Origin of the sequence: Tahibacter sp. (assembly GCF_032229445.1) — a bacterium.
Classification (GTDB): Bacteria; Pseudomonadota; Gammaproteobacteria; order Xanthomonadales; family Rhodanobacteraceae; genus Tahibacter.
Genome location: NZ_JAVTWC010000038.1, coordinates 1 through 88,683, shown reverse-complemented (window position 1 = coordinate 88,683; position 88,683 = coordinate 1). Strand labels below are relative to the sequence as shown.

Here is an 88,683-nt window from a genome sequence, read left to right as displayed (position 1 = left end):
GCAGCCGGCGCAGCGAGGCGATGGTAGCGGCGCCGAAAACGAGGGCTGCCAGGTTGTAGATCAGGGGCGCATGGACATTCGAAAACAGCGTGGCGAACCAGGCGACCAGCCGTTGCGCTACCACCAGATAGCCAGCGCAGGGCTGGAACAACGGCGGCAACGAGCGATCGTACTGCTGCGCGAAGAAGATGACGCCGTCCTCGGCCCAGAACTGCGGCAGCGTCAGCGCGTCGGGCGCGCGCAGCGCGAGCACGACGGCGGCGAGGCTGAAGGCCAGCAGGAAGCCGGGAATCTCTGCGTCTTCGTTGGCTCGCGCGAATGTCGTGGCGGGTAGTGGGCGAGCCGTCATGTACGCTCCAGCACGATGTGCGCATAGCGCGGATCGCAATAGCTTTCACGCACGGCATCGGCGAACGGTGTCTGGGTCACGCCGAACACGGCCTGCGTATCGACGCCGGTGAACTCATCGCCGGCGGTCAGCGCATCGAGCTGTGCTGCGGTGAACGGCGGTCGGCTGCTGAACAGCGCATAGGTCTTGAGCAGCGTCTTGAAAACCCCGTACGGGATATGCACGACCGGCGTGCGCAGTCCCTTTGCGCGCCTGATCGTGTGGATGATGTCGACATAGTCGATGCGCGTGTCGCCGCAGATATCGTAGATCGCGCCGGGTGGCTGGGTCTCGATGCATTTGACGATGCAGCGGCAGAAATCGCGCTCGTACAGCGGCTGGCGCATGTAGCGGCCATGGCCCGGAATCGGAAACACCGGCACCTTCGCCATGAAGCGCGACAGCCAGCCCAGGTGCTTGGGATCGAACCAGCCGAACATCAGCGTCGGCCGCAGCACGCAGTGGGGAAGGCCGCTGTCGACGACGAGCTTTTCCTGCGCCTTCTTGGTGTTGGTGTAGTCGTCGACGGCGACCGAATTGACGACCGAGGAACTGATGTGCACGAGGTACGGCACGGCGTGCTGGCGGCAGGCATCCAGCACCTGCCGCGTCGCCTGCTCGTTGTTGCGCACGAATTCGTCGGGGAACTTGCCGGTGATCTGCGCGTGCAGCTGCACCACACAGGCCGCGCCGGAGAAACTGCCGCTCCAGGTGCCGGGCTCGGCGAGGTCGGCCTCGATGGTCTGCACATCCGGATGCAGCTCGCGCAGGATCGCAAGATTGTGCGCGTGCTTGTCGATGGCGACGAGATTGGAATAGCCCTGCGCCTTCAGCTCGACGAAGAGGTTCTGGCCGACGAGTCCGGCGGCGCCGGTCAGCACGAGCTTGTCGGTTTTCGCCGGCGTCACAGCTTCACCCGCTTGAACACGAACTCCGGCACGTTGCGGATGATCAGCATGATCAGGCTCCAGAACCATGGCAGGTAGACCACGCTGCGGCCCTTTTCGATGGCCTTGACGATGCCTTGCGCGATGGCGTCGGGCTTGGCCCAGAGCGCGCCCTTCGGAAAATCTTTCGTCATCGGCGTATCGACGAAACCGGGCTTGATCGTCAGCACGTTGACGCCGGATTTCTGCAGGCGTTGGCGCAGCCCGGAAAGAAACGCGCTGACGGCGGCCTTGGCCGAGCCGTAGACGTAGTTCGACATGCGGCCGCGGTCGCCGGCGACGGAGGAGATCACGGCGATGCTGCCAAAACCCTGCTCGGCGAAGCGGTTCGCGATCGGTGTCAGCAAGGCCATGACGCTGAGCGCGTTGATGTCGTATTCGCGCCGCAGCGCATCGACCGACGCTTCGCATTCGGCCTGGTCCGACAGCGTGCCGTGCGCGATCAGAACGGTGTCGAGTCCGCCGAGTTCGCGCTCGGCCAGCGCGATCACGTCGGCGTGGGCGGCGTAGTCGGTGACCTCGAGCGTCGCCGTTGCCGTGCGCACGGCGCCGCGTACGCCCAGGTCCGCCGCGATCGTCGCGAGCCGCGCCGCGTCGCGCCCGACCAGACACAACGCGTCGCCGCGCGCGGCGAACAGTCGGGCGGTGGCTTCGGCGATGGCCGAGGTCGCGCCGACGATGAGGATTCTGCGCATGGTCTACTCCGTTACGCGGCGCCAGAAGCCCGAGGAAAACCGCGGGTCCAGGTAGGGCTGCAGCGTGGTCCAGGCCGGGAAATAGTCACGGAAGCGCGCTCCGGCGAGGCGCGCGTCCTTTGCGGCGTAGACCGCGCCGCCCGCGGCCGCGACCACGTCGTCCAGCGCATCGAGCAGCGCGAACGTGGCCGGACCGTCGTTGGGGAAGTCCAGCGCCAGGGTGGCGCCGGGCCGCGGGAACGAGAGGATACCAGCGGACCGGCGTTCACCGAATACCTTGAGCACGGCGAGAAACGAGCCGCTGCCGCTGGCGGCGATGCGCGCGAGCAGTTCGGTCAGCGCGGCTTCCGCCTGTGTAGGTGGCAGTACGCATTGGTACTGCAGAAAACCACGCGGACCGTAGAGGCGGTTCCAGCCGCCGATCGCGTCGAGCGGGTAGAAGTACGGCTCGTAGTGGGTCAGCGCATGCTGCACGCGGCCGCGCAGGCGGTGGTAGTACAACGCGTTGAAGGCGCGCAGGCTCAGGCTGTTGATCAGCGACAACGGCGGCGTCAGAGGAACCGCGAGGCGGCGCTTCGACGGCCGCGGCCCGTCGCCGGCCGGCGCATGGTTGGCGCGTATGAAATGGCCGCGACCGGCGGCGCTGCCGCGCGCGGCGCAGTCGATCCAGGCCACGGTGTATGCGTAGTCGCGTTCGGAGGCTGCGGACAGCGCGAAGAATTCCGCCAGGCTCCCGAAGCGGTGGGTCTCACTGTTGAGCCACGGGCCGCGCACGCGCTGCAGGCGCAGTTCGGCCCACGTGATCAGGCCGGTAAGGCCGAGGCCGGCGACGGTCGCGGCGAACCAGTCGGCGTTTTCCGTCGCGCTGCACCAGCGCCGGCTGCCGTCGCTGCGCAGCAGCTCGAAGCCGTTGACGTGCTCGCTGAAGCAGCCGGCGACGTGATGATTCTTTCCGTGCACGTCATTGGCGATCGCGCCGCCGACGGTGACATATTTGGTTCCCGGCGTGACCGGCAGGAACCAGCCCTGGCTCACGACGAGGTCGAGGATCTCGCCGAGCAGCACGCCGGCCTCGCAGCGCAGGACGCCCCGCTCCGCGTCGAACGCGATGAAGCGGTCCAGTCCGCGCGTGCACAGCAGCGTACCGCCGTCGTTGAGGCAGGAATCGCCGTAGCTGCGGCCGTTGCCGTGGGGCAACGCAGTGCCGTCGAATGGCGGCAACGCCGCGTCACGATCGCGCACCGTGAGGAGGCGCTGCACGCGTGGCTGCGGATAACGGCCCCACGAAGTGCCTGTCATGCTCAGATCGCCCCGGCGACGACGATCGCGCAGAGCGCCAGGATCACTCGGCTGACGCGGTCGACCAGGGCGAACACGACCGGATCGTCGTGCATCTGGCCGCGATGTGCGATCAGCCAGACCCGGCTGATCCAGTACAGCAGCAGGGGGCACAGCAGCCACAGCACCTGCTGGTTGCGATACAGCGCCTCGCTCGCGGTGCTGTTGATGTACAGCGCGAGCACCAGCACGCTCATGTAGCCGCTGGCACCGCCGAGCGACTGGATCAGCGGGATGTCCTCGACCGAATAGCCGCGGCCGCTCGCCTCGGCCTTGCCGCTGCCGAGCAGGCTGCGCAGCTCCGTATAGCGCTTGAGCATCGCCAGGCTCAGGAACAGGAACATCGAGAACGCGAGCAGCCAGAACGACAGGCCGCCGCCGATCACCACGGCGCCGCCGATGATGCGCACGGTATACAGGGCGGCCAGGATCACCACGTCGAGCATGACGATGCGTTTGAGGCGCAGCGAGTAGGCCAGGGTCAGCCCGTAATAGCACGCGAGCACGCCGGCGAACGGCAGCGAGATCCACAGCGCCAGCGCGAGTCCGGCCAGCGCGAGCAGCGGCGCGGCCAGCAGTCCCTGCCACAGCGGCAGCGTGCCGGCGGCGAATGGTCGCAGGCGCTTGCGCGGGTGGCGCCGGTCGGCGTCGAGGTCGAGCAAGTCGTTGAGCAGGTAGACGCCGGAAGCACACAGACCGAAGGCGAGGAACGCGAGCACGCAGTGCAGCGTCGTCGTGGTTTCCAGCACCCGGTGCGAGGTGAACAAGGGCAGAAAGACCAGCAGGTTCTTGAGCCACTGGTGCAGGCGCAGCGCCTTGAGCCAGGTGCGCAGGCCGCCACGCGACGGCTCGAACACGCGTTCCACTTCGCAGCATTCGCTGGCGGCGCGGGCCAGGCCGCTGTCGGCGTTGACCACGACCGCCCGGCGCGCATGTTTCCAGATGTGCAGATCGCGGTATTCGTTGCCGGCGTAGTCGAAGCCGCGTTCGCCGTAGCGTTCGCGCAGGGCTTCGCCCTTGTGGCGACCGGCGAGGTTGCGTTCGCCGTCGCTGGCCATCACCGCGTCGAACAGGCCCAGATGGTCGGCCACGCCGCGCGCGAGCGCGGCATCGGAGGCGGTGCAGAGCACCTGCGGCCGCTGGCCCTGTTGTTCCCGCAGCCACTCCACGACGCGTTCGTCATAGGGCAGCGTGGCCGGATCGACCTCGGCGCGCCGCGCTATCTCGCGCTTGAGATGTGCCCGACCGCGCGCGAGCCAGAGCGCGAACGCGAACAGATAAAACGGGTTGCGCCGCAACAGGCTCAGGGCCGACTCGAACAGCAGGTCCGAGCGGATCAGGGTGCCGTCGAGATCGACGCAAAGCGGAATCGGTTGGGCAGACATCCACGAACTCTGGGTATCGATGATCGGCGCCGGCAGGCGCCGGTGGCAAAGCAGCGCAGTTTACACCGCCCGCCCACGGCAGGCCGGCATTGGGGGATTGTCGCGTCCGCCTCGTCTCCCATCGCGTGGACGCGGCGTGTACGGCGAAGCCACCGTCCATCAGCAAAACCGTCACAGCACCGCACGGAAATTGCCCAACGCCCCGAACTGCGAACCCGTGGACAGTTTACCCACCGCCACCCCATTAGCCTCGGCGCCGCATTTCGAACGTCCAGAAAGCCAAAACTGAGTATCCGGTGGCTCTTGCTTCTGGAGCCCCCTTTAGTAAAGGGGGCGGCCAAACGCGTAGCGTTTGGCCAGGGTTGTGGAGATCTGGTGGTCGGCCCAAGTGCCAAGGCGCTGCAGTGTTCGAAGGAGTTTCCGGAAGGGCAGGGTGCTCTGGTCAGGACGACCGCGCGGGCCCGATGCGTCCCCCCTGTCGCATCGGGCTCGATCTTTCCGTGCAGGTCCGCTAGCGCATTGCCCGCACACGCGCTTCTCCGGTAGGGTCGGCGTTTTATCCACCCTCGCCGCGGGATCCGCATGAGCCACGTCTCCGATACCGCCGCCGGATCCGCTCCGCGCGGACTCGCCCTGCATACGCGCATCCTGATCGGCTTTCTGGTCGGCATCGTCGCCGGCGTGCTGTGCTATGCCTTTGCCGGCAGCGACAGCGTCTGGCTCGCCAACACGGTCACCTACGTCACCCAGCCCATCGGCCAGATCTTCCTGCGCCTGCTGCTGATGCTGGTGATCCCGCTGCTGTTCTCGGCGTTGGTACTCGGCGTGGCCGAGATGGGCGATCTGCGTTCGCTCGGCCGCGTGGGCTGGAAAACGCTGGTCTATACGGTCTTCGTGTCCGGCATTGCCGTAATCATCGGCCTCGTTCTGGTCAACCTGCTGCAGCCCGGCATCGGCCTCGATGAGACGACGCGCGCGACCTTGCTCGCCGACAGCGCCGACAAGGCCAAGAGCATCACCGCGCAGGCGGCCCCGCCGTCGGGCATCGACATGGTCGTGCAGATCGTGCCCGACAACATCATTCGCGCCGCCTCGGGCGGCGACATGATCGGCATCATGTTCTTCGCTCTGATGTTCGGCATCGCCATGGTGCTGACGCCCACACCCGGCGTCGCGCGCGTCAAGGAATTCATCCAGGGCATCTACGACATCTCGATGACGCTGATCGACCGCGTCATCCGGCTCGCGCCGTATGCGGTGGCCTGCCTGCTGTTCACCCTGACCGCGAAGCTCGGCTGGCAGGTGCTGTTCCTGCTCGGCAAGTACGTCGGCGTGGTCCTGCTCGCGCTGGCGATCCACCAGTTCGTGGTCTATTCCGCGATCGTGAAGGTTTTCGGCGGCATGAGTCCGTTGCGCTTCTTCCGCAGCGTCGAGGAAGCCATGCTGACCGCGTTCTCGACCGCGTCGTCGTCGGCGACCTTGCCGACCTCGCTCAAGGTCGCCGAGGAAAACCTGCGCCTGCCGCCGCGCATCGCGCGTTTCGTGCTGACTGTGGGGGCGACCGCGAACCAGAACGGCACGGCGCTGTTCGAAGGCGTAACCGTGCTGTTCCTCGCGCAGTTCTTCGGCGTCGAGCTCACGATCGCCCAGCAGTTCGTCGTGCTCGGTGTCTGCATCCTCGGCGGCGTCGGCACCGCCGGCGTGCCGGCCGGTTCCATCCCGGTGATCATGATGATCCTCGCCATGGTCAACGTGCCGCCCGAAGGCATCGGCCTGATTCTCGGCGTCAACCACTTGCTCGACATGTCGCGCACGACGCTCAACGTGACCGGCGATCTCGTCGCCACCGTCGTGGTCTCGCGCGGCGAGCCGGAGTCGCCGCCGCCCGGCTGATGCGCACGGTGGAAGTAACCGCCGGCAGCGCGCCAGAGCGCTTGCTCTCCATCGCGTGGATGGGAAAACCAGGGTATAGGGAAGGGAATGGTGCTCGGCATATCGGTGCTGATACTCGCTGCTGCCACGGCTTCGAATCCTCGTGAGGTCGTTTCGATCCGTTGCGCCATGGCTGTCGCAAGAGTGGTCGCTTATCGGCGTTCGATGAATCAAGCGGTCGGCGAGCAGGAGGCTGCTTCGGGCGATACGGCGGACCCTGACGACGCGCGGTGCGTCCAATCGAGAAAAGATCCGGGAAGAACGTTCGTCTCGATGCCGAGCGCCAGGCCCCTGGTCTACGAGCACGGTCCTGCCTATGCCGTCGACGCTTCAGGTGATATCCGGGTGTTGCGTGACATACCCTGTGACGAGGCCGAGCCGCACGTTTGCGAGTGATGGGTCGGCTGCGGCTGCGGTGGCAACGGTGTGGCCGGTCCCGCGCCCATCGCGAGGTCAGTGACAGCGGATCGCCCCGAGCGGCGCGAGGTACACCGGTCTGACCCTGGCGCGGACCTGAGCCACGCGCGGTACTTCCGTTGGCGACGGACTCGGCCATACCCCGCGACACAGCCTGTAACGTTCGGGCACAATCCGGGCGTCCAGTCCCCGGTTCTCTCATGTCCGACGTCGGCGATGTAACCCAATTGCTGCAGGCCTGGCGCGGCGGCGACCGCCTCGCGCTGGAGCGGCTGATGCCGCGGCTGTACGACACCCTGCGCGAGATGGCGTCGGTGCGGCTGCGGCGCGAAGGTGCGCAGCAGACCCTGGAGCCGACCGCGCTCGTGCACGAGGCGCTGGTGCGGCTGCTCGGCGCCGATACCGACTGGCAGAACCGCGCGCATTTCCTTGCGCTCGCGGCCATGCACATGCGGTCGGTGCTCGTCGATCAGGCACGTTCGCGTCTGTCGGCCAAGCGCGGCGGCGACATCGTCGTCGTCACGCTCAGCCATGCGGAAGCCTCCGAAGGCCAGCGCATCGAACTGGACCTGATCGCGTTGGATCAGGCCTTGAACCAGCTCCACGACGAGGACCAGCGCGTCGCGCGCATCGTCGAGATGAGTTACTTCGCCGGCATGGAACGCGAGGAGATCGCGGCCGTGGTCGGCATCTCCGTGCCGACCGTGGATCGCGACCTGCGCTTTGCGCGGGCCTGGCTCAATCGCGTCCTGAGCTGACGCGGCCATGGCCACCGGTTCGCGCTTCGCGCAGCTGCGACGGCTATTCGAGGAGGTCTGCGACCTTGCGCCCGAAGCGCGCCTCGCGCATCTGCGGCAGAGCGGGGAAAGCACGGATGTCGTCGCCGAAGTCGAGGCGCTGATCCTCGCGGAGACGCGCGGGCTGCACCGCGTCGTGACGCCGGTCGCGGCGATCCTCGCGCAGTTGCCCGAAACCGAGCTGGGTCTCGACGATCGCGTCGGCGCCTACCGGCTCGTGGAAAAGCTCGCGAGCGGCGGGATGGGCACGGTATACCGCGCCGAACGCGCCGATGGCCACTTCGAGCAGCAGGCAGCGATCAAGCTGCTGCGCGGCATACCGACCGAGGATGCGCTGTCGCTGCTGGCGGCGGAACGCCAGATCCTCGCCGGCCTGCAGCATCCGCACATCGCGCGCCTGCTCGACGGCGGTGCGACGCCGGGCGGCCAGCCCTACCTTGTGATGGAATACGTCGAGGGCATCGCGATTGATCGCTGGTGCGCCGAGCACGGCCTGCGCCTGAAGGCGCGGCTGCGGCTGTTCCGCAACGTCTGTCGCGCCGTTGCGTTCGCGCACCAGCGCCTGATCGTGCATTGCGATCTGAAGCCCTCGAACGTGCTGGTGCGCGCCGACGGTGCGCCGGTGCTGCTCGATTTCGGCATCGCGCGAGCGCTGGACCGCACGAGCACGCGGCCCGGCGATGCGTACTACACGCCGGGCTATGCCAGTCCCGAGCAGATGGCGGGTGCGCCGGTCAGCGTGGTCAGCGACGTGTACTCGCTGGGCCTGATCCTGTTCGAGCTGGTCAGCGGCCGCAAGGCGCGGCTGGACGCGAACGACCGCACGGTCACGCTGCTGTCGCGCGGACAGCGTCGCGCGAGCGAACTGGCCGGCGAGCAGTGCACCTGGCGTCGCGAGCTGCACGGTGACATCGACGCCATCATCCAGCGGGCGACCTCGCAGCATCCCGGCCTGCGCTATGCGTCGGCCGATGCGCTCGCGACCGATATCGAACGGCATCTCGACAAGAAGCCGGTGCATGCGCGCGCGCCGACCTTGCGCTACCGCCTGGGCCGCCTGGCGCGGCGGCGCTGGCCCCTGTTCACGGCCGGAGCGGCGATCGTAATCATGGCGGCGGGCTTCAGCTGGAGCCTGATCAACGAGCGCGACCGGGCACTCGCCGCGGAACGGGAGGCGCGCGGTCAGCGCGACCGTGCGCTCGTGGCGGAACGTCAGGCGCTGAGTCAGGCCGAAACCGCGAAGCAGGTCAGCGCGTTCCTGATTTCGATCTTCGAGTTCGCAAATCCGGAGAAAAACACCAAGCAGCGCGACGTGCGCGCCCGCGACATGCTCGAGGAAGGCACGCGCAAACTTGCAGCCAGCCTGAACGACCGGCCCGACGTCAAGGGCCGTCTGCTCGGCGTGCTGGCGCGGGCGTGGGACCAGGCCGGCGAGCCCAAGCGATCGATGGAGCTGTATCGCGACAGCATCGCGCAATGGCAGCGGGCCGGTGCGTCGTTCGATGCCGAGCGCGCGCGCATGCTGGCCGATCTCGCGGTGATGGAGACGAACAACGGACGCAAGTTCGACGCGGAAAAGACCGCCCAGGAAGCGCTGGCCCTGCGCGAAGCCGCGACGCCGCCCGACGAATCGGAGCTGGCGGACTCGTGGAACACGCTGGGCCTCGTGGTGCGCGGGATCGGCGGCCGCGATGCCGAAGCCGAGAGCTATCTCAAGCGCGCGCTGGAAGTGCGCCAGCAAACGGGCGGCAACACGCTGGCGGTGATGCACAACCTGGCCGGCGTCTACGCCAACCAGGGCAAGCTCGACGAAGCGATCGCGATGCACGAGCAGGTCCTGGCCGCCAAACGCACGCTCTACGGCACCGATGAACATCCGTCCGTGCTGCACAGCCTGGACGGCTATGCGCGCGCGCTCGCGGGCAAGAAGCGCTACGACGAGGCAATCGCGATGCAGCAGCAGGCGCTGGCGCTGCGGTTGCGCATCGCTGGCAGCGAGGGTGACGGCGTTGCGGTGAGCTACACCGACCTGGGCTGGGTGTTGCAGGATGCCGGCCGCTACGCCGAAGCGATCCAGGCACTGCGCGAATCGCTGCGCCTGCGCCGGACCGATCCGAACACCGTGCCCTCCAATCTGGTGCTGGCGTTGAACAATCTCGGCGTGGCGCTGGAGGAAACCGGCGACCTGGCCGCAGCCGAGCCGCTGCTGCGTGAGTCGCTGCGCGTACGGCGGCAGATATTTCCCGACGACGACGTGGCTGTGCTGCGCGGCGAGCACAACCTCGCGCGTTTGCTGCTACGTCGTGGATTTGTGGAAGAAGCGCGGCCGCTGGTGGAGCATTCGCTGGCCGGCCGCCGCGCGCGGCTCAGCGCGACACATATCGATCTCGGCCGCTCGCTGCTGCTGCGGGTCGAATTGCTGCGTCGCGAAGGCAAGCTGGGCGACGCCGAAGCCGCGTTGGCGGAACTCGACGCGGCGCAGGTGCAGGCGGACAACAGCCTGCGTGGACAGCGCGAGCGCGAGCGCGCGCGGCTGGCCGTGGCGCGGGGCCGGTCCGACGCGGCGCTGGCCGCCTTTCGTGCCGAGTACGCGCTGTTCGTCGAGCACTACGGCGAACGCCATCCGCTGACTGCGGCGGCGGCGCTGGACCTCGCCGAGGCGCTTCGGACTGGCGGCGACGCAGCGGCGGCGAAAGCGTTGGTCGATGCCAACGCGGCGCCGATCGAACAGACGTTCACGGCAGGCTCGACCGAGCGGCGCCGGCTGAAGGCGTTGCGCGTCCGCTCGTAACGGGCGAACAGGCGCCGACACGCCAGCGAGCCGCGCTGCGGCGTGACGATCCGGCGCCGGCCCGGCCGGTCTCGCGCGGCACCGTAGCAGGTCATGACATTGTCCGGGCGCGGCTGGAGCGAAGGTGTGTGTCCACGCCGCACGTCACAGTTGTCGACTTGCACCTGCGCAGTGCCGGCGAGATAGTGGCTCCCCGCAGTTCGCTTGCAATGACATCTCACAGGGGAGATGCGTCATGGCAGCTCATCCGGCGTACCCTCCCGGCACCGTCGCGTCCTGGCCCGGCGACGGCATACTGGCGGGCGTCCGCACCTGGCGCATACGCTGCTTCTGGCGCTGGCAGGCCTGGCGCCTGCGCAAGGCGCACAACCACGAAGGCGGTCACGGCGTGGTGTTGTACGACAGCGTGCAGGCGCTCGACCAGCTCGGCTACGCCGACGATTTCTGCCTCCTGCACCGGCAACTGCTGCGCGAATCCCTGCTGCTGGGGCTCGATGCGCCGGTCGCGTTCTCGCGCCGCCTCGCGCGCGAACTGCACGGTCACTGCGTCATGGCCTTGCTCGGAGGGCCGGACGGCAGCCCGGTGGGCTACGCCTGGGCGCGCTGCGGCAGTCTGGCCGAGGCGCTGCAGCACTACCAGCAGGTGCAGGCGCTGGGGCATCTGCGCAGCGACGACTGGATCGAGTTCGAGCGCCGCGCCGCCGCGCTGACCGGCGACACGGTCGTGCTCGCGATCAACGGCATCGGTCTGGCCTCGCGCTACCGCAAGGGCTTCGCGCCACTCAAGCAGCTGCTCAGGCCATTGCTGGAGCTGGCTGCGCGAAATGGAGCGACGCGCGCGGTCTGGTGGGCGCCTCGGGGCAGTGCGCTGCACGCGATGTCGTTGGGGTTCGGTGCGCGCACGATGCTGGAGACGTCACGCATCGTGGGCTTCGTGCTGGCCGACACGCGTCCCCTGACCCGTGTTTTCGCGGCCCTGCCAGCCAGCAGCATCGCCGACCTGCTGGGCCGCGTGGCGCCGGCGCGGCCGCCCATGCGTCCGCCCGCGCGCAAGCCGCCGCAGTTGCGCACGGTGCCCAAAGCCCGCCGCGGCGGCGAAGCCGCAGCCTGAGCGTGCCCCGGTCCGGCGTGGTCGCCGGGTAGTCTGCCGGGCGACTTTCCGCGGCGCTTCGGCGACAATGGCGGCCCTTTGCGGCAGCCCGGCCCGCCCGGGCCCGGTTTTTCTGCACCGGCCGCCGCCACCGCTTTTCATTTCCGCCGGGTCTACCCATGTCTAGCCGTCAAGAACTCGCCAACGCCATCCGTGCGCTGTCCATGGATGCGGTCGAAGCTGCCAAATCCGGCCATCCGGGCATGCCCATGGGCATGGCCGACATCGCCGAAGTGCTGTGGAACGATTTCCTGAGCCACAACCCGAAGAACCCGGACTGGTTCAACCGCGACCGCTTCGTGCTGTCCAACGGCCACGGCTCGATGCTGCTGTATTCGTTGCTGCACCTGACCGGCTACGACTTGCCGATCGAGGAGCTGAAGAATTTCCGCCAGCTGCACTCGCGCACCGCCGGCCATCCGGAGCGGCATGAAACCCCTGGCGTGGAAACCACGACGGGGCCGCTGGGACAGGGACTCGCCAACGCGGTCGGGATGGCACTCGCGGAAAAAGTCCTGGCGGCGCGCTTCAACCGTCCCGACCACGCGATCGTCGACCACACCACGTATGTTTTCCTCGGCGACGGCTGCCTCATGGAAGGCATCTCGCACGAGGTCTGCTCGATCGCCGGCACCTTCAAGCTCGGCAAACTGATCGCGCTCTACGACGACAACAACATCTCCATCGACGGCAAGGTCGGCGGCTGGTTCACCGACGACACGACCCGGCGCTTCGAAGCGTATGGCTGGAACGTGATCCGCGTCGACGGCCATGATGCGACCGCGATCAGGTCTGCCATCGTCTCGGCCCGCAGCGATACCGACAAGCCGACGCTGATCTGCTGCAAGACCCTCATCGGCTACGGCGCGCCGAACAAGCAAAACACCGAAGGTGCGCACGGCGCGCCGCTGGGCAAGGACGAGATCGCGCTGACGCGCGAGAAGCTGGGCTGGAGCCACGCCCCGTTCGTCGTGCCCGAGGATATCTACGCTGCCTGGAACGCCCACGCCAAGGGCGCCGAGCGCGAGGCGAACTGGAACGCGCGGTTCGACCGCTACCGCACCGCGTATCCGGAACCGGCGGCCGAGTTCGAGCGCCGCGTCAAGGGCGAGCTTCCGGCCGACTGGGCCGCGCACGCGGACGCCTACGTGGCGAAGCTGCAGGCCGAAGGTCCGGTCGTCGCGTCGCGCAAGGCCTCGCAGATGGCGCTGGATGCGTTCGGTCCCCTGTTGCCGGAACTGATCGGGGGATCGGCCGACCTGGCTCATTCCAACCTAACTTTGTGGAAAGGTTCCAAAGACGTCAATTCCGGCGACGCCAACGCGAACTACGTCTACTTCGGCGTGCGCGAGTTCGGCATGACTGCGATCGCCAATGGCATGGCGCTGCACGGTGGCTTCATTCCGTACGACGCGACCTTCCTGGTCTTTTCGGACTACGCGCGCAATGCCGTGCGCATGTCGGCGCTGATCCCGGCGCATGCGATACACGTCTATACGCACGACTCCATCGGCCTGGGCGAAGACGGCCCGACGCACCAGCCGATCGAACATCTCGCCAGCCTGCGCTACATCCCGAACAATCGCGTCTGGCGGCCCTGCGACGCGGTCGAATCGGCGATCAGCTGGCGGTCCGCGATCGAGCGCAAGTCCGGTCCATCCTGCCTCGTGTTCTCGCGCCAGAACCTGCAGCACCAGCTGCGCACCGAGGGGCAGCTCGCCGACGTCGCGCGCGGCGGTTACGTGCTCAGTGAGCCGAGCGACGCGAAATTCCAGGCCATCCTGATCGCGACCGGCTCGGAAGTCGGGCTCGCCATGGATGCCATGCGCACGCTGGAACTGCAGGGCGTGAGTGTGCGCGTGGTGTCGATGCCGTGTACCGAGGAATTCGACGCACAGCCGGCCGAATACCGCGAAGCCGTGCTGCCGTCCTGGTGTCGCGCGCGTGTCGCGATCGAAGCGGCGCATCCGGATTTCTGGCGCAAGTACGTCGGCCTCGACGGCGAAGTCATCGGCATCGCGAGCTTCGGCGCGTCGGCGCCGGCAGACAAACTGTTCGCGCATTTCGGCTTCAGCGTCGAGCGCATCGTCGACGCGGTAAAGGCGCGCCTCTGATATGGCGGCGTTCGAAACGGAACGTGTGCTGGCCGTGCGGCACTGGAACGAACATCTCTTCAGCTTCACGTGCACGCGCGACGCGGGACTGCGCTTCGAGAACGGCCAGTTCCTCATGATCGGCTTGCTGGTCGAGGGGCGGCCGCTGGTGCGCGCGTACAGCGTCGCCAGCGCCAACTACGAGGAGCATCTCGAGTTCTTCAGCATCAAGGTGCCGAACGGCCCGCTCACCTCGCGCCTGCAGCACCTGAAGGAAGGGGACGAGATCCTGATCAGCCGCAAGCCCACCGGCACGCTGCTGCTGCAGGATCTGAAGCCGGGACGCCATCTGTACCTGTTGTCGACGGGAACCGGCCTGGCCCCGTTCCTTTCGGTGATCCGCGATCCGGAAACCTACGAGCGCTTCGGCAAGGTCGTGCTGACCCACGGTGTACGTAACGTCGACGATCTGGCCTATCGCGACTACATCGAGCAGGAATTGCCGCAGCACGAATACCTCGGCGAGATGGTGCGCGAGAAGCTGCTGTACTACCCGACCGTCACGCGCGAGCCGTTCCACCATCAGGGTCGCCTCGACGAACTGCTGGCCAGCGGCAAGCTCAGCGCCGACATCAGTCTGCCGCCGCTCGATGTGGCCAACGACCGAGCGATGATCTGCGGCAGCCCGGCCATGCTGTCGTCGCTGTCGCAGCTGCTGGACAGTCGCGGCTTCCAGGTCTCTCCGCGTATCGGTACGCCGGGTGACTATGTGATCGAGCGGGCGTTTGTGGAGAAGTAGCGACCGTCGTCGTGCCATGCATCGTTGGTATGGCAGCAAAATGACCCATCGACGGTGCGAGGCAGTCGGCGTGGCGGGCCGGGAAACCGATCTCGTCGAGCGCCAGCAATCCGTTCTGTTGCTATTGCCGCGGCTCCCGATGCGGCAATCTAGGGCATCCCTCTTCCTGCGCTGCGACGGTCTTGCCCATGGGCTCGCCTGACCTGTCTGCCCCATCCGCGTGGTCGTCGCCACTACGCTGGTACCTGGCCGCGCTGGTGCCGATCTGGACCGGTTACTTCATGTACAAGACGGAAGCGAGCGAACAGGAGAGGCTGCGCCTGCACGATCCGGTCCCAGCGGTCGGTGAATTCGTGAGCGCCGAATGCGTCCGGCCCCGCAAGCGCAGCTATCAGGAGTACTGGCTGACGACGACGTATGCGTTCGTCGCCGCCGGCTACGTGAGCTACGAGGAGCAGGCATCCCCGGGATCCAGGCCGGCGCCGACATTCACGGCAGTGGACTGGGTTTGGTATCCGTCCCTGGCCGAGTGCGAAGCAGCCCGGTCCGCCGTGCGCTCGGCGAAAGCCCCGCATCCGGTCTGGTTCGAGAAAGGCCAGCCACATTCGTCGAAGACGACGCTGGAGGAACCGGACAGCACGCGCTTTCTCTGGTTGGGACTGGGTGCAGTACCGCTGGTCCTGATCGGCGGCATCCTGGCCCTGCGCCGCCGCCGCCGGTCCGCCTGAGGCACCAACGCCTGCGGCATCTGGCACTGCTTCGGTGGCGAAAACCCCTGTACTCGTCACCGCGCAAGATACCCGGGTGTTGCGCCCGCCTTGCATCCCGATCGATTACGCGTGTAAATTCCAGTATCGTTTACGAGCGTAATCAGAATGACGATCAGCGAAGCCGAAAGCGCGGTCATGCAGGTGCTGTGGATACGGCACCCGCTGGCCGCCGAGGAAATCGCTGCCGCACTCGGCGACGCGCGGCAATGGCAGGAAGCAACCGTGAAGACCTTGCTGAACCGCCTGCTCAACAAGGGCGCGATCGCTGCGGTCAAGGACGGCCGGCGCTATCTCTACAGCCCGGTGCTGCAGCGAGATGCGTATGTGCATGCGCAGAGCAAGGATCTGCTCGATCGCCTGTTCGGCGGCCGCATCGCGCCACTGGTCGCGCATTTCTCGGCGCGGCGCAAGCTCAGCAAGAAAGACATTGCCGAGCTCAAGCGGCTGATTGCGGAGCTGCCCGATGAGCAGTGAGGGTCTGCGCGGGTTGCTCGCAATGAACGCTGCGCTCAGCGTTGCGCTGATCGCGGTATTACTGCTGCGCGGCCCCCTGCGTCGCCACTTCGGCGCGGAAGTCGCGTATACGAGCTGGCTGCTGGTTCCGCTGACCGCGGCAGCGGCGCTGCTGCCGACAGGAAGCGGTGGCGCATACCGCGTGCTGTTCGACGTGTCGCGCGGTGCCACCGCGGTACGGGTGCTGCAGGCCTCGAGCGACGCGATCGCCGGCTGGCCGGGATTGCCGCTGCTGGCGCTGTGGAGTTGCGGCGCCGTAGTCACCGCGCTGTTGTTCACCGCGCAGCAGCGCCGCTTTGCACGCGCGCCAGGACGTCCGCTGCGCGGCCGGCTGCGCGAAGGCCGGGCCGGCCCCTGCGTGGTCGGGCTGCTGCGTCCCTGCATCGTGCTGCCGATCGCGTTCCGGTGGCGCTACAGCCGACGCGAACGGCGCCTGATCCTGGCTCACGAGATCGCCCATCTGCGCGGCGGCGATCTCCATGCCAACGCGGTTGGCGCGCTGCTGCGCTGCCTGTTCTGGTTCAACCCCTTGCTGCATCTGGCCTGTGCTCGATTCCGGCTCGACCAGGAACTGGCCTGCGATGCGCGTGTACTCGCGCGATTTCCGGAAGCGCGCCGGTCCTATGCCGGTGCGATGTTGAAGACCCAGCTTGACGACTCCAGTGCGACGGACGGCACTGGACCGCTCGGCTGTGGCTGGCGCAACCCCCATCCACTGAAGGAGAGAATCGCCATGTTGCATTCCCCGCTTCCGACCCGGCCGCTGCGCCTGGGCGGCCGGCTCGTCGTCGCCGTATTCGGTGTCGCGACCGCGGCCGCGGTCTGGGCCGCCCAGTCCGGCGTCATCGCTCGCGAGGGCTTCGTCGATGCCAAGGTCACCTTGCGCAGCGGCGATTTCGCGCATACGGCACGCATGATCAACCCGTTTGGTGAATCGTTGCTGGTCACGGCCAGCAGCGATGGTCAGGTCTGGCAGGCCGAATTCACGGCACGGCCCGAATCCGCTGGCGCGATACGCCTGAGCGCCGGCGTTCAGCGCGACAACGACGTCGTCGCCACACCCGAGATCGTGCTGCGCGACGGCGAGGCTGGCGGCATCAGCGTCGATGGCGTCGGCGGCAAGAGCGGGCTTGCCGTCGAGCTGTTGCTACGGCGCAGTGACGGTGTGGTGCCAAAGGATTGGCCGGCGTCGACGCACCGTTGAGCACGCGAGCGCGGGGGAGGCGACGCTCTTGCGCACTTGTCTCGCGCTGGCGTCTGGCTGCCGTCGTTCGCGGTTCCGAGATGCCGGCTGACCGAGTTTCGCTTAGGCTCTGCCGACCCTTTGCGAGATTACCTGCCATGCGATCTGCCGCTGTGCTGTTGGCCCTGTTCGCCAGTCCCGTGCTGGCCACCGAAGTGTCGCTGGACCTGCTGCATTTCGACGGCTTCGAGGCGCCCGCGCCGAGTGCGTTCCGGCTGGGCGCGCTGATGTTGCGCGACCCGCACGTCTTCGTGCCGGTTCCGCTGGGGCCGGTCACGCTGTGCGCTGACGCCACCGACCTCGCCGACGTCGGACTCAACCCGCAGATCGCCGCGAGTCTGGCGGCTGACGCGAATGTCGACGGCCGTTATGACGCGAGTCCGCTGCTGGTGTTCGATCCGTTGCGCGGCGACGGCGCGCCGGGACATGTCGTGAGCCGCAGCGGCGATTGCAGCGTCGCCACGCCGCTGCAATGCACGCCGGACACCCTGGCCGCGGCAACGCGGTCGTATCGCGCGTTCACGTTGACCGGCAGCGACCGTTGCCTCGAACCGCTGGCCGGCACGACCAGCAACTGGAGCGGCGCCGCCGCCGTGCCGCAGCCTGGCGGTCATTGCTACGCGACCACGGCCGCCGATCTGGTGTTGAGCGCAGGCGCGGTGACGATTCCGCTGTTCGATACGGCGTTCGGCGCGCCCGTGCCAGCATCGACCGGCTCTACCGGCGGAGGCCTGCTGCGCGGCTTCCTGCGCGCGACGGATGCGGCGGTGATCACGGTGCCCGTCAACGGCAGCACGATGACGCTGGCGTCGCTGCTGCCGGGCGGCGTAGGCAGCTGCCGCCCGAACGGCGCCGGCGGCGTGGACACCTGGAACGGCGAAAGCGGCTGGTGGTTCTATTTCGAGTTCCGCCAGGACGCGGCCACGCCGTAGTCGTCAGTTCAGTGCCTCGACCGGTCGCAGCAGCGCGCCCAGTTCAGCCGGCGTAGCCGCGATCGCGTCGGCACCGGCCTGTTCGAGTTCTTCGCGGCTGCCGAATCCCCAGGCCACGCCGAGGCCGCGCACGCCGTTGCTGCGCGCGCCTTCGATGTCGAAATGGCGGTCGCCGATCATGACCGCCCGTGCCGGTGCGACATCGAAGTCGGCCAGTGCGCGCGCGATCATCTGCGTCTTCTCGGAATGCTGGCCGTCGCCAGTGGGCCCATAGACCTCGCGGAAATGGTGTCCGAACGGCAGGTGGTCGACGATGCGGCGCGCCTGCGTACGCATCTTGGTCGTGACGATCGCAAGCGTGCGATCCGCGGCCGCGAGCGCTTCGACGAGGCTGGCTATGCCGGGGTAGACCTCGTGCTCGGTCCAGCCGACGCTGTCGAAACGCTCGCGGTAATACGCGACGGCCTGCTCGACGCGCGCCGGATCGTCACCGATGACGCGCGGGAAACTTTGCCGCAACGGCGGACCTATCCAGCGGCGCAGTTCCTCCAGCGGCGGCGCGAGGTGGCCGAGGCGATCGAACGCATGGCGCAGGGAGCCGACGATGCCGGCTTCGGAATGGATCAGGGTGCCATCGAGATCGAACAGGACGAGCTGCATGCGAAGTACCTTCAGCGGAAGCGCCCTGAGATGGGGCGCCGACGCGCCATCGCAATGCGCCACGCACGGGTTAGACCAAGGTCGGCTGGTGCAGGCGTCTTAATGCACTCCCAGTGCCCGCGCTCGATCGACGCCCTCGATTCCCCATTCCCGATTCCGCATTCCCGTCTAAGGCTGGAAGCCGGCCTTGAAGATCGTGTCGTTGCCGCCGGCCCCGCGCGTCACGCTGATGCGGAACCCTTCGGCCGTTGCCGCATCGACGCTCACGGTAAAGCCGCTTGCCGGCGCGGTCCACGATTCGCCGACCTTGAACATCGAGCCTTCGTTGTTCGACGTGGTTGCCGGCGGGTTCGTGGCGTCCACGCTCCAGGCGGGCTCGCTGCGCGTGGTGTCGACGGAGTGGATGATGACGGCGTCGCCGGCGAGGTTGGCTTCGTACTTGCCGCCGCGCTTGCGCGCCTCGATCGTGTAGAAGCGCGTCGTGGGAGCGCCGGCGACGCGCACGACGATCATCTGCAGGTTGGTCGAGCCGATCAGGCTGGCGCGGTCGAGCAGCAGGTTCGAATAAACGCCATCGACGTCGATGATGCGTTTGCGCGCCGCATCGATGAAGACGAGCTTGTCGCGCGACCAGGTGCTGATGTGCTTGGCGATCGTGCCGTAGGTGGCGTCGGTCGCGGCGTTGCTCCAGCCATCGCTCATCACGTCCCAGGGATTGTCGTAGGGATTCGTGTCGCCATCGGAATTGTTCGCGTGCGGCAGGCCGTAGGCATGGCCCATCTCGTGGCTCAGCGGTGCGGAGTTGTTGAACGACCAGGGCGGGTTCCAGGTGGAGCTCCAGCACTTGTTGATGCCGTCGAGCGTGGCGCAGCGGCCGCCGCCCCAGGCGAAGCCGTCGAGATCGCCGTTGAACATCATGTTGACGCCCTGCAGGCCGCCATTCGCGGCGAAATTCACCGATGCGTTGGCCGCCGCGGTGCAGTCGTCGAACAGCTTGTTGAGGTTCGCGCTGCCGCCGCTGGGGACATAGAAGGAGCGCGGTTGCGGCAGCGTGAACCAGCCGTAGGCGGCGCTGCCGACGAGGTTGATCTTGTTGTAGGACACCTCGCGCCAGTAGTGGTCGAGCTGGCCGGGGTTGTTGCCGTATTGGCCGTTGAAGAAGCTCAGCGGCTTCTGCTCGGTCGCGATGTCACTGAACTTGCACAGCAGGGTCGCCCAGACTGTCGTGCCGGCGACGTTGGGCTGGTTGCCGTCGCGCTGCACGTCGGCCGGCACGATGGCCTGCACGGCCAGACCCTGCGTCGTGGCCGGCGCGGCCAGTTCGACCGCGACGCGCTTGCCGGCCAGTGCGTAGATATCACCGGCGCCACTGCGCGCCTGCTGCGGATCCAGTGCGTAGCGCAGGCCGGCATCGTCGACCAGGGTCACGCGAAACTGGCTTTCCTGGCCGGCGACGGGATCCGGATCGCCCCAGGTGAGCTCGAGGCGACCCTCGATCGGAGCGGCGAACGCACTGGCGGAAAGCAGCAGCGGGCACAGGGACAACAGGCGCAGCATGGTCATGGCGAATCGATTCGGTGGCGTTCTGGTGAGACGCAACCTAATGCCCTGGGGGTTTTCCAACTGTTAATTCGCCCGCGGATTGTGGCCGCGTAACGGTTCGCAGCCCTGAGAACCGACCAACGGCTGACGAATGGCGCCGGTCGGAGGCCGCGCGGCGCCGGGAACAGGGCGTCGCGCGAGCCGCGGGTCAGGCAAGCGCTGGCGGAATCGTCCGACGGCGCAATGAGTCGACGCTTCGTCCGACTCCCTCAGGCCCGCGCGTTCAGTGCGGCAACGGCCGGCAGTTCCTTGCCCTCGAGAAACTCGAGGAAGGCGCCGCCGCCGGTCGAGATGTAGCCGATGTCGGCCTGCACGCCGTACTTCTCGACAGCCGCGAGGGTGTCGCCGCCGCCGGCGATGGAAAACGCGGGCGACGCCGCGATCGCCCTGGCCAGCGTCTCGGTGCCCTTGCCGAAGGCGTCGAACTCGAACACGCCGACCGGACCGTTCCACACCACGCAGCCTGCCTTGGCGATCAGCGCGGCATAGCTGGCCGCGGTGCGCGGGCCGATGTCGAGAATCATGTCTTCGGCGCCGACCGCGTCGACCGCCTTGACCGTCGCGGTGGCGTCGGCGGCGAAGGCGGTGGCGACCACGACGTCGGTCGGGATCGGCACGTCGGCGCCGCGCGACTTGGCCCCGGCAATGATGCGTCGCGCGGTGTCGAGCAGGTCGTTTTCCACCAGCGACTTGCCGACGCTGCGGCCGCTTGCGGCGATGAAGGTGTTGGCGATGCCGCCGCCGACGATGAGCTGGTCGACCTTGCCGGTCAGGGTCTGCAGCAGTTCCAGCTTGGTCGATACCTTGGAGCCGGCGACGATCGCCAGCAGCGGGCGCTTCGGGTTTTCCAGCGCCTTGGCCAGGGCATCGAGTTCGGCCATCAGCAGCGGTCCGCCGCAGGCGATCTTCGCCGCGCGGATCGCCCCATGCGTCGATGCCTGTGCGCGGTGCGCGGTGCCGAAAGCGTCCATCACGTAGACGTCGCAGAGCGCGGCGTACTTCGCGCTGAGTTCGGCCGAATCCTTGGCCTCGCCGACATTCATGCGGCAGTTTTCCAGCAGCACCACTTCGCCGGGGGCCACGTCGACGCCGTCGAGGTAGTCGCGCACGAGGCGGACTTCGCTGCCCAGCGCCTCGCTGAGCCATGCCGCGACCGGCGCGAGCGAATCGGCTTCGGAAAACGCGCCTTCGCTTGGCCGGCCCAGGTGCGACATGACCAGCACTGCGGCGCCGGCATCGCGCGCCAGCGCGATCGTCGGCAGTGCCGCGTCGAGGCGCTGCGTCGCGGTGATGCGGCCATCCTTGAGCGGGACGTTCAGGTCTTCGCGGATCAGCACGCGCTTGCCGTGCAGGTCGAGGTCGGTCATGCGGAGAATGGACATGGAAGATCCCTGGTTGTCGGGCGAGTTGACGGGCAAGAGCGTGGCCGCGGCCCGCGGCCAGCGCAGTGGAGCGGTGAAAGCCCCGGATTACAGCGGCGCCGCGCGGGCTTTGCAAATCGTGCGCGGCAGCCCGCCGGCCGCGCCCGGCTTGGATTAGGCTGGACATCCCTGTCCAATGCCTTCCCTCCATGTTCGTGCTGATCACCAAGGCCGTGCTGGCCTACGCGCTGGGGTCCGTTTCCGGCAGCCTGCTGCTCGGGCGCCGCGGCGGATTCGACATCCGCGAGGCCGGCAGCGGCAATGCCGGCGGCACGAATGCGCTGCGCACGCGCGGCTGGCGCTTCGCGCTCGGCGTCGTCGCGATCGATGTCGGCAAGGGTGCGCTCGCGATCTGGCTGGCGCTGCTCATACCCACCACGTCGTCCTCTCCAGGCCTGTACACGGAAGCGCTGGCCTGTGGCTTCGCCGCCGTGCTCGGTCATGTGTTCCCGGTGTACTACGGGTTTCGCGGCGGCAAGGGCGCGGCGACCGTGGTCGGGACGATCGCGATGCTTTGTCCGCTCGCGACGCCGCCGCTGTTGCTCATCTGGCTCGTCGTGCTCGGGTGTACCGGCTATGTCGGCCTGGCGACCGTCGTCGCCGGGGTCGCGCTGGTGCCCCTGGTCTGGTGGATCGCCCCAGGCACCGCGTCCCTGCACGGCTATGCGCTGGCCTGCGCCGGGCTGCTGCTGCTCACGCACAGGGGCAACCTGTGGCGCCTGTACCACGGCACCGAGAATCGCTTCGAACGCGCCCGCGTCCTCGCGCGCCTGTTTGTCGAGCGGCGCTGATGCAGACGCGCGATCTGGTTGCTGCACTGGTCGATGGCCAGTGTTGTTCCGGCAGCGAACTGGCGCGCCGCTTCGGCGTGACGCGCGCGGCGGTCTGGAAGCGACTGGCCGAACTGCGCGAGGCCGGCCTGCCCCTCGCCGCTGTCGCCGGACGCGGCTACCGCCTGGAGCTGCCGCTGGAGCTGCTGGACGCCGCCGCGATCCGCAATTGCCTGCCTGACGCGGCGCGCGCCCGTTTCGATGACATCGCCGTGCACTGGGACATCGACTCGACCAGCAGCGAGTTGCTGCGCGGCGCCGGCCTACGCGCGGATCTCGCCGTGTGCCTGGCCGAACAGCAGAGCGCCGGACGCGGCCGGCGCGGCCGCCAGTGGCAGTCGCCGCTGCTGTGCAATGTATACCTTTCCGTGCTCAAGCGATTCGCGCGCGGCATGGGCAACCTCGCGGGGCTGAGCCTTGCGGTCGGCGTTGCCGTCGCGCGCGCGCTGGAGCGCTGCGGCGCGCCCGCGCTGGAGCTGAAATGGCCGAATGACGTCCTTGCCGGCGAAGGCAAGCTGGCCGGCATCCTGGTCGAGCTCGGCGGCGAATTCCTCGGCCCCTGCCATGCCGTCATCGGCATCGGCGTGAACCTGTACCTGCCGGCGACGGTGCGTGCGGTGATCGAACAGCCGGTGGCCGACCTCGCGACGTTCTGCGCGCCGCTGCCGCCGCGCAACCGGGTCGTCGCTACCTTGCTCGATGAACTGGCCCAGGTGCTGGATGTTTTCGCGGCTGAGGGTTTCGCGGCGTTGCGTGGCGAATTCGAACGTCGCGACCGGCTGCGCGGGCGAGCGATCACACTCAGTGACGCGAACGGCGCACAGCACGGGCAGGGTGCCGGCGTGGATGCGCGCGGCGCGCTGCTGCTGCTCCAGGGCGATACCATCGCCGCTTTCGATAGCGCGGAAGTGACGGTGCGACCCGCATGAATCTGCTCGTGGATCTGGGCAATACCCGGCTCAAATGGGCGTTGCACGAGGACACCGGCCTGCGCGCCGGCGCCCCGGTCGATCATTCCCGACCGCTTGCGCGGGAACTGGCATCGGCCTGGGGCGATGTGCCGCCGGTCGCGCGAGTGCTGATCGCTTCGGTCGGTCGTCCGCGCCTGGAAGCCGAACTGGTTCAAGCCGTGCGGACTCGCTTCGGTGTGGAGCCCGAATTCGTCGCGACCGCGGCCGCCGCCTGCGGTGTGCGCATCGCCTACGCCCGGCCGGAAAAGCTCGGCGTGGACCGCTTCGTCGCGCTGATCGCCTTGCGTGCGCTGCAGGCGGGGCCGATCGTGCTGGCGAGCGTCGGCACGGCACTGGTGCTCGATGCGCTCGACGCGTCGGGCCAGCACCTCGGTGGGCTGATCGCGCCGAGTCCGCTACTGATGCAGCAGGCACTGCTGGGCGCCACCGCACGGGTGAGCGCATCGGATACGGCGCGTGTCGTCGAGATCGCCGACGACACCGAGGACGCGGTGCGCTCGGGCTGCTGGCTCGCTGCCGCGTCACTTGTGGAGAGGTTCCATTTTCGCGTGCGCGAGCGGCTCTGTGCCGATGCGGCCCTGGTGCTGGCCGGCGGCGCGGCGCACGAACTCGCGCCACTGCTGCGCTTGCCGGCGCGCGTCGAGGCGGATCTGGTCCTGCGCGGATTGGCCCTGCTCGCGGTTGTCCCCGCGGCGGGCGGTGAGCCGGTAGAATCCGGCGACTCCTGATCGCGACGCCTCCGCATGTTCCTGCGCGTGCTGTTCCTGCTGCTGCTTGCGATGAATGTCGGCGTCGCCAGCTGGCTGTATTTCGCGCCCGAAACCACCGAGCGCGAGGTCGCTGCCACTGACGTGGGCATTTCGCGGCTGGAACTGCTGGCCGAGCGCGAGCGCCTCGGCGATGCGGCGAGTGCCGAGCTCGTCGAGGCGCCGGCCGTGAGCGACACGCCCGACCAGTGCCGTAGCATCGGTCCGTTCGCGACCCAGGCTGACATGCGTGCGGCGATGAACAAGCTGACCTCGCGCGTGCGCCGCATTCAATACCGTGAGGCACGCACGACCCAGCCGCGCGGCTTCTGGGTATTCGTGCCGGCGATGGCCTCGCGCGAACAGGCGCTGGGTGTGGCGCGGCAGCTGTCCGCCAAGGGCGTGCGCGACTACTACGTCGTCACCGCCGGCGACCAGCAGAACACGATCTCGCTCGGCCTGTTCCGCGAACAGGCCAATGCCGAACGCCGGCGCGCCGAGATCGCCGCGCTGGGGTTCTCCCCGCAGTTGCTGCAGCGTACTGAAGATCTGCCGGTCTACTGGGTCGATTTCGCCGAGGATCCGCAGCGCCCGGTCGCGTGGCGCGCGGAGATGCCTGACCTGATCGATCTGAAAGAGCAGCCCGTGCAGTGTTTCTGAGCCGGCGGCCCGCGAGGTCCGAGTCGAGGTAGCGCTGCATGGCGGTTCGCACGAACCCTATGTGTCGGGCAGTCGCCATTTGCGGCCGCGGGTTGAGAAACCGGTCGCGTTGTACACCCTTGCAGCGGCCGCGGGTGCTTGGCACTCTTGCGCGTCCTGCCGCCAACCTGTCCATGCGCTGAACTTTGCATGCGCGTCGCGGTCAGGGCTTGGTCAATGCCCCAACCCCGAGGATTCGCGATGTTCAAGAAGCTCACCCTGTCCCTCGCCCTCGCGGCGGCGGCTTTTACCGCCACGGCAGCCGACGATGCCAAGGAAACCAAGATCGTCAGTGATGCGATCCTCGCCCTGGTGCCTCAGGCCAAGATCGACTCCGTCGCCAAGTCCAGTCTGCCGGGCTTCTACGAAGTGGTTACCGGCGGCCAGGTCGTCTACGTCAGCGCCGACGGCAAGTACCTGCTCCAGGGCAGCCTGTTCGACATGAGCAACAAGAAGGATCTGACCGAGGCGCGTCTCGGCGGCATCCGCAAGGAGCTTGTCGACAAGGTGCCCAAGTCCAAGCGCATCGTGTTCGCGCCAAAGGATCCGAAGTACACGGTGACGGTATTCACCGACATCGATTGCGGCTACTGCCGCAAGCTGCACCACGATATCGCCAAGTACAACGAGCAGGGCATCGCGATCGAGTATCTGTGGTTCCCGCGCTCCGGTCCGGGCACCCCGTCGTTCGACAAGGCCGTTTCGGTGTGGTGTGCGACCGACCGCAACAAGGCATTCACCGACGCAAAGTCGGGCACCGACCCCAAGACCGCCCAGTGCGACAACCCGATCGCCGAGGAATTCGAGCTGGGCCGCCGCGTCGGCATCAACGGCACGCCGACCGTGATCGCGCCGGACGGCACGCAGATCGGCGGCTATCTGGCGCCGGAAGCGATGCGCCAGCGCCTCGATAGTCTCGTTGCCAAGTAAGTGTTGATTCAGAAGTGATTTTTGACGGCGGCTGCGGTGACGCAGCCGCCGTTCTCGTGTCTGGATGCGTTCGGCTGGCGATAGCGATTGGCGGACGCCAGCGGTTATCATGCGCGCCCTTCTGAGAACCCGCTCCGGAACGGCCTTACATGATCGTCCTCGACGGGCAAAGCGCCCTGTCTGCTTTCCGTCTCGATCGCCTGAATCGCCAGCTGGCCGACTCGGCATCCGGCGCTCGCGTGTCCTCGGCGCGCTTTGTCTATCTGCTCGCCGCGTCGCGGTTGCCCGACGACGCGGAGCGGCAGCGTCTCGCGCACGTACTCGAAGCACGGCCCGACGCGGCGCGTCCAGCCAGCCTCTGGGTGGTGCCGCGGCTCGGCACGATCTCGCCGTGGTCGAGCAAGGCGACCGATATCCTGCAGGGCTGCGGCTTCGGGATCGACCGCGTCGAGCGCGGCGTGGCCTTCGACGTCGGCAGCCCGCCGGCGGTCGGCAGTCCGTCCTGGAACGCGCTCGTCGCGGTGCTGCATGACCCGATGACCCAGTCGGTGGTGACTTCGCTGAACGACGCCGAAGGGTTGTTCCTCGCCGGCGCGCGGGGCGACCTGGGACGCATCGCGCTCGGCGACGAGCCGGCGGTCGCGCTGGCAGAAGCCAACCAGCGTCTCGGTCTGGCCCTGGCTACCGACGAGATCGACTACCTGGTCGAACGCTATGCCGAGCTTGGCCGCGATCCCAGCGACGCCGAACTCATGATGTTCGCCCAGGCCAATTCTGAGCACTGCCGGCACAAGGTGTTCAACGCGAGCTGGAACGTCGACGGCGAGGCGCAGCCGCGTTCGCTGTTCGCGATGATCAAGAACACCCACCAGCACTCGCCGGCGCACACCTTGTCGGCCTATGCCGACAATGCGGCGGTGATCACCGGCAGCGAAGGTCGGCGTTTCTTCGCCGACGCCGACGGCGTCTATCGCGCGCATGCGGAGCGCATCGATTACGCGATCAAGGTGGAAACCCACAACCACCCGACCGCGATCGCGCCGTTTCCGGGGGCGTCGACCGGCTCGGGCGGCGAGATCCGCGATGAGGGTGCGACCGGCCGCGGCGGCAAACCCAAGGCCGGCCTGACGGGCTTTTCCGTGTCGCACCTGCGCATACCAGGGCTGGCGCGACCATGGGAAACCGAGCGGCCGCTGCCGCCACGCATGGCCAGCGCGTTCGAGATCATGCGCGACGGCCCGCTCGGCGCGGCCTCGTTCAACAACGAATTCGGACGGCCGGCGCTGGGCGGCTATTTCCGCAGCTACGAGCAGGAAACCGGTCTGCCGGGCCTGCGCCGCGGGTACGACAAGCCGATCATGATCGCCGGCGGCCTGGCCAATTTGCGTTCGGGACATGTGGAAAAGCGCAATCTGCAGGCCGGCGACGCGGTCGTCGTGCTCGGCGGTCCGGCGATGCTGATCGGCCTGGGCGGCGGTGCCGCCTCGTCGGTCGCCTCGGGCACCAGTTCGGCGGAACTGGATTTCGCCTCGGTGCAGCGCGACAACCCCGAAATGGAACGGCGCTGCCAGGAAGTCATCGATCACTGCTGGCAGCTCGGCGATACCAATCCCATCGTCAGCGTGCACGATGTCGGCGCCGGCGGCCTGTCCAATGCGATCCCCGAACTGCTGCACGACTCACGCGTCGGCGGACGCATCGATCTGGACAAGGTGCCCTGCGCCGATCCGTCGTTGTCGCCGATGCAACTGTGGTGCAACGAATCGCAGGAACGCTACGTTATCGGCGTGCGCCCCGAGGACCTGGCCCGCTTCGAGGCGATCTGCGTGCGCGAACGCTGTCCTTATGCGGTCGTCGGTACGGCGACAGCGGAGCAGCACCTGATGGTCGGCTACGGCGTCGAAGCGGCCACGCCGACGGGTTCCGGCGTCGCCATCGACCTGCCCATGGACGTGCTGTTCGGCAAGGCGCCGAAGATGCACCGCGACGCGAAGCGCAAGGCGCCGCGCGTGGATCTCGTCTCCGACTGCCTCGGGATCAACCTCAGGGAAGCGATGCAGCGTGTGCTGCAGTTTCCGGCGGTGGGCTCCAAGTCCTTCCTTATAACGATTGGCGACCGCAGCGTCGGCGGGCTTTGCTCGCGCGACCAGATGGTCGGTCCGTGGCAGGTGCCGGTTGCGGACTGCGCCGTGACCCTGGCCGATTTCGATGGCTATGCCGGTGAAGCCATGGCCATGGGCGAGCGCACGCCGCTGGCGGCGCTGTCGAGCGCCGACGCGGCGCGCATGGCGGTCGGCGAGGCGCTGACCAATCTCGCCGCCGCGCCGGTGGCTGAGCTCGGCGAAGTGCGCCTCTCGGCGAACTGGATGGCGGCGGCGAACTTCCCGCACCAGGATGCGGCGCTGTTCGATGCGGTGCGCGCGATCGGCATGGAGCTGTGCCCGGCGCTCGGCATCTCAATTCCGGTCGGCAAGGATTCGCTGTCCATGCAGACCGTCTGGCACGACGGCGAACGCGAGCAGAAGACCATCGCTCCCGTCTCGCTGATCGTCACGGCCTTCACCCGCATTGGTGACGTGCGCAAGGCGCTGACGCCGCAGCTGCGCATGGACAAGGGCGAGACCGAGCTCTGGTTGCTCGACCTCGGTGGCGGCCGCAACCGTCTCGGCGGGTCGGCGCTGATGCAGGTCTTCAACCGCTCCGGCGGCGTGCCGCCGGATCTCGACGATGCGGCACGATTCAAGTGTTTCTTCGACTGCATCCAGCGGGCCAATGCCGCGGGCCTGCTGCTTGCCTACCACGATCGGGCCGACGGCGGCGTGCTGGTCACCTTGCTGGAAATGGCTTTTGCCGGTCATTGCGGCCTGTCCATCGGCCTGGATGGGTGGGCCGAGAACACCTTGCGTGCGCTGTTCTGCGAGGAGCTTGGCGCGGTGGTGCAGGTGCGCCGTGACGACGTGCCTGCGTTCAAGGCGCTGCTGGCGGAGTTCGGCCTCGGCGATATCGCACACATGGTCGGCCGGCCCAAGGAAAAGCTGCAGATCGGCATTCGTCTGGGCGACGACACGCTCGGCCGCTGGGACTGGAGCGACCTCATGCGCATCTGGTCGCAGACCAGCCACGCCATGCAGCGACTGCGCGACAACCCGGTGCTGGCCGACAGCGAACAGGACTGGCGCTGTGACAGCGACGATCCGGGCATCACGCCGAAGCTGACCTTCGATCCTGCCGACGACATCGCCGCGCCGTTCATTGCACGTGGCACGCTGCCGCGCGTTGCGGTGCTGCGCGATCAGGGCGTCAACGGCCAGATCGAAATGGCCGCGGCGTTCACGCGTGCCGGCTTCGAGGCGGTCGACGTGCACATGTCGGATCTGCAGAGCGGACGGCGCAGCCTCGGCGAGTTCCAGGGACTGGCCGCCTGCGGCGGGTTTTCCTACGGCGATGTGCTCGGTGCGGGCCGCGGCTGGGCCACATCGATCCTGTTCAATCAGTCACTGCGCGACCAGTTCGCCGCGTTCTTCGCCGACCCGGCGCGGTTCGCGCTTGGCGTCTGCAACGGTTGCCAGATGCTGGCCAGCCTCAAGGACATCATTCCGGGTGCGGAATACTGGCCGCGCTTCCGGCGCAATGCGTCCGAGCAGTACGAGGCGCGCTTCGTCACGCTGGAAGTCATGGATTCGCCGTCGATTCTGCTGCGCGGCATGGCCGGCTCGCGCATCCCGGTCGTGGTCGCACACGGCGAAGGCCGTGCGGAATTCGCGCAGGGCAGCGACTACAGTCGCGTGCAGCCGTGCCTGCGTTTCGTCGACAACCGCGGCAGGGCGACAGAGAGTTTTCCACTGAATTCCAATGGATCGGTCGGCGGCCTGACCGGGCTGACGGCGGCCGAAGGCCGCGTCACGATCATGATGCCGCACCCGGAGCGCGTGCACCGCAGCGTGCAGATGAGCTGGCGTCCGGAAGGCTGGGGCGAGGATTCTCCCTGGATGCGCATGTTCCGCAACGCGCGTGCCTGGGTGGGATGAAGCTCAGTCCGCTCAAGCGCTTCCTGCTCGCCGCCCTGGCCTGGCTGCCGGCGTGCTTTGTGCTGTGGTGGTGGGTGTCGGGGCTGACCGTCAAGCTGCCGGTCTGGCTGGCCGGACAGGCGCTGAGCACGTTCTGGCCGGATCTCATCGCCAGCGTCAGTCAGGGCTTCGACAACGGCGGCATGCCGACCATGGAGGTGCTGACGCGCATCGTCGTCAGCGAGCCCGGTCCGGGCGGCCAGATGATGACCGGCTATCTGGAACCTACCGTCCATCCCTTGCTATATGGCTATTCGCTGCCATTGTTCTTCGGCTTGTGCCTGGCCACGCCGCAGGAAGAGGAGAGGCGCTGGGGCCAGCTCATGCTGGGTTGCCTGGCGATCTGGGTGGCGCAGGCCTTTGGCATCGCTGCCGATGCGCTCAAAGTGCTGGCGCTGAGTACGGGTCCCGAGGCCGCCGCAGCCGTGCTGGAAGCCGGGCTCAACGTCAATGCGATTGCCCTTTGCTACCAGTTCGGCTATCTGATTCTGCCGACCGTGGTGCCGGCCGCGCTCTGGTTGGCGCTCAACCGTCCCTTCATCGAGGCTTTGACCGGACGCAAGTTCGGGGAACCCGGCGGCGGTAGTGCCGGTCGAAACCGCGCCTCCTAGGAAAGAAGTCATGTCTGCCGTGCAATTGCCCCCTGTCGAGCCCGGCATCGAAGCCGTCGCTGCGAACCTGGACGAGAACATCAGTACGTTCCTGGTCAAGAAGGGTCGTCTCAAGGAGGCGGACCTGGTGCGTGCGCGGCGCGTGCATGAGGAATCCGACAGCGATTCGCTCGTCGACCTGCTCACCCGGCTCGGCCTGGTTTCCGAGCGTGACATGGCCGAATCGATGGCCGAACTGCTCCGGCTACCGATGCTCGGAGCCAAGGATTTCCCGGAAGCGCCGCCAGCCAACGTGACCTTGTCGGTGCGCTTCCTCAAGCAGTACCACGTCGTCCCGGTCAGCGAGAGCGAGACCGAGGTCGGCCTGCTCGTGGCCGATCCCGCCGAGCCGTATCCGGCCCGCGCGGTGGAACTGGCGACCGCCAAGAAAGTATCGCTGCTGGTCGGCCTGCGCTCGGAGATCGATGATCTGATCGAGCGCTACTACGGCCAGGGCCGCTCGGCCATGGGCACCATCGTCGAGACCCTGTCCGACGAGGCCACCCGCGGCGAAGACGACATCGAGCACCTGCGCGATCTCGCGTCCGAGGCGCCGGTGATCCGACTCGTCAACCTGATCGTGCAGCGCGCGGTCGAGCAACGCGCTTCGGATATCCATATCGAACCGTTCGAAAGCCGCCTCAAGGTTCGCTACCGTATCGACGGCGTGCTGCATGAAGTCGAGTCGCCGCCGGCGGCGTCGACCGCTGCGGTGATCTCGCGCGTCAAGATCATGGCCAAGCTCAACATCGCCGAGCGCCGCCTGCCGCAGGACGGCCGCATCATGTTGCGCGTGCAGGGCAAGGAACTCGATCTGCGCGTCTCCACCGTGCCCACATCATGGGGCGAGTCGGTCGTCATGCGTATCCTCGACCGCGAAAGCGTGGTGTTCGATTTCCACACGCTAGGCTTCACCGACGAATTCCTGCCGCGCTTCATGAAGGTGCTGGAACTGCCTCACGGCATAATGCTCGTGACCGGTCCGACCGGCTCGGGCAAGACCACGACGCTGTACACGGCGCTGTCCAAGCTCAACCAGCCCGACGTCAAGATCATCACGGTCGAAGACCCGGTCGAATACCAGATCGAAGGCATCAACCAGATCCAGGCCAAGCCGCAGATCGGCCTGGACTTCAGCCATGCGCTGCGCTCCATCGTGCGCCAGGATCCCGACATCATCATGATCGGGGAAATGCGCGACCTGGAAACCTGCCGCATCGCGATCCAGTCGGCGCTCACCGGCCATCTCGTGCTTTCGACGCTACATACGAACAACGCCGCAGGCGGTATCACCCGCCTGCTCGACATGGGCGTGGAAGACTATCTGCTGACCTCGACCGTCAACGGCATCCTCGCGCAGCGCCTCGTGCGGCGCCTGGACAAGGACCATGCCGAACCCTATACGCCGCTGCCCGAGGTCGTGCGCGAGTTCAACCTCGACAAGCTCGGTGGCCCGGGTCCGCTGCAGCTGTACAAGCCCATGCCCAGCCCGAACTATCCCAGTGGCTACTACGGCCGCACCACGATCATGGAATTCATGGTCATGTCCGATCCGTTGCGGCGGCTGGTCATGCAGCACGCCGGCATGGGTGACCTCGAACAGCAGGCGCGCAGCGAAGGCATGCGCACCATGTACGAGGACGGCCTGGTCAAGTCGCTGGCCGGCGTCACCACGCTCGAAGAAGTGCTGCGCGTCTCGCAGGAAGGCTAGGGGCGGTTCCGCACCTGGCCGTCTTTTGATTCTCCACCCCAAGAACTCACGTTAGCTCTCGCCGATGCCCTTGTTCCGCTACAAAGCCGTAACGCCCGCCGGCGAGACGCTCGAAGGCCAGATGGAGGCCGCGTCCACCGACGAGGTCATCGCGAAGCTGCAGGACGCCGGCAACATTCCGCTGGATGCGCGTGCGGCCGATACGGCCGACGGCAGCAGCCTGCTGAGCCTGCTGGCCCGACGCAATACCTTCGGCGCGTCTCAGGTCGTGCAGTTCACGCAGCAGCTGGCGACCATGCTCGGCGCGGGCCAGCCGCTGGACCGCGCACTGCAGATCGTGCTCGACCTGCCCAGCGACGAGAAAGCCCGCCGCATGCTCGAGCGTGTGCGCGATACGGTGCGTGGCGGTGCGCCGCTGTCGGATGCGCTCGAGGCTGAGCACGGCGTGTTCTCGCGCCTGTACGTGAACATGGTGCGCGCCGGCGAAGCCGGCGGCTCGCTCGACGAGACCCTGCGCCGCCTGGCCGAGTACCTCGAGCGTACGCGCGAGCTGCGCGGCAACGTCATCAACGCAATGATCTATCCGGCCTTCCTGATCGGAATGGTGTTCGCGTCGCTGATGATCCTGCTGATCTACGTGGTGCCGCAGTTCGTGCCGATGTTCAACGACATGGGCGTGGATATGCCGCTGATCACACGCATCGTCTTTGGCATCGGCACCATACTGCAGAAATTCTGGTGGCTGATGATCGTCGTGGGCGTGTTCGGCTTCGTCTGGCTGCGCAAGCAGTATTCGCAGCCGGACACGCGTCTGGCGATGGATTCGCGGCTGCTTTCGGTGAAGGTGCTGGGCGACGTCATCCTGAAGCTGGAGACCGCGCGCCTGACGCGCACGTTGGGAACTTTGGTCAAGAACGGCGTTCCGTTGTTGGGCGCGATGACGATCGCGCGCAATGTCATGAGTAACGCGGCGCTGTCCGAAGCGGTGGCTGCGGCCACGGAAGAGGTCAAGCGTGGCAATGGCCTGGGTTTCGCCCTGAGCCAGAGCAAGCGCTTCCCCAAGCTGGCTCTGCAGATGGTCGCGGTCGGCGAAGAATCCGGCGAACTGGACGGCATGCTGCTCAAGACGGCAGACACCTTCGACCTCGAAGTCAAGAATACGCTGGACCGGCTGCTGGCCGCGCTGGTCCCGGTGGTGACGATCGTGATGACGGTACTGGTGGCGATGATCATGATGGCGATCATCCTGCCGATCATGAACCTGGCCGGTTCGGTTCAATAATTCGGGAGAATGTAATGAAGTATAACTTTGCAGGCCGCAACGGCGTGCGCCGCTCCTCTGGCTTCAGCCTGCTGGAAATGCTGGCCGTGATCGTGCTGATCGGCATCGTCGCCGGCATCGTGGTCAATCAGGTCGGCAAGAACGTCGACAAGGGCAAGTGGAACGCAGGCAAGGCGCAAGTGCAGAAGCTGGCGATGAGCATCGAATCCTACGGGCTCGACAATGGTGGCCCGCCGGAGCGCCTCGAGGATCTGGTCTCCAAGCCGTCCAACGCGCCGAACTGGAAGTCCGGGTACGCCAAGGAATCGGACCTCAAGAGCCCGTTCGGCAGCGCCTTCGGCTACAAGAAGCCCGGCGAGCACGGCGACTTCGACATCGTGTTCTATGGCAAGGACGGCAAGCCGGGCGGCGAGGAATACAACGCTGACCACGGTAACTGGCAGTAATGGGTCATGAGAATGGCGGACGGCGAATCGCGCATCGGCTTTGCCGAACCGGGCATCTGCCCGGGCGCTGACGCCCGTCGTGACGGCGTCTGCCGTCGCGGCGTCGCCATTCCGCACATGCACCAGCGCGGTTTCAGCCTGCTGGAACTCATGGCGGTACTGATCCTGATCGCCATCGCCGTGACCATTGCGTCGGTCTCGGTCGCCAACAGTCTGGGCAGCGCCAGGATCCAGGCGGTCAGCCGCGAACTCGTCGCGGCGCTGCGCTACACGCGCGGCCAAGCCATCGTCAAAGGCCAGCAGAAGACGCTGGACGTTGACCTGGAAGACATGAGCTATACCGCGCCGGGCAAGTCCGCGGTGAAGTTTCCGGACAAGGTCGAGATCAAGCTGCTGACCGCGCAGAACGAACTGATCCACGACAAGGCCGGACGTATCCGCTTCTATCCCGACGGCAGCTCGACCGGCGGTCATATTTCGGTCATTGCCGGCGCACGCGAGTGGCGTGTCAATGTCGGCTGGCTGACCGGCGAAGTCGACCTCGAAGAGTTGAAACTGCGATGAGCATCTCTCCGCGCGTGCGCCGCGCCCTGCCGCCCAAGGCGGCGCGCCAGCGCGGTTTCAGCCTGATCGAAATGGTTGCGGCCTTCGTCGTGTTCGCGCTGGGCTTCGGCGTGCTCATGGGCATCCTGTCGGCATCGATCCGCAATACCCGTCTTGCCGCCGATTACACCCAGGCGGCGCTCTGGGCCCAGTCGCTGCTGGACGTGGTCGGTATCGGCGAAAAGCTCGAGCCCGGCCGCAAGAGCGGGCGCTTCGACGACGCATTCCGCTGGGAGCTGGACATCAGCAAATACGAACCGCCGCCCTCCGAGAATGCGGGGCCGACGGCGGAAAGCTTCCAGAGCATCGAACTGTTCCGCGTCGACCTGGAGGTGCTCTGGGGCGAGAGACGCAGTCCGCGCAGTGCCCATTTCGTCTCGTTACGTTCGGCCAACGCCGAGGCCAGCGGGATCGGCGGTGCGTCCGGCGAGCGCAGCGACGGCGTCAACGGCAACGAAGGCACGAAACGATGAGGGCGCCCTGTCGGAACTCCGCCGGCTTCAGTCTGCTCGAGGTGCTGCTGGCGATCACCCTGCTCGCGCTGCTGCTGACGGGTGCCATGAGCGGCATCCGCACGGCTACCCGGGCGATGCATGCGGGCGAGCAGGTTATCGAGCGCACCAACCGCCTGCGTGTCGCACAGGAATTCATCCGCCGCGAGCTTGGCCGCAGCCTGCCGCTCGCGTTCGGCCAGGAACACGGCAGCGGCGCCAATTTCGTGTTCCAGGGGGAGAAGGACTTCCTGCGCTTCGTCGCACCCATGCCCGGCCACCTGAGTCGCGGCGGGCCCTATGTGCAGACACTGGAGCTCGCGCGCGGCCGCGACGGCCTGCAACTGGTGTTCACACACAACATGCTCAACGGTTTTGATCTCGACAAGCTCAAGCCCGACGACGGCCAGGCTGTGATGTTGCTCGACGGCATCCGTCGCGGCCGTTTCGAATACCGCAAGTTCGATGACCAGAATGAACTCGAAGACTGGAAGGACGACTGGGAAAACCCGTCGCTGCTGCCGGTCATGTTACGCATCGATCTGGAGATGACGCCCGAGTCGGGCCTGACCTGGCCCACCATGGAAATACCGCTGATCCTCGACACCAGCGGCGGCGTGCGCATGTTCCAGCAGCGCGTGCCGCAGCCGGGTCAGACACCCAACCCGTCGCTAGGCGGCGCCGAGACGTCGAAAGAATGAATTCGGCCCGGTACCAGCGCGGCGTCGCGTTCATCCTCGTGCTCTGGGTCATCGCGCTCATGAGCATCCTGCTCGGCAGTTTTGCCGTGATCGCGCGTACCGAGAATCTGCAGGCGCGACATCTGTTCGACACGACCGCGGCGCGCTACGCGGCCGAAGCCGGAATCCATCGCGCCGTCTATGAGCTGCGTAATCCGGATCCGTTGACGCGCTGGGTCGCCGACGGCCGACCTTACGAGTTCGACTTCGACGGCGCGGCGATCGAGCTGCGCATGACCGATGACAGCGGCAAGCTTGATCTCAACGTCGTCGACGCGATTGTACTCAGAGCGTTGTTCAATGGCGCGGGTATCGAGGCCCAGCGTGCCGAGGAACTGGCCGAGGCCATCGTGGACTGGCGTGATCCCGACGATCTGGCCAGTCCGCACGGCGCTGAGGAGGCCGACTACAAGTCCGCCGGCCTGAAATATGCGCCGCGGAACGCGCCGTTCGAAACGGTGTCCGAAGTGCAGCAGGTGCTGGGGATGGACTACGACACCTACCACCTGATCGAGAAGGGCCTCACGCTCTATTCGGGCCGCAATCAGCCCAGCCCCGCATACGCGCCGCTCGAGGTGCTGCGGGCTCTTCCGGGCATGACCGAGGAACAAGCACAAATGCTGCTGACCCAGCGCCAAGCGGTACCGCCGGGCATGCCGTCCAACCTGATGCTGCCCGACGGAACCCCCATCGTGGCAGAGGGTGGGGGGCTGACGTATAGTATCGAGTCCCGCGCCACGCTCCCGAACGGCTCCAGCACTCGACTGGACGCCACCATACGGCTGGGCGGACAGGGCGTAGGCGGCAGGCCGTTCGTGGTCCTGCGCTGGCGCGACGGCGAAGATCAGTAATGGCCATTCTAGACGTGCTCGAACCTCAGCTCGTCCGCTTGCGGGCGCGCTATGCCAAAACACCGCTGCCGCGCTTCTTTGCGTGGTGGGGCGGTGAGCTGCTGTCTTTCCTGCCGTCGTCCTGGCGTGCGGCACTGGCCGAAGGCCGTGAATCACTGCTGCTGCATATCGCCGACAACACCCTGGTGCTGCAGCGCGAGGCCGCGCGCGGCGCCACCGAATTCGGCAAGGTTGACCTGACCCAGGATACGGACGTGCAGCGCAGTGATTTCCAGCGTCTGCGCGCACGTATCGATGAGCCGCAGCTACGCCAGTTCTTCTGCGTACCGACCGCGCGCGTGCTGCACCGCTCGCTGAACCTGCCGGCGGCAGCCGAGGGCAATCTGCGTCAGGTGCTCGGGTTTGAGATGGACCGGCAGACACCGTTCAAGGCCGATCAGGTCTATTACGACTATGCCGTGCGCGGGCGCGACGCTGCCGGACGCCAGCTTCTGGTGGACCTCGTCGTGATGCCGCGTGGGGCGTTCGACGAGGAACTGGCCCCGATCAGTCAGCTCGGCATCCCGCTCGACGGCGTGGATTGCTGGCTCGACGAGGCCAACGGGCAGCGCCTCGGCGTAAACCTGCTGCCACCGGAGCGTCGTGCGCGCCGCAGCAACCAGCGGTTGTGGATCAACCTGGGCTTGGCTGCACTGACCGTCATCCTCGCGCTCGGCGTGATGGCACGCACCGTGGCCAATCGCCAGGTCGCGCTGGAGAACATGACGGCCGAAGTGCAGGCTGCGCAGGAAGAAGCCAAGCTGGTCGCCGCGCTGCGCAAGACGCTGGAAGAAACCATCGAGTCTGCCAACTTCCTGACCCAGAAAAAGCGCACGATCGTGCCGGCCATCGCGCTGCTCAGGGATCTGACCGAACGCCTGCCCGACAGCACCTACCTCGAGCGCCTCAACGTGACCGAGGACGGCCGCGTGGAACTGCAAGGCCTCAGTGACCGTTCCGAAAATCTCATTGCCGAACTGCAGAAGTCCAGGGTGCTGACCGACCCCGCGTTTCAGGGCGTAGTGCAGCCCGACCCACGCGTAAAGAAGGACCGCTTCAACCTCGTGGCCCAGCTCAAGGCGCGCGAACCGTCGCAGTCGGCGCCGCCGGGCGCGCCTGCCGCACCGGCGGTCGAAACCAAGGAAGGGAGCGCGAATGCGCCTGCTGCCGGAAAAGAATAACAGCCGCGTCCTGGCGGTCGTGCTGACGCTGATCGTGTTGCTGCTGGGCTATCTGCTCGGCGTGCACTGGTGGTTCGTCGCACCACACCTGGACATCGCATCGCAGATGAGCGATCTGCGCGAGCAGCAGCAGCGTTTCCAGGAAACGAGCAAGCAGCGCGCCGAGATCGAGAAGCGTCTTGCCGACGTGCGCAGCTTCGAACAGAGCAACCAGGCCTTCCTGGGTCAGACCGACGCGGCCGGTGCCGCCGCCGATCTGATCCAGCGCATGAAGCAGGCCGTGACCGAGCACGGCGGCGACCAGAACCGCTGCCAGGTCCTGACCCATCAGCAGCTGACTGGCGGCAAGCCCGAACTCTACGAAAAGGTCACCATCCAGGTACGCATGCGCTGCGACCTCGAGCCCCTGTCCTCCATCATCTACCAGCTCGAAAGCGGCAAGCCTTACCTCTTCGTCGACCAGCTCATGGTTTACAAGCAGAACTACGGCTACGTCGCTCCCGGGCAGAAGCAGCCCCAGCAGAGCGCGCTGGACATCCGCTTCAACCTGTCGGGCTATATGCGCAAGCGCGGAGCGGAGAAGGCATGAACGCCCGCACCGCACGCGTGATCACCCTGGGTCTGGCCGGCGCCTGCGGCTTCATGGCGCTGGTCGGCGTATTGGCCTGGATGGGGGCCGGCCGCGGTTACGGCTGGCTGCCGGAGACCGAAGCGCCGCCGGTCACGGGCGTCGGTCGCATCGACACGGAAGCCGTTGTGATGCCGCCGGACTCCGAATTCGCCGAAGTCCGCCAGCGGCCGATCTTCAATGACGACCGCAAGCCGACGCCGATCGTCGAAGACGTGAAGACCGACACACCGCCGCCGGTGCCGCTCAACATCACGCTGACCGGCATCGTGCTGACGCCCGACGTCAGGCTGGCCATGGTTCGCGACAACGCCAAGAACGAAGCCGTCTCGCTGCGCGTGGGCATGCCCCTGCCGGGCGAGCAGCAGGGCTGGACCCTGACCGAGATCCGCGCACGCAGCGTCGTGTTCAAGAATCCGCAGGACGAAACCTCGGAAGTGGAACTTGAGGTTGCCCCAGGACTCACAGTACCCCCCAGCCCGCGGCCCACGCCCCCGGCCGGCGCCGCCTCGCCACCACCGGCTCCACCGGGCGGCAATGCCCCGACCACGGTTCCAGGACAGCCGCCGCCGGATCGGGCCGCCGAACTGCAACGCCGAATCGAAGAGCGCCGCCGCGAGATGCGCGAGCAGGCGGAGAAGCTGCGCGAGCAGCAGGAACAGGTCAAATGAACGGAGTGCCACCAGTGCGTCTACGTCTGTATCCCCTTTGCCTGGTCGCGCTGCTGGTCGCGCTGGGCGGCTGCTCCTCGTCGGGGCCGGTCCGGCCCGAACGTGCCGACGAGCTGCCGACACAATCGGCGCAGTCGGAAACGATGGCCGAGAAAGTCCTTACCGGCAAGATCGATGACGGTCCGATCGCCTTGAGCCGCAGCAAGGATCCGTTGGCACAGCCCCCGCAGCCCGAAATCGAGAAGGGAACGGCCAAATTCCTCAACGAAGCCGCCGCGCGTGCGCCGGTGCCGTCCGTGCCCGATGGCGACGGCCAGCTGACCTTCAATTTCGAGAATCAGCCGATCCAGGCCGTGGCTAAGGCCATCCTGGGCGACCTGCTGCAGCTCAACTACGTCATTGCGCCCGGCGTGCAGGGCAACGTGAGCTTTTCCACGTCCAAGCCGATCAAGTCCGACCAGGCCATGTCCATCCTGGAGATGTTGCTGTCCTGGACCAACAACTCGATGGTCTACAGCGAGGGCCGTTACACGGTGCTGCCGACCAAGGATGCGTTGCCCGGGAAGCTGGTCCCGCGGATCGCCGCGCCCAGCTTGGCCCGGGGTTACGAAGTGCGCGTATTTCCGCTGCGCTTCGTCTCGCCCAAGGAAATGGAGAAACTGCTCAAGCCGTACGCCAAGCCCGACGCCTTCGTCTCGGTCGATACGGCGCGCAGCATGCTCGTGCTCGCGGGCACCGGCACTGAGCTGTCCAACTACCAGCGCACGATCGACACCTTCGACGTCGACTGGCTCAAGGGCATGTCGATAGGTGTGTATGCGGTCGTCAATGTCGAAGTCGCGAAGATCATGCCTGAGCTCGACAAGCTGTTCGGCGCCACCGGCGAGTCGCCGATGGCGGGCATGTTCCGCTTCGTTCCGATCGAGCGTACCAACTCGGTCATCGTGATCACGCCGAATCCGGACTACCTGGCTCAGGCCGAGGAATGGCTGCGCCGGCTCGATCAGGGCGGCAGCGAGAACGGCACCCAGCTCTATGTGTACGATGTGAGGAATGTAAAATCGATCGACCTTGCCGACCGTCTCAACGAGGTGTTCACCGGCCAGCGCAGCAGCAGTTCCTCGCGCAGCACCAGTTCGCGCGGCGGCGTCGCGCCTGGACTGCAATCCGTCGAAGTGCGCGGCACCAACGATTCCAGTCGTCGCGCTGAACAGACGCGCGAAAGGCAGGCCGCTGCGGCCGCGGGCGGTGCGGGCGGTGCGGGCGGCGGAGCCGCAGCGTTCACCATCGGCGACGAGGAATCGGAAGTGCGCATCACCGCCGTCGAAGAGAACAACCAGATCCTGGTCATGGCGACGCAGAGCCAGTGGGGCATCATCCAGAGCGCGATCAAGCGACTCGATGTAGAGCCTCTGCAGGTGCAGATCGAGACCAAGATCCTTGAAGTCTCACTGGTCGGCGATCTCGAATACGGCGTGCGCTGGTTCCTGGAAGGCCTTATCGGTACCAGTAATCAGGGCGACAACCGTTTCACGCAGTCGCAGCCTGGAAATCAGCAGCGCGGGCTGTTCGGTGCGAGCAATACGCCGTCGTCGAGTAACCAGAACATCTTTTTCTCTTTTATCAACAGCGAGATCGAAGTCGCGATCAATGCGCTGCAGACGAACTCCAACACCAAGACTCTGTCTGCACCGTCCTTGGTCGTGCTCAATAACAAGGAGGCGCGCATCAACGTCGGCGACCAGATTCCGGTCGTGCAGAATTACCTGAGCGGCGGCTTCACAGGCGGCACCAACGGCAACGTCAATACCGGCACGAGTTACGGGTCGGTGCAGTTTCGCGACGTCGGCGTGATCCTGACGGTGACGCCGCGCGTCAATCCGGGCGGCCTCGTCTACATGGAAGTCTCGCAGGAAGTCAGCAAGCCCGGCGTGCAGGACGTTACCGGCAACTACAGCGTGGCCAAGCGTGAAATCGAAACCGAAATCGCCGTGCAGAGCGGTCAGACCGTGCTGCTGGGCGGCCTGATCGGCGAATCCGAAGTGGCTGGCAAGGACGGCGTACCCGGCCTGAGCCGCATACCCATCATCGGCAACCTGTTCGGCCACACCAAGAAGAACCGCACCCGTACCGAGCTCATCGTGCTGATCACGCCGCGCGTGGTGGGTAACGCGATCGATGCACGCAGCATCACCGAGGAATATCAGCGCCGCTTCGAATCGCTGCCACCGATCAAGGGAGCCGGCGGCGACACGCTGGAGGCGGCCTTCGGCGACAAGGGCGGCGACAAGAAGAAGCAGAAGTGACGAATATCGGAGTAAGCGAATGAAAAATCTGAAAACCCTGTTATTGCTGCCCGCATTGCTTGGCCTTCTGGCCGGCTGCGCCGCGGGCACCACAGGCGGTGCCAAGAAGGGCGGCACAGTTGAAGAGCGCGCGGTCAAGCGCTGGGAGCTGCTGATCGCCCACAATGCCGCCGAGGCGTATGAGTACCTGACTCCCGGATACCGGTCGACCCATCCCAAGGATCAATATGCCGCATCGATGTCCAGCCGGCCGATCAAATGGAAGAAGGTCGAGCTCATGGACAAGAGTTGCCCGGATGAGGACACCTGCAATGTTCGCCTCGTTGTCGATTTCGAGCTGCGGATCGCGGCCGGCATTCCCGGCCCTGTTGCAAGTACTGATGTCCAGAAGGAAAAATGGCTCCGCCTCAAAGGCCAGTGGTATCACCTTCCGGCACAGTGAGCCGGCTCCTGGAGCCGGATTTCGTGGGATTGCGTTGCCATGACCTTTGTTCTAGCATTGGCGCGCTGTTGCCCTACCATGCCCAAAAAAGGCGGGCCAAAACCGCTGTTGCGGAGCATGGTCGGTTGTGAGCAAAAGCCCTGTGGTTCATTAGGAGTGTTGTGATGAAAAGAAATAATTTGACGACTTCGGTTGTCGCAGGCCTCGCCGCAGTCGCCGGCCTTGCCAGCACCGCGAACGCCGTTGAGCTGAATCCGGATGGTACCGGCCAGGTTCTCGTCTACCCGTACTACACGGTTAACAAGAACCAGCAGACCATCGTCTCGGTGGTCAACACCACCAACATCGCCAAGGCGGTCAAGGTTCGCTTCCTCGAGGGTCACAACTCTCGCGAAGTCCTCGACTTCAACCTGTTCCTGTCGGAATACGACGTCTGGACCGCCAGCGTGTTCGCGCTGTCCGACGCCGGCCTGTCGGGTGATGGCGCTGCCATGACCACGACCGACAAGAGCTGTACCGCCCCGAACAAGGATGTCTGGACCGGCTCGCTCGGCACCGGCCGTCCGTACCAGGCGTTCCTGCCGTTCGCTTACACCGGCGATAACGTCGATACCGGCCCGACCGATATCGCGCGTACCCGTGAAGGCCACATCGAGCTGATCTCGATGGCCGACCTGAACGGCGCGCTGCGCACTGCCGTTACCCACACGTCGGCTGGCACCCCGGCCAACTGTAACGTCGTGCAGGCGATCGACCCGTCCAACACGCTGCTGGTCCCGCCGACCGGCGGTCTGTTCGGCGCCGGCGGCGTTGTCAACGTTGCTCAGGGTACGTTCTATACCTACAACGCTGACGCGATCGACGGATTCACGATCACGACCCTGTTCTCCGATCAGGCCTCGCTGACGCCGTCCCTGGCTCAGGCCAACACCGGCCCGGGCATCGCTACCGCGTATGTGTTCGGTTCGGCTGGTCAGCTGATCCGTTCGGACTACTCGACGGTCGGCGCTCCGAGCAATGCGATCGACGCCGTGTCGGCCGTGTTCATGTCGTCCAACCTGTTCAACGAATATAACGTTGACGCGTCGGTCGGCTCGAATACCGATTGGGTTGTCACCTTCCCGACCAAGCGATTCTATGTCGACAACCAGATCCTCGGCGTGCCGCTCGAAGATCCAGGTGCGATCCAGCCGTTCCGTTACACCTTCGGTGAAGACGCCGTTGGCAACGGTCTCGGCCTGTCCTGCACCCAGGTTGAACTGGGTCAGTACGATCGCGAAGAAGGTCGTCCGCAGGGCGTCGCTCCGCCGTTCTCGCCGCCGCCTCCGGGCCAGCCGGCTTCCTCGCTGTGTAAGGAAGTCAACGTCATCAGCTTCCTCAACGTTGCTACGGCTCCGACCGAGTCGGGCGTGCTGGGCTCGACGCTGGTCACGAACGTCCGTCCGTTCGCTGCTGCTGGTTGGATGCGTCTCGGCTTCACGCCGGCTGCGCAGCCGCACTTCAGCCGCGCCTCGATCGACGGCGACGTCTACGCTGGTCTGCCGGCTACCGGCTTCGAAGCGGTCAACTACGTCAACGCCAACGTGGCTCCGGGCGTGCTGTCGAACTACAGCGGTCTGTTCCGTCACCGCGCCAGCCGCGCTTGCACCAACGCGACGGCTGCTTGCTCCTGATATCCATCAGGTAGTAGGTGCTTGCTAGTAGGAAGAAGGGCCCCTCTGGGGCCCTTCTTTTTGGGATCGGTTTCTGAGCTTTATTGCTGAGTACGCAAGCGGCTCGATTGATGGCCAACAGGTAGCGCCGAGTTCGTTCTGCTTTGAAACGTTGACGAGTCGACGAAGCTCCCGCGCACTTGCAAAATCGCTGCGGCGCCCCTTATGCAAACTCTCCTCGTGGTCTGACCCGTGCCGGCACCGCCAAGCGTGCCTTTGGTGCCATTCGGACGATTTTTCCCTCGCCGTCGTCTTGCCAATTCGTTCACTTGCAACTTGATTTAACGAAGGGTTTGCACGTAGCGGCCGGTCAGGCGTTAAAATTCGCTCGCTCTCATTTGAATTGGAACTTGTCAATGCCTGCATTGCGCCTGTCCGCCGTTGCGCTGCTGTTGTCGATCGCGGCCGCCTCTGGTTCTGCCAATGCCCAGACGACTCTGCGGCTTACCTGGACCCCGATTGGCGGCGGCCCGCAGAAGGTCTGCGAATACACCACCGACGCAAACGGCGTAAGCATGGACCCGGCCACCGGCGCCCTGCTGGCCGCGGGCTCGTTCTCGGGCACCGACTGCCCAACTGGTACGACTCCGGTTTCGGATCCGGTCATCACGAATGGCATTACCACTGCCGACATTCCCACGTCGACCACGACGGGCGCCACGCACAGTGTCACCTGGACCGCCAACGCGGACAGCTGCAGCTATGCCGGCAGCGTCACGCCGGAAGCGATTGCGAACTGGCCGCTTACTGGCAATGTTTGCAGCAACGCGACCGCGTGCGCTCAGGGGCTCACCGTGCCGGTGACGATTCCGGGCACCATAGGCGCGTACCGATTCCAGCTGACCTGCAACAAGGCCGGCTCAGCCGTAACAGCAACGTCAGGGCTGAACGTAACGGTTTCGCCTGGTGGCGGCGGCGGTGATACCTGCGTCAACAACAGCGGCATCTCACGTCTTACGTTCGGTCGTGTGCAATACAACGATACGAGCGGCCGCGACACCGATCTGACCTTGTTTGAGAACGTATTCGGTCATAACCCGGGCGGGGAGTCGCGTCTGTTTCCGGGGACGGTCAACCTCAATCAGCGCATTTTTATCCCCCGGAACCAGTATGTATCGCTGAAGTTCACGGTCCCGCCGAACTTCCCGAATCAGACGTATGGCCAGTTCCGTTTCGAAGAGACGCAGCCGGCTACCCTGCGCATGTCGTTTACGATCAGCAAGACGTGCGGCGATTTCTCCGCCACGCCGACACCCCCGATGACCGCCCCGTGCATCATGAACAACGGTCCGGTCAACAGCACGCTGGCGTGGGGCTATTACGTCGGCGCGACGAACATCTGTCAGGTCTTGCCGGGTGAAACGTACTATCTGAATATCATCCATGCATCGCTCAGCAACCTGACCGGCTCCGGCTGCACGGGTACCTGCGGCAACACAATCCAGAACCAGAAATCCGGTGGTACGGGCTGGCCGGCGAGCATCGAAGAAACAGAGTAATCCCCGCGCGGCCTGCACCACCCGGTGCAGGCTGTCATCCGGGAATGGTGTGGCCTCAGGAACTCGGTCCGGTTCTCACAGTCCATCCAGACTCTTCAACCGGAGGGCGCGCTTTTTGCGCGCCCCCTTTCTTTTTGGGGCACTCAATGCACAAAGTGATTCTCGCTCTGGGATTGCTCGCGTCCGCGACGACGGGCGCGGCCGGCAACAGCGATTCGGATACGCTCGTCGTATCGCAAGGCACGGCCCGCGTAACGCTCGGCGACGTCGATGCCTACGTTCACCGCATTCCGGAGACTGACCGCAGCGGCTTCATGAACAAGCCGGAGCGTATCGAAACGATGCTTCGCAACATGTTGCTGGACAAGCAGCTCGCCAGTGAGGCCCGCCAGCTCGAGATCGATAAGGATCCCGTCGTGCAGCGGCAGATTGCGCTAGCGGTAGAGAACGCGTTGTCGCGCGCCCGAGTCGAGAAGTTGCGGGAATCGCTGAAGGCGCCGGATTTCACCGAGCAGGCGCGCGAGGAGTACCAGGCAAACAAGCAAAAGTACGCCACGCCAAAACGCTATGACGTCAAGCACATCCTGTTCGACACGAAGTCGCGCACGCCGGAGCAGGCGGAAGCCCTGGCCAAGGAAACCGCCGAAAAGCTCAAGCGCGACCCTTCTCAGTTCGACAGTTTCGTGGAATCGCTGTCTGACGATCAGAGCAAGAAGGACAACCATGGCCTGATCGAAAACGCCGCATCGGAAAGTTTCGTCAAGCCGTTCGCCGAGGCCGCGGCCAAGCTGCAGAACGTCGGTGACCTCTCGCCGCCGGTACAGACGTCCTTTGGCTATCACCTGCTCAAGCTCGTGAAGACCGAGCCGGCGCAGCAGCAGCCGTTCGAACGTGTCAGCCAGTCCATCATTTCGAGGCTGAGCGCCGAATGGATGGAAGCGCAGATACGCGGCCATCTCGACAATTTGCGCAACCAGGCCATGGACCCGAAGCCGGAAGTGCTGGCGACCCTGCGTGAGCGGTACAGCGAATCGGCGAATGCGGGAGCGGGCATCCCGGCCACCATCGCCAGGCCCGCCGCCGATAACGCGGCTCCGCGCAAGTGACGACGGCGCTTGCGCGGCCGAGTGCCGTGCAAGCGCCGCGGCCGGCTGAGCAGCGTTGCGCACCCTCGATACGGTAGCGGCCAGGCGCATCGCGCCGGTCCTCGCGCTGGCATTCCAGCTCGCCCGACGCGATCTGCGCAATCGCTATCTCGGCAGCTTCAGCGGCGGCGCATGGGCTCTGCTGCAGCCACTCGTGCAGCTGGCCGTATACGCTTTCGTATTCGGATACATATTCCGACAGCGCCTGCCCGGTGCCGATGCGCCGGGCTACGTGCCGTTCCTCGTCGTCGTCATGTGGCCGTGGACGGCGTTTGCCGAAGCCGTGAGTCGCGCGACCACCGCGATCCAGGACAACGCCAGCCTCATCGGTAAAGTCGCCCTGCCGCGCGCGGCACTGGTGTTGGCGCCGGTGATGGCCTCGTTCGCGATCCACGGCATCGGCTTTCTCGGACTGCTGCTGGTCATGCTGCTGGCAGGTGCGGGCATAGCGCCTGCCGGCCTGGCACTGATGCTGCCGGCGCTGGCGCTGCTGTTTCTGTTTGCGCTCGGCCTGGCATTGCTGCTGTCGGCGCTGCAGGTGTTCGTACGTGATATCGCACCGGCGTTGCCGCAGATCCTGATGCTGTGGATGTTCCTCTCACCCGTGTTCTATGGCCGCTATGTAATGCCGGAATGGGTAAGGCCGTGGTTCGACCTGAATCCAATGACCGGATTCGCCGAGTATTTGCGGTTTGCGCTGCTGAACATGCCCGCGCCCGGTCTGCGCGCGGTGGCGTGCAGCCTCGGCGCCGTGGTCCTTGTCCTCGCACTCGGACTGTTCGCGTTCCGCCGTCTGCAGCGGCATTTCGAGGACTTCCTGTGAGCGTGCTGGTCGAGGCGCGCGGCCTCGGCAAGAGCTATCCGCGCGTGTTCCGCCGCAGTGACCGGTTCCGCGCGCTGTGCAGCCTGCTCGCCGGGCGAGCCTCGGGGGAAGTCTCGCCGGTGCTGCAGGGAATCGACCTGTGCGTGCCGCGTGGCCAGTCGCTCGGCCTGATCGGCGACAACGGCGCTGGCAAGTCGACCTTACTGAAACTGCTGACCGGCGTACTGACACCAACCCACGGCAGCGTGCACGTCAACGGACGTATTGGCGCGCTCTTGGAACTCGGGGCGGGTTTCCATCCCGAATACAGCGGCCGCGACAACATCGCGATGGCTGCGACCTTGCAAGGTTTTTCCGCTGACGATCTTGCCGCGCGTCTCGCCGACATTGTCGCGTTCGCCGATATTGGCCGGTACATCGATGAGCCGGTCAAACACTATTCGTCGGGAATGGTCGTACGGCTGGGTTTCGCCATTGTCGCGGCGACGCGTCCGGATCTGCTGATCACCGACGAAGTACTTGCTGTCGGCGACGAATCCTTCCAGAAGAAATGCATACGCTGGATGGAAGACTATCTGGAGCAGGGCGGCACCCTGATCCTGGTCTCCCACAGCATGTACCACATCCAGAAACTGTGCCGGCAGGCGCTGTGGCTGCGCGAAGGCCGCATGCAGGCCAGCGGCGACGTGTTCGACGTGACCCAAGCCTACCTGGCCTACCACGAACGCAAGTCCGCCGCCGACGAAGCCCGCGAACGCGACCTCGATGCCGTGCGCGGCCTCGAATTCCATGTGCGTGCGATGCGCGTCAACGGCGAGGAGGCCGAAACCCTGCCGGCGCTCGAGCAAGGAGCCGCGTTGACGGTCGAGGCCACGATCGCTTCCCGCGACGGCCGCGTGCCGGTCGTCAATATCGGCTTCGCCCGTGCCGACGGTACGCCGGTCTACGGGGTCAGCAGCGACATGGACGGCGTACAGCCAGCCCCTCTCCCCGACGGCGATTTTCGCATCGTGCTGCATATTGCCGAGCTGCCGTTACTGCCGGCGAGTTACACGATCCGCGTCCATCCGCTGGATAGCGAAGGCTTGCGCCTGTTCGACACCGTCGAACGCACTCTGACCGTCAAAGGGCGCAGTTCCGAGTCGGGACTGGTGCGGCTGGCCCACGTCTGGGAACATGCCGCCCCCTTGAGCAGGAGCCGAGGCGAATGAGCGCTGGCGCAGCCCTGGAATTCACCGGAGAACGCTTCACGCCGGAGTGCGTGCGCGAGATCTGGTACGAGCATTGGCACCGTTATGCCCTGGTCCGCTCCTGGGCGCGGGGCCGCCGCGTGCTCGATGCGGCCTGCGGTGAAGGCTATGGCAGCGCGCTGCTCGCCGGGGTGGCGGAATCGGTACTTGGCCTGGACGTGGATCCGGTCGCCGTCGCGCATGCGCGCAGCCGCTATGCCGGCACGAGCAACCTCAGCTTCGACCAGGCCGATGCGACGCGTCTGTCGCTGCCGGCGGCGAGCTTCGATCTCGTTGTCTCGTTCGAAACGCTCGAGCACGTGGCAGCTCAGGATGGCCTGCTCGATGGGCTGAGCCACGCCCTGAGCGATGACGGCCTGCTGGTGATTTCCTCGCCGGACAAGGCGACCTACGGCGATGCGGCCGGCTTTCGCAACGAATTCCATGTGCGCGAGCTGTATCGCGACGAATTCGAGCAGCTGCTCCGCGCGCGTTTCACGCACGTACGCGTCTACGCGCAGCGCCTGCTGTTCCAGTCGGCGATCTGGTCGCTGGATCCGCCGACCCTGGAGACGGCCGGCCATTACGTGACCGCCAGTAGCGACGGGCAGGTCGAGGAAGGGTTGGTCTACGCCCCGATGTATTTCATCGCGGTCTGCTCGCGGCGCCCGCTGCCGCCATTGCCGGCGACGTCCTGGTTCGGTGATCGCGACGAATCCGTCTATCGGCACTACAATCACGAGATCCGCAAGAACATGTCGGCCGGCGCGCGCATCGCCGAGCTGGAGGCGCAGCTCGAAGCCGCGCTGCAGCGGGAACGCGCTGCAGCACCCGGACCGACCGACGGCGTCGCCGAACCACCGCGGCAATCCTGGTGGCGCCGCTGGGCTGGCGGTCCGGACTGAGGCAAAAGACCAGCTGCCGCCGCGCGGCTTGCACATCACCGACGACATCGATACGCGCCACGGCCGACGGCCGCGCGCCGACTCAGGCAAGGGCAACAGGGTTACATGAGCAACAACCTGCAATACCAATACACCTTCGACGCCACGCCGGCACCTGCCGCGCCTGTGCGTCCCGACCCGAACGCCCCGCTGTTCGCGTCCGAGGATGCGCTCGTGGCATCGCTGTCCAACAGCGAGTGCGTGTTCCAGGTCAAACGCACGGGCGACGCCCATGTAATGACCTTTCAGGTGTTGCAGGCGCTCGATCAGTGCCGCGAATTCCGCACGCTGGACGAACACGTGGCGCGCATCCAGAGCACGGTCCCTGGCCTGGAGCAGCAGCGCGAGGCCGTCACCCGCGTGCTGCAGAGCCTGATCGAGCGCGACCTGCTGATCTCCGATACCCGTTTCACCGAGCGCCTGGCATCCGGTGCGACGCCGGTTCGAGCGCCATTGCGCGCGATCTTCGTGCGCGCTTGCGACCGCCCGGCCCAGCTCGAGCGCCTGCTGGCCTCGATCAGCGAATACGAGCGCCGCCACCGTGCCGGCCGCCACTACGTCGTGCTCGACGACTCGGTGCTTGCCGCCAATATCGATCGGCATCGTGACCTGTTGCGCGAGTTCGCCCGAACCCTGGGATGCAAAGTCACCTATGTCGGACCGGCCGAGCGCCAGCGTCTCGTCGAACGTCTCGGCAAGGCTGTTCCGAATCGCCAGGCGGCGCTTCAGCAAATGCTGCTGCCGCAGACCGGAGCGACTCGCTTCGGCGGCGGGCGCAGCTGGAATCTGGCTCTGCTGCTGTCGGCCGGCGACCGCTTCGTCATGTTCGACGACGACCAGTGCCTGCCGCTTCGCCGGCACGAACTTGCGCGCGACGGTCTGGATCTCAATCCGACCCAGCTGCCGTTTGCGCGCTTCTACCGCAACATGGAAGAGGCACTGGCTGCCGGCGATGAGCTCGGCGACGACCCGTTCAACCTCCATCTCGACGTCTGCGGCATCGGCCTCGGCGAGCTGATCGGCCGTAGCGAATACGGTCTCAATCGCGAGTCGCTGCGCGGCCTGAACCTGGCGCGGCTCGCGCACCTCAACAGCGCCACGCGCGTGCTCGCAACCCAGCAAGGCACTTACGGAAGCGCGCGCTCGGAAAGCGCCGCATGGATCTACCACCTCGACGCGGCCGGCCGTGCAGACCTGTGTGCCGACCGCGATGGCTATCTCAGCAACATCGAGGCGCACTTCATCTGGCAGGGCACGCAGCGCGCGCGCCTGGGGTCGATTTCCTGGTTCACGCCATTCTCTTTCGACAACAGCCAACTGCTGCCCTGCACGAATGCGCTGGGTCGTGGCGAGGACGCGCTGTTCTCCGCGGCGGCACATTTCTGTCATCCGGACGCGCTGGTGCTTGAGCTGCCGGTCGCGGTCGGACACCTGCAGGAACAGATCCGGCGCCGTTCGCCGCGCTCCCTGCAGGCGAGCACGCCGCGTGTGAACCACTTCGCGACCGACTATATCCAGCGCCAGTTCGGAAATTTCCTGGCCAGCGATCCGTCTCAGCGTCTTGGCCTGCTGGCCAACATCTTCCGCGACCTCGCGGGCGCGAATCAGGCCGCACGTATCACCCATCTGCGCGAATACCTCAACTACGTGCGCGCCGATGCGATCGAGCGCCTGCAGCAGACATTCGAGGGCGCCACCGACGCGCCGGTGTACTGGCAGGCCGACGTGCGCAGCATCATCGATGCCAACGGTCGGGCGCTGATCGCCAAAGCACCTCCGCGCCTGGGCGACTGGAGCGACGAATACGATCCGGCCGCCTGCGCCCAGGCCCTGCGCCAGGAACTGGGCGAACTCGCCGACAGCTACGACGCCTGGCCGCAGCTGTGGGAACATGCGCGCGAGTCCGGCGACAAGCTTTTGGCCGGCGTCTGACGACGGCGGTCGCATGCGGTTGCCGGCGCTGACCAGTATCATCGTCGTCGCCGCCGACAGCGGCGCCGGACTGCTGGACGCTGCACGCCGCGCACTCGCCAGTAGCGCTGCGGTTGAGCTGCTCGTCAGCGACAACGCGAGCAGCGACGGCAGCGTCACCGCGGTCGCGGCAGAATTTGCTGACGACTCACGTGTGCGCATTTTCCACAACGGGGCAAATCTCGGTTTTGGTGCCGGGGTGAATCGCGTGGCGCCGATGGCCCGCGGCGATTTCCTGCTGATCCTCAATCCCGACTGCCTGCTCGAGTCCGACACAGTCGCGCGTCTGCGCGCTCGTGCGGCGACGGTCCCCAGGCTCGGCGTGCTTGGCGCGCGCATCCGCCATCCCGACGGCAGCGACGAACCCGCCTCGATCCGGCGCGACCCGACCCTGCGCCGCAGCCTGCTGAGCCTGAGCGGTCTCGCGCGCTTCGCTTCGCACCGGCGTGTGTGGCAGGGTGTGGACGAAACCCTGGATGTGGCCGAGCGGGGCGAGGATCGAGCGGCCGAGGTCGTTTCCGGTGCGCTGATGTTGCTACCGCACGCTGTATTTGACGCCGTCGACGGCTTCGACGAAGGATATTTCCTGCATTGCGAAGACCTGGACCTGTGCCGGCGCCTGCGCGATGCCGGCTACGCGGTCCACTACGCGGGCTCGATCGCGGTGGTGCATGGCAAGGGTGGTTCCAGCCGGCACCGGCCCGTATTCGTCGCCTGGCACAAGCATCGCGGCATGTGGCGCTGGTTCTGCCGCTTCGACCCGGCTGCACGCAACCCCGCACTGCGTGGTCTGGTCTGGCTCGGGCTGTGGATGCGCTTTGTTGCTTTATTGCCTTTGCTGTTTTGGCGCAAATGGCGTCGCGCGCGCCGCTAACGCGCGGAACTCACCAGTGCTCGCCGAGGATTCCCGGCACGTAGCGCGCGCCGCGTTCCTGCACGAGCTTTGAATAGATCTCGCCGTCGGAGGTCAGCGAGCGGTCATACCAGCCGCCGATCTCGCGCCAGATCGACGTCTTCGCGACCAGCTGCAGGCAGTCGATCAGCCCCGGTGTGGCCGGAATGCCGGTGTAGATCAGCACGCTGTCGGTCCAGGCCGTGTTGCGGTACAGGGCGCCGCGCCCGCTGTAGCTCATGCCGCGCATGAGGATGCCGAAGATCAGGATGTCCGGGTTCTCTGTCATCTGCGGGTTCGGCCCCGGCTTCACCGGCACGCGACTCCAGTGTTCCACGACCTCGAGCGCGTTCGGGTACAGCACGTTGTCCGGGTTGAAGTGCACGATGAACTCGCCGCGTGCTTCGGCAATGCCGCGATCGCGCAGGGAGTGTCCCCAGTCGTCGTAGCGCTGCTCCGTCACCTGCAGACGCAGGCGGTCGCCGAATCCGAAGGCGGACAGATCCGGAAGCGGTCGCGAGAGCGGACCATCGTGATACAGCAGGATCTCGAAATCGGCGAACGTCTGCTCGGCCAAGCAACGCATGCCGCGAAGGAACAGGGCATCGCTGACACTGCCGTCGTAGTGCGGAACCACGATGCTGTAGCGCGGTTTTCTCATGGGGCGCAATCCTTGGTCGCGATGGGCGCGATGCCGGCCCGACGACGCCCAACGGGCCGGACCGGCCAAATGCCTGCGCAGCAGGCATCTGGCGGGGTTGTGGAGATCTGGTGCTGAAGCACAACAGCGGCAATACCAGGACTCGTTCAGAGTTTCCCTGGCGTCGGATTCAGACCAGCTTCTTGTATCTCACGCGATGCGGCCGGGCCGCCTCGTCGCCGAGACGACGCTTCTTGTCTTCCTCGTACTCGCGGTAGTTGCCGGTGAAATACTCGACGTGCGAATCGCCTTCGAACGCGAGGATATGCGTCGCGATGCGGTCGAGGAACCAGCGGTCATGCGAGATGACCATGGCGCAGCCCGGGAATTCCAGCAGCGCCTCTTCGAGCGCGCGCAGGGTTTCCACGTCGAGGTCGTTGGAAGGCTCGTCGAGCAGCAGCACGTTGCCGCCCTGCATCAGCGTCTTGGCCAGGTGCAGGCGGCCGCGTTCACCGCCGGACAGCTGGCCGACGATCTTCTGCTGGTCCTGGCCTTTGAAGTTGAAGCGGCCGATATAGGCACGCGACGGCGTCTGGTACTTGCCGACCGTGATCATGTCCGAGCCGCCGGACACTTCCTGCCATACATTGTTGGTGCCGCTGAGCGAATCGCGCGACTGGTCGACATAGGCCAACTGCACGGTCTGGCCGATCGCGATCTCGCCCTTGTCGGGTTTCTCCGCGCCGATCAGCAGCTTGAAGAAGGTCGACTTGCCGGCGCCGTTCGGACCGATGATGCCGACGATCGCGCCCGGCGGAACGCGGAAGGACAGGTCGTCGATGAGCAGGCGGTCGCCGAAGGCCTTGGAGACGTGCTTGAACTCAATGACCATGTCGCCGAGCCGCTCGCCGGGCGGAATGTAGATCTCGTTGGTTTCGTTGCGCGACTGGTATTCGACCGAGTTCAGTTCCTCGAAGCGATTCAGGCGCGCCTTGCCCTTGGACTGGCGGCCCTTGGCATTCTGGCGCACCCATTCGAGTTCGCGCTGGATCGCCTTCTGGCGCGACTTTTCCTGCTGCGCTTCCTGCTTGAGTCGCTCGTCCTTCTGTTCCAGCCAGGACGTGTAGTTACCCTTCCACGGAATGCCGCGGCCGCGATCGAGTTCAAGAATCCACTCGGCCGCGTTGTCAAGGAAGTAGCGGTCATGCGTGACGGCGACGACGGTGCCGGGAAAATCGGCCAGGAACTGCTCCAGCCATTCCACCGACTCGGCGTCGAGATGGTTGGTGGGTTCGTCCAGCAGCAGCATGTCGGGCTTGGACAGCAGCAGGCGACACAGGGCGACGCGGCGCTTCTCGCCGCCGGAAAGATTGCCGATCTTGGCGTCCCACTCGGCCAGGCGCAGCGCGTCGGCGGCCACTTCGAGCTGGCGTTCCAGGGTGTGCGCGTCGGTGACCGCGAGGATGTTCTCGAGGCGCTGCTGCTCGGCGGCGAGCTTGTCGAAATCGGCTCCTTCCTCGCCGTAGGCCGCATAGACCTCGTCGAGGCGCTGCTGTGCGTGCAGGATGTCGGAGACGCCCTCTTCGACGCACTCGCGCACGGTCTTGTTCGGGTCGAGGTCCGGTTCCTGCGGCAGATAGCCGACCTTGAGGTCAGGCTGCGGCCGCGCCTCGCCGAGGAAATCCTTGTCGACGCCGGCCATGATGCGCAACACGGTGGATTTGCCGGAACCATTCACGCCGAGCAGGCCGATCTTGGCGCCGGGATAAAACGACAGCGAGATATCCTTGATGATCTCGCGCTTCGGGGGAACGATCTTGCTGACCCCGATCATGGTGTACACGTACTGCATGGACGCGGTTCCGGAAGGCAGAAAAGTCGGCGATTATCGTTCATAGCACGGGTCTGCGGCCAGCGCGCCGCAGCCTTCGTCTCACCATCCGGCCGTCGATTGCCCGATTGGGGCGCTCCCGCTGTGCAGACATGCCCGAACTCGACGGCGTACCCGGACGCATCGGCGTACAAGCACCGCTTCCGCGACGTAACGTCAACCGGAACCGGGCAGGCCGGTCGCTAGACGGGCGAGCCCTCGCGCAGCCAGTGCGCAATCCATTCATAGATCGGCTCGATCATGTCGGCGTTCGCGCAGAGCAGGGTGCCCGGCCGGAACGGCGCGGCCGGTTGCACGGGCGCGAGTTCCGGAAATTTTTGCTGGAAGCGTTCGGCATAGCAACGCCAGCTCGCCTGGAAGCCACCACCTGACGCATGCCACAGCAGCAGGTCCAGCGCGATCGCGCAACGCAGGCCGGCACGGTGCGCGCGCCAGCTCAGATCCAGGTCGTAGAAGTGGAAGCCGTCAAACGCAACGTCGTCGAAGCCCAGCTGCTGTAGTGCGTCCCGACGCCCGGCGAGGAACAGGCCATCCAGCGCCTGCGCGTTGTCGATGACCGGGCCGGCGCAGCCGAGAAGGCCGAGCAGCCAGCCTGAAGGGTGGGGCTGGCAGACCCAGGAATACGTATGCGGCGGCCCGGACCAGAACCAGGTCGGCCCGGTCAGGCGGTCGCTGCCCGCTGCACCGATGAGGTCGTGCTGTGCAAGCCGCTCACGCAGCCGCCGTGCGAAGCGGTGGCTCAGGATGCCGATGTCGTCATGGCACAGCACGATGAGTTCGCCGTGCGAACGCGCAAGCCCGCGCGCATAGCCCTCGCACAATGACTTCGCGTCGTCGATATGCACGAGTTCCCAGGCTTCGCCAGTGAGTTCGCGCTCGAGATCGTTCCGCAGTCGGGCCAGGCGCGCAGGATCGATGCTGCAGACGACGACGGAGATGAAGCCTTGGGCTATCTCATCCGCCGGCTGTGGCGGAGCATAGTGGCCCGCTGCGACCAGGTGCGCGGCGCATTCGAGCAGTCCCTGGCCGGCCTGATGCAGCGCCGGATCGGCGCGCCAGGCGTCACGCAGGTTGCCGGCGCTGCGCTGCCAATTGCCGGCGTGACCATCGACGACCGCCTGTCGCAGCCGCTGCAGTGCCTTGGCCGAATCGTGCAGTGGCGAGTCAGTCCGATAATGTCGTCGATCGTACATTGTGCAAAAAATCAATGAACGCAGCACAGACTTCCCGGTCGCCGAACAATACGTGCTTGCGGCCGGCGATTTCATGCGCCAGCGCGCGCAGTTGCCCAGGCGAGTCGGCGAGCGCCACGGCGCGTTCGGCATAGTCGGCTTCGGAGCGGGCGATCAGCGTGTCCAGGCCGAGTTGCTGCAGCATGGCGCTGCTCTGCCGTCCTCGCATGCATTGGCCGGGCAAGGTCAGCCAGGCGCGTTCCTGCCACAGCGCGTCGAGAGTCGTGATGCCGCCGGAGAAGCCCAGGGTGTCCAGAAGCAGGTCGGCATCTGCAACGCAACGGCGATAGGCGTCCACGGACAGCGTCCTGTGGACGCGCACGCGCGCCGGATCGACCGCGAATTCGCGCAGGACCGGCGCGAGGCGCTTTTCGAAACCGGCGGCCTGTTCGGGTGTCGCGGCGGTCAGGAAATCCAGTGTCGCATCCGGCGCGCGCGCCAGTATCTGCCCGAACAGCGCATCGTGCCGCGGAAGCAACTTGTAGAGATTTTGTGCGCAGACCAGGCGCGTGTCGCCGTCGGGCGCGCGCCGCGGCAGCGGCGGTTGCGGCGGCTCGAGGAAACAGCCTCCGAGACGCGGCAGCCGGTGCAGCAATTCGCTGTAGTGGGTGGCCCCTTCGGCGGGCTCCGAGGCTTGCGCGGACAAGAACCAGTCGATCGTCGCGGCGCCGCTGGTGACCGGATGCGCCCAGGTCGACACCTGGACCGGCGCGTGACGCAGCGCGGCCAGGCACTGGTTGACCACGTCCAGTCCGAGGTCGAGAAAGATCAGCACGTCGAGTTCCGCCTCACGCAGCCGCTGTGTCCACACGGCGAAGCTGTGCGCGCCGCCGACGTAGCGTGCGGCGTGCGCGCGGAAGCGCTGAACCATCGCGTCGTCGCGGGCGCTGGTGTGAAACACATAGAGATCGAACTCGTCCGTGGGCAGCGCCAGTAGCGCCTCGCCCCAGGCGCGCGTGACCGAATGCTGGTGCAGGCAGCTCGAGACCAGGCCAATGCGCCGCCGGCCGCTGCGCAGCGGTCGTGGCGCGATGTCGCCGAACGCGTTTCCCGTCGCCGTGTCGAGCAGGCGGCGCACGACCCGGGCGTGGCGCCGGTGGCGCTCGACGTGGGCGCCGTCCTGGTAGGCCAGGGCGAAGCTCGGCACGCTGCCGAGGATGCGCTGGGCGGACTCGGCGTCGATCGCCGCGGTTTCAAATTCCGCCAGACCCTGATCGAAATCCTGCAGCCACTGCGCGCGTTGCGCTTCGGATTCGAAGCAGGGCAGCGACGGCGTATGAAACCGTACCCAGCGCGGCAGCAGGCGTTGCGGCCAGCGCTGTGCCGCCTGCCGGAAGGTGTTCACGGCCGCGGCGGTGTGGTGTGCGCCGATCTGGGCGAGGCCGAGCTGTTCCAGCGCGACCGCTGAATCCGGCTGCAACCGCAGCAGGCGCTCGCGTACACCGACGAGTTCGTCGCCACCCTGCCGCGCCGCATCGAGGGCGGCGTCGCGTCGCTGCCAGATCGGCAGATCGTCCGGCGCCAGTTCGCTGGCGCGACGCAGCGCGGCCGTGCTGGCCGGCCAGTCTTGCAGCGCTGCGGCGGCCTGGCCCAGCGCATCCCAGGCGGCGGGCAGATCCGGCTGCCACTCGACCAGGCGTTCGGCGTGATAGCGCGCTGCGGTGGGCACGCCCCGCGCCAGCGCATCGTGTACCAGACCCAGCCGTGCCGCGGGCACGCCGGTGACAGGCCGCAGAGCGGCGAATTCGCGCTCCGCTTCGTCGAAGCGCTGCAGCAATCCCAGCACATGCCCGCGCAGGAAAGCGCCGTTCAACGCGTCGGGCATGAGCGCGCGCACCTGTGCCGAGGCCTCGTCGGCGGCGTCGATGCGGCCGGTTTCGAGCCCGAGCACGGCCAGTTCGTGCCACGCGCCCGCCAGCCGCGCATCGAGCGCAACGGCGCGACGCAGCGCCGTCTCACTGGAGGCACGATCACCGCGGGCGCGAAGCGCCCTGCCTAGCTGGAAATGCAGGTTTGCGTCGTTCGGGTGCCCTGCCAGCGCACGCCTACACAGGGCTTCGGCAGCGGCCGCGTCACCGCGGGCCAGCGCTGCCTGGATTGGCGCAGCTAGTTGATCGGACACGCAGAACTCCGGCTGCCGCCAGGACCCTTGCGGGCTGCCGCAAGCCAGGCTTATTCAGTGGGACGATGGGCCTGAAACCGCTAACATCGGCGGATTCCCAGCCCAGAAGGCGATTCTCCCATGTTTGCCAAGGACCTGCGCATTGCCGGCTATGACGACACCCTGGCCCAGGCCATCGAGGCCGAACGTCAGCGCCAGGAAGACCATGTCGAGCTCATTGCCTCGGAAAACTACGCCAGTCCGCGCGTGCTCGAAGCCCAGGGCACCGTGCTGACGAACAAGTATGCCGAAGGCTATCCGGGCAAGCGTTACTACGGCGGATGCGAATATGTGGACATTGCGGAAAAACTCGCTATCGATCGCGTCAAGCAGCTGTTTGGAGCGGACTATGCCAACGTGCAGCCGCATTCGGGCTCGCAGGCCAATGCCGCGGTCTATCTCGCCCTGCTGAGCCCAGGCGACACCATCCTCGGCATGAGCCTGGCCCACGGCGGCCACCTGACCCACGGCGCCAAAGTCAATTTCAGCGGCAAGATCTTCAATGCCGTGCAGTACGGCATCGACCCGGTCACCGGCCTGATCGATTACGACGAAGTCCAGCGCCTGGCCGACGAACACAAGCCGCGCATGCTCGTCGGCGGTTTCAGCGCTTACTCGCAGATCGTCGACTGGGAGCGCATGGCGCAGATCGCAAAGTCGGTCGGCGCGTATTTCTTCGTCGACATGGCACATGTAGCCGGTCTCGTCGCCGCCGGCGTCTACCCGAACCCGCTGCCGCACGCCGATATCGTCACCTCGACCACGCACAAGACCTTGCGCGGCCCGCGTGGCGGCATCATCCTGGCGCGCGCCAACGAAGTGATTGAAAAGAAGCTGCAGTCGATGGTGTTCCCGGGCACGCAGGGCGGTCCGCTGATGCACGTCATCGCGGCCAAGGCCGTCGCCTTCAAAGAAGCGCTCGAACCGGAATTCACGACCTACCAGCAGCAAGTGGTCAGGAACGCCAAGGCGATGGCCGCGACGCTCATGGCGCGGGGCTACCGCATCGTCTCGGGCGGTACGGAAAACCACCTCATGCTGATCGACCTGATCGGCCGCGACGTCACAGGTAAGGACGCCGAGGCCGCGCTCGGCAAGGCGCACATCACGGTCAACAAGAACGCGGTGCCAAACGATCCGCGCTCGCCGTTCGTAACCTCGGGCCTGCGCATCGGCACGCCGGCCGTGACCACGCGCGGCTATGACGAGAAGGAATGCACCGACCTCGCCAACTGGATCTGCGACGTGCTCGATGCGCCGACCGACGAAGCCGTGCTGGCGCGCGTACGCGACGCCGTCACCGCGCAGTGCAAGCGCCTGCCGGTCTACGGCTGAGGCCCCCTCAGGCACGCTCCATCAGGCGCGCAGCGCCTGATGGAGCGGGTTGGGCGAGGGCATAAGTCCCCATTGTCCTCGCCGCGAAAATGTCACCGCGATCGACGGTAGCGCACCAGCGACGTTAGCCCGCGGTCCCGAGAGCTTTCCCGTTTCGCTCCATACGCCTTACGATCCCGCGCATGCACTGTCCCTTCTGCCAGCATGAAGACACCCGCGTGATCGATTCGCGCCTGGCGGAAGACGGCGCGACGGTACGGCGTCGGCGCGAGTGCCCGGCCTGTGGCGAGCGCTTCAACACCTTCGAAACCGCTGAAATCAAGCTTCCGGCCATCGTCAAGAGCGACGGCCGTCGCGAAGCTTTCGACGAGAACAAGCTGCGCATCGGCGTGGAACGTTCGCTGCAGAAGCGGCCGGTATCCAGCGACGCGGTCGACGACGTGGTGCGCAACATCCTGCGCAATCTGCGCCAGGTGAACGAACGCGAGATCGCATCGCGGCGCATCGGCGAATGGGTCATGGAAGAGCTGCGGCGCATCGATTCGGTGGCGTACGTGCGTTTTGCCTCGGTTTACCGGCGCTTCGAGGACGTCCAGGCCTTCCGCGAGGAAATCGAGCGGCTGGAGCGCGACCTGCCGCGCATCGAGGGGCTGCAGCTGCCACTGCTCGGCGTCGAGGCGCCCGCCACGCGCAAGAAATCGTGAGCCGCGCCCCCGCCCGAACACCATCCGCAATGTGCTTTACCGCGGCCGATCATGCCTTCATGGCCCAGGCCCTGCGCCTGGCCGAGCGCGGCACCACCACCACCAGGCCTAATCCACGCGTCGGCTGCGTGCTCGTGCGCGACGGCAGCGTCGTCGGCAGCGGCTGGCACCAGCGTGCCGGTGGTCCGCACGCCGAAGTGTTCGCCGTGCGCGAGGCCGCCGACCGCGCGCGCGGCGCAACCGCCTACGTCACGCTCGAGCCCTGCGCCCATCACGGCCGCACGCCGCCGTGCGCGGACGCGCTGGTCGCGGCTGGCGTCGCGCGCGTCGTCGTTGCGTGCGAGGATCCGTTCCCCCAGGTCGCCGGCAACGGCCTCGCGCGTCTGCGTGACGCTGGCATCGCCGTCGACTGCGGCCTCATGCGCGATGCCGCGCGTGACATCAATCGCGGTTTCTTCAGCCGCATCGAGCGCGGCCGGCCCTGGCTGCGGCTGAAGCTCGCGCAAAGCCTCGACGGCCGCACGGCCCTGCACAACGGTGTGTCGCAATGGATCACCGGCCCCGCCGCGCGTGCCGACGTGCAGCGCTGGCGCGCGCGCAGCTGCGCCATTCTGACCGGTGCCGGCACGGCACGTGTGGACGATCCGCGCCTTACGGTGCGCCTGGACCACGACACTGCCGTCGTCGCGCCGCTGCGCGTGGTGCTCGATGCGCGGCTCGACGCGCTCGCGCCGGGGTGTCATTTACTCGATGGTTCCGCACCGACGCTGATCGTGCACGGCGACGACCGGCCGTCGCCGGCGCCGCGCGACGGTGTCGAATACCGGGCCCTGCCGCTGCGCGAAAGCCGTCTCGATCTCCAAGCGGTGCTGGTCGAACTCGGACGCCGCGGCATCAACGAGCTGCAGGTCGAAGCCGGACCGACGCTCGGCGGGGCGTTGTTCGCGACCGGCTTCGTCGACGAGCTGCTGCTGTACGTCGCGCCTGTGCTGCTCGGGGATTCAGGCTTTCCCTTGCTGGCGCTGCCCTTATTGTCCGACATGGCCGGACGCTGGCCACTGCGTGTGCTCGACCAGCGTCAGCTCGGTGACGACCAGCGTCTGCTGCTGCGTCCGGCCGCGGCATGAGTCTCTGCCATTGAGGTACAAATAAACATGTTTACAGGGATCATCCAGGCCGTGGGCCGGATTGCCGCGCTCGACCCGATCGGCGGCGATATGCGCATCACGGTCGACGCAGGCGAGCTGGATCTGGGCGACGTCAAGCCCGGCGACAGCATTGCCGTGAACGGGGTCTGCCTGACTGCGACCGCGCTGCAGGCGGGCCGCTTCAGCGCCGACGTGTCAGTGGAAACATTGGACTGCACCACACTGGGCACGCTTGCCTCCGGCGCGCGTGTCAATCTCGAAAAAGCCCTGCGCCTGGCCGACCGCCTCGGCGGCCATCTCGTGTCGGGCCATGTCGACGGGGTCGGCGAAGTGGTATCCATGCTGCCGCAGGCGCGTTCGCTGCGCTGGGTATTCTCGGTGCCGGCGACGCTCGCGCGCTATATCGCCGCGAAGGGCTCGGTGGCCGTGAACGGCGTGAGCCTGACCGTCAACGAAGTAGACGGCCGGCGCTTCGGCGTCAACCTGATCCCGCATACGATGCAGCAGACGATGTTCGGCGACTGCGACGTCGGTTCGCGCGTCAACATCGAGGTCGACCTCATGGCGCGCTACACCGAACGGCTTCAGTACAGGGAGAGTGAAGAGACGTGAGAAACGAGTGAAAGCAAGGTGCGCGACATTCGTGTCGCTCCGACTGCACTACCCGCTCATCCGATCCTCTTCATAGCTTGCCTGCGAACCCTCTTCTTCTCATTTCTCACTCCTATCTGCTCTCCACTAAATCATGTTCGATACCATTCCCGACATCATCGACGACATCCGCGCCGGCCGCATGGTCGTCATCCTCGACGATGAGGACCGCGAGAACGAGGGCGACGTGATCATGGCCGCCGAGAAAGTGCGGCCCGAAGACATCAACTTCATGGTGCGCGAAGCGCGAGGTCTGGTCTGCCTGTCGCTGACCCAGGCACGCTGCCGCCAGCTTGGCCTCAAGCCCATGGTGCTCGACAACACCTCGCCCTACCAGACCAACTTCACCGTCTCGATCGAAGCGGCCGAAGGCGTCACGACCGGCATCTCGGCCTATGACCGCGCACATACCGTGCGCACCGCAGTGCGCGCCGACGCGCGTGCGCAGGATCTGTCGCAACCGGGCCATATCTTTCCGCTGACCGCGCAGCCCGGCGGCGTGCTCACGCGCGCCGGCCATACCGAAGCGGCCAGCGATCTCGCCGCGCTCGCGGGGCTCGAACCGGCTGGCGTGCTGGTCGAAGTGCTGCACGACGACGGCAGCATGGCGCGTCGTCCGGAGCTCGAAGCGTTCGCACACAAGCACGGCCTGCGCATCGGCACGATCGCCGATCTGATCCGCTATCGCCTCGAAACCGAGAAGACCATCGAGCGCGTCCACGACGAGGCGGTGGACACCGAGTTCGGCGCGTTCCGCCTCGTTGCCTATCGCGATATTGTGAACAAAGCGCTTAATTTCGCGCTCGTGCGCGGCGTGGTCGACGACGGAGAGCCGGTATTGACCCGTGTTCACGTGCGCAACACGCTGTCGGACGTGCTGCATCTGGTGCGCGCCGACCTCGGCCTTACCGTGACCGCGGCGCTGCGCCGCATCGCTGCTGAGGAACGCGGGGTCGTGCTGGTGCTGTCCGAACCGGGCGAGGACCAGGCTCTGCTGGATCGTCTCGACCGGCGCGTGCGCGCCACCGGCAAGGCCGAGGTAGTGCAGGAGTGGCGCCGCCATGGCCTTGGCGCGCAGATCCTCGGTGATCTGGGCATCCGCCGCCTGCGCGTGCTCGGCACTGCGCGGCGACTCGTGGGTCTGGCCGGTTTCGGGCTCGAAGTCGTGGGCCACGAGCCGGGCTGAGCGGGCCCCGCTGCCGCCCCGGCGGCATGGGGCCGGCTCAGGTAGAATGCACGTCCCCCTCGAGACCTCCCACGCCCATGGCCCTGATCGCTGGCGAGCTTCGCGTCGACCCTGATAACCGTATCGTCATCCTTGCCAGCCGCTGGAATCCGCGCATCGTCGATGCGCTGATCGACGGGGCGCAGAAGGCGCTGCTGGCCCACGGCGTCACGCCGGACGCGATCGATGTGGTCCGCGTCCCCGGGGCCTGGGAAATCCCGATGGTCGCTGCCCGCCTGGCCGCCTCCGGTCGCCACGCGGCGCTGATCTGCCTGGGCTGCGTCGTGCGCGGCGACACCCGCCACTACGAACATGTGGCCGACGGTTGCGCGCAGGGTCTCATGCGCGTTTCGCTGGACCACCGCGTGCCCGTGCTCAACGGTGTGCTCGCGGTGGAGGTCCACGAGGACGCGCTGGCGCGCGCCGGCGGCGCACATGGCAACAAGGGCGAGGAAGTCGCGGTTGCTGCTTTGGAAATGATTGATTTGTGGAGAAAGATGTGAGCAATGCCCGACGATCCGAAGGCGTGGATCTGGCTGCGCGTTCGCGTGCGCGCCGCCGCGCCCTGCAGGCACTGTACGCCTGGCAGCTCTCCGGCAGCGCGATCGGTGGCGTGATCGACCAGTTCCGCCACGAGCAGGACATGGAAGTTGCCGACGTCGAATTCTTCGAAGACCTGGTGCGCGGCGTCGAACGTCACTGCGCCGAACTTGACGCAGGCTTGCTGCCGTTTCTCGGGCGCGAGGTGCTGCAGGTCGATCCGATCGAGCGCGCCGCGCTGCGTCTGGGCGCCTATGAACTCAAGTACCGACCCGACGTGCCCTACCGCGTCGTGATCAACGAAGCCATCGAAACCACCAAGCGCTTCGGCGCCGACCATGGCCATACCTACGTCAACGGCGTACTCGACAAGCTGGCCGGCGAATGGCGCAAGGCCGAATATCGCGGGCGTTGACCAGGAGTTTTCCGACCAGATGCCGAGTCAGTTGGCAGCGGCCGTAAAAGCCCCCCTGCGAGGGGAGGGCTCAGTCTTCGGCGCCGGACCCAGTCCGCGATGTTTCGCTCGCAGTCTCACACATGGCTGAGTTTGCCCTGATCGAGGAAATCCGCCGGCGCTGCAGCGTGCCACGCGCCGACGTTCTGCTTGGCATCGGCGACGACGCCGCGCTGCTGCTGCCGCGCAGTGGCAACGAACTTGCCGTCAGCATGGATAGCCTCGTCGCCGGCGTGCATTTTCCTCACACTGCCGACGCGTTCGACATCGGCTGGAAGGCGCTTGCCGTCAATCTGTCCGACCTGGCCGCCATGGGCGCCGAGCCGGCCTGGGCCACGCTCGCATTGACCCTCCCTGCGATCGACACGGAGTGGCTGGCTGGCTTCTGCGACGGCTTCGCCGCGCTCGCGCGCGCGCATGGCGTCGCACTGGTCGGTGGCGACACCACGCGCGGGCCGCTGACCATCACCCTCACCGTGCACGGCTTCGTGCCGGCCGGCCAGGCGCTCCGGCGTGACGGCGCACGTGTCGGCGACTGCATACTGGTCAGCGGCGTCACCGGCGAAGCGGCTGCGGGTCTTGGTTGCCTGCTCGCCCACGCCCTGCTGTGCGAACCCGACGAAACCGATCGTGCGCATCTGCTCGAGCGGCTCAACCGGCCGATACCGCGCGTGGCGCTCGGGATTGCCCTGCGTGGCCTCGCGCGCGCTGCGATCGACGTGTCCGACGGACTGCGCCAGGATCTGGGTCACATCGCGGCCCGCAGCGGCCTTGCGGCGACGATCCGGACCAACTGCCTGCCGCCATCCGTCGTGCTGTCGCGCGTCGGCGACGCGGCGCAGCGCCTGCGCTGGCAGCTGACCGGCGGCGATGACTACGAACTGTGCTGCGCCGTGCCGCCGGATCGCGTCCCCGATGCGCAGGTCGCGGCCGCGGCGCTGGGCATTGCGCTGACTGTGATCGGCCATTTCGATGCCGGCAGCGGTGTGCGCGTGGTCGATGCGTCTGGCAACACCGTTGAATTGCCGCGCGGCGGCTGGGAACATTTCAGCGCATGAACATGACGGCACAGCAGCGGCGCGCGGTGCTTTCGCATCCGGCTGGCTGGATTGCCAGCGGATTTGGCGCGGGCCTGAGCCCTCTGGCGCCCGGCACCGTCGGCTCCGCCGTCGCGCTGCTGCCGTACCTGTGGCTGCGCGAACTGCCGCTGTGGGGGTACCTCGGTGTCGTGCTCGCGGTGTTCCTCCTCGGCGTGCTGGTTTCGCGTGTGCTGGTCGCGCGCCTGGGCGCAGAAGATCCCGGCTACATCGTCATCGACGAATTCGTCGGCCAGTGGCTCGCGCTCGCATTCGTGCCGGGCGGCTGGACCTGGATTCTCGTAGGATTCCTGCTATTCAGACTATTCGACGTGTGGAAACCCTGGCCCGTGTCGTGGGCCGACCGTAACGTTGGCGGCGGTTTCGGCGTCATGCTCGACGATGCATTGGCCGGCGTGCTCGCGGCCGCGGCGCTCGCCGGTCTCGCGTGGGGCGCCGCGCGCTTCGTGACCTGAGATCCTGCCGTGGCTCAGCGCCGCGTTTCGCGTTCCTCGATGAAACGGTAGTAATCGGAGTGCACTTCGGCCATGAGCGCGTCGGCTTGCGCGCCGGCCATGGACAGGCGCACGCGCGTCAGGCGCCGGATCGGCACGATCTCGGCATAGTCGCGGAAGAACGCCTGCAGCTGTGCTGCGGTGCCGCGTAGTTCCAGCGCGTAATCCATGCTCGCGTAGAAATCGCGCGCGCGCTCGGTACCGCTGACGAGGCGCATCAGCTCCACGCCGTGCTGGCCCGCAAGCGCATGCAGGCCGGCCTCGATTTCCGCCGTCGCGAATTGCGCGGGAAGTCGCTGTTCGAGCATCGCGAGATCCTTGCGCAGCGCGGCGACGTCCTGCGCATAGGCATCGAGGTTGGCGCTGCGCTGGCGGCGCACGTCGATGGACTCGTCGAGCCAGCGCACCGCGGCTTCACCCCGTTCGTGCTGGTCCTGGACATCGAACAGCAGCCACAGACCGCACAGCGCGCCAGCGACGAAGGCGATCGCGACCACGATGCGGTTCGGTCCGCGCGGTGGCGTGGAGGAAAGCGGTGGCGCGCTCATGGCGTCACCTCGCGGGTCTGTGCCAGTGCGGCAAAACGCGCGGGATCGACGCGTGCGTCGAGCGTGACCTGTTCCGCACCGGTTGCGGTGCCTTCGGCACTGCGTGAGACGATCGCGGGTTCGGAGAAGCCGGCTTCCCCGACTTGCCGGAGCAGCGCTGCCGTTGCCGCTGTATCGGCGCAGCGCGCCTGCAGCGACAGACGTTTCTCGTCGACGTCCAGCCAGAGCAGTTGCACGCCAGCCGGCAATTGCGTGGAGAGCCGCATCGCCGCGTCGAGGCCATGCTGTGGAAGCTGCAGTACGTCGACGATCTGCTTGCGCACGAGCATCTGGCCGCGCAGTTGGTCGAGGTTGCCGATCGGATCGAGGCGCTGGTTCAGCTCGATGAGCTGCTTTTCCAGCGTGGCCACTTCTCCGGCGATCTGGTTGGTGCGGTAGTGGTAATACGCGGCCGCTGCTGCGAGCGGCAGCAGCGAGGCGGCGAATGCAGCGAACGCGACCACCACGGTCGAGCGCGCGCGGGCGACGGCACTCATGGCGTGCTTCCTGTCGTGGCCGGGCGTCCCGAGTCGCAGGGGCCGCCGCGGCCTGTCGCCGGCGGGCCGGCGCGATAGGCCGTCACGTCGCCAGCCTGCGCTGCGTCTGCAGGCAAAGTGACTTTCTCGCCGATGCGGTGCCCGTCGGCGAACTCGGTCACGAACAGCGCAGCGATCCGCGGCGGATGGTCGAGTCTCTCCAACGCGAGCCCGTGACGACAGGTGACCGCGGCGTCGCTGTGCCGCGCCTTGCGCACGTCCTGCGTCCAGCGCGCAAGATCGGTGCCGCTTCGCAAGCTTGGTGCCGCTTCGGTCCAGGCCTGTTCGAAGCGGCCCGCGTCGAGCAGTTCCAGCCAGTTCCGTGCGAGGTTCATCTGCGGCAGCGTGGGCTCCTGCGCTTTCTGAGCCGACACGGGCAATGTGAGCAGCAGGGCGGCCAGGACGAAAAGCAGTCGCATTGGTGCGCTCCTAATCCGGCAGCAGTTTGCCGGGATTGAGTATGCCATCGGGATCGAACTGTGCCTTGATCCGGCGCATCAGCTGCAGCGTGACCGGGTCCAGCGCGCGCGGCAGGAACTCGCGCTTGACCAGGCCGATGCCGTGCTCGCCGGACAAGGTGCCGTCGAGCGCGAGCACGAGGTCGAACACCGCGGTCAGACAGTCTGGCGCGGCCGCGGCCTGGGCCGGATCCTCCGGGCGGTAGAGCAGGTTCACGTGGATGTTGCCGTTGCCTGCGTGGCCAAAATTCACGATGGGAATAGCGTATTTTTGCGAGATATCGCGCAAGCCGTGAATGAGTTCCGGCAGGCGGCTGACCGGGACGACCACGTCTTCGTTGATCTTCATCGGCGCGATCGAGCGCAGCGCCGGCGACAGCGCCTTGCGCGCGATCCACAGCTGTGCCGCCTCGGCGTCGTCGTTCGCGGCGCGGCATTCGATAAGCCCGCTGCCCTTCGCCGCTGCGCTGACGGCGGCCACGGCCGAGGCGAGATATTCGGGCTCGCCGTCGACTTCGATCAGCAGCATCGCACCGGCAACCGGTACGGCTTCGCCACCGTGGCGCCTGGCCAGGCGCAGCGCCTCGTCGTCGAGGAATTCCAGCGCGCAGGGCGTCACCGGCTGCGCCATGATGCGCGAGACTGCTGCTGCCGCTGCGACGATGTCTTCGTACGTCGCGCGCAGCACGCGTTTCGCGCCGGCGAGCGGCGTGAGTTTCAGCGTGGCTTGCGTGATCAGCGCCAGCGTGCCTTCCGCGCCGATCAGCAGGCGCGTGAGGTCGTAGCCGGTTGCGCCCTTGCTGGTGTAGTACCCCGCGCGGAACGCTTCGCCGCTGCCGGCGACCGCGTGCAAGCCGAGCGTGTTCTCGCGCGGCGAGCCGTACTTCACGGCGCGAGGCCCGGCCGAATTGCAGGCCAGATTGCCGCCGATGCTGCAGTAGGGACTCGAGGTCGGATCCGGCGGCCAGAAGAAGCCCAGCGGCTTGAGTGCGGACTGCAGGTCGCCATTGAGCACGCCCGGTTCGACCACGGCGTAGCGATTGGCTGTGTCGATGTGCACGATGCAGTTCATGCGTTCGAACGAAGCCACGATGCCGCCGGCGACCGGCACCGTCGCGCCGGTGGTATTGGTACCGCGACCGCGCGCAACCAGCGGCGTGCGCGTCGCGCGGCAGGCGTGGATGAGCGCGACGACCTGTTCATGCCGCGTGGGGAACACGACTGCGTCGGGCAGGGCCTGCCGGCGCGAGTTGTCGTAGCCATAGACCAGGCACTCGGCCGGATCCATGCTCATCGCCTCGGCGAAGATCCCGCCCAGGGTCTCGCGCAGGCCTGCAGCGAGCGCCATCGCTCAGTCCTGGTATTCGAATACGCGCACGACTTTCTCCACGCCGGAAACATTGCGTGCAATCTCCGCGACGCGCTCGGCCTCCTCGCGGGTGAGAAGGCCCATGAGATATACGGTGCGATGCACGGTCGTGATGTTGATGCGGGTCGGATCGAAGCCGGGCATGTCGACGATGTCGAGCATGGCGGTCTTCACATGCGCGGTGATGGTGTTGTCGCGGCGCTGGGACAGGAAGCCTTCGGGCTCCCGCACCTCGATCTCGTTGACCAGCCGGCGCACGCCGTCGTAGCCGCTCACGCGCTGCTCGGCGCGCTGCCTGAGCTCAGCCGTGCGCACCTCGCCGGCGAGCAGCATGATGCCGTTGTAGACGACGATGGAGACGTTGTTCTTGAGCGCGAGCTCCTTGTCCTTGTTGAAGTTGTCGTAGGCGCTGGCCTGGATGTTGCGGTCGGCGATGACCGTGGTCCAACTGCGCCGGTCGTGACCGACACCAGCGGCAGCGCCGCCGACGACGGCAGCGACGCAACCGGAAAGCAGTGCACTAGCGAGCACGGCGAGTACGGCGAGGCGCAGTGGAAAGCGGAGCAAGGATGACGTCATGCGGTTTCTCTCCGGAAAGTGCTGAGCAAGGTGTTGCACCCGATCTCCACAACCCCGCCAAACGCTGCGCGTTTAGCCGTCCCTCGAGTCACGGGGCCTCCAGGGCGCGAAGGCTCGTTCGCTCTGCCATCAATAGGCCTCGAAGGCGGCGCGTTCCCAGGTGCAGACGGGATGGTCGATGGTGCCGCTGAACGCGACGCTGTCGAAGCGGCAGGTGAGGTGCGCAAGGGACGGATGCGCGGCGAGGAACATGTCGGCCGTGCGCACCAGCTTGCGCTGTTTGGCCGCGCCGATGGACGCGGTGCCATCGGCGCTGGCAGTGCTGTCACGGTAGCGGACTTCCACGAACACGAGGACATCGCGGTCGCGCATGATCAGGTCGATCTCGCCGTAATGGCAGTGCCAGTTGCGTGCGAACAGGTGCAGCCCGGCGCGTTCCAGTTCGGCCTGCGCCGCGCGTTCCCAGACTGCGCCGACCGAGCGCATCAGGGCATCCGGCCGTCGCCCAGCGTCAGTCCCGATACCGGCCTTGCGACGCCGTTCTCGAAGCGCGCCCAGGTCAGCAGGCGATGCACGCGGCCGAAGCTGTCCGAAGCGAGCTGGCCGGTCGCGCCGGGAAGATAGCTGTCCGGATGCGTGCCGAGCCAGTCCATGTACGGCATGAGGGCATACGCATCCAGGCCGAGCGCGAACAGGCGTGCGCCGGAGCCACGCGCGGAATCGATGCCGCGCACGATCTGGTCGCGCGGCGGCAGGCCGGCGCTCGCATCGAACAGCCACGGTGCGTCGCAGAACTCCAGCCCTTCCAGATCCCGGTCGAGGCCCGCGTTGAGCGCGCCCGAATACACGTGCGAACTCGCCATCACCGGCACGCTGACGCCGGCCAGGCGCAGCTGCGGCATCAGCAGGCGGGCCTGCTGCGGTCGCATGCTGATGAACACCGCGGCGTTCGATGCGGTCGCGAAACTGCCTACGGACTCGCGGATCGGGCCTGCGTAGTTGACCTCGCCTTCGCGCAGGCGAGCCTCGCCGACGATCGCGCCGCCGAGGCTCTCGAACTGGACGCGGAAGGCGAGCGCCGCACGTTCCGCCCAGTCGTCGGTCGCCGCGATCACCGCGGCTTCGCGGATTCCCATCGATGCCATGCGCTCGGCTGCCTGCGCACCTTCGGTGTCGGGCAGCAGGCCAAACGCAATGCTGCCGGGCGGCGGCGTGGCGCCGTTGTCGGACTGGTTCAGCGCCAGCACCGGTATGGTCAGGTCGCTCTGTTCGAACAGCAGGCCGACCGCTTCGCGCGTAAGCGGGCCGACGACACGATCGGCGCCGTCCTTCACGGCTTGCCGATACGCATTGACGGCGTCTTCCGGGCTTTGTCCACTGTCATAGGTTTGTACTTCACCGCGTTCCGGGCCGGCGTTGGTGTCGTTGAACCAGGCGGCGAAGAAGCCGTCGCGGATCGCGGCGGCGGCGTTCTTGAGCGCGCCGCTGGCCGGCAGCAGCAGGGCGACGCGACGTGGTGCGCGGTAGCCCTCGCGCGCCCAGCGATCGTTGCCGTCCTGCTGCAGCGTGCCGACCGGGCGGCTGGGGCGCTGTAGTGCCAAGGGCAGCACCTGGCCCTGCTTGCGCAGCGCACGTTCTATCCAGGGGCGCAGCAGATCGGTCGGCGGCAGTTCCGCGCCGCGCTGCTTGAGCGTCGCTGCGTCGAGCGCGGCCAGGGTGTCGACGATCTCGCGCCGGTTGTTCTCCCGGTCGGCGCCGCCGAGGGATCGGTCGAGCACGGCTCGCGTGCGCGCTGCGGCGAAACGGTCGCCGGTAGCCTGCTGCGCGCGCGCGGTGAGTTCGAGGCGGCGCAGCACCAGCGCCGGCGGTAGCGCGGAATCGGGCAGCGCGAGCAGGGCCAAGGCTTCTTCGGGCTGCTGTCGGGTCAGGGCGAACTCGGCGCTGAGCAGGTCGTAGCGGTAGACATCCTCGCCGGCGAGGCGCTTGCGCCGGATGTCCTGGAGGATCTCGCCGGCCGCGGCCAGGTCGCCTTCCTCGCGCAGCGCCTCGGCCGCACGCAGGCGGTAGTGGCCGCGGGCGGAGGAGTCGGACCTGGCCAACTGCAGGTAGGCGTCCGCGGCGGCGCGGAATTCGCCGCGCTGGTACAACTCGCTGGCGGCCTCGGTCTGCGCGCCTTGCGAAGGCGCTGTGTCCATCGTGGCGCAGCCGCTCAGCAACGACAGCAGCAGGCAGAGCAGAATTCCTCGCACATTCACAAGCATGGCCGCATCCGTAGCGCCGGGTAATGCTGCGATGATAGCGGATCGCGACAGCCCGCCCGAACGGCACGCGCACGGAGGAAACATGATGACGGAAGCGGCCGGACGGCTCTGGGTGGTGGCGACGCCAATCGGCAATCTGGGGGATCTGTCGCCGCGGGCGCAGGAGGTTCTGAAGAAAGTCGCGCTGATCGCAGCCGAGGACACGCGGCACAGCGCACCGCTGTTGGCACGCTACGGCATCGCCACGCGCGTGGTCGCGCTGCACGAGCACAACGAGCGCGACGAGGCCGAGCGTCTGGTCGCGCGCCTGCGTGAAGGCAGCGAAATTGCGTTGATCTCCGATGCCGGCACGCCGCTGGTCAGCGATCCGGGCTTCCGTCTCGTGCGTGCGGCGCGCGCGGCCGGCATCGCGGTATCGCCGGTGCCCGGCGCCTGCGCTGCGATCGCGGCGATGTCGGTCGCCGGCCTGCCCAGCGACCGCTTCGTCTTCGAAGGCTTCCTGCCGGCCAAAGCGGCGGCCCGGCGCGAACGTCTCGCGGAACTGGCCGGCGAAGCGCGCACGCTGGTGTTCTACGAATCGAGCCATCGTGTGCGCGAATGCCTTGACGACATGGCGGCGGTATTCGGTGCGCAGCGCCCGGGCGTGCTCGCGCGCGAACTGACCAAACTGTTCGAGACCGTGCTCGACGGTGACCTCGCAAGCCTCGTCGCGCGCGTGGCCGCAGATCCCAACCAGGAACGCGGCGAGTTCGTACTGCTCGTCGGCGGTCGTCCGGAACAGGAAGACGCGCGCCTGGCGGAAGGCCGCCGCGTGTTCGCGCTGCTGCGCGACGAACTGCCGCCGGCGCGTGCGGCCAAGCTGGCCGCGGCGATCACTGGCGCCCCGCGCAAGGAACTGTACTCGGGCGAGAAATGAGTGGGAGGAGTGAGAAACGAGTGACAGGCGCGGGCTGCGCATGCTCTTGCTCGTTTCCCACTCTTTTTCCCTCGTTCTGCATTAGACTCCGCCGCGGAGTCAGCCAGACAGTCGCGGCGCAGCAATGCGGCGAGGAAAGTCCGGGCTCCATAGGGCAAGGTGCCAGGTAACGCCTGGGCGGCGCGAGCCGACGGCCAGTGCAACAGAAAGCAAACCGCCGAACGCTGCCGGCAACGGCAGGCGTGGTAAGGGTGAAACGGTGCGGTAAGAGCGCACCGCCTGCGGGGCTAACGCCGCAGGGCACGGTAAACCCCACCTGGAGCAAGACCGAATAGGGGAATCATGACGCGGCCCGCGTCGTTCCCGGGTTGGTTGCTTGAGCCTGGCGGCGACGCCAGGCCTAGAGGAATGACTGTCGTCCCGCAAGGGATACAGGACCCGGCTTATAGGCTGACTCCGCTTTACTTTCCCGTGGTGGTGGAGAGTGTGGCCCTTGGGCCATGCACCAGATCTCCACAACCCTGGCCAACGCTGCGCGTTGGCCGCCCCCTTAACTTAAGGGGGCTCCAAAGGCCTGAGAGCCTCTGCCGTCCCAATCGTGCCATCACAGATGATGTTGCATCGACCGGTTGATGCCGCCGAGGGTTGCCTTGGGGGCGTAGTTGCGCGCTAGCGCAAGACGGAAGCAAGACGTCAGGAAGCCGGCGCGCCGAAGAGCACGGCGCGGGCTTTGTCGGTGAGTTTGCGCGGCGAGTACGACTCGGTGCCGCTGGCGTAGGCGCGCTGGGTGGCGGGGCGGTTGCGGATGGCTTCGAACCAGCGCTCGATGTTGGGGAAATCGGCCAGGTGCTGCGCGTGAGCGGTATGCGGCACGATCCAGGGATAGCAGGCCATGTCGGCGATGCTGTAGTCGCCGGCGATGAATTCGCGATCCGCGAGGCGCTTGTCGAGCACGCCGTAGAGGCGGGCGGTCTCGCGCGTATAGCGATCGATCGCATACGGCACGGGTTCGGGCGCATAGACGCGGAAATGCCCGTTCTGACCGGCCATCGGGCCGAGACCGCCGACCTGCCAGAACAGCCACTGCATGACATCGGTGCGGCCGCGCAGATCGGTCGGCAGGAAGCGCCCGGTCTTTTCCGCGAGGTAGAGCAGCAGTGCGCCGGATTCGAACACTGCCACGGGTTCGCCGCCGCCCGCTGGAGCGTGGTCGATCAGTGCCGGAATGCGGTTGTTGGGCGAGAACGCGAGGAATTCCGGGCGGAACTGCTCGCCCTTGCCGATATCGACCGGCACGATGCGATGCTCCAGGCCGGTCTCCTCCAGCATCAGGCGCGGCTTGAGCCCGTTCGGCGTGGCCCAGAAATACAACTCGATCATGGCGTGCTCCGGATAGATGAAGCGGCCAGCATAGAATCTTCACTGGTCTGCCTGAAGCGCCAGGATAGCGAAGAGCCATGGATCCAGTGTTCGCGTTTCCGCTACATCTTCCCGGGCCGGGTTCGCGCCAGCTGCTGCGTGCTTTGCACGGTCAGTTGCGCGCGGCAATCCTCGACGGCCGGCTGCGTCCGGGCCAGCGTCTGCCCTCGTCGCGCGCGGTTGCGCAGGCTTACGCTATCTCGCGCAATACTGCAGTGGCGGTCTACGACTTGCTGCTCAGCGAAGGCTATCTGCGCACGCGACGCGCGAGCGGCGTCTATGTCGCCGACGAGCAGGCCGCCGCCGCACCGGCCGGTGAATCCGAACGAGCGGCGCTCGCGCAGCGGCACCTTGCTGCGCGCTGGCGCGACGCGATTGACGGGACGGCGATCGTTGGCGGCGGCGTTTTCCGCCTCGGCGTGCCCGAGCTGAGCCTGTTTCCGTTCGATGTCTGGCGGCGACTCGGCGCGCGTGCGCTGCGCCAGTTCGCGCGCCTGCCCGCCGACTACGCGCCGGCGCAGGGACGTGAGGCGCTGCTTCACGCGGTCGCGCAGCATGTCGCCTTCGCGCGCGCCGTCGCCTGCCGCGCGGACGATCTGGTCATCACGTCGGGCGCGCAGCAGGCGTTCGATCTGCTCGCGCGCGTGCTGGTCACGCCGGGCCGCACCGCGGTCGCGGTCGAGGAACCCGGCTATCCGCCGCTGCGCACTGCGTTCGCTGCCGCCGGGGCGACTCTGGTGCCGGTGGGTGTCGACGGCGAAGGCCTGCAGGTGGAGCTCTTGCCGCGCGACCTGCGCGTGATCTGCGTGACGCCGTCGCACCAGTTTCCGCTGGCCTGCGCCATGTCGGCACGCCGGCGCGCGGAGCTGCTGCAGTTCGCGCGCAGCCGCGACGCGGTCGTCATCGAGGACGACTATGACGGCGAATTCCGCTATGCCGAGCGACCGCTCGACGCGCTGCAGACGCTGGACCGCGGCGAGCGCGTGTTCTACGTCGGCACATTCTCCAAGAGCCTGTTCCCGGGTCTGCGTCTGGGCTATGTCGTGGCGCCGGCCTGGGCGCGCGCGGCGTTGATTCGGGCCAAGCAGGCGAGCGACTCCCACAGCGACGTGCTGGCACAGGACACGCTCGCGGCCTTTATCGCCGAAGGGCATCTCGCGCGCCATGTGCGACGCATGCAGGCGGTCTATGCGCAGCGCCGCGTTGCGCTGCTGCACGGTCTGCAGCGGCAGTTCGGCGGGCTGCTCGAGCCTTTGCCGTCGCTGGCCGGTCTGCATCTGGCGGCCGGTGTCGTGGCAGGTGCCGCTGTCCCCGCATGGGTGACGCGAGCCGACGGCGATCCCGCGCGACCTGCGACGCTGCGGCGTTTCCAGTCCGAAGACGGCGGCCGTGCCGGCCTCGTGTTCGGCTTCGGCGTGGCCGACGCCGCGGCGATAGGGCCGGCGCTGGCGCAACTGCGGCACGCGTGGAACGGCTGAAGCGTTGCTGCCGTTCGGCACGGCAGGAACACCCAGCGTGCAGTTCTGGTCAGTGCGAGACAGATCGGATACTGTACCCCAGTATCCTACGGGCCAACGCCATGCCGCATTCGCCAGCCGAGAAGAAACGTGTATTGGCCCGTGTCGGCCGCATACGCGGACAGACCGAAGCCTTGCAGCGCGCGCTGGAGCAGGGCGCCGAATGCGCCGCGGTGCTGCAGCAGATCGCCGCGCTGCGCGGGGCGGTCAACGGACTCATGGCCCAGGTGCTCGAAAGCCATCTGCGCGAAGAGCTCGGTCAGCCGGCGGTGTCGGCACGACAGCGGCAGACTCGTGTCGACGACGCGGTCGCGCTGGTGCGTTCGTACTTGAAGTGAATGTCCTGGCGGCCGGGCACCGCCTGCACCGTTTTTCCAGAAACCGGGAGTGTCGCCATGAAGAGTCGTGCCGCCGTTGCATTCGAAGCGGGCAAGCCGCTGCAGATCGTCGAGATCGACGTGGAGCCGCCGCGCAAGGGCGAAGTGCTGGTACGCATCAGTGCGACCGGCGTCTGCCACACCGATGCGTTCACGCTGAGCGGCGACGATCCCGAAGGCCTGTTCCCCGCCGTGCTCGGGCACGAAGGCGGCGGCATTGTGGTGGAGGTCGGTGAAGGCGTGACCGGCCTCGTGCCTGGTGATCATGTGATTCCGCTGTATACGGCAGAGTGCCGCGAGTGCAAGTTCTGCAAGTCCGGCAAAACCAATCTCTGTCAGGCCGTGCGCGCGACCCAGGGCAAGGGCCTGATGCCCGACGGCACGACGCGTTTCTCCTACAACGGCCAGCCGATCTTCCACTACATGGGCTGCAGCACGTTCAGCGAATACACCGTGGTTCCGGAGATCTCGCTGGCCAAAGTCAATCCGGCCGCACCGCTGGAGAAGGTCTGTCTGCTGGGTTGCGGCGTCACGACCGGCATCGGCGCGGTACACAACACGGCCAAGGTCAAGCCGGGCGACAGCGTCGCCGTGTTCGGTCTCGGCGGCATCGGCCTCGCGGTGATCCAGGGGGCCGTGCAGGCCAAGGCCGGTCGCATCGTCGCGGTCGATACCAATCCCGGCAAGTTCGAACTTGCGCGGCAGATGGGTGCCACCGATTGCGTCAATCCGAAGGACTACGACAGGCCGGTCCAGGACGTCATCGTCGGCCTGACCGACGGCGGCGTGGACTTCAGCTTCGAGTGCATCGGCAATGTCGACGTGATGCGCGCAGCGCTCGAGTGCTGCCACAAGGGCTGGGGCGAAAGCATCATCATCGGCGTGGCCGGTGCCGGTCAGGAAATCCGCACGCGGCCGTTCCAGCTCGTCACCGGACGCGTCTGGCGCGGCACCGCGTTCGGCGGCGTCAAGGGGCGCACCCAGCTGCCCGGCATGGTCGAGCAGGCCATGGCCGGCGAGATCCAGCTCGACCCCTTCATCACGCACAACCTGCCGCTGGACCGCATCAACGAGGCTTTCGACCTGATGCACGAAGGGAAATCCATTCGTACGGTCATCCACTTCTGATGGACATCAACCTGCAGCGAATCGAATCGCATGCCTGCCACGGCGGCGTGCAGCAAGTCTGGCAGCACGACTCGGCGACGCTCGGCTGCAGCCTGCGCTTCGGTGTTTACCTGCCGCCGCAGGCGCAGCAGAGGATGTGTCCGGTGCTGTACTGGCTCAGCGGGCTGACCTGCACCGAACAGAACTTCATCACCAAGGCCGGTGCGCAGCGGTATGCCGCGGCGCACGGCCTCATCCTGGTCTCGCCGGATACGAGCCCGCGCGGCGAAGCGGTGGCGAATGCCGACGCCTACGACCTGGGCCAGGGCGCCGGTTTCTACCTCAACGCGACGCAGTCCCCCTGGGCGGCGCACTACCGCATGCACGACTACGTCGTCGAGGAACTGCCGGCACTCGTCGAATCGCAGTTTCCCGCAACCACGGCGCGCGCGCTCAGCGGCCATTCGATGGGCGGTCACGGCGCCCTGGTGCTCGCGCTGCGCAATCCTGGACGGTATCGCAGCGTGTCGGCGTTCTCGCCGATCGTCGCGCCGAGCCGCGTGCCCTGGGGCGAGAAGGCGTTCACCGCGTACCTCGGCGAGGATCGGGCGGACTGGCGTGAATGGGATGCGTGCGCACTGGTCGCTGGCGCCACCGAACGCCTTCCGCTTCTGATCGATCAGGGCGAGGCGGACGAGTTCCTGGCGACGCAGTTGCGTCCGGATCTGCTCGAGCAGGCCTGCGCGGCGGCGGGCCACCCGTTGCTGCTGCGCCGGCGCGCCGGCTACGACCACAGCTACTACTTCATCGCCAGCTTCATCGGCGAGCATGTTGCGCATCATGCGGCGGCGCTGGGCGGGCGCGCACCGGAGCAGGCCTGAACAGCCCGGGCTGACCGGAGCAGCGGAGGACACGCATGGGCAGGATTGCAGTGATGGGTGCCGGCAGCATCGGCTGTTATGTAGGCGGACGCCTCGCGGCGGCGGGCGCGGATGTCGTGCTGATCGGCCGCGAAAGGCTGGGCCGCGAAATCGCAGCGCATGGCCTGCGCCTGAGCGACTACCGCGGCGCGAGCATCGTACTGCGTCCGAATCAGCTGACCTATGCCACCGCCGTGACCGCCGCGGCGGAGGCGGACTTGATCCTCGTCACGGTGAAATCCGCCGGCACGGCGGGTGCGGCGCAGGAACTCGCTCGCACGTTGCCATCCGACGCGATCGTGATCAGCCTGCAGAACGGCTTGGGCAATGCGTCGACGCTGAGACAGCACCTGCCGACGCAAACGGTGCTCGCCGGCATGGTGCCCTTCAACGTCGTACAGCGTGGCGAAGGCGCGTTCCACCAGGGCACCGAAGGCGACCTGGAGGTCGAGTGGCATCTGCGCCTCGCAGCCTATGCCGCCGTATTCGAGTGCGCCGGTTTGCCGCTGCAACGGCATGACGACCTGTGCCCGGTGCAATGGGCCAAACTGCTGCTCAATCTCAACAACCCGGTCAACGCGCTGTCAGACCTGCCGCTCAAACAGCAACTGTCGCAGCGCGCGTATCGCCGCTGCCTCGCGCTGGCCCAGCGCGAAGGGCTGGACCTGCTGGCTGTATCGGGCATCGTGCCGGCCAGGCTCACGCGTCTGCCGGCGCGTTGGATTCCGCGCGTGCTGGATTTGCCGGATACGGTGTTCCGTCTCGTCGCGGCCGGCATGCTTGCGATCGACCCGCTTGCCCGTTCATCCATGTGGGAGGACTTGCAGGCCGGGCGCACGACCGAAATCGACTGGATCAACGGCGAGATCGTGCATCTGGCCGAACGCCTGGGCCGCACGGCGCCGGTCAATGCCACGCTGGTCGCGCTCGTGCATGCGGCCGAGCAGGGCGGCCGGAGGCAGTGGGGCGGGGCTGAACTGCTCGCTCACTTGAAACAGGCTGCGGATACGTAGCGAGCGCATGTCGGCGCGAGACGTGGCGGGCCATTGGCGCCGACGCCACGGACCAGTGCTGCGCGCGGCGGTCCGCCCGCGGTGCCGCCGCTCTGCCGCTGACGCGCTCGCGCCGTCCTGCTCTATCATGCGCGCCTTTGCCGAGGACCCCAGACCATGAGCGACACGCCTCCCGACCGCCTTGATGGCGACCCGCGCAGCAAATTCCATGACGCCGCCGCATTCGAGCGCGGCATTGGCATCCGCTTCAACGGCAAGGAACGCGCTGACGTCGAGGAATATTGCGTCAGCGAAGGCTGGATCCGGGTCCCGGCGGGCAAGGCGCGCGACCGTCGTGGCAATCCGATGACGCTCAAGATCAAGGGCGAGGTCCTCGCCTACTACCGCGATGCCGAGCCCGCAAGCAAGGCAGAAGAATGACACCGCTTGGACCCTGTCCCCCAAGCGCGTGAACGCGCTTGGGGGACAGAGTTGGGTGAGGGGGAGAAACGTCAGCCGAACGGGCAACTCTGACTTTCTCGGCTTCGCTTACTGCATGTCTTCGCCGATGCGAGGCAGCGAAAATCGCGGAAGCGCTGCGGATCTCGACTTCCACCCTTGCTCCAGCCATCTCCCGCGACCACGTCGGGGGAGAGGGGCCAAGCGCGGTGCGGCCTGCTGAATATTTCACTCCTGCCTATTTCTTCTTCTCCGCTTCCTTCTTGACGGCGTCCTTGGCCTGATCGGCAACGCTCGCCGTATTGCCGTTCTTGACGGGACACGCCGTCGGCAGCGGGCCCTTGCCGTTGCCGCAGCCACCGGTCTGCTGGGCGAAGCCCCACAGGTGGCTGAAGTTCGCCGGTGCGCCGTTGGGAAAGCCCATCGGCGTCGTGCCGTTCACGAACTGCTGCTGCGTGTGGCAGGTAAAGCAGTTGTTGCCATTGCCCTGGATGAAGGTCTCCAACGTCGTGTTGGCGTTTTCCTTGGATCCTGCGAAGTTGCTCGTGCTCGGCGGCAGAGCGCCGTCGACGGTCCAGAGGTTGCCTGTCATCTGGTAGTTCAGCCAGACCGCCATATCGGCGTACTTCGGCGAGCTCTTGATGAGCCCCTGCAACGTGGACTGCACCGAGCTGTTGAGCGCGATCATGGCGCTGGTGTTGTCGGTCGTGCCGCCACCCTGCGGCGCTACGCGGCAGACCTGGGTCGGATTGACCTTGTTCTGGTTCGGTGGACAGTCGGTGGTGCTGCAGGACGGGTTGTTGAACGACCAGCCGCCTGCCGGCGGCGACTGCGGACTGGTGCAGTCGGGGGCATTGGCGTTGTGTTCGAACGTCGCCCAGATGAATTCCGGATGTGTCGGCGTGTTGACGACGAGATGGAAACCGACGAGTCCCATCGTAACCGGCTGGCAGCTGTCGCCGACCACGCCCTGAATCGTATACATGGTTTTCGGTGCTGCGCCGCTGAACGTGCGCCAGGCCGCCTTGAGCTCGACCGATCCGGCTGGCAGGGCAGTGGTCTTCGGCGCGGACGTGATGCAGGTCGTGTTGTTGAAGTCGCAGCCGGTGATGAAGTCGTATTCGGTCTGGTTCACCCACATGCTGTAGTACACGACGTTCTTGTTCTGGTCGTACAGCGGATCGCCGGTGGCCTGGTCGTCCGAGCCGGCATCCACGCCCGCGCCTTTGGGCACGCGCGGACGCAGGAACAGTTTCTTCGCGTCAGCCGCTGCGGCCTTCGGGCTCGCCGAGCACGGCGCGCTGGGCTGCTGTCCCCACGGCGTCACCGGCGTTCCGGCTGGTACGAAGATGCCGTATTCCGGCATCCAGTTCTCGAACTCGCGGCCGCCGCCGGCCGCTGGCTGCACGACGTCGATAAAGGCCTGCCAGGCAAACTGGTGGAACAGGCAGTCGGTCTGGCCGCCGCCGCCCACGTCGGCCGGAAAGCTCGGGCTGGTGAACCAGCTCGCGCTGGCATTGCACGGCGTCTGTGCGAAAGCGGTCTGGCCCAGCAACAGCAGGGCGGCACCGGACAACCAGTGCGTCATACGAGCACTCATGGCTTTTCTCCCCACGGGGTTGGCTTAAGTTGCACTCGGCGTATCACAGTGCGCAACTGTGATTTGGATACATTGATTCAATTTTACGACTACGGCAACCACAAGCGCGAAACCGCGCCGGCGCCTGTCAGTCGTCGGCGATCCTGCCCGGTGGCGAGCGGGGGGGGGGCGGGCGGCCGAATCGGAAGGTGGGGTGCGGAGGATGCCCGGTACATGACGCAGACGTTAAGGGCGGGTTTCGCTACGCCGGGCACAGCGATTCCGTTCAGCAACGTAACGGCACTGTGAAGCGCTGAATCTTCTGTCAATTCAATAGATTAACTGAATTGGTTCAGAAACCGCCTGAAACTGGCAGGAAACATCTCAACCCCATTGATCTGTAACGGAAATTCTCCTTGACAGTCTCAGGGGCTGAGACTAGTGTGGGCGCTGGTGTGTTTTGGTGGGAAATTGTGGGAAGGGTGTCCGGAAATGTTTCAAGGTGAAACCGCGATCACGATCGACGACAAGGGCCGGCTCGCTCTGCCGACAGCCTATCGCGAGCTGATTGCCGGGATCTCCGCCGGGCGTCTGGTGTTCACCTACAACCCGTTCGAAAACGGATGTCTGTGGCTGTTTCCGCTCGGCGAATGGGAAACCGTCCGCGATCAGGTCAACGCGCTGCCAAACGTCAAGGCAGTGCACCGGTCGCTGCAGATGAAGCTGGTCGGTGCCGCGGCCCACGTCGAGCCCGACAGCGCCAGCCGAATCCTGGTGCCGGCGAGCCAGCGAATGGCGGCCGGGATCGACAAGAAAGCCGTGTTGCTCGGCATGGGCGCGAAATTCGAGTTGTGGAGCGAGCAGGCGCACCTCGCGAAGATCCGCCAGACCATAGGCGAGGACGAGATCAGCGACGCGATGATGAACCTGAAGTTGTAGCGGAACCAACGGACCGGGGTGGAGCAGGGTGAAGCAGGACACGCTCAGGCACGTCCCGGTCATGTTGGCGGAAGCGGTGGACGCGCTTGCCGTGAAGCCGGACGGCGTCTACCTCGATGGCACCTTTGGCCGCGGCGGGCATGCGCGCGAGGTGTTGAAACGGCTGGGTGCCGGGGGGCGCCTGTTGTTGCTGGACCGCGATCCGCAGGCGATTGCCTCGGCGCGCGCCGAATTCGGCCAGGACCCGCGTGTACAGGTACGCCACGGCAGTTTCGCCGAGTTGGCGGAATGGGACGCGACGGAGAGGGGTGTGGACGGTGTGCTGCTCGATATCGGTGTGTCGTCGCCCCAGCTGGACGATCCGCAGCGCGGATTCAGCTTCCAGGCCGACGCGCCGCTCGACATGCGCATGGATACCAGCCAGGGCGAGAGCGCAGCCGACTACCTGGCCCGCGCGACCGAGGAAGACATCGCCAACGTGCTCTACGAATACGGCGAGGAGCGCATGAGTCGGCGCATCGCGCGCTGGATCGTCGAGCGCCGTCACGACACCCCGATCCGCACGACCTCCGCGCTGGCGGAGCTTTGTGCGCGCGCGATTCCGAAGCGCGAACCCGGCAAGCATCCGGCCACACGCACCTTCCAGGCGCTGCGCATTGCCGTGAACGGTGAGCTGGAGGCGCTGCAGCGCGGCCTCGACGGCGCGCGCCGCCGCCTCAACGCCGGCGGTCGCCTCGCGGTGATCAGCTTCCATTCGCTGGAAGACCGCATCGTCAAGCAGTTCATCCGCAGCCATTCGCAGCCGCCGCCGGGCCGGCGCGGCCTGCCGCCGCCGCCGCACGAAGCGCTGACCTTGTGCGCGATCGGTGCTGCGCGGCAGCCCGGCGCAGAAGAGATCGAGCGCAATCCACGTGCGCGCAGCGCCGTGCTGCGCGTCGCCGAACGACTGCCGGAGCCCCCCGCATGAAGCGCGTCGGGTTCGTGCTGTTCGCCTTGCTGCTGCTGGCCGATATCGCCAGCGCGATCGGCGTCGTCTACCAGCGCCACGACAGTCGCGTGCTTTTCATCGAGCTGACCCGGCTCAACAAGGAGCGTGACGAAATGAATTTCGAGTACGGACGCCTGCAGCTGGAGCAGTCCACCTGGGCCGAGCCCAACCGCATCGAGCAGGTCGCGCGCGGCCAGCTCGGCATGGACTCGGCCGATCCGGCCGACGTGGTGATCGTGCGCCGTTGATGAACATGTCGCCACGACCGCGCGAATCCGCCGAAGCCAACACGCGCAACGCCACCGCGACTGCGATGCGCGCGGCGGCGCGCGCGCGGCCGGTCAACCTCAAGGCGCGCCTGTCCACGGTGCTGATGCTGCTGACCCTGGCCGGCACCGGCCTGGTCGTGCGCGCGGTCGACCTGCAGGTCGTGCGCAAGGACTTCTACCAGGAACAGGGCGATGCGCGTCATCTGCGCGAAGTGCCGATCGCGGTATCGCGCGGCGCCGTGCTCGACCGCAACGGCGAGCCGCTGGCCGTGTCCACGCCGGTGGAATCGATCTGGGTCAATCCGCAGGAGCTGCTGCAGCACACCGGTCGTATCCCCGAGCTCGCCTCGGCGCTCGCCATCGACGAGGCCGTGCTGCGGCAGAAGCTGGACCAGCGCGCCGACAAGGAATTCCTGTATCTCAAGCGGCACCTGAATCCGGACGATGCGAAGCTGATCCTCGACCGCAAGATCCCGGGCGTCAGCGCGCAGCGCGAATTCCGCCGCTACTACCCCAGCGGCGAAGTCATGGCACATGTGCTGGGCTTCACCAATATCGACGATCGCGGCCAGGAAGGGCTGGAACTCGCGTTCGACGAATGGCTCGCCGGAAAGCCCGGCGCCAAGCGCGTGATCCGCGACCGTCTCGGCCATGTGGTCGAAGACGTCGAGCTGCTGCGCGAGCCGCAGCCGGGCCGCGACCTGACCCTGTCGATCGACCGGCGCATACAGTACCTGGCCTATCGCCAGCTCAAGCGCACGCTGCTCGAGCATGGCGCGAGTTCGGGCTCCATCGTCGTGCTCGACGCGCGCAACGGCGAGATCCTCGCGACCGTCAACCAGCCTTCCTACAACCCCAACGCCGTCAACAACGGCGACACCGCGAGCCGGCGCAACCGTGCTCTAACCGACGTGGTTGAGCCAGGCTCAACGGTGAAGGCCTTCACCATCGCTGCGGCGCTGGAGGCCGGCAAGTGGAAGCCGAACACGCCGATCGATACCTCGCCGGGCACCATGCCGCTGGCCGGGCACATCATTCGCGACACCAGCAACAAGGGCCTGCTCGACGTCACTGGCGTGCTGACGCGTTCGAGCAACATAGGCGCGGCGAAGATCGCCCTGACCCTGTCGAATGAACACCTCTACGACGTGTTCAAGCGCTTCGGCTTCGGCGAAAGCACCGGCAGCGGCTTTCCGGGCGAAGCGCCGGGCGTGCTGCCAATCGCCCGGAGTTGGGGCGTTGTGGAAAAAGCTACCATATCTTATGGCTACGGCCTCAGCGTCACGCCGATGCAGCTCGCCCAGGCCTATGCGGTACTGGCAGACGGCGGTCGTCTGCGTGCGCCGACCTTCGTCAAGGGTGCGCAGAACCCCGACACCGCCGTGCTCGACCCGAACATCGTGCGCACCATCGTCGGAATGCTCGAAACCGTGATCACGCCGGCCGGTACGGGCCTGCGCGCCGCGGTGCGCAACTACCGCGTCGCCGGCAAGACCGGCACCTCGCGCCGTGCGGTGGCCGGCGGCTACGAAAGCCGCTACATCTCGACGTTCGCCGGTCTGGCTCCGGCGAGCAATCCGCGTCTGGTCACGGTCGTCGTGATCCACGATCCACAAGGCGCCTACACCGGCGGGATGGTCGCTGCGCCGGCGTTCAGTCGCGTCATGGACGGCGCGCTGCGCCTGCTCGACGTGCCGCCAGACAATGTGGAAAAGTGGTACGCCGACGGAACCGGCAACTGGGCTCCGATCGAGGCCGGCGACGCCGCGCCGGAATACGCGCCAGGCGCGACCAGTTTCGAGGAAGGGGTACCCGAATGACGGCGCCCCCGATGCACGCATTCGCGATCGGCGTCGCCCCGCTCGGCGCCCTTCGTCCGGTTGCCCCGGCGGCGTTGGCGCGGACTGTGGCGGTCCTGGAGGACCGGACACCCGCGCCGCCCGCCCTTATCGCCCGGCCACCACGCCGACTGCAGGCGGTGCGTCCGTGCTGACCCTGCGACTGAGCGAAATCGCCGTGTGGACACGCGGTCATCTGGCCGGCGCCGATGTGGCCGTCACCGGCGTGGCTACCGATACGCGTTGCCTGCGTGGCGGGGAACTGTTCGTCGCGCTCAAGGGCGAGCGTGTCGACGCGCATGATTTCCTGGTCGCCGCGCAGCAGGCCGGTGCGGCCGCGGCACTTGTCGCGCGCAAGGTCGACGCGGCGCTGCCGCAGATCGTCGTCGCCGACACCGAGCGCGCGCTCGGCGATCTTGCCGCCGCGACGCGGACGCGCATCGATGCACGCGTGATCGGCATCACCGGTTCCAACGGCAAGACCACGGTCAAGACCCTGACCGCGGCCATCCTTGCGCGTCGCGGTCCGACGCACTGGACCCCGGGTAATCTCAACAACGAGATCGGCCTGCCGCTGACCCTGCTCGCGCTGCCGCCGCAGACCGAATTCGCCGTGCTCGAAATGGGCGCCGGCAAGCCCGGCGACATCGCCTACCTGGCCGCGATCGCGCGGCCTGACGTGGCGCTGGTCAACAACATCGCGCCGGCGCACCTCGAGCGCATGAAGACACTGGCGGGTGTGGCCGAAACCAAGGGCGCGCTGTATGAGGCGCTGCCCGATGACGGCATTGCCGTGATCAACGGTGAGGATCCCTTCGCCAGCCGGTTCGCGGAGCTCGCCGGATCGCGCCGCATGCTGCGTTTCGGCTTTTCTTCCGGGTTCGACCTCTGGGCCGATGCGCTGCAACTCGGTGTGCGCTCGCGCTTCCGCCTGCATACACCGCAGGGCAGCGCCGACATCGATCTGCCGCTGGCCGGGCGCCACAATGTCTCCAACGCACTGGCCGCCGCGTCGATCGCGCACGCACTCGAGGTACCGCTGGCGCTTATACAGGCGGGCCTCGAACAGGCGCCCGCGGTAGCGGGACGGCTCGTGCGCCACGAGACCACGGCGGGCTGGACGCTGATCGACGATAGCTACAACGCGAATCCCGGCTCTGCCGCCGCCGCGATCGACACGCTGGTGCTGCAGCCGGGCGATGCCTGGCTCGTGCTCGGCGACATGAAGGAACTGGGCACGGACGCCAGCGCGCTGCACGCGCGCATCGGCGCGCACGCGCGCGCCGCTGGCGTGCGCCGCCTCTACGCCACCGGCGAGTTGAGCCGCGCCGCTGTGCTTGCCTTCGGTGACGGCGGCCGTCACTTCGCCGGCCAGGCGGAACTCATCGACGCGCTGCGGGCGGAGGTCCGCGCCGGTGTCTGCTGCCTGGTCAAGGGCTCACGCTCCTCTGCGATGGATCGCGTGGTCGCGGCGCTGCTGGGTGCGCAGGGGGACTCTCATGCTGCTTGAACTCGCCCGCTGGCTGACGCCCTATGTCAGCGCCTTCCATGTCGTGCAGTACCTGACCTTCCGCGCCATCATGGCGACGCTGACGGCGCTGGTCGTGTCACTGCTGGTCGGGCCGGGCATGATCCGCCGCCTGTCGGCGCTCAAGGCCGGTCAGGTGATCCGCCAGGATGGTCCTCAGTCGCATCTGTCCAAGGCCGGTACGCCGACCATGGGCGGCGCGCTGATCCTCGCGTCGATCGCCGCGTCGACGCTGCTGTGGGCCGATCTGCGCAACCGCTATGTGTGGCTCGTGCTGGCAGTGACCGTCGTGTTCGGTGCGATCGGTTTCTACGACGACTACACGAAACTGGTGCTCAAGGACAGCCGCGGCCTGGCCGCGCGCTGGAAATACTTCTGGCAGTCGATCGGAGGGCTCGGCGCCGCGCTGTTCCTCTTCTACACGGCCGATGTGCCGGCTGCCACCGCTCTGTACCTGCCCCTGTTCAAGCAGGTCGCGCTGCCGCTCGGCGCGTTCTTCTTCGTGCTGCTGGGCTATCTGATGATCGTCGGTTTCTCCAATGCGGTGAACCTGACAGACGGCCTGGACGGACTGGCCATCATGCCCAGCGTGCTCGTCGCCTGCGCGCTCGGCGTGTTCGCATACCTCGCCGGCAACGCGGTGTTTTCCAATTACCTGCAGATTCCGGCCGTGCCCGGCGCGGGCGAACTGACCATCTACTGCGGCGCGCTGGCCGGCGCTGGCCTCGGCTTCCTGTGGTTCAACACGTATCCGGCACAGGTATTCATGGGCGACATCGGCGCGCTGGCGATTGGCGCCGCGCTCGGGCTCATCGCCGTGATCGTGCGCCAGGAAGTCGCGCTGCTGATCATGGGCGGCGTCTTCGTCATGGAAACCGCGTCGGTCATGCTGCAAGTCGCGAGTTTCAAGCTGACCGGCAAGCGCCTGTTCCGTATGGCGCCGATCCACCACCACTTCGAACTCAAAGGCTGGCCCGAGCCACGCGTCATCGTGCGCTTCTGGATCATCAGCGTCGTGCTGGTGCTGATCGGTCTCGCCACGTTGAAGGTGCGCTGATGAGCGAAAGCCAGGCCACCCGCCGCAGCGAACTGCCCGGTCGCTATGACCGCGGCCTGTTGCTGGCCGCGCTGGGCCTGGCCGGTCTGGGTGTGGTCATGGTCGCGTCGAGTTCGATTCCGGTCGCCGACAATCAGCACATCGGCCCTTTCTACTACGTCACGCGTCACCTGATTTTCCTGCTGCTGGGCCTGGGCCTCGCGATCGGCGCGATGCGGCTGGAACTGGAGACCGTGGAGCGCCACAGCGGTATCGTGCTGCTGATCGGTTTTGCGCTGCTGCTGTCGGTATTCGTGCCCGGTGTGGGCATGCGCATCAACGGCGCACTGCGCTGGATCCATCTGGGTATCTCGGGCTTCCAGCCGGTCGAGGCCTTCAAGCTGCTGTTGATCGCCTACCTGTCCAGCTATCTGGTGCGCCATCGCGAGAGCGTGCAGCGCAACTTTTTCGGCGTGATCAAACCGATCGCGGTGTCCGGTGTCGGCGTGGTGCTGCTGCTGGCGCAGCCGGACTTCGGTTCCGCCGCGCTGATCGGTGCGCTGACGGTCGGTCTTATCTGGCTCGGCGGCGCGCGCATGCGCAACCTGGTTTTCCTCGGCCTGCCGATGATGCCGGTGATGGCCTGGGCAGCGATGTACGCGGAGTACCGCATCAAGCGCCTGACTTCGTTTCGCGATCCCTTTCTCGATCCATTCGGCGACGGCTATCAGCTGGCCCAGGCGCTGATCGCGGTGGGCCGCGGCGAGTGGTTCGGCGTTGGTCTCGGCGGCTCGGTACAGAAACTGTTCTATCTGCCCGAAGCGCATACCGACTTCATTCTTGCCGTGCTGGCCGAGGAGCTGGGTCTGTTCGGCATCCTGCTGGTGCTGGGGCTGTTTGCCTGGCTCTGCGGCCGCGGCCTGCTGATCGGCGCGCGCGCAGTACAGCGTGGCCTGAATTTCCAGGGCTATGTCGCGTTCGGCATCTCGCTGTGCATCGCGCTGCAGGAGCTGGTATCGATCGGCGTGAATCTCGGAGTGCTGCCGACGAAGTGACTGACCCTGA

General features: G+C 66.6%; 82 protein-coding genes, 1 other RNA gene and 1 pseudogene. 63 read left to right on the top strand and 21 right to left on the bottom strand.

The annotated features are described in order from the left end of the window. The 5 genes and pseudogenes from RUU78_RS08330 to RUU78_RS08310 all read right to left on the bottom strand — a co-directional run. A pseudogene (locus tag RUU78_RS08330) lies at positions 1-349 on the bottom strand (hypothetical protein); the annotation flags it as partial. Then, the gene (locus tag RUU78_RS08325) at positions 346-1,296 is read right to left on the bottom strand and encodes an NAD-dependent epimerase/dehydratase family protein (RefSeq protein ID WP_313915510.1); all 951 of its coding nucleotides are present in this window, start codon (positions 1,294-1,296) and stop codon (positions 346-348) included. The gene RUU78_RS08325 and the pseudogene RUU78_RS08330, both read right to left, overlap by 4 nt. Next, complete coding sequence (locus tag RUU78_RS08320; protein ID WP_313915508.1) at positions 1,293-2,030, bottom strand: SDR family oxidoreductase; 738 nt, start codon at positions 2,028-2,030, stop codon at positions 1,293-1,295. The genes RUU78_RS08325 and RUU78_RS08320 overlap by 4 nt, the downstream gene beginning before the upstream one ends. Positions 2,031-2,033: 3 nt before the next feature. Further along, a complete protein-coding gene (locus RUU78_RS08315) occupies positions 2,034-3,329 on the bottom strand; it encodes an FAD-binding oxidoreductase (protein ID WP_313915506.1) in 1,296 nt (431 codons plus the stop codon). A 2-nt stretch (positions 3,330-3,331) separates the two neighbouring features. After that, positions 3,332-4,753, bottom strand: a complete 1,422-nt coding sequence (locus tag RUU78_RS08310) for a UbiA family prenyltransferase (protein ID WP_313915504.1) — start codon at positions 4,751-4,753, stop codon at positions 3,332-3,334. Positions 4,754-5,335: 582 nt separating this feature from the next. On the opposite strand from RUU78_RS08310, the gene RUU78_RS08305 reads away from it, so the two are divergent. The 11 genes from RUU78_RS08305 (at position 5,336) to RUU78_RS08255 (ending at position 18,190) form a co-directional block, all read left to right on the top strand. Further along, entirely contained in the window at positions 5,336-6,646 is a 1,311-nt protein-coding gene (locus RUU78_RS08305) for a dicarboxylate/amino acid:cation symporter (RefSeq protein WP_313915502.1), read from the top strand. Positions 6,647-6,733: 87 nt separating this feature from the next. Continuing rightward, the gene (locus RUU78_RS08300) at positions 6,734-7,081 is read left to right on the top strand and encodes a hypothetical protein (protein WP_313915499.1); all 348 of its coding nucleotides are present in this window, start codon (positions 6,734-6,736) and stop codon (positions 7,079-7,081) included. 221 nt (positions 7,082-7,302) lie between these two features. Continuing rightward, complete coding sequence (locus tag RUU78_RS08295; protein ID WP_313915497.1) at positions 7,303-7,860, top strand: ECF-type sigma factor; 558 nt, start codon at positions 7,303-7,305, stop codon at positions 7,858-7,860. 7 nt (positions 7,861-7,867) lie between these two features. Next, complete coding sequence (locus RUU78_RS08290) at positions 7,868-10,690, top strand: serine/threonine-protein kinase (RefSeq protein WP_313915495.1); 2,823 nt, start codon at positions 7,868-7,870, stop codon at positions 10,688-10,690. A 235-nt stretch (positions 10,691-10,925) separates the two neighbouring features. Beyond that, positions 10,926-11,801 (top strand): hypothetical protein, encoded by an 876-nt coding sequence (locus RUU78_RS08285; RefSeq protein ID WP_313915493.1) that lies wholly within the window; start codon positions 10,926-10,928, stop codon positions 11,799-11,801. 158 nt (positions 11,802-11,959) lie between these two features. Further along, positions 11,960-13,954, top strand: a complete 1,995-nt coding sequence (gene tkt / locus RUU78_RS08280) for a transketolase (protein ID WP_313915491.1) — start codon at positions 11,960-11,962, stop codon at positions 13,952-13,954. 1 nt (position 13,955) lies between these two features. Then, positions 13,956-14,732 (top strand): ferredoxin--NADP reductase, encoded by a 777-nt coding sequence (locus tag RUU78_RS08275; protein WP_313915489.1) that lies wholly within the window; start codon positions 13,956-13,958, stop codon positions 14,730-14,732. Between the two features lie 188 nt (positions 14,733-14,920). After that, a complete protein-coding gene (locus RUU78_RS08270) occupies positions 14,921-15,460 on the top strand; it encodes a hypothetical protein (RefSeq protein WP_313915488.1) in 540 nt (179 codons plus the stop codon). 147 nt (positions 15,461-15,607) lie between these two features. Then, positions 15,608-15,976: a BlaI/MecI/CopY family transcriptional regulator gene (locus RUU78_RS08265; protein ID WP_313915485.1), complete on the top strand. Its 369-nt coding sequence runs from the start codon at positions 15,608-15,610 to the stop codon at positions 15,974-15,976. Continuing rightward, positions 15,966-17,219, top strand: a complete 1,254-nt coding sequence (locus RUU78_RS08260; protein WP_313915484.1) for a M56 family metallopeptidase — start codon at positions 15,966-15,968, stop codon at positions 17,217-17,219. The genes RUU78_RS08265 and RUU78_RS08260 overlap by 11 nt, the downstream gene beginning before the upstream one ends. A 137-nt stretch (positions 17,220-17,356) precedes the next feature. Beyond that, a complete protein-coding gene (locus RUU78_RS08255) occupies positions 17,357-18,190 on the top strand; it encodes a hypothetical protein (protein WP_313915481.1) in 834 nt (277 codons plus the stop codon). Positions 18,191-18,193: 3 nt separating this feature from the next. Here the strand turns inward: RUU78_RS08255 and RUU78_RS08250 are convergent, their stop codons facing one another. The 3 genes from RUU78_RS08250 to RUU78_RS08240 form a co-directional block, all read right to left on the bottom strand. Then, a complete protein-coding gene (locus tag RUU78_RS08250) occupies positions 18,194-18,850 on the bottom strand; it encodes an HAD hydrolase-like protein (protein WP_313915480.1) in 657 nt (218 codons plus the stop codon). Between the two features lie 168 nt (positions 18,851-19,018). Next, complete coding sequence (locus tag RUU78_RS08245; protein WP_313915477.1) at positions 19,019-20,413, bottom strand: hypothetical protein; 1,395 nt, start codon at positions 20,411-20,413, stop codon at positions 19,019-19,021. A 248-nt stretch (positions 20,414-20,661) separates the two neighbouring features. Further along, positions 20,662-21,834 (bottom strand): phosphoglycerate kinase, encoded by a 1,173-nt coding sequence (locus RUU78_RS08240; protein WP_313915475.1) that lies wholly within the window; start codon positions 21,832-21,834, stop codon positions 20,662-20,664. On the opposite strand from RUU78_RS08240, the gene RUU78_RS08235 reads away from it, so the two are divergent. The 28 genes from RUU78_RS08235 (at position 21,833) to RUU78_RS08100 (ending at position 52,354) form a co-directional block, all read left to right on the top strand. Next, positions 21,833-21,991, top strand: coding sequence for a hypothetical protein (locus RUU78_RS08235; RefSeq protein ID WP_313915473.1), 159 nt, complete (start codon positions 21,833-21,835; stop codon positions 21,989-21,991). The genes RUU78_RS08240 and RUU78_RS08235 overlap by 2 nt on opposite strands. 31 nt (positions 21,992-22,022) lie before the next feature. Then, the gene (gene plsY, locus RUU78_RS08230; RefSeq protein ID WP_313915471.1) at positions 22,023-22,664 is read left to right on the top strand and encodes a glycerol-3-phosphate 1-O-acyltransferase PlsY; all 642 of its coding nucleotides are present in this window, start codon (positions 22,023-22,025) and stop codon (positions 22,662-22,664) included. Continuing rightward, positions 22,664-23,632 carry a biotin--[acetyl-CoA-carboxylase] ligase gene (locus RUU78_RS08225; RefSeq protein WP_313915469.1) on the top strand — a complete coding sequence of 323 codons (969 nt, stop codon included), beginning with the start codon at positions 22,664-22,666 and terminating at the stop codon, positions 23,630-23,632. The genes plsY and RUU78_RS08225 overlap by 1 nt, the downstream gene beginning before the upstream one ends. Further along, positions 23,629-24,402: a type III pantothenate kinase gene (locus tag RUU78_RS08220; protein ID WP_313915467.1), complete on the top strand. Its 774-nt coding sequence runs from the start codon at positions 23,629-23,631 to the stop codon at positions 24,400-24,402. Before RUU78_RS08225 ends, RUU78_RS08220 begins: the two co-directional genes overlap by 4 nt. Before the next feature lie 15 nt (positions 24,403-24,417). Continuing rightward, the gene (locus RUU78_RS08215) at positions 24,418-25,080 is read left to right on the top strand and encodes an SPOR domain-containing protein (protein WP_313915463.1); all 663 of its coding nucleotides are present in this window, start codon (positions 24,418-24,420) and stop codon (positions 25,078-25,080) included. Between the two features lie 240 nt (positions 25,081-25,320). After that, the gene (locus RUU78_RS08210) at positions 25,321-26,049 is read left to right on the top strand and encodes a DsbC family protein (RefSeq protein WP_313915461.1); all 729 of its coding nucleotides are present in this window, start codon (positions 25,321-25,323) and stop codon (positions 26,047-26,049) included. A 149-nt stretch (positions 26,050-26,198) separates the two neighbouring features. Then, positions 26,199-30,077, top strand: a complete 3,879-nt coding sequence (gene purL / locus RUU78_RS08205; RefSeq protein ID WP_313915459.1) for a phosphoribosylformylglycinamidine synthase — start codon at positions 26,199-26,201, stop codon at positions 30,075-30,077. Then, complete coding sequence (locus RUU78_RS08200) at positions 30,074-30,727, top strand: exosortase H-associated membrane protein (protein WP_313915457.1); 654 nt, start codon at positions 30,074-30,076, stop codon at positions 30,725-30,727. Before purL ends, RUU78_RS08200 begins: the two co-directional genes overlap by 4 nt. A 10-nt stretch (positions 30,728-30,737) precedes the next feature. Further along, positions 30,738-32,477 (top strand): type II secretion system ATPase GspE, encoded by a 1,740-nt coding sequence (gspE, locus tag RUU78_RS08195; RefSeq protein WP_313915455.1) that lies wholly within the window; start codon positions 30,738-30,740, stop codon positions 32,475-32,477. Between the two features lie 64 nt (positions 32,478-32,541). Beyond that, positions 32,542-33,759, top strand: a complete 1,218-nt coding sequence (locus RUU78_RS08190; protein ID WP_313915453.1) for a type II secretion system F family protein — start codon at positions 32,542-32,544, stop codon at positions 33,757-33,759. A gap of 14 nt (positions 33,760-33,773) precedes the next feature. Next, positions 33,774-34,205: a type II secretion system major pseudopilin GspG gene (gspG, locus tag RUU78_RS08185; protein ID WP_313915451.1), complete on the top strand. Its 432-nt coding sequence runs from the start codon at positions 33,774-33,776 to the stop codon at positions 34,203-34,205. Between the two features lie 6 nt (positions 34,206-34,211). Beyond that, the gene (locus tag RUU78_RS08180) at positions 34,212-34,769 is read left to right on the top strand and encodes a GspH/FimT family pseudopilin (protein ID WP_313915449.1); all 558 of its coding nucleotides are present in this window, start codon (positions 34,212-34,214) and stop codon (positions 34,767-34,769) included. Then, complete coding sequence (locus tag RUU78_RS08175; protein ID WP_313915448.1) at positions 34,766-35,281, top strand: type II secretion system protein; 516 nt, start codon at positions 34,766-34,768, stop codon at positions 35,279-35,281. The genes RUU78_RS08180 and RUU78_RS08175 overlap by 4 nt, the downstream gene beginning before the upstream one ends. Next, entirely contained in the window at positions 35,278-36,000 is a 723-nt protein-coding gene (locus RUU78_RS08170; RefSeq protein ID WP_313915446.1) for a prepilin-type N-terminal cleavage/methylation domain-containing protein, read from the top strand. Before RUU78_RS08175 ends, RUU78_RS08170 begins: the two co-directional genes overlap by 4 nt. Before the next feature lie 59 nt (positions 36,001-36,059). Further along, on the top strand, positions 36,060-36,890 hold the full coding sequence (locus tag RUU78_RS08165) for a type II secretion system protein GspK (protein WP_313915444.1): 831 nt from the start codon (positions 36,060-36,062) through the stop codon (positions 36,888-36,890). Beyond that, positions 36,890-38,110: a PilN domain-containing protein gene (locus RUU78_RS08160; protein WP_313915442.1), complete on the top strand. Its 1,221-nt coding sequence runs from the start codon at positions 36,890-36,892 to the stop codon at positions 38,108-38,110. Before RUU78_RS08165 ends, RUU78_RS08160 begins: the two co-directional genes overlap by 1 nt. Beyond that, positions 38,085-38,699 (top strand): type II secretion system protein GspM, encoded by a 615-nt coding sequence (gspM, locus tag RUU78_RS08155; protein ID WP_313915440.1) that lies wholly within the window; start codon positions 38,085-38,087, stop codon positions 38,697-38,699. Before RUU78_RS08160 ends, gspM begins: the two co-directional genes overlap by 26 nt. Beyond that, positions 38,696-39,409, top strand: coding sequence for a hypothetical protein (locus tag RUU78_RS08150; protein WP_313915438.1), 714 nt, complete (start codon positions 38,696-38,698; stop codon positions 39,407-39,409). Before gspM ends, RUU78_RS08150 begins: the two co-directional genes overlap by 4 nt. A 14-nt stretch (positions 39,410-39,423) precedes the next feature. Next, a complete protein-coding gene (gene gspD / locus RUU78_RS08145) occupies positions 39,424-41,715 on the top strand; it encodes a type II secretion system secretin GspD (RefSeq protein ID WP_313915436.1) in 2,292 nt (763 codons plus the stop codon). Between the two features lie 19 nt (positions 41,716-41,734). Then, complete coding sequence (locus RUU78_RS08140) at positions 41,735-42,157, top strand: hypothetical protein (protein ID WP_313915434.1); 423 nt, start codon at positions 41,735-41,737, stop codon at positions 42,155-42,157. A gap of 164 nt (positions 42,158-42,321) precedes the next feature. Further along, on the top strand, positions 42,322-43,830 hold the full coding sequence (locus RUU78_RS08135) for a hypothetical protein (protein WP_313915431.1): 1,509 nt from the start codon (positions 42,322-42,324) through the stop codon (positions 43,828-43,830). Positions 43,831-44,225: 395 nt separating this feature from the next. After that, positions 44,226-45,368, top strand: coding sequence for a hypothetical protein (locus tag RUU78_RS08130; RefSeq protein ID WP_313915429.1), 1,143 nt, complete (start codon positions 44,226-44,228; stop codon positions 45,366-45,368). A gap of 44 nt (positions 45,369-45,412) precedes the next feature. Beyond that, positions 45,413-46,474, top strand: a complete 1,062-nt coding sequence (locus tag RUU78_RS08125) for a peptidyl-prolyl cis-trans isomerase (RefSeq protein WP_313915427.1) — start codon at positions 45,413-45,415, stop codon at positions 46,472-46,474. 55 nt (positions 46,475-46,529) lie between these two features. Next, the gene (locus RUU78_RS08120) at positions 46,530-47,336 is read left to right on the top strand and encodes an ABC transporter permease (protein ID WP_313915425.1); all 807 of its coding nucleotides are present in this window, start codon (positions 46,530-46,532) and stop codon (positions 47,334-47,336) included. Next, positions 47,333-48,547 (top strand): ABC transporter ATP-binding protein, encoded by a 1,215-nt coding sequence (locus RUU78_RS08115; protein ID WP_313915423.1) that lies wholly within the window; start codon positions 47,333-47,335, stop codon positions 48,545-48,547. The genes RUU78_RS08120 and RUU78_RS08115 overlap by 4 nt, the downstream gene beginning before the upstream one ends. Further along, the gene (locus RUU78_RS08110; protein WP_313915421.1) at positions 48,544-49,470 is read left to right on the top strand and encodes a class I SAM-dependent methyltransferase; all 927 of its coding nucleotides are present in this window, start codon (positions 48,544-48,546) and stop codon (positions 49,468-49,470) included. Before RUU78_RS08115 ends, RUU78_RS08110 begins: the two co-directional genes overlap by 4 nt. Positions 49,471-49,575: 105 nt before the next feature. Further along, positions 49,576-51,441, top strand: a complete 1,866-nt coding sequence (locus tag RUU78_RS08105; protein WP_313915419.1) for a hypothetical protein — start codon at positions 49,576-49,578, stop codon at positions 51,439-51,441. Positions 51,442-51,454: 13 nt separating this feature from the next. Next, the gene (locus RUU78_RS08100; protein WP_313915418.1) at positions 51,455-52,354 is read left to right on the top strand and encodes a glycosyltransferase family 2 protein; all 900 of its coding nucleotides are present in this window, start codon (positions 51,455-51,457) and stop codon (positions 52,352-52,354) included. 10 nt (positions 52,355-52,364) lie between these two features. Here the strand turns inward: RUU78_RS08100 and RUU78_RS08095 are convergent, their stop codons facing one another. The 4 genes from RUU78_RS08095 to RUU78_RS08080 form a co-directional block, all read right to left on the bottom strand. Next, a complete protein-coding gene (locus RUU78_RS08095) occupies positions 52,365-53,033 on the bottom strand; it encodes a glycosyltransferase family 2 protein (protein WP_313915416.1) in 669 nt (222 codons plus the stop codon). Positions 53,034-53,202: 169 nt separating this feature from the next. Continuing rightward, positions 53,203-54,864 carry an energy-dependent translational throttle protein EttA gene (gene ettA, locus RUU78_RS08090; protein ID WP_313915412.1) on the bottom strand — a complete coding sequence of 554 codons (1,662 nt, stop codon included), beginning with the start codon at positions 54,862-54,864 and terminating at the stop codon, positions 53,203-53,205. Positions 54,865-55,085: 221 nt separating this feature from the next. After that, the gene (locus RUU78_RS08085) at positions 55,086-56,096 is read right to left on the bottom strand and encodes a glycosyltransferase (protein WP_313915410.1); all 1,011 of its coding nucleotides are present in this window, start codon (positions 56,094-56,096) and stop codon (positions 55,086-55,088) included. Next, complete coding sequence (locus RUU78_RS08080; RefSeq protein WP_313915408.1) at positions 56,068-58,257, bottom strand: tetratricopeptide repeat protein; 2,190 nt, start codon at positions 58,255-58,257, stop codon at positions 56,068-56,070. Before RUU78_RS08080 ends, RUU78_RS08085 begins: the two co-directional genes overlap by 29 nt. A gap of 120 nt (positions 58,258-58,377) precedes the next feature. Here RUU78_RS08080 and glyA point away from each other — a divergent pair, with 120 nt between their 5' ends. From glyA to RUU78_RS08035, 9 genes are all read left to right on the top strand, one after another. Further along, positions 58,378-59,631, top strand: a complete 1,254-nt coding sequence (gene glyA, locus RUU78_RS08075) for a serine hydroxymethyltransferase (RefSeq protein WP_313915406.1) — start codon at positions 58,378-58,380, stop codon at positions 59,629-59,631. Positions 59,632-59,813: 182 nt separating this feature from the next. Beyond that, complete coding sequence (gene nrdR, locus RUU78_RS08070; protein ID WP_313915404.1) at positions 59,814-60,335, top strand: transcriptional regulator NrdR; 522 nt, start codon at positions 59,814-59,816, stop codon at positions 60,333-60,335. Positions 60,336-60,394: 59 nt separating this feature from the next. Further along, a complete protein-coding gene (ribD, locus tag RUU78_RS08065; RefSeq protein WP_313915402.1) occupies positions 60,395-61,462 on the top strand; it encodes a bifunctional diaminohydroxyphosphoribosylaminopyrimidine deaminase/5-amino-6-(5-phosphoribosylamino)uracil reductase RibD in 1,068 nt (355 codons plus the stop codon). Between the two features lie 27 nt (positions 61,463-61,489). Beyond that, complete coding sequence (locus RUU78_RS08060; protein ID WP_313915400.1) at positions 61,490-62,095, top strand: riboflavin synthase; 606 nt, start codon at positions 61,490-61,492, stop codon at positions 62,093-62,095. Positions 62,096-62,225: 130 nt separating this feature from the next. Further along, the gene (gene ribB / locus RUU78_RS08055) at positions 62,226-63,320 is read left to right on the top strand and encodes a 3,4-dihydroxy-2-butanone-4-phosphate synthase (protein WP_313915519.1); all 1,095 of its coding nucleotides are present in this window, start codon (positions 62,226-62,228) and stop codon (positions 63,318-63,320) included. A gap of 77 nt (positions 63,321-63,397) precedes the next feature. Then, positions 63,398-63,862 carry a 6,7-dimethyl-8-ribityllumazine synthase gene (ribH, locus tag RUU78_RS08050; RefSeq protein WP_313915398.1) on the top strand — a complete coding sequence of 155 codons (465 nt, stop codon included), beginning with the start codon at positions 63,398-63,400 and terminating at the stop codon, positions 63,860-63,862. Further along, positions 63,859-64,314, top strand: a complete 456-nt coding sequence (gene nusB / locus RUU78_RS08045) for a transcription antitermination factor NusB (RefSeq protein WP_313915396.1) — start codon at positions 63,859-63,861, stop codon at positions 64,312-64,314. Before ribH ends, nusB begins: the two co-directional genes overlap by 4 nt. Positions 64,315-64,436: 122 nt before the next feature. After that, complete coding sequence (gene thiL / locus RUU78_RS08040) at positions 64,437-65,411, top strand: thiamine-phosphate kinase (protein ID WP_313915394.1); 975 nt, start codon at positions 64,437-64,439, stop codon at positions 65,409-65,411. Then, positions 65,408-65,905 (top strand): phosphatidylglycerophosphatase A, encoded by a 498-nt coding sequence (locus RUU78_RS08035; RefSeq protein ID WP_313915392.1) that lies wholly within the window; start codon positions 65,408-65,410, stop codon positions 65,903-65,905. Before thiL ends, RUU78_RS08035 begins: the two co-directional genes overlap by 4 nt. 14 nt (positions 65,906-65,919) lie before the next feature. Here the strand turns inward: RUU78_RS08035 and pilO are convergent, their stop codons facing one another. The 7 genes from pilO to RUU78_RS08000 form a co-directional block, all read right to left on the bottom strand. Next, entirely contained in the window at positions 65,920-66,492 is a 573-nt protein-coding gene (pilO, locus tag RUU78_RS08030) for a type 4a pilus biogenesis protein PilO (RefSeq protein ID WP_313915390.1), read from the bottom strand. Beyond that, positions 66,489-67,028, bottom strand: a complete 540-nt coding sequence (locus RUU78_RS08025; RefSeq protein ID WP_313915388.1) for a hypothetical protein — start codon at positions 67,026-67,028, stop codon at positions 66,489-66,491. The genes pilO and RUU78_RS08025 overlap by 4 nt, the downstream gene beginning before the upstream one ends. Then, positions 67,025-67,486: a DUF4019 domain-containing protein gene (locus tag RUU78_RS08020; protein WP_313915386.1), complete on the bottom strand. Its 462-nt coding sequence runs from the start codon at positions 67,484-67,486 to the stop codon at positions 67,025-67,027. The genes RUU78_RS08025 and RUU78_RS08020 overlap by 4 nt, the downstream gene beginning before the upstream one ends. A 10-nt stretch (positions 67,487-67,496) precedes the next feature. Then, positions 67,497-68,873, bottom strand: coding sequence for an FAD-linked oxidase C-terminal domain-containing protein (locus RUU78_RS08015; protein WP_313915384.1), 1,377 nt, complete (start codon positions 68,871-68,873; stop codon positions 67,497-67,499). Between the two features lie 3 nt (positions 68,874-68,876). Continuing rightward, entirely contained in the window at positions 68,877-69,473 is a 597-nt protein-coding gene (locus RUU78_RS08010; RefSeq protein ID WP_313915383.1) for a BON domain-containing protein, read from the bottom strand. 129 nt (positions 69,474-69,602) lie between these two features. Continuing rightward, entirely contained in the window at positions 69,603-69,959 is a 357-nt protein-coding gene (locus RUU78_RS08005) for a YraN family protein (RefSeq protein WP_313915381.1), read from the bottom strand. After that, positions 69,959-71,734: a penicillin-binding protein activator gene (locus RUU78_RS08000; protein WP_313915379.1), complete on the bottom strand. Its 1,776-nt coding sequence runs from the start codon at positions 71,732-71,734 to the stop codon at positions 69,959-69,961. Before RUU78_RS08000 ends, RUU78_RS08005 begins: the two co-directional genes overlap by 1 nt. 85 nt (positions 71,735-71,819) lie before the next feature. Here RUU78_RS08000 and rsmI point away from each other — a divergent pair, with 85 nt between their 5' ends. Beyond that, entirely contained in the window at positions 71,820-72,650 is an 831-nt protein-coding gene (gene rsmI, locus RUU78_RS07995) for a 16S rRNA (cytidine(1402)-2'-O)-methyltransferase (protein WP_313915518.1), read from the top strand. Positions 72,651-72,745: 95 nt separating this feature from the next. Further along, positions 72,746-73,112: RNase P RNA component class A (gene rnpB, locus RUU78_RS07990), an RNA gene on the top strand. A 231-nt stretch (positions 73,113-73,343) separates the two neighbouring features. Here the strand turns inward: rnpB and RUU78_RS07985 are convergent. Further along, positions 73,344-74,030, bottom strand: a complete 687-nt coding sequence (locus RUU78_RS07985) for a glutathione S-transferase N-terminal domain-containing protein (protein ID WP_313915378.1) — start codon at positions 74,028-74,030, stop codon at positions 73,344-73,346. Between the two features lie 77 nt (positions 74,031-74,107). On the opposite strand from RUU78_RS07985, the gene RUU78_RS07980 reads away from it, so the two are divergent. The 6 genes from RUU78_RS07980 (at position 74,108) to RUU78_RS07955 (ending at position 79,423) form a co-directional block, all read left to right on the top strand. Next, a complete protein-coding gene (locus RUU78_RS07980) occupies positions 74,108-75,547 on the top strand; it encodes a PLP-dependent aminotransferase family protein (protein ID WP_313915376.1) in 1,440 nt (479 codons plus the stop codon). A 101-nt stretch (positions 75,548-75,648) separates the two neighbouring features. Further along, positions 75,649-75,924: a formaldehyde-responsive transcriptional repressor FrmR gene (gene frmR / locus RUU78_RS07975; RefSeq protein WP_313915374.1), complete on the top strand. Its 276-nt coding sequence runs from the start codon at positions 75,649-75,651 to the stop codon at positions 75,922-75,924. Between the two features lie 57 nt (positions 75,925-75,981). Then, positions 75,982-77,091 (top strand): S-(hydroxymethyl)glutathione dehydrogenase/class III alcohol dehydrogenase, encoded by a 1,110-nt coding sequence (locus RUU78_RS07970; RefSeq protein WP_313915372.1) that lies wholly within the window; start codon positions 75,982-75,984, stop codon positions 77,089-77,091. Between the two features lie 11 nt (positions 77,092-77,102). Beyond that, the gene (gene fghA, locus RUU78_RS07965) at positions 77,103-77,951 is read left to right on the top strand and encodes an S-formylglutathione hydrolase (protein WP_313915516.1); all 849 of its coding nucleotides are present in this window, start codon (positions 77,103-77,105) and stop codon (positions 77,949-77,951) included. Positions 77,952-77,986: 35 nt separating this feature from the next. Next, positions 77,987-79,003 (top strand): 2-dehydropantoate 2-reductase, encoded by a 1,017-nt coding sequence (locus tag RUU78_RS07960; protein WP_313915370.1) that lies wholly within the window; start codon positions 77,987-77,989, stop codon positions 79,001-79,003. A gap of 156 nt (positions 79,004-79,159) precedes the next feature. After that, positions 79,160-79,423 (top strand): DUF3297 family protein, encoded by a 264-nt coding sequence (locus RUU78_RS07955; RefSeq protein WP_313915369.1) that lies wholly within the window; start codon positions 79,160-79,162, stop codon positions 79,421-79,423. Between the two features lie 256 nt (positions 79,424-79,679). Here RUU78_RS07955 and RUU78_RS07950 read toward each other — a convergent pair whose 3' ends face one another. Further along, positions 79,680-81,041: a hypothetical protein gene (locus RUU78_RS07950; protein WP_313915367.1), complete on the bottom strand. Its 1,362-nt coding sequence runs from the start codon at positions 81,039-81,041 to the stop codon at positions 79,680-79,682. A gap of 471 nt (positions 81,042-81,512) precedes the next feature. On the opposite strand from RUU78_RS07950, the gene mraZ reads away from it, so the two are divergent. The 7 genes from mraZ (at position 81,513) to ftsW (ending at position 88,673) form a co-directional block, all read left to right on the top strand. After that, positions 81,513-81,959, top strand: coding sequence for a division/cell wall cluster transcriptional repressor MraZ (gene mraZ / locus RUU78_RS07945; protein ID WP_313915514.1), 447 nt, complete (start codon positions 81,513-81,515; stop codon positions 81,957-81,959). Between the two features lie 28 nt (positions 81,960-81,987). Next, positions 81,988-82,926, top strand: coding sequence for a 16S rRNA (cytosine(1402)-N(4))-methyltransferase RsmH (rsmH, locus tag RUU78_RS07940; RefSeq protein WP_313915365.1), 939 nt, complete (start codon positions 81,988-81,990; stop codon positions 82,924-82,926). Beyond that, a complete protein-coding gene (gene ftsL / locus RUU78_RS07935; protein ID WP_313915363.1) occupies positions 82,923-83,195 on the top strand; it encodes a cell division protein FtsL in 273 nt (90 codons plus the stop codon). Before rsmH ends, ftsL begins: the two co-directional genes overlap by 4 nt. Before the next feature lie 5 nt (positions 83,196-83,200). Further along, a complete protein-coding gene (locus RUU78_RS07930; RefSeq protein WP_313915362.1) occupies positions 83,201-85,036 on the top strand; it encodes a penicillin-binding protein 2 in 1,836 nt (611 codons plus the stop codon). Positions 85,037-85,205: 169 nt separating this feature from the next. Then, positions 85,206-86,564 (top strand): UDP-N-acetylmuramoyl-tripeptide--D-alanyl-D-alanine ligase, encoded by a 1,359-nt coding sequence (murF, locus tag RUU78_RS07925; protein ID WP_313915512.1) that lies wholly within the window; start codon positions 85,206-85,208, stop codon positions 86,562-86,564. Continuing rightward, positions 86,554-87,639 (top strand): phospho-N-acetylmuramoyl-pentapeptide-transferase, encoded by a 1,086-nt coding sequence (mraY, locus tag RUU78_RS07920; protein WP_313915360.1) that lies wholly within the window; start codon positions 86,554-86,556, stop codon positions 87,637-87,639. The genes murF and mraY overlap by 11 nt, the downstream gene beginning before the upstream one ends. Next, positions 87,639-88,673, top strand: a complete 1,035-nt coding sequence (ftsW, locus tag RUU78_RS07915; protein ID WP_313915358.1) for a putative lipid II flippase FtsW — start codon at positions 87,639-87,641, stop codon at positions 88,671-88,673. Before mraY ends, ftsW begins: the two co-directional genes overlap by 1 nt. Positions 88,674-88,683 lie beyond the last annotated feature (10 nt).

Coding starts and splice junctions, on each gene's coding strand:
- RUU78_RS08320 (WP_313915508.1), bottom strand. CDS start 2,030: ATGCGCAGAATCCTCATCGTCGGCGCGACCTCGGCCATCGCCGAAGCC.
- RUU78_RS08315 (WP_313915506.1), bottom strand. CDS start 3,329: ATGACAGGCACTTCGTGGGGCCGTTATCCGCAGCCACGCGTGCAGCGC.
- RUU78_RS08310 (WP_313915504.1), bottom strand. CDS start 4,753: ATGTCTGCCCAACCGATTCCGCTTTGCGTCGATCTCGACGGCACCCTG.
- RUU78_RS08305 (WP_313915502.1), top strand. CDS start 5,336: ATGAGCCACGTCTCCGATACCGCCGCCGGATCCGCTCCGCGCGGACTC.
- RUU78_RS08300 (WP_313915499.1), top strand. CDS start 6,734: ATGGTGCTCGGCATATCGGTGCTGATACTCGCTGCTGCCACGGCTTCG.
- RUU78_RS08295 (WP_313915497.1), top strand. CDS start 7,303: ATGTCCGACGTCGGCGATGTAACCCAATTGCTGCAGGCCTGGCGCGGC.
- RUU78_RS08290 (WP_313915495.1), top strand. CDS start 7,868: ATGGCCACCGGTTCGCGCTTCGCGCAGCTGCGACGGCTATTCGAGGAG.
- RUU78_RS08285 (WP_313915493.1), top strand. CDS start 10,926: ATGGCAGCTCATCCGGCGTACCCTCCCGGCACCGTCGCGTCCTGGCCC.
- tkt (WP_313915491.1), top strand. CDS start 11,960: ATGTCTAGCCGTCAAGAACTCGCCAACGCCATCCGTGCGCTGTCCATG.
- RUU78_RS08275 (WP_313915489.1), top strand. CDS start 13,956: ATGGCGGCGTTCGAAACGGAACGTGTGCTGGCCGTGCGGCACTGGAAC.
- RUU78_RS08270 (WP_313915488.1), top strand. CDS start 14,921: ATGGGCTCGCCTGACCTGTCTGCCCCATCCGCGTGGTCGTCGCCACTA.
- RUU78_RS08265 (WP_313915485.1), top strand. CDS start 15,608: ATGACGATCAGCGAAGCCGAAAGCGCGGTCATGCAGGTGCTGTGGATA.
- RUU78_RS08260 (WP_313915484.1), top strand. CDS start 15,966: ATGAGCAGTGAGGGTCTGCGCGGGTTGCTCGCAATGAACGCTGCGCTC.
- RUU78_RS08255 (WP_313915481.1), top strand. CDS start 17,357: ATGCGATCTGCCGCTGTGCTGTTGGCCCTGTTCGCCAGTCCCGTGCTG.
- RUU78_RS08250 (WP_313915480.1), bottom strand. CDS start 18,850: ATGCAGCTCGTCCTGTTCGATCTCGATGGCACCCTGATCCATTCCGAA.
- RUU78_RS08245 (WP_313915477.1), bottom strand. CDS start 20,413: ATGACCATGCTGCGCCTGTTGTCCCTGTGCCCGCTGCTGCTTTCCGCC.
- RUU78_RS08235 (WP_313915473.1), top strand. CDS start 21,833: ATGGAAGATCCCTGGTTGTCGGGCGAGTTGACGGGCAAGAGCGTGGCC.
- RUU78_RS08240 (WP_313915475.1), bottom strand. CDS start 21,834: ATGTCCATTCTCCGCATGACCGACCTCGACCTGCACGGCAAGCGCGTG.
- plsY (WP_313915471.1), top strand. CDS start 22,023: ATGTTCGTGCTGATCACCAAGGCCGTGCTGGCCTACGCGCTGGGGTCC.
- RUU78_RS08225 (WP_313915469.1), top strand. CDS start 22,664: ATGCAGACGCGCGATCTGGTTGCTGCACTGGTCGATGGCCAGTGTTGT.
- RUU78_RS08220 (WP_313915467.1), top strand. CDS start 23,629: ATGAATCTGCTCGTGGATCTGGGCAATACCCGGCTCAAATGGGCGTTG.
- RUU78_RS08215 (WP_313915463.1), top strand. CDS start 24,418: ATGTTCCTGCGCGTGCTGTTCCTGCTGCTGCTTGCGATGAATGTCGGC.
- RUU78_RS08210 (WP_313915461.1), top strand. CDS start 25,321: ATGTTCAAGAAGCTCACCCTGTCCCTCGCCCTCGCGGCGGCGGCTTTT.
- purL (WP_313915459.1), top strand. CDS start 26,199: ATGATCGTCCTCGACGGGCAAAGCGCCCTGTCTGCTTTCCGTCTCGAT.
- RUU78_RS08200 (WP_313915457.1), top strand. CDS start 30,074: ATGAAGCTCAGTCCGCTCAAGCGCTTCCTGCTCGCCGCCCTGGCCTGG.
- gspE (WP_313915455.1), top strand. CDS start 30,738: ATGTCTGCCGTGCAATTGCCCCCTGTCGAGCCCGGCATCGAAGCCGTC.
- RUU78_RS08190 (WP_313915453.1), top strand. CDS start 32,542: ATGCCCTTGTTCCGCTACAAAGCCGTAACGCCCGCCGGCGAGACGCTC.
- gspG (WP_313915451.1), top strand. CDS start 33,774: ATGAAGTATAACTTTGCAGGCCGCAACGGCGTGCGCCGCTCCTCTGGC.
- RUU78_RS08180 (WP_313915449.1), top strand. CDS start 34,212: ATGAGAATGGCGGACGGCGAATCGCGCATCGGCTTTGCCGAACCGGGC.
- RUU78_RS08175 (WP_313915448.1), top strand. CDS start 34,766: ATGAGCATCTCTCCGCGCGTGCGCCGCGCCCTGCCGCCCAAGGCGGCG.
- RUU78_RS08170 (WP_313915446.1), top strand. CDS start 35,278: ATGAGGGCGCCCTGTCGGAACTCCGCCGGCTTCAGTCTGCTCGAGGTG.
- RUU78_RS08165 (WP_313915444.1), top strand. CDS start 36,060: ATGAGCATCCTGCTCGGCAGTTTTGCCGTGATCGCGCGTACCGAGAAT.
- RUU78_RS08160 (WP_313915442.1), top strand. CDS start 36,890: ATGGCCATTCTAGACGTGCTCGAACCTCAGCTCGTCCGCTTGCGGGCG.
- gspM (WP_313915440.1), top strand. CDS start 38,085: ATGCGCCTGCTGCCGGAAAAGAATAACAGCCGCGTCCTGGCGGTCGTG.
- RUU78_RS08150 (WP_313915438.1), top strand. CDS start 38,696: ATGAACGCCCGCACCGCACGCGTGATCACCCTGGGTCTGGCCGGCGCC.
- RUU78_RS08140 (WP_313915434.1), top strand. CDS start 41,735: ATGAAAAATCTGAAAACCCTGTTATTGCTGCCCGCATTGCTTGGCCTT.
- RUU78_RS08135 (WP_313915431.1), top strand. CDS start 42,322: ATGAAAAGAAATAATTTGACGACTTCGGTTGTCGCAGGCCTCGCCGCA.
- RUU78_RS08130 (WP_313915429.1), top strand. CDS start 44,226: ATGCCTGCATTGCGCCTGTCCGCCGTTGCGCTGCTGTTGTCGATCGCG.
- RUU78_RS08125 (WP_313915427.1), top strand. CDS start 45,413: ATGGTGTGGCCTCAGGAACTCGGTCCGGTTCTCACAGTCCATCCAGAC.
- RUU78_RS08110 (WP_313915421.1), top strand. CDS start 48,544: ATGAGCGCTGGCGCAGCCCTGGAATTCACCGGAGAACGCTTCACGCCG.
- RUU78_RS08105 (WP_313915419.1), top strand. CDS start 49,576: ATGAGCAACAACCTGCAATACCAATACACCTTCGACGCCACGCCGGCA.
- RUU78_RS08100 (WP_313915418.1), top strand. CDS start 51,455: ATGCGGTTGCCGGCGCTGACCAGTATCATCGTCGTCGCCGCCGACAGC.
- RUU78_RS08095 (WP_313915416.1), bottom strand. CDS start 53,033: ATGAGAAAACCGCGCTACAGCATCGTGGTTCCGCACTACGACGGCAGT.
- ettA (WP_313915412.1), bottom strand. CDS start 54,864: ATGCAGTACGTGTACACCATGATCGGGGTCAGCAAGATCGTTCCCCCG.
- RUU78_RS08085 (WP_313915410.1), bottom strand. CDS start 56,096: ATGTACGATCGACGACATTATCGGACTGACTCGCCACTGCACGATTCG.
- glyA (WP_313915406.1), top strand. CDS start 58,378: ATGTTTGCCAAGGACCTGCGCATTGCCGGCTATGACGACACCCTGGCC.
- nrdR (WP_313915404.1), top strand. CDS start 59,814: ATGCACTGTCCCTTCTGCCAGCATGAAGACACCCGCGTGATCGATTCG.
- ribD (WP_313915402.1), top strand. CDS start 60,395: ATGGCCCAGGCCCTGCGCCTGGCCGAGCGCGGCACCACCACCACCAGG.
- RUU78_RS08060 (WP_313915400.1), top strand. CDS start 61,490: ATGTTTACAGGGATCATCCAGGCCGTGGGCCGGATTGCCGCGCTCGAC.
- ribH (WP_313915398.1), top strand. CDS start 63,398: ATGGCCCTGATCGCTGGCGAGCTTCGCGTCGACCCTGATAACCGTATC.
- thiL (WP_313915394.1), top strand. CDS start 64,437: ATGGCTGAGTTTGCCCTGATCGAGGAAATCCGCCGGCGCTGCAGCGTG.
- RUU78_RS08035 (WP_313915392.1), top strand. CDS start 65,408: ATGAACATGACGGCACAGCAGCGGCGCGCGGTGCTTTCGCATCCGGCT.
- pilO (WP_313915390.1), bottom strand. CDS start 66,492: ATGAGCGCGCCACCGCTTTCCTCCACGCCACCGCGCGGACCGAACCGC.
- RUU78_RS08025 (WP_313915388.1), bottom strand. CDS start 67,028: ATGAGTGCCGTCGCCCGCGCGCGCTCGACCGTGGTGGTCGCGTTCGCT.
- RUU78_RS08020 (WP_313915386.1), bottom strand. CDS start 67,486: ATGCGACTGCTTTTCGTCCTGGCCGCCCTGCTGCTCACATTGCCCGTG.
- RUU78_RS08015 (WP_313915384.1), bottom strand. CDS start 68,873: ATGGCGCTCGCTGCAGGCCTGCGCGAGACCCTGGGCGGGATCTTCGCC.
- RUU78_RS08010 (WP_313915383.1), bottom strand. CDS start 69,473: ATGACGTCATCCTTGCTCCGCTTTCCACTGCGCCTCGCCGTACTCGCC.
- RUU78_RS08005 (WP_313915381.1), bottom strand. CDS start 69,959: ATGCGCTCGGTCGGCGCAGTCTGGGAACGCGCGGCGCAGGCCGAACTG.
- RUU78_RS08000 (WP_313915379.1), bottom strand. CDS start 71,734: ATGCTTGTGAATGTGCGAGGAATTCTGCTCTGCCTGCTGCTGTCGTTG.
- rsmI (WP_313915518.1), top strand. CDS start 71,820: ATGACGGAAGCGGCCGGACGGCTCTGGGTGGTGGCGACGCCAATCGGC.
- RUU78_RS07985 (WP_313915378.1), bottom strand. CDS start 74,030: ATGATCGAGTTGTATTTCTGGGCCACGCCGAACGGGCTCAAGCCGCGC.
- RUU78_RS07980 (WP_313915376.1), top strand. CDS start 74,108: ATGGATCCAGTGTTCGCGTTTCCGCTACATCTTCCCGGGCCGGGTTCG.
- frmR (WP_313915374.1), top strand. CDS start 75,649: ATGCCGCATTCGCCAGCCGAGAAGAAACGTGTATTGGCCCGTGTCGGC.
- RUU78_RS07970 (WP_313915372.1), top strand. CDS start 75,982: ATGAAGAGTCGTGCCGCCGTTGCATTCGAAGCGGGCAAGCCGCTGCAG.
- RUU78_RS07960 (WP_313915370.1), top strand. CDS start 77,987: ATGGGCAGGATTGCAGTGATGGGTGCCGGCAGCATCGGCTGTTATGTA.
- RUU78_RS07955 (WP_313915369.1), top strand. CDS start 79,160: ATGAGCGACACGCCTCCCGACCGCCTTGATGGCGACCCGCGCAGCAAA.
- RUU78_RS07950 (WP_313915367.1), bottom strand. CDS start 81,041: ATGAGTGCTCGTATGACGCACTGGTTGTCCGGTGCCGCCCTGCTGTTG.
- mraZ (WP_313915514.1), top strand. CDS start 81,513: ATGTTTCAAGGTGAAACCGCGATCACGATCGACGACAAGGGCCGGCTC.
- ftsL (WP_313915363.1), top strand. CDS start 82,923: ATGAAGCGCGTCGGGTTCGTGCTGTTCGCCTTGCTGCTGCTGGCCGAT.
- RUU78_RS07930 (WP_313915362.1), top strand. CDS start 83,201: ATGTCGCCACGACCGCGCGAATCCGCCGAAGCCAACACGCGCAACGCC.
- mraY (WP_313915360.1), top strand. CDS start 86,554: ATGCTGCTTGAACTCGCCCGCTGGCTGACGCCCTATGTCAGCGCCTTC.
- ftsW (WP_313915358.1), top strand. CDS start 87,639: ATGAGCGAAAGCCAGGCCACCCGCCGCAGCGAACTGCCCGGTCGCTAT.